General features: G+C 39.9%; 81 protein-coding genes and 1 pseudogene (1 of these 82 cut by a window edge). 37 read left to right on the forward strand and 45 right to left on the reverse strand.

Features of this window, described 5'->3' with window-relative positions; genetic code table 11:
* The 7 genes from ACFE6N_RS15665 to truA all read right to left on the reverse strand — a co-directional run.
* On the reverse strand, nt 1–118 hold the beginning of the coding sequence (locus tag ACFE6N_RS15665; RefSeq protein ID WP_378937946.1) for a RagB/SusD family nutrient uptake outer membrane protein. 1,274 nt of this gene lie to the left of the window's left edge; 118 of the gene's 1,392 nt are visible here — the first part of the coding sequence; it begins with the start codon at nt 116–118; its stop codon lies off the left edge, out of view.
* Between the two features lie 11 nt (nt 119–129).
* Nucleotides 130–3,528 (reverse strand): TonB-dependent receptor, encoded by a 3,399-nt coding sequence (locus tag ACFE6N_RS15670; protein WP_378937948.1) that lies wholly within the window; start codon nt 3,526–3,528, stop codon nt 130–132.
* 76 nt (nt 3,529–3,604) lie between these two features.
* Complete coding sequence (locus ACFE6N_RS15675) at nt 3,605–4,780, reverse strand: FecR family protein (protein WP_378937950.1); 1,176 nt, start codon at nt 4,778–4,780, stop codon at nt 3,605–3,607.
* A 95-nt stretch (nt 4,781–4,875) separates the two neighbouring features.
* The gene (locus tag ACFE6N_RS15680) at nt 4,876–5,460 is read right to left on the reverse strand and encodes an RNA polymerase sigma factor (RefSeq protein ID WP_378937952.1); all 585 of its coding nucleotides are present in this window, start codon (nt 5,458–5,460) and stop codon (nt 4,876–4,878) included.
* 94 nt (nt 5,461–5,554) lie between these two features.
* The gene (locus ACFE6N_RS15685; protein WP_378937954.1) at nt 5,555–7,399 is read right to left on the reverse strand and encodes a glycoside hydrolase family 2 protein; all 1,845 of its coding nucleotides are present in this window, start codon (nt 7,397–7,399) and stop codon (nt 5,555–5,557) included.
* A 109-nt stretch (nt 7,400–7,508) separates the two neighbouring features.
* A complete protein-coding gene (locus ACFE6N_RS15690) occupies nt 7,509–9,278 on the reverse strand; it encodes an ABC transporter ATP-binding protein (protein WP_378937957.1) in 1,770 nt (589 codons plus the stop codon).
* 127 nt (nt 9,279–9,405) lie between these two features.
* Entirely contained in the window at nt 9,406–10,158 is a 753-nt protein-coding gene (gene truA / locus ACFE6N_RS15695; RefSeq protein WP_378937959.1) for a tRNA pseudouridine(38-40) synthase TruA, read from the reverse strand.
* 202 nt (nt 10,159–10,360) lie between these two features.
* Here truA and ACFE6N_RS15700 point away from each other — a divergent pair, with 202 nt between their 5' ends.
* From ACFE6N_RS15700 to ACFE6N_RS15720, 5 genes are all read left to right on the forward strand, one after another.
* A complete protein-coding gene (locus ACFE6N_RS15700; RefSeq protein WP_378937961.1) occupies nt 10,361–10,828 on the forward strand; it encodes a DUF4293 domain-containing protein in 468 nt (155 codons plus the stop codon).
* 16 nt (nt 10,829–10,844) lie between these two features.
* Nucleotides 10,845–11,405 carry a DUF4256 domain-containing protein gene (locus ACFE6N_RS15705; protein WP_378938085.1) on the forward strand — a complete coding sequence of 187 codons (561 nt, stop codon included), beginning with the start codon at nt 10,845–10,847 and terminating at the stop codon, nt 11,403–11,405.
* 7 nt (nt 11,406–11,412) lie between these two features.
* The gene (locus tag ACFE6N_RS15710) at nt 11,413–11,874 is read left to right on the forward strand and encodes a hypothetical protein (RefSeq protein ID WP_378937963.1); all 462 of its coding nucleotides are present in this window, start codon (nt 11,413–11,415) and stop codon (nt 11,872–11,874) included.
* A gap of 56 nt (nt 11,875–11,930) precedes the next feature.
* Nucleotides 11,931–12,296, forward strand: coding sequence for a DUF2200 domain-containing protein (locus tag ACFE6N_RS15715; protein ID WP_378937965.1), 366 nt, complete (start codon nt 11,931–11,933; stop codon nt 12,294–12,296).
* A 256-nt stretch (nt 12,297–12,552) separates the two neighbouring features.
* Entirely contained in the window at nt 12,553–14,439 is a 1,887-nt protein-coding gene (locus ACFE6N_RS15720) for a DEAD/DEAH box helicase (protein ID WP_090984730.1), read from the forward strand.
* Between the two features lie 234 nt (nt 14,440–14,673).
* Here the strand turns inward: ACFE6N_RS15720 and ACFE6N_RS15725 are convergent, their stop codons facing one another.
* The gene (locus tag ACFE6N_RS15725) at nt 14,674–14,892 is read right to left on the reverse strand and encodes a hypothetical protein (RefSeq protein ID WP_378937967.1); all 219 of its coding nucleotides are present in this window, start codon (nt 14,890–14,892) and stop codon (nt 14,674–14,676) included.
* A 210-nt stretch (nt 14,893–15,102) separates the two neighbouring features.
* Here ACFE6N_RS15725 and ACFE6N_RS15730 point away from each other — a divergent pair, with 210 nt between their 5' ends.
* The 4 genes from ACFE6N_RS15730 to ACFE6N_RS15745 all read left to right on the forward strand — a co-directional run bounded on the left by ACFE6N_RS15730 (nt 15,103) and on the right by ACFE6N_RS15745 (nt 21,677).
* Nucleotides 15,103–16,947 carry an alpha-L-fucosidase gene (locus ACFE6N_RS15730; RefSeq protein WP_378937969.1) on the forward strand — a complete coding sequence of 615 codons (1,845 nt, stop codon included), beginning with the start codon at nt 15,103–15,105 and terminating at the stop codon, nt 16,945–16,947.
* A 264-nt stretch (nt 16,948–17,211) separates the two neighbouring features.
* Nucleotides 17,212–18,798: a bacillithiol biosynthesis cysteine-adding enzyme BshC gene (gene bshC / locus ACFE6N_RS15735; protein WP_378937971.1), complete on the forward strand. Its 1,587-nt coding sequence runs from the start codon at nt 17,212–17,214 to the stop codon at nt 18,796–18,798.
* An 87-nt stretch (nt 18,799–18,885) separates the two neighbouring features.
* The gene (locus tag ACFE6N_RS15740; RefSeq protein ID WP_378937973.1) at nt 18,886–19,971 is read left to right on the forward strand and encodes an Ldh family oxidoreductase; all 1,086 of its coding nucleotides are present in this window, start codon (nt 18,886–18,888) and stop codon (nt 19,969–19,971) included.
* Between the two features lie 521 nt (nt 19,972–20,492).
* Nucleotides 20,493–21,677 carry a M57 family metalloprotease gene (locus tag ACFE6N_RS15745; protein WP_378937975.1) on the forward strand — a complete coding sequence of 395 codons (1,185 nt, stop codon included), beginning with the start codon at nt 20,493–20,495 and terminating at the stop codon, nt 21,675–21,677.
* Between the two features lie 81 nt (nt 21,678–21,758).
* Here ACFE6N_RS15745 and ACFE6N_RS15750 read toward each other — a convergent pair whose 3' ends face one another.
* From ACFE6N_RS15750 to ACFE6N_RS15815, 14 genes are all read right to left on the reverse strand, one after another.
* Nucleotides 21,759–24,431 (reverse strand): glycoside hydrolase family 3 C-terminal domain-containing protein, encoded by a 2,673-nt coding sequence (locus ACFE6N_RS15750; RefSeq protein WP_378937977.1) that lies wholly within the window; start codon nt 24,429–24,431, stop codon nt 21,759–21,761.
* A complete protein-coding gene (locus ACFE6N_RS15755) occupies nt 24,431–25,858 on the reverse strand; it encodes an alpha-L-fucosidase (RefSeq protein ID WP_378937980.1) in 1,428 nt (475 codons plus the stop codon). Before ACFE6N_RS15755 ends, ACFE6N_RS15750 begins: the two co-directional genes overlap by 1 nt.
* A 16-nt stretch (nt 25,859–25,874) precedes the next feature.
* The gene (locus ACFE6N_RS15760; protein WP_378937983.1) at nt 25,875–27,185 is read right to left on the reverse strand and encodes a vanadium-dependent haloperoxidase; all 1,311 of its coding nucleotides are present in this window, start codon (nt 27,183–27,185) and stop codon (nt 25,875–25,877) included.
* A gap of 9 nt (nt 27,186–27,194) precedes the next feature.
* Nucleotides 27,195–30,545, reverse strand: a complete 3,351-nt coding sequence (locus ACFE6N_RS15765) for a VCBS repeat-containing protein (RefSeq protein ID WP_378937985.1) — start codon at nt 30,543–30,545, stop codon at nt 27,195–27,197.
* A gap of 54 nt (nt 30,546–30,599) precedes the next feature.
* On the reverse strand, nt 30,600–31,931 hold the full coding sequence (locus ACFE6N_RS15770) for a cytochrome c (protein ID WP_378937988.1): 1,332 nt from the start codon (nt 31,929–31,931) through the stop codon (nt 30,600–30,602).
* Entirely contained in the window at nt 31,931–32,518 is a 588-nt protein-coding gene (locus ACFE6N_RS15775; protein ID WP_378937990.1) for a redoxin domain-containing protein, read from the reverse strand. The genes ACFE6N_RS15770 and ACFE6N_RS15775 overlap by 1 nt, the downstream gene beginning before the upstream one ends.
* A gap of 57 nt (nt 32,519–32,575) precedes the next feature.
* Complete coding sequence (locus ACFE6N_RS15780; protein WP_378937992.1) at nt 32,576–34,177, reverse strand: SusD/RagB family nutrient-binding outer membrane lipoprotein; 1,602 nt, start codon at nt 34,175–34,177, stop codon at nt 32,576–32,578.
* Between the two features lie 19 nt (nt 34,178–34,196).
* On the reverse strand, nt 34,197–37,553 hold the full coding sequence (locus ACFE6N_RS15785; RefSeq protein WP_378937994.1) for a SusC/RagA family TonB-linked outer membrane protein: 3,357 nt from the start codon (nt 37,551–37,553) through the stop codon (nt 34,197–34,199).
* A 116-nt stretch (nt 37,554–37,669) separates the two neighbouring features.
* Entirely contained in the window at nt 37,670–38,860 is a 1,191-nt protein-coding gene (locus tag ACFE6N_RS15790) for an ROK family protein (RefSeq protein ID WP_378937996.1), read from the reverse strand.
* 148 nt (nt 38,861–39,008) lie between these two features.
* Complete coding sequence (lepB, locus tag ACFE6N_RS15795) at nt 39,009–40,202, reverse strand: signal peptidase I (RefSeq protein ID WP_378937998.1); 1,194 nt, start codon at nt 40,200–40,202, stop codon at nt 39,009–39,011.
* Nucleotides 40,203–40,339: 137 nt separating this feature from the next.
* Nucleotides 40,340–41,074, reverse strand: a complete 735-nt coding sequence (dapB, locus tag ACFE6N_RS15800; protein ID WP_293744203.1) for a 4-hydroxy-tetrahydrodipicolinate reductase — start codon at nt 41,072–41,074, stop codon at nt 40,340–40,342.
* Nucleotides 41,075–41,190: 116 nt separating this feature from the next.
* A complete protein-coding gene (locus ACFE6N_RS15805) occupies nt 41,191–41,904 on the reverse strand; it encodes a DUF5683 domain-containing protein (protein ID WP_378938000.1) in 714 nt (237 codons plus the stop codon).
* Nucleotides 41,904–42,812: a ParB/RepB/Spo0J family partition protein gene (locus ACFE6N_RS15810; RefSeq protein WP_090984754.1), complete on the reverse strand. Its 909-nt coding sequence runs from the start codon at nt 42,810–42,812 to the stop codon at nt 41,904–41,906. Before ACFE6N_RS15810 ends, ACFE6N_RS15805 begins: the two co-directional genes overlap by 1 nt.
* 7 nt (nt 42,813–42,819) lie before the next feature.
* Nucleotides 42,820–43,623, reverse strand: a complete 804-nt coding sequence (locus ACFE6N_RS15815; RefSeq protein WP_090984756.1) for a ParA family protein — start codon at nt 43,621–43,623, stop codon at nt 42,820–42,822.
* 181 nt (nt 43,624–43,804) lie between these two features.
* Between ACFE6N_RS15815 and ACFE6N_RS15820 the strand changes: the two genes are divergently transcribed.
* Entirely contained in the window at nt 43,805–44,326 is a 522-nt protein-coding gene (locus tag ACFE6N_RS15820) for an NADPH-dependent FMN reductase (protein WP_145860099.1), read from the forward strand.
* Between the two features lie 1,398 nt (nt 44,327–45,724).
* The gene (locus ACFE6N_RS15825) at nt 45,725–47,476 is read left to right on the forward strand and encodes an ATP-binding protein (RefSeq protein ID WP_378938001.1); all 1,752 of its coding nucleotides are present in this window, start codon (nt 45,725–45,727) and stop codon (nt 47,474–47,476) included.
* 404 nt (nt 47,477–47,880) lie between these two features.
* On the opposite strand, the gene ACFE6N_RS15830 is transcribed toward ACFE6N_RS15825, so the two are convergent.
* The 4 genes from ACFE6N_RS15830 to ACFE6N_RS15845 form a co-directional block, all read right to left on the reverse strand.
* Nucleotides 47,881–48,357: an acyl-CoA thioesterase gene (locus tag ACFE6N_RS15830; protein ID WP_378938003.1), complete on the reverse strand. Its 477-nt coding sequence runs from the start codon at nt 48,355–48,357 to the stop codon at nt 47,881–47,883.
* Nucleotides 48,358–49,222: 865 nt separating this feature from the next.
* Nucleotides 49,223–51,367, reverse strand: a complete 2,145-nt coding sequence (locus tag ACFE6N_RS15835; RefSeq protein WP_378938005.1) for a glycoside hydrolase family 97 protein — start codon at nt 51,365–51,367, stop codon at nt 49,223–49,225.
* 138 nt (nt 51,368–51,505) lie between these two features.
* On the reverse strand, nt 51,506–52,756 hold the full coding sequence (locus tag ACFE6N_RS15840; RefSeq protein WP_378938007.1) for a DUF2130 domain-containing protein: 1,251 nt from the start codon (nt 52,754–52,756) through the stop codon (nt 51,506–51,508).
* 92 nt (nt 52,757–52,848) lie between these two features.
* Nucleotides 52,849–53,229, reverse strand: a complete 381-nt coding sequence (locus ACFE6N_RS15845; RefSeq protein ID WP_378938009.1) for an OsmC family protein — start codon at nt 53,227–53,229, stop codon at nt 52,849–52,851.
* A gap of 446 nt (nt 53,230–53,675) precedes the next feature.
* On the opposite strand from ACFE6N_RS15845, the gene ACFE6N_RS15850 reads away from it, so the two are divergent.
* The 9 genes from ACFE6N_RS15850 to ACFE6N_RS15890 all read left to right on the forward strand — a co-directional run bounded on the left by ACFE6N_RS15850 (nt 53,676) and on the right by ACFE6N_RS15890 (nt 59,657).
* Entirely contained in the window at nt 53,676–54,041 is a 366-nt protein-coding gene (locus ACFE6N_RS15850) for a YtxH domain-containing protein (protein WP_145860090.1), read from the forward strand.
* 474 nt (nt 54,042–54,515) lie between these two features.
* Nucleotides 54,516–55,010 carry a hypothetical protein gene (locus ACFE6N_RS15855; RefSeq protein ID WP_378938011.1) on the forward strand — a complete coding sequence of 165 codons (495 nt, stop codon included), beginning with the start codon at nt 54,516–54,518 and terminating at the stop codon, nt 55,008–55,010.
* 11 nt (nt 55,011–55,021) lie between these two features.
* Nucleotides 55,022–55,687, forward strand: coding sequence for a hypothetical protein (locus ACFE6N_RS15860; RefSeq protein ID WP_145860086.1), 666 nt, complete (start codon nt 55,022–55,024; stop codon nt 55,685–55,687).
* The gene (locus ACFE6N_RS15865) at nt 55,668–56,480 is read left to right on the forward strand and encodes a sensor histidine kinase (RefSeq protein WP_378938013.1); all 813 of its coding nucleotides are present in this window, start codon (nt 55,668–55,670) and stop codon (nt 56,478–56,480) included. Before ACFE6N_RS15860 ends, ACFE6N_RS15865 begins: the two co-directional genes overlap by 20 nt.
* Before the next feature lie 109 nt (nt 56,481–56,589).
* A complete protein-coding gene (locus tag ACFE6N_RS15870; protein ID WP_378938015.1) occupies nt 56,590–57,243 on the forward strand; it encodes a response regulator in 654 nt (217 codons plus the stop codon).
* A 268-nt stretch (nt 57,244–57,511) separates the two neighbouring features.
* Entirely contained in the window at nt 57,512–57,817 is a 306-nt protein-coding gene (locus tag ACFE6N_RS15875; protein ID WP_090984785.1) for a hypothetical protein, read from the forward strand.
* Between the two features lie 55 nt (nt 57,818–57,872).
* Nucleotides 57,873–58,424 (forward strand): hypothetical protein, encoded by a 552-nt coding sequence (locus tag ACFE6N_RS15880; RefSeq protein WP_378938017.1) that lies wholly within the window; start codon nt 57,873–57,875, stop codon nt 58,422–58,424.
* 7 nt (nt 58,425–58,431) lie between these two features.
* Nucleotides 58,432–59,253 carry a hypothetical protein gene (locus tag ACFE6N_RS15885; protein ID WP_378938019.1) on the forward strand — a complete coding sequence of 274 codons (822 nt, stop codon included), beginning with the start codon at nt 58,432–58,434 and terminating at the stop codon, nt 59,251–59,253.
* Nucleotides 59,238–59,657 carry a thiol-disulfide oxidoreductase DCC family protein gene (locus ACFE6N_RS15890; RefSeq protein ID WP_378938021.1) on the forward strand — a complete coding sequence of 140 codons (420 nt, stop codon included), beginning with the start codon at nt 59,238–59,240 and terminating at the stop codon, nt 59,655–59,657. Before ACFE6N_RS15885 ends, ACFE6N_RS15890 begins: the two co-directional genes overlap by 16 nt.
* Before the next feature lie 74 nt (nt 59,658–59,731).
* On the opposite strand, the gene obgE is transcribed toward ACFE6N_RS15890, so the two are convergent.
* The 4 genes from obgE to treZ form a co-directional block, all read right to left on the reverse strand.
* Nucleotides 59,732–60,727, reverse strand: a complete 996-nt coding sequence (obgE, locus tag ACFE6N_RS15895; protein ID WP_090984793.1) for a GTPase ObgE — start codon at nt 60,725–60,727, stop codon at nt 59,732–59,734.
* 188 nt (nt 60,728–60,915) lie between these two features.
* On the reverse strand, nt 60,916–61,491 hold the full coding sequence (locus ACFE6N_RS15900) for an adenylate kinase (protein WP_090984795.1): 576 nt from the start codon (nt 61,489–61,491) through the stop codon (nt 60,916–60,918).
* Nucleotides 61,492–61,884: 393 nt separating this feature from the next.
* Entirely contained in the window at nt 61,885–65,937 is a 4,053-nt protein-coding gene (treY, locus tag ACFE6N_RS15905; RefSeq protein ID WP_378938024.1) for a malto-oligosyltrehalose synthase, read from the reverse strand.
* Nucleotides 65,930–67,789: a malto-oligosyltrehalose trehalohydrolase gene (treZ, locus tag ACFE6N_RS15910; RefSeq protein WP_378938026.1), complete on the reverse strand. Its 1,860-nt coding sequence runs from the start codon at nt 67,787–67,789 to the stop codon at nt 65,930–65,932. Before treZ ends, treY begins: the two co-directional genes overlap by 8 nt.
* Nucleotides 67,790–67,923: 134 nt before the next feature.
* Here treZ and ACFE6N_RS15915 point away from each other — a divergent pair, with 134 nt between their 5' ends.
* Nucleotides 67,924–68,931 (forward strand): SDR family oxidoreductase, encoded by a 1,008-nt coding sequence (locus ACFE6N_RS15915; protein ID WP_378938028.1) that lies wholly within the window; start codon nt 67,924–67,926, stop codon nt 68,929–68,931.
* A gap of 444 nt (nt 68,932–69,375) precedes the next feature.
* Here ACFE6N_RS15915 and ACFE6N_RS15920 read toward each other — a convergent pair whose 3' ends face one another.
* The 4 genes from ACFE6N_RS15920 to ACFE6N_RS15935 form a co-directional block, all read right to left on the reverse strand.
* A complete protein-coding gene (locus tag ACFE6N_RS15920; RefSeq protein ID WP_378938030.1) occupies nt 69,376–70,170 on the reverse strand; it encodes an SDR family NAD(P)-dependent oxidoreductase in 795 nt (264 codons plus the stop codon).
* 47 nt (nt 70,171–70,217) lie between these two features.
* Entirely contained in the window at nt 70,218–70,409 is a 192-nt protein-coding gene (locus ACFE6N_RS15925; RefSeq protein WP_378938032.1) for a hypothetical protein, read from the reverse strand.
* A gap of 307 nt (nt 70,410–70,716) precedes the next feature.
* A complete protein-coding gene (locus ACFE6N_RS15930; RefSeq protein WP_378938034.1) occupies nt 70,717–72,909 on the reverse strand; it encodes a catalase in 2,193 nt (730 codons plus the stop codon).
* A 15-nt stretch (nt 72,910–72,924) separates the two neighbouring features.
* Nucleotides 72,925–73,479, reverse strand: a complete 555-nt coding sequence (locus tag ACFE6N_RS15935; RefSeq protein ID WP_378938036.1) for a ferritin-like domain-containing protein — start codon at nt 73,477–73,479, stop codon at nt 72,925–72,927.
* A 225-nt stretch (nt 73,480–73,704) separates the two neighbouring features.
* Here ACFE6N_RS15935 and ACFE6N_RS15940 point away from each other — a divergent pair, with 225 nt between their 5' ends.
* From ACFE6N_RS15940 to ACFE6N_RS15955, 4 genes and pseudogenes are all read left to right on the forward strand, one after another.
* The gene (locus ACFE6N_RS15940) at nt 73,705–74,193 is read left to right on the forward strand and encodes a CinA family protein (protein ID WP_378938039.1); all 489 of its coding nucleotides are present in this window, start codon (nt 73,705–73,707) and stop codon (nt 74,191–74,193) included.
* 10 nt (nt 74,194–74,203) lie between these two features.
* Nucleotides 74,204–74,882 (forward strand): annotated as a pseudogene (locus ACFE6N_RS15945) (DUF6766 family protein).
* A 114-nt stretch (nt 74,883–74,996) separates the two neighbouring features.
* Nucleotides 74,997–75,554: a ferritin-like domain-containing protein gene (locus ACFE6N_RS15950; protein ID WP_090984813.1), complete on the forward strand. Its 558-nt coding sequence runs from the start codon at nt 74,997–74,999 to the stop codon at nt 75,552–75,554.
* A gap of 246 nt (nt 75,555–75,800) precedes the next feature.
* The gene (locus tag ACFE6N_RS15955) at nt 75,801–76,274 is read left to right on the forward strand and encodes an ankyrin repeat domain-containing protein (RefSeq protein ID WP_378938041.1); all 474 of its coding nucleotides are present in this window, start codon (nt 75,801–75,803) and stop codon (nt 76,272–76,274) included.
* On the opposite strand, the gene ACFE6N_RS15960 is transcribed toward ACFE6N_RS15955, so the two are convergent.
* Complete coding sequence (locus ACFE6N_RS15960; protein ID WP_378938043.1) at nt 76,271–76,879, reverse strand: hypothetical protein; 609 nt, start codon at nt 76,877–76,879, stop codon at nt 76,271–76,273. The genes ACFE6N_RS15955 and ACFE6N_RS15960 overlap by 4 nt on opposite strands.
* Before the next feature lie 178 nt (nt 76,880–77,057).
* Here ACFE6N_RS15960 and ACFE6N_RS15965 point away from each other — a divergent pair, with 178 nt between their 5' ends.
* From ACFE6N_RS15965 to ACFE6N_RS15975, 3 genes are all read left to right on the forward strand, one after another.
* Nucleotides 77,058–78,626 carry an FAD-dependent oxidoreductase gene (locus ACFE6N_RS15965; protein WP_378938045.1) on the forward strand — a complete coding sequence of 523 codons (1,569 nt, stop codon included), beginning with the start codon at nt 77,058–77,060 and terminating at the stop codon, nt 78,624–78,626.
* A 69-nt stretch (nt 78,627–78,695) separates the two neighbouring features.
* Nucleotides 78,696–78,977 carry a hypothetical protein gene (locus ACFE6N_RS15970; RefSeq protein ID WP_145860054.1) on the forward strand — a complete coding sequence of 94 codons (282 nt, stop codon included), beginning with the start codon at nt 78,696–78,698 and terminating at the stop codon, nt 78,975–78,977.
* A 52-nt stretch (nt 78,978–79,029) separates the two neighbouring features.
* Entirely contained in the window at nt 79,030–79,755 is a 726-nt protein-coding gene (locus ACFE6N_RS15975; RefSeq protein WP_378938047.1) for a DUF72 domain-containing protein, read from the forward strand.
* Between the two features lie 208 nt (nt 79,756–79,963).
* On the opposite strand, the gene ACFE6N_RS15980 is transcribed toward ACFE6N_RS15975, so the two are convergent.
* From ACFE6N_RS15980 to ACFE6N_RS15990, 3 genes are all read right to left on the reverse strand, one after another.
* Nucleotides 79,964–80,326: a response regulator gene (locus ACFE6N_RS15980; RefSeq protein WP_378938049.1), complete on the reverse strand. Its 363-nt coding sequence runs from the start codon at nt 80,324–80,326 to the stop codon at nt 79,964–79,966.
* The gene (locus tag ACFE6N_RS15985; protein WP_378938051.1) at nt 80,319–81,872 is read right to left on the reverse strand and encodes a PAS domain-containing protein; all 1,554 of its coding nucleotides are present in this window, start codon (nt 81,870–81,872) and stop codon (nt 80,319–80,321) included. The genes ACFE6N_RS15980 and ACFE6N_RS15985 overlap by 8 nt, the downstream gene beginning before the upstream one ends.
* Nucleotides 81,873–82,266: 394 nt before the next feature.
* On the reverse strand, nt 82,267–85,194 hold the full coding sequence (locus ACFE6N_RS15990; RefSeq protein ID WP_378938053.1) for an ATP-binding protein: 2,928 nt from the start codon (nt 85,192–85,194) through the stop codon (nt 82,267–82,269).
* A gap of 228 nt (nt 85,195–85,422) precedes the next feature.
* Between ACFE6N_RS15990 and ACFE6N_RS15995 the strand changes: the two genes are divergently transcribed.
* The 3 genes from ACFE6N_RS15995 (at nt 85,423) to ACFE6N_RS16005 (ending at nt 90,306) form a co-directional block, all read left to right on the forward strand.
* Entirely contained in the window at nt 85,423–86,745 is a 1,323-nt protein-coding gene (locus tag ACFE6N_RS15995; RefSeq protein WP_378938055.1) for a paraquat-inducible protein A, read from the forward strand.
* A gap of 12 nt (nt 86,746–86,757) precedes the next feature.
* Nucleotides 86,758–88,107 (forward strand): paraquat-inducible protein A, encoded by a 1,350-nt coding sequence (locus tag ACFE6N_RS16000; RefSeq protein WP_378938057.1) that lies wholly within the window; start codon nt 86,758–86,760, stop codon nt 88,105–88,107.
* Nucleotides 88,108–88,263: 156 nt separating this feature from the next.
* A complete protein-coding gene (locus ACFE6N_RS16005; RefSeq protein WP_378938059.1) occupies nt 88,264–90,306 on the forward strand; it encodes an ATP-binding protein in 2,043 nt (680 codons plus the stop codon).
* A 133-nt stretch (nt 90,307–90,439) separates the two neighbouring features.
* Here the strand turns inward: ACFE6N_RS16005 and ACFE6N_RS16010 are convergent, their stop codons facing one another.
* The 7 genes from ACFE6N_RS16010 to ACFE6N_RS16040 form a co-directional block, all read right to left on the reverse strand.
* Nucleotides 90,440–92,200 carry a glycoside hydrolase family 9 protein gene (locus ACFE6N_RS16010; RefSeq protein WP_378938061.1) on the reverse strand — a complete coding sequence of 587 codons (1,761 nt, stop codon included), beginning with the start codon at nt 92,198–92,200 and terminating at the stop codon, nt 90,440–90,442.
* A gap of 1 nt (nt 92,201) precedes the next feature.
* Nucleotides 92,202–92,750 carry a carbohydrate binding domain-containing protein gene (locus tag ACFE6N_RS16015; RefSeq protein WP_378938063.1) on the reverse strand — a complete coding sequence of 183 codons (549 nt, stop codon included), beginning with the start codon at nt 92,748–92,750 and terminating at the stop codon, nt 92,202–92,204.
* A 267-nt stretch (nt 92,751–93,017) separates the two neighbouring features.
* Entirely contained in the window at nt 93,018–94,130 is a 1,113-nt protein-coding gene (locus ACFE6N_RS16020) for an IPT/TIG domain-containing protein (protein WP_378938065.1), read from the reverse strand.
* 6 nt (nt 94,131–94,136) lie between these two features.
* Nucleotides 94,137–95,714, reverse strand: coding sequence for a RagB/SusD family nutrient uptake outer membrane protein (locus tag ACFE6N_RS16025; protein WP_378938067.1), 1,578 nt, complete (start codon nt 95,712–95,714; stop codon nt 94,137–94,139).
* A 22-nt stretch (nt 95,715–95,736) separates the two neighbouring features.
* Nucleotides 95,737–99,147 (reverse strand): TonB-dependent receptor, encoded by a 3,411-nt coding sequence (locus tag ACFE6N_RS16030; protein ID WP_378938069.1) that lies wholly within the window; start codon nt 99,145–99,147, stop codon nt 95,737–95,739.
* 264 nt (nt 99,148–99,411) lie between these two features.
* The gene (locus tag ACFE6N_RS16035; protein WP_378938071.1) at nt 99,412–100,572 is read right to left on the reverse strand and encodes a FecR family protein; all 1,161 of its coding nucleotides are present in this window, start codon (nt 100,570–100,572) and stop codon (nt 99,412–99,414) included.
* A gap of 538 nt (nt 100,573–101,110) precedes the next feature.
* Entirely contained in the window at nt 101,111–101,695 is a 585-nt protein-coding gene (locus ACFE6N_RS16040) for an RNA polymerase sigma-70 factor (protein ID WP_378938073.1), read from the reverse strand.
* Nucleotides 101,696–101,857: 162 nt separating this feature from the next.
* On the opposite strand from ACFE6N_RS16040, the gene ACFE6N_RS16045 reads away from it, so the two are divergent.
* The 6 genes from ACFE6N_RS16045 (at nt 101,858) to ACFE6N_RS16070 (ending at nt 108,489) form a co-directional block, all read left to right on the forward strand.
* Complete coding sequence (locus ACFE6N_RS16045; protein ID WP_378938075.1) at nt 101,858–102,595, forward strand: hypothetical protein; 738 nt, start codon at nt 101,858–101,860, stop codon at nt 102,593–102,595.
* Nucleotides 102,596–103,040: 445 nt separating this feature from the next.
* Nucleotides 103,041–103,775 carry a hypothetical protein gene (locus ACFE6N_RS16050; RefSeq protein WP_378938077.1) on the forward strand — a complete coding sequence of 245 codons (735 nt, stop codon included), beginning with the start codon at nt 103,041–103,043 and terminating at the stop codon, nt 103,773–103,775.
* Nucleotides 103,772–104,455, forward strand: a complete 684-nt coding sequence (locus ACFE6N_RS16055) for a response regulator transcription factor (RefSeq protein ID WP_090984842.1) — start codon at nt 103,772–103,774, stop codon at nt 104,453–104,455. The genes ACFE6N_RS16050 and ACFE6N_RS16055 overlap by 4 nt, the downstream gene beginning before the upstream one ends.
* Nucleotides 104,456–105,811 carry an ATP-binding protein gene (locus ACFE6N_RS16060; RefSeq protein WP_378938079.1) on the forward strand — a complete coding sequence of 452 codons (1,356 nt, stop codon included), beginning with the start codon at nt 104,456–104,458 and terminating at the stop codon, nt 105,809–105,811.
* Between the two features lie 135 nt (nt 105,812–105,946).
* Complete coding sequence (locus ACFE6N_RS16065) at nt 105,947–107,164, forward strand: MFS transporter (protein ID WP_378938081.1); 1,218 nt, start codon at nt 105,947–105,949, stop codon at nt 107,162–107,164.
* A gap of 80 nt (nt 107,165–107,244) precedes the next feature.
* Nucleotides 107,245–108,489, forward strand: a complete 1,245-nt coding sequence (locus ACFE6N_RS16070; RefSeq protein ID WP_378938083.1) for an arsenic transporter — start codon at nt 107,245–107,247, stop codon at nt 108,487–108,489.
* The last annotated feature ends 210 nt before the right edge of the window (nt 108,490–108,699 follow it).

Here is a 108,699-nt window from a genome sequence, read left to right on the forward strand (position 1 = left end):
TGTAAGCTTTATCTGGTGAGATGCTATCTGTTGGAACCAAATCCAATTTTGCGCACGACGATGTTAAAACTAACAACGAAAATAGCAGTAAGTATATTTGAGATATTTTATTAATCATTGCTGTAATTATTAAAAGTTAACGTTTAAACCTGCTGTGTAGGTTCTGGTGTTAGGATATTGGAAGCGGCCATAAACAGCATTGTTTTCCGGATCTAAACCTCTCCATTTTGTCCAGGTAAATAAGTTTTGTCCTTGAACGAAGATTTTAACACCTCTGATGATTTTGGTTTTTTCCAATAAACTTTTTGGTAAGGAATAACCCACATTTACATTTCTCAATCTAAGGAATGAAGCATCCTGAATATCTTTTGAGGTGAAGTTTCTTGGAAGATCGAATTTTTGTAAAATCGCGTCATTTCCTGTATCTCCAGGAACCTGCCACCTGTTTTCGAGCATCCTAACCGTTTGGTTACTGGTGGCGTATCGCTGGTTTTCATTATAAAAATCTTCATTATTCCATCGCATTACGTTTGATACGAAAGAAAACAACGCTGATGCAGTAATGCCTTTGTAACTTAATGAAGTATTAAAGCCTCCCGTAAATGTTGGGTATAAACTTCCGGAATTGGTGTTGCTTTGTGTGTTTACATTATAGGTAGTTGTGATCGATCCATCAAGGTTATAATATTGAGGCTCTCCCGTTTGCGGATTTACACCTGCCCAATCTGGTGCATAATAAGTGCCATAAGGCATCCCTACTTTTAAAATCCGCGTATCACCATCAGGATATGAATCCACCAAATCGGTAACATGCAAAATTTTGTTTTTATTATAACCCGCATTTACGCCAATAGTCCAGATAAAATCACGGTTTTTGACTACGTCTCCACTTACCTCAAACTCCACTCCCCTGTTTCTCATGATACCAGCACTCAGGTTTAACTCAAGGAAGCCGGATGTTGCAGAAAGTGGTTGATTGATGAACATATTAGTAGTTTTTCTATTATAATAATCAACCGTAACGCGTAACCTATTGCTGAATACCGCTAAATCAAAACCAGTATTGAATTCTTTCACGTATTCCCAGTCAAAAGCATCATTGCCCGGGGTAGTTGCTCTTAATGCCGGAGCACCACCATAAGAGGTATTCACTGCGTAAGTTGGTAAATACAAGAAATCGCCACCGAACGGACTTGCTGTAATACCGTAACTTCCTCTTAGCCGCAAATCGTTAATTAATTCATTATTCTTTAAGAACTCTTCTCCTTTAACATTCCAGTTTGCACCGAATGAATAGAAACCGTGCCATTTATTTTCCGGTGCTACCCTGGTCGATCCGTCGTAACGGTAACTTCCTGTTAAGGTATATTTATCATTGTAAGTATATCTGGCTATGCCCATGATAGATGCCAGGGCATTTTTAGTTTTTCCACCAGTGGTACTTGGCAAAAATGTCGCGCTGCCATTTGTTGCACCTGCCGGTGTTTCCGGTAAACGACCATCGATACCGTAAGCACTAAAACCAAATGAATTGTAATTATTGTAAACGTATTCATAAAAAGCAGAAGCTTCAAAGTCATGAAGGTCATTGAATTTCTTCGCGTAAGTTAAGCCGGTAGTTGAAATAATATTAAAGTTTCTTCTGCTCGCATCAGTTAAACGACCTTTTCCACCTAATGTATTGGCTACACTTCTTGATCCATAATAAGAATCCGGATTAATGAATTGCTGGTCAGTTGACTGGCGGTAATCAATACCGGCCCTGGTCGTTATTTTTAATTCAGGTAAAATCTGATAGGCAAAAGCAGTGCTGATGATGGATTTTAATTGTTCTGTTTTATCTGATGAATTCAGTAAACGTTCTAAAGCCTGACTTCCTTCACGCTGATCTAAGATGAAATATTGGGATCTGTTTCCCGGGTGTACCAACGTACCGTCAGATGCATAGGGTTTTTCGTAAGGCAAAGCATAATAAACCGAAGCCATAGCCGTACCAGCGCCTGTTCCGCCCTCACCTTCAGTAAAGCTTGATTGCGAATAGCCAATAGACACATTGGTACTTCCGCTAAATTTACCATCATTAAAATCTAAATTACTTCTTAATGAGTAACGATCCAATCCGGTACGTTTCGCTACGCCTTCCTGACTATAATAGTTTAATGAATTGTAAAAGCGAAGTTTATCATTTCCACCGCTAATGCTCACTTGTTGTTCCTGAAATTTACCGCGCTGGAAGAAAATATCTCTCCAATCGGTATTGATCTGCTTTAAACTGTCGATGATATAATCAGCACGTGCACGTGATGCTGCGGTTCCTGCAGCGTAAGTTGGGTTTTTAGGAGAGTATGTCCAGCCCGGGCCGAGATTACGACCGAAAGTTGCGCCAATTTCTTCTTCGAACTGTAAACGCTGAGCAGTGTTCATCATCTCGAAATTTGGCCTGCTTAAATTAGAGAAACCATATTGTGAAGTATAATTAACCGCAATTTTACCTGCCTTACCTTTTTTGCTCGTAAGCACAATTACGCCATTCGATCCTCTTGAACCATATAGTGCTTTTGCGGATGCATCTTTCAACACCGTTGCCGATTCAATATCTTCCGGGTTAATGGTTTGGAAATAGCCGGCTTCGATCGGCACACCATCTAAAACGAATAATGGCGTGGATGAACCGTTCACGCTTCCAATACCGCGAATGACAACTGATGCACTTTGACCCGGCTGTCCGGTGGTGGAAATTACACTCATTCCAGGTACACGGCCTTGTAAAATCTGATCGACTGTTAATCCCGGAACTGTATTAATTTTATCAGCAGTAACCAAAGAACTCGCTGCAGCTGATTGTGTTTTAGTATAGTTGGTATAACCCGTCACCACCACATCACTTAAAGTGCCTGCTGATGGCGTTAATTTCAACGTACCCATCTGTGACTTTGCCATTACTTCTCTATCCGTGTAACCAATGTATGAGATAACCAATACCGCATTTTCGTCTACATTTCTAATGATAAAATTTCCATCGCTATCGGTAACTGAAGCAGCCGGTTGCCCCTTAACCTTTACCGAAGCGCCAGGCATGGGGTTTCCATTCTCATCAACAATTTTACCTGTTACATCAATTGCTTTAACATTGTTGCTCCTGGCAAGGGGCATAATTAAAATGGTATTTTCTTTAATTTCCCAGCTAAAAGGCTGTGATCTTAAAACCTGTGCAAGTACCTCTTTGATTTCGGCGTGTTTAACATCAACTGTTACCGGTTTTGCCAGTTTTTCAATCAAATCTGCATCATACAGGAAAAAATAACCGCTTTGTTTCTTAATTTCTTTCAGAACACGTACAAGAGGCACGTTTTTTTGGTTTATGCTAATGTTCTGGGAAAATGCCGATGCACTAACCTGTAAGCATAAAACCGTTATTAAAACAACAAAAAGTTTCATTGTTCTAATACAGGTTAGGTTAAAATAACTTGTAACCAGCCCTGCAGCCTTTAAGGCATTGGGCCGATTACTTTGAGTGTAAAAGTTCATACATTCAGTTTGGTTTAAATTTAAATTGATTAGGTTATTTGTGGGTTAATTGAGAAAGCCGTTCTGGGATAGGCAATTATTTTTCTGGCAATACGGTTAACTTCTTTCCCTGGCCTATTTCGAACCTGATATTTCCCGTCTTCTCCAGCATTTTTAATACTTCAGATAGTTTGGCCTTACGTGGAACCATACCGTTATATTTTTTATTCGGGATACTATGATAATCGATTTGAACATCGTACCACCTTTCTAATTGCTTCAGAATGCTTTTCAGATCGGCATTGTTAAATTGAAACAAACCATTTTTCCACGCTATCTCCTCGTCTGTATCTACATCAGTTGCCAGCCTGATACCGTTACCCGAAACCTCTGCAATGGCTTGCTCGCCAGGTTTCAAAATTTTTACGGACTGGCCATTGCTGATCCGAACACGACCTTCGAGTAAACTGGTTTTAATGGTACTGTTGTCTAAATAGCTATTGATATTAAAATGTGTACCCAACACTTCCACATCCTGCTGATGACTTTTGACATGGAAAGGTTGTGCCTTATTTTTAGCTACTTCGAAATAGGCCTCTCCCATAAGTTTTACACTACGTTCGTTCCCACTAAATACCTCTGGATACTTTAAAGAGGATGCAGCATTTAGCCAAACTTTTGTGCCATCTGGCAAAATCACCTGGTATTGACCACCTTTAGGCGTTTGAATGGTATTATAGGCAATTTTTGACCCTGATTTTAGATTGCTTTGGTTTAAAACAGTATATACCAATTGCCCTTCTTTTGTCTTTGAAATTTTTAGACCATCTTTTTCGCTAATATTAGCGGCAGTATGTTCATCTAAAACAACTTTTGAACCATCAGCAAGGGTTAAAACAGCTTTATCCTTACCTGGGAGGACATCCAGGGATTTTTGAGTGACCAATTCAGGCTTGAGCAATGGCCTGGTTTGATGAAAAAAAGCGAAGGTGAGTCCAAAAATAATCAGCAAAATAGCCGCTGCTGCGCCATACTGATATAAACGGATGGTTTTACGTTTTCGATCAACATTAATTTTAGCATTAATCGCCGAGAAATTATCAGCAGCCATTTTAGCTATTTCTTCGGTATTAAGCTGATCAAGAATATCAGCATTTTTATCCAAATACTGATAGTATTTTTCTACAAAAATAATTTCATCTGCCGTAGCCGTACCTGACACATAACGCTGAATGATTTTTTGTAATTCTTTTTGAGGTTTGAAGGCATTCATTTTTTCCGGCTTTATATAGATGTACCGGAAAGCATAAAATATCCCAAAATAAATTTAAAATATTTTAAAGAAAATTAAAAAAGAACTTAAACTTATTAGGAAATGGCAGCTATTACAGCCGAAACAAGCAAAAAGAGATGTGTAAGCCTTAAACGAAGTGCTTGTGTTGCGACAGTCAACTGATTTTGAACGGTTTTTTGCGAAATATTAAGTTCAAAAGCAATTTTGGCTGTAGATAACCCTTCAAAATAATGCATTACAAATATTTTACGGCGTTTTTCAGGAAGTGCTTTGATGAACAAGGTTATTAGTTCGGCCACTTCTTTTTCTAATAGTATGCCATCGGCCTGTAAAGGAGAAATTAAATTATTTTCGAAAGACTCCCCAAAAAAGCTGTTTTTTGGACTTCTGGCAATATGTTTTAACACCTGAAACCGGACCGCCGTATACAGATAAGCCACCGGATTTGCTAAATCGAGTTCAGCTTTTCTGTTCCACAGGTCGGTAAAAATATTCTGAATGATATCCTGGCATTTTTCTTTTTCGGGCAGGCGCTTGTAGGCTGCATTATAGAGTTCGATCCAATACAACGTATAAATTTTGCCAAACGCAACCTCATCTCCTTGCTTTAATAAGTCAAAAAGGGCATGATCATGCTCATTATTTCTTTCAATATTCAATGATTAGGTGGGTTGCGAAACCAAACATAGTCATTTTTAAGGAATTATATCATACATCCAGACGGGAATTGAATATCCACAAACATGCAAAACATTATTTTCTTAGGCGATTATCTTTCTTAGCTGAGCCAAGGGTCCTGCCAGATTCGATAATTGCCCGGTTAATTTCCCTTACACGTTTGACATCCATTTTTTCCACCTCGCGATCATAGGTAAGTAAACCATTTATTTCGTGTTCAACGTCTGTAGTCTGGGTGTAAACGGCTGTGCTCAGGCCTTTATAAAGCATTAACTGCTCAACCTGCTGCATCAGCAGTACATAACGATCCGTAAGCGCACTGACAGTCGGTTCGTATCCGTATGCATTATTTTCGACCGGCCACATGTGCCCCCTCACAAAAAGTCCGACACCACCATATTCTCCCAATGAAGCGGCACGATTTTCATCTGGTTGTGATGCCCCGTTCGGGCCAATATAAATATGCGTATCTACAAAATCACCATTCCCAGGGTCGCCCAGCGGTTTCTGATACCCAGGATTATTGTTAAACCCGGAATTGCCGTTAACCAGTCTGGATGGATCATATTTTTTTACCCAGGCGGTGATCTCCTTAACATCAAATGCACCCCAGTTTTCGTTAAAGGGTACCCAACTGATAATTGATGGTGAATTGTAGAGATCATCCATTACCGCTTTAAGTTCTTTTCTGAAAACGCTTCGATTTTTCAATGTATCCTCGTTTTGGTACCACATGGCGGGCATGTCCTGCCATACCATTATCCCCATTTTATCAGCCAGATAATAGAAACGTTTTGGTTCAGTTTTCATGTGTTTTCTGATGAGGTTAAAACCTGCATTCTTGGTAAACTCAAGATCAGATTTCAGCGCTTCTTCAGTTGGTGCGGTTAAAATCCCGTCTGGCCAGTAGCCCTGATCCAGTAAACCCACCTGCATTTCAAACTTCCCGTTCAGCAGCGGCCTTACTACACCATTGACTTTACCCAGCCCAATATCACGCATCCCAAAGTAACTCATGATCTCGTCGGTTACTTTCCCGTTTTTATCTTTGAGCACAATTTTCAGGTCGTATAAAAAAGGATCATCCGGCGACCACAACCTTGGTTGATTTATCGGGAGAAATAACCGGGTTCCAGCTGCCCCCTTTATCTGCGAAACGGCTTTTTTTCCATCAAATGCGGTAGCCTCAATCTGGCCATCAACTGCTTTAACTGAAAGAATAAGCCGCTTATTTTCCACATCGGGTGTAATGCGGATCTGTTCGATATACGTATTGGCAACTGGTTCCAGCCACACACTCTGCCATATACCTGAACTGAAAGTATAATCGCCGCGTGGACCGTTCTTACCAGAAGGTGATTTTCCATCATTGGGATCATAGGCTGCCACAATCAGTGTATTGGAACCATTCTTTAAAAACGTGCTGATATCAAAACCAAAAGCATCATAAGCACCTGAATGGCGGCCGGCAAGTTTTCCGTTGACGAATATCGTTGCATTGTGATCCACACCATCAAAATGTCCAATAACTCTTTTCCCTTTCCAGTTAGCAGGGATCTCAAACTCCCGTTTATACCACATATTAATTTCCTGCTTACGCTCAATGCCAGAGAGAAAAGATTCAGGACAGTAAGGCACCAGGATTTTTTCAGCTTTGCCAGAAAATTCTATCGCCTGCTTAGGTGCCTGGGCCGATGATGCATTCTTTCCGCCAATGTAATCCCAGCTGCCGTTTAGGTTGAGCCAATCTTTGCGCTGGAGCTGTGGACGTGGATAATCTGGGAAAGGCACTTTTGCCGTAGCAGCAGAAACCGTCCATTTGGTAGGGAGTTTAGCTTCCTGTGCCCGTAACGTTATTGAAAGCAGCAGCGTTAATGTGAAAAACAGGTATTGTCTAAAAATGGATATCAAATTTATCATCAGAACATCATGAAATATCAGGGATATGTTAGCAAGCCATCGCTCGCTATTGCAAAGTAATGATAATGAGCGTGTAGGTCAAATTAATTTCAAGAATGGATTGCAATTGTTACACTTTGGCAATCCCTTTTGAAGAGAACTGCAGATCGTAAAGCTTTTTATAGTAGCCATTCAGTTTTAACAACTGCTGATGTGTGCCTTTTTCTTTGATTTCCCCCTTATCAAGCACAATAATCTGATCGGCTTTTTGAATGGTTGACAGGCGGTGGGCGATTACAATTGAGGTACGGCCCTCCATTAAATTATCAATGGCTTTCTGGATCAATAACTCGGTTTCAGTATCTACCGACGAGGTGGCCTCATCTAAAACCAGGATAGCCGGATTATGGACCAATGCACGGATAAAGGAAATTAACTGCGCCTGACCTGCAGAAAGTGTGGCGCCTCTTTCCATCACATTATACTGATACCCGCCAGGCAAACGTTCAATAAAATCGTGTGCACCTACTTTTTTGGCTGCATTTACCACTTCTTCTATCGTAATTTCAGGGTTGTTAAGCGTAATGTTATTTAAAATGGTGTCTGAAAACAAGAAAACATCCTGAAGAACCGTGGCAATGTGGTTTCTGAGATAATCGAGTTCAAAATCTTCAATATGGATACCATCAACAGTGATATCTCCTTTTTTCACTTCGTAAAAGCGGTTCAGGATATTAATGGTAGAAGATTTACCGGCACCAGTCGCCCCAACCAGGGCAACAGTTTCACCAGCTTTAACCTCAAAACTGAGGTCTTTTAGTACATAGTTATCGTCATTGTACGCAAACCAGACCTTCTCAAACTTAATATTTCCTTCCAGTTTGGCAGGTTTTTGTTTACCGTTGTTAGGGGTAGTTTCGTCGGTATCTAAAACTTTAAAAACGCGTTCTGCACCCACCATACCCATTTGCAGGGTATTAAATTTATCTGCCAGTTGGCGGATGGGCGTAAAAACCATACCGAGGTACATAATAAACTGTGTAATGGTGCCGGGCGTAACATCCAGGGGTTTGGAAAGAATGCTTTTTGCACCATACCATACCAATAAACCCAATGACATGGCCGAAATCAGCTCAACTACAGGGAAGAATATAGAATAGTACCAATTGCTACGGATATTCGCATCGCGATAACGTTTGTTAATGGCATAAAATTTCCTGTATTCCTGTTTCTCCCTGGCAAAATACTGCACAATAGAAACGCCGGTAATGTGCTCCTGCAAAAAGGTATTCAGGTTTGAAACCTCATTTCTAATTTCCTGAAAGGCAACCTTAATCGCTTTCTGAAATTTCCTTGTAGCCATAATCAGCAATGGAATGGGCAAAAGCACAACCAAACTTAATTCCCAATCGGTATAAAACATCACGCCCACAATAACCACTACCTGCAAACTGTCGCCGATCATGGAAATTAAACCTTCCGAAAAGATATCAGCAATGGTTTCGAGGTCTGAAACCGTTCTGGTGATCAATTGACCTATTGGTGTTTTATCAAAAAACTTGAGCCGCAACCTGGTAATGTGGTTAAAAACACTGATCCGCAGATCACGGATAACAGACTGCCCTAATGTATTGGTTAACAGCGTATGGTTATATTGGATCAAACTCTGCAAAACGAGCATAAAAACCATCAGCATCGTCATATTTACCAGGCCATCGTAATTTCCATTTAAAATATAATGATCGAGTGTGTATTTGATCAGAAACGGGCGTACAGGTGAAATGGCTGCCAGCAAAATGGTTAAAATAACCGACCACACAAAAACGGCACGGTAAGGCTTTACATATTTAAAAATACGTTTCAGTAATCCGGTGTTATATACGTCGCCTGTAACTGCCATGTTTAGGGTTTAGGGCGTAAGGCTTAGGGTATAAGGCCTGACACCTTCTTAATAATTTTAAATTATACTATCTTTTATCACTATTTCTATAACGGTCGCTGCACCTTCCGCCTTAACTCGCGGCCTTCTACCTCAAATATGGATATTCTATTTTTACTAAATACAAACCACATGCAGGTACCGATTGCCCAGCCTTGCTACGGTTTTTACTTTCTATTATTGCCTTAAAAGCAGCTAAATTTATTTCTTTTTTACCAACCGACACCAAAGTACCCATAATGGCCCTCACCATGTTCCGCAAAAAACGATCTGCCTGTATGGTAAAAACCAGGCCACTTTCCTGTTCTTCAAATACCGCTTTAGTGATTTTACAATTATTGGTAAAAGTTTGGGTATTCGATTTACTGAAACAGGAGAAATCGGTATAATTTAACAAAACAGCAGCAGCCTCATTCATGGCTCCCACATCAAGCGGATCTTTTACCAACCATGACCTGTTAACCTTAAAAGGATCTTTTGCAAAGTGGATATAATATTGATAAGCACGTGCTGTCGCATCAAAGCGGGCATGGGCATCAGGATGTACGGGTATTATTTTTTTTGCAGCAATTTGATAGGGCAACATGGCATTGATGCCGGCTATGGCATTCAGCACCTTAAGTTCTTCTACATCTTCAACATCAAAATGTGCATAAAAATCTGTGGCATGCACTCCGGCATCGGTTCTTCCACAGCCCAATGTTTCGATAGGCTGCCGAAAAAAAACAGACATCGCCTTATCCAACAATTCCTGAACGGTGATCGCGTTAGGTTGCGTTTGCCAGCCATGGTATAAGCTGCCATCGTATGCCAATTGGATGAAATACCTTTTTTTACTCAAAACGATGCAAAAGTACAGTTTAACAGCCAAAGGGCAAAGTGCGAAGGCGAGAGTTTGGAGTTGGGCGTTTGTAACTCAGCGCAAATTCCCGTCACAAACAGTCATTAATGCTTCTTATATACGAATCTCACTCCTATCCACTAACTTTAATCTTCTTTCTTTTATCAAAAAAGGCTAGATTTGTTCTAATATATTTACATTCATGATACAAAGAATACAATCTATCTGGCTTTTTTTAGCCACTTTAACCCTTATTTTAATGCTTTTTTTACCAATTGCAACAAAAGTTGTCAGTGGTGATGAAAATCAGGTATTCACAAATGGCCTGCATTACTTTGTTAATGGAAAAAGCGGAAAGGTACTAAATGTTGACGTTTTCCTGCCCTTAATCATTACACACTCAGTACTGATATTGCTGTGCTTCATTAACATTTTCAGATTTAAAAAACGTACTCAGCAAAAACGGATTGCAGTATTTACCATTGCAGCTATTGCCGGGTTTGCTTTTTGGTGCAGCATTTATGTAAAAGAACTTCCTGGCGGCATAGAAAGTGCTAATTTTGGTATCGGCGCTTACCTGCCAGCTGTAGCGATCCTCTTTATTGTACTGGCTATTTTTGGCATCAATAAAGATGAAAGGCTGATCCGTTCTGCTGAAAGGTTGAGATAGTTTAATCGATTTCATGATGAAAAACCGAATGTTATCTACAGATCAAACCCGTGAATTGCTTAACTTATTAAAGCAACGTTTCGAAAAAAACATGAACCGGCACGAGGATATGGAATGGCAACTTGTACTGAATAAATTGGAAGCCAATCCGCAGAAACTTTGGGCACTGAATGAAATGGAAGAAACCGGTGGAGAACCGGACGTAGTTGATTTTGACAACAAAAACGGTATTTATCTTTTTTTCGATTGTGCCGCTGAAAGTCCAAAAGGACGTAGAAGTGTGTGTTATGATGCCGAAGCGCTGGCATCAAGAAAAGAATATAAGCCAAAAGACAGCGCCATTAATCTTGCAAATGAATGGGGTGTTGAACTTTTAACCGAAACACAATATCATTATTTACAGCAATTTGGCAAGTTTGACAGTAAAACCTCCAGCTGGATCAAAACACCTGATGATATTAGAAACCTGGGCGGTGCATTGTTTTGCGACTACCGCTATGGAAAAGTTTTCACTTATCATAATGGCGCAGAATCTTATTATGCAGCAAGGGCTTTCAGAGCTTGCTTAAGGGTTTGATTTTAAAATGATTATTAAATATCTATCTTTCAGTATCTCGATTGCCTTTATCTCATGGATTGTCGGCATGTTGATAAACGCTTTCATCAGAAAAACTGATTTTTATCACAATCACCTAAATCACCTTAATTTTATTAAAAGTGAAAAACTGAATAAAATTATTGGATTGCCTGTTTTTAAATGGATAGTGAAAAATACTTTTTTCAAATTTTTCAATCAAAAACTTAAACTTAAAGGCAAGATTGACAAGGCTGATTTAATTAAATTACGTGCTGAGATGACGACATCGGAAACAGATCATTTAATTGCGTTTATTTTTGTAACTTGTTTTGCAATTGTTGCTTTTTACAATTTCAAATTTAAATCTGGCGGCATTACCATGTTTGTAAACATACTCATGAATCTGTATCCGTCTTTACTGCAGCAAGAGAACAAAAGGAGAATAGATCAATTTATCAATAAATTTTAGATTTATATCCACTACTTATAAATATTGTCAAAGGAAAAGGAAATTAAAAGAATACAATGAAGGTAACCCCGGAGCATAATGAAAAAATAGCTAAAATGACTTTTTCATCTGTTTACCCGCATTACCTTACAAAAGTTGAGAAAAAAGGAAGAACAGTTGAAGAGCTGCACCAGGTAATTAACTGGTTAACAAGCTACAAAGAAGAACAAATCCAAAAACACATCCAACAGAAAACAACCTTTAAAGACTTTTTCGAACAAGCTAATATCAATCCGAAAGCGCATTTGATTACCGGTGTGATTTGTGGTTACCGGATTGAAGAAATTGAGTATCCATTGACCAGGCAAGTGCGTTATCTAGATAAATTGGTTGATGAATTGGCTAAAGGCAAAGCGATGGAAAAAATTTTGAGGGCCGGATAACTAATTAAAATTGATCGGTACTGATCAAATCCTGATTTCAGCCACTAATGAAATCAAGTTTTAATGCGGTAATCCGTTTAAAGGTTTTAAGCGACAATTTGCCCTTTGCCAGCCCGCCATTTTCTTTCTATTTTTTTAATCATCCTATTTCGTCCTTATTTCCAAACATTTAGCCTAAAAAACTATTTACTTGATTCTCTGTGAAATACAAAATATTAACCGTACCTTTGCGGCTCAATTAAAAATAAATAGACGAATGACAAACCCATTTCAATTATTGGGGATAAGTGATGACGTCGTTAATGCCGTAAAGGACCTTGGATTCGAAAATCCAACGCCGATTCAGGAGCAAAGTATTCCTGTACTGTTAGAAGGCACTAATGATTTTGTTGGTTTGGCCCAAACAGGAACAGGAAAAACAGCCGCATTTGGTTTGCCGCTGTTAGAACTAATCGATTTTAAAGTTAACAAACCACAGGCATTAATTTTATGCCCTACCCGTGAGTTATGCTTACAGATCGCTAACGACCTTAAAAACTTTTCTAAAAACATTGCTAATGCCCACGTTGTTGCCGTTTACGGTGGCGCGAACATTATGCAACAACTACGCGAAATCCGTCAGGGAATTCAGATCGTAGTGGCCACGCCCGGCCGTATGTTGGACATCATTGGCCGTAAGGCGATTGATTTTTCAAATGTTAAATATGTGGTGCTTGATGAAGCTGACGAGATGTTGAACATGGGTTTCCAGGACGACATCAACGACATTTTATCAACCACTCCTGATGACAAAAAAACCTGGTTATTCTCGGCTACCATGCCGTCGGAAGTTCGCCGTATAGCTAAAAACTATATGGATAACCCTGTAGAACTAACCATGGGCACAAAAAACACTGGTAACGTTAACATCGAACACGAATATTACATCGTTCGTGCACGTGATAAATACGCTGCCTTAAAACGAATTGTAGATTTTAACCCTGATATTTTTGGCGTTGTTTTCTGCAAAACGAAATTAGATACCCAGGATATTGCAGAACACTTAATTAAAGACGGCTACAATGCTGATGCTTTACACGGCGATTTATCGCAACAACAACGTGATAAGGTAATGCAGCGTTTCCGTGAGCGTAACATGCAATTGTTAATTGCTACTGATGTGGCTGCACGCGGTATTGACGTAAACAATGTAACGCACGTAATCAACTATTCTTTACCTGATGAAATTGAAAGTTATACCCACCGTTCTGGCCGTACCGGCCGTGCAGGTAAAACCGGTATCTCCATCTGTATCATCAACTCTAAAGAACTGGGCAAAATCCGTCAGTTAGAGCGTATTATCGGTAAACAGTTTACCAAAGCCGAACTGCCTACAGGATTTGATGTTTGCGAAAAACAATTGTTCTCACTGGTACACAAAGTACACAATGTAGAGGTTAACAACGAACAGATCGATCAGTACATCCCTCGTATTATGGATGAATTTAAAGATCTATCTAAAGAGGATGTGATTAAACGTTTTGCTTCGCTGGAATTTAACCGTTTCTTAGATTATTATGCCAAAGCGCCTGATTTAAATGCTGCTGTAGGTGAAGATCGTGGTGAAAGAGGTGAGCGTGGCGAAAGACGCGGACGCGGTAGCGAAGGCTATACCCGTTTGTTTATTAATTTAGGTTCTGTAGATGAATTTACCCGGGGCGATATGTTATCTTTTATCTGTAACAACGGTAAAATTGGTGGCAAAAGCGTTGGTAAAATTGATTTAAAAGGTGTTTTCTCTTTCTTTGAAGTAGAAGATGCTGTTGCAGACAAAGTTTTTGAAGGCTTTAAATCAGTTGAATTTAACGGTCGCCAGGTACGTATTGAGAAAAGCGGAGATAGCGGTCGTGGTGAAGGCGCTGGCGAAAGACGCGGTGGCGGTGAAAGACGTGGCGGTGGTTTCGGCGGCGAACGCAGAAGCGGCGGTGGTTACCGTGGTGGCGACAGAAGAAGTTCTGGCGGCAGCGGAAGACGTGAAGGTGGAAACAGCGGTGGCGGTTTCAGAGATTTCTCTGGACGTAGCCGTGATGAAAAAGGTGGAAGCGGACGTAGAGAAGGCGGAAACCGTGAAGGTGGAAGTGGCGAACGCCGTAAAAAATGGTAAAACATAAACCAAATATTTATAGCCGTTCTGATTATTCAGAGCGGCTTTTTTTTAAAATAAGAACTGGTTATTTATTACCGATGCACTGTTTCCTAACAAAGGTTAACTATTTATGCTTTTCAGCTCCAGGACAAAGCAGTATAGGCTATGTGATTCGCATTCATAAATTCGCCAAACAGCGAATAGGCCTTATTACCACTAAACCGCTGCTTTAAAGCGAATAATAAACCAGACTTATCCCCCTGGTTCTAAATTAAAGATTTGATAAAACTTATCTACCTCTTCTGGTTCAAGGGTATAGGTATATTCATAATCCGTATCTCCCCAGATGGCTTCAACTGATTTTCCAATATCATATCCATCAAAGTAAAGTTGATCACGATCAGTAAAATACAATTCCATCGATATTTTGATATCGGGTTTTTCCAGGTAAAATAAGGTAGCTTTTTCCAAGGTATTTAATCTGTTTTAGGCTAGTGATGCCGGAAGATAACATCCGGTACGAAATCTAACCGAATTTATAAATTATACAGCACCAAAAATACGATAGTAGAGTTAGCTCTTTTTCGTTTCAAGATATCGCCGAATGTCATAAATGCGCATCTTTTACACCAAATCACTTTCAGAATATTATCTTTAACGTTAGCTATACTAAACAACATTATGCGTTATTTAAGGTTTTTCTTTGTTTTATTCCCGTTACTTATTGGCAATAAACTTTATGCCCAACCAAAGGTATCTGATCAAAAAATGCAGTGGTTTGCCGATGCTAAACTGGGCATTTTTATTCACTGGGGCATCTACTCCGTAAATGGAATTTCCGAATCCTGGTCGTTTTTTAACAACTACATTAATCATAACGCTTACATGAAACAGCTTGATGGTTTTACTGCAGCTAAATACCAGCCCGCAACATGGGTAAATTTAATTAAAGAGAGTGGTGCCAGATATGCCGTAATTACAACAAAACATCATGACGGTGTTTCACTTTGGGACAGCAAAATGCCAGGTGCTACCACCACGGTAAAGCATAGTGCAGCCAAAAAAGATTTAATTACACCATTTGTAAGTGAACTTAAAAAATCAGGTCTTAAAACAGGTTTATATTTTTCATTACCTGATTGGAGCTATCCTGATTATGACGGTTTTACGCGTGACAGGAAACGTTACGACTATAAGCAAGATCCTGACCGGTTTAAAAAATTCCAGAATTATTTTCATGGACAACTCAATGAACTTTCCAACCAGTGCAATCCGGATTTAGTTTGGTTTGATGGCGATTGGGAACATAGCGGCGAAGAATGGCAGGCTAAACAAATATTGGAAAATCTGCGTAAGGCGAATCCAAATGTTATTATCAATTCGCGTTTAAATGGCCACGGCGATTACGATACACCGGAGCAGGGTGTACCGGTGTTAAAGCCTGCATCTCCAGAGTGGGAATTGTGTTACACCATGAACGATTCGTGGGGATACCAGCCTTATGACAACCACTACAAATCGCCGAATATGATTATCCGTACACTTGTTGATTGCATCGGTATGAGTGGTAATTTGTTGCTTGATATCGGTCCGAAAGCGGATGGAACCATTGCGCCTGAACAGGTTAAAATTTTAAAAGGTTTGGCTCGCTGGACACAAAAACATGCCGAAGCCATTTACGGTACACAGGCTGGAATCCCAAGCGGCCACATTGTAGGAAAAACGAGTTTATCCAAAAACAAAGATGTGTTATATCTGTATCTGGACTATAAAACAAAAAATGGCATTTTGCTATCAGGTATCAAATCGAAAATCAACAAAATTGAAATGGTTGGCAGCAAAGCGCAGATACATTCAATCAAATTAAATGAAACTGATTATTTACTTAATTTAAAAGAACCTGATTTCGACAGCGATGTAACCGTTATAAAAGTCTCCTTAGATGGTCCTATCGAACTTGCGGATAGTAAACAAGCCGCCCTTTCGCTGGCAGACCTGTATGCCGCGCCCAAAGAAAATGAGTTAACCAGCTTAAGCCTGAATAAACTGGCCGGTAATCTAAATGCCGGCATTAATATATTTCAAAACACCAGCTTACCTGCCGACGGTTTAGACTTTGACCCAGGCATTAAAAATGCGGATCAAAAAGTTAGTAACTGGGTAATCAAAAATGCCGAGGCCCTTTACAAAACCGGAAAAGGAATCCCTGGCGGGCATTACCAGGGCAACACCGCACTTTCTGCCGATAAACAAACGCTTTATTTATTTGTAGAAGGCACACCAACTGGTCCCATTGCCATTAAAGGCTTAAAAAACAACATCAGCAGGATCAGGATTGTAGGTGAAGGCACTATGCTTCCGCACGAAATTTATAACAAACTATATTGGAGCAAGATACCTGGTATGGTTTACATTCCACTACCTAAAGATAAACTGGATCCTGAATTAACCGTAATTGCTGTACTTTTAGATCGTCCGATTGACCTGTACCGTGAAAAAGTTGGCGCGATTGAAAGCAATCTTTAATAGAGAATCGTCCTCTCCACTGAAGCGCAATCCCGAAAGTTAAGTCGGGATAGCGATTTTTCAACATAGCCAAAATATATCTTCGCTACGGTTGAAAGGACGAATCCTCGAAAAACAAATCATTATTTTTTTTTATTTTTCCGTAACTGGGCCAGAACTATGGTTATCCTGATTGCTGTGACACCCTGGCAAAAATTATTTAACAATTGTAAAATAGTGGCGCGACTTTATAATTATCCTTAAATTGCATTACTTTCGCAAATCATGCAGGCAAAATATATTTCCTATCAGGAAACCGGATCATTTTCAAAACTGGTTTTAGATTATATTAACGACGAAGAACAGCTGAAATCTTTTTACAGTTACCGCCCGGATATGGAGGGTTTAGCCCATGCAATTGAACACAGAAATTTCCATGGAAACCGGACTACTTTAGTTCAGGTTTTGCAAGATCAATACCGGCATTTAAAGCCCAATAAATCGGTTACCAAAAATATAGAGCTTTTAGCCCTTGATAATACCTTTACGGTAACGACCGGTCACCAGTTAAATTTATTTACCGGTCCGCTTTATTTTATTTACAAAATCGTAACGGCCATCAACTTAGCTATTGAGCTGAAAATGGCCCATCCCGAAAAAAACTTTGTCCCGGTTTATTGGATGGCTACCGAGGATCATGATTTTGATGAGATCAATCACGTTAATGTGGATGAGAAACATATCAGCTGGATCCAGAAAACCAATGGTGCTACCGGAAGATTAAGTACCAAAACAGTTGCCGCAGCAGTAACCGCATATAAAGGATACCTTGGTATCTCAAAAAACGGAAAACGGATTGCCAAACTGGTAGAACAGGCTTATTTGCAACATGATAATTTAGCCGATGCGACCCGGTTTTTAGTGAATAACTTATTCGAGAAATATGGCCTGGTGATTGTAAATGCAGATGACGCTCAATTAAAAAAGCAGTTTGCGAATATTATTACCGAAGATATTATTCAGCATAATAGTGCGAAAAATATAGATAACAGCTCTAAAAATCTTGAAGAACTGGGTTATAAAACACAGGTTAACGGCCGTGATATTAATTTCTTTTACCTGATTGATAACCTCCGCGAACGCCTGATTTTTGAAGATGGCCAATATGTTGTCAACCATACCGAAATCAGTTTTACCGAGGCTGAATTAAAAGACGAAATCGAATCTCATCCTGAACGGTTTAGCCCTAATGTGGTGATGCGCCCCATGTACCAGGAAGTGATTTTACCTAACATTGCCTATATTGGAGGGGGAGCTGAAGTATCTTACTGGATGCAGCTGAAAGCAAATTTCGACTATTATCAGGTAGATTTTCCGGTATTATTGCTACGCAATTCTGCTTTACTGATAGACAAACGCAGTGCTGAAAACCTGTACAGACTGGGGTTCTCATTAGAAGATATTTTCCTTCCCGCAGAAGAACTGAAGAACATCTGGGTAAAACGGAACACAACTGCCGAGCTCAGTTTAGCCGATGAAACCCGGGCAATTAACAGCATTTTCGACCAAATTAAGTTAAATGCCTATAAGATAGATAAAACCCTCTCTGTTTCAGCAGATACGGCAAAACAAAGAGCCAACCGTTTGTTAGCAAACCTGGAAAAGAAACTATTCAGGGCAGAAAAAAGAAAACATGAAACAGCTTTGCAGCAGATTGACAACGTAAAGAAGAGACTATTCCCAAATGGCACGTTGCAGGAAAGGATTTTGAATATTGCACCCATGTATGTTAATTATGGAGAAGATTTTCTATCATCTTGCGTAGAGAATTTTGAGCCATTAGGCGGTGACTTTACGGTTTTGTTGCCATAATTTATTTTTTAGATCCGTCATGCTGAACTTGTTTCAGCATCTATTGAGACCCTGAAATAAATTCAGGGTGACGACAAATATTACTAAATGAACTTCATCACTTTTACCGAAACCAACCTACGAACCTTTACCTATCATGTTTTCAAAAAAATGGGCTGTTCTGATGAGCATGCCGGTTTAGCGACCGATGTTTTGATCCGCTCAGATTTACGAGGAATCGACTCGCATGGCGTTGCACGTTTAAGTGGCTACGTACGTCTTTGGGAAAAGAAAAGAATCAACGCCAACCCGAACATTAAAATTGTACATGAAACGCCTACTACAGCAACTGTAGATGGCGATGCAGGACTAGGTTTGGTTGTGGCGCCCTTTGCGATGCAGGTTGCTATCGAAAAAGCAGAAAAATATGGCAGTGGCTGGGTATCGGTTAAAAACTCCAATCACTTCGGCATCGCAGGTTACCATGCTTTAATGGCGGTAGAAAAAGATATGATCGGCATCAGTATGACCAATGCAAGCCCTTTGGTTGCACCTACTTATGCCAGCGAACGTTTACTGGGTACTAATCCTATGTGTTACGCGTTCCCCGCGGGAAAATACCCACCAGTAGTGGTAGATATGGCGACTGCAGCTGCAGCTAACGGTAAACTGGAAATTGCACAGCGCGCCAACAAAAGTATCCCGGATGGTTGGGTTCAGGATAAAAATGGGGAAAACTCTACCGACGCTAACGAATTAAAAAACGGTGGTTCGCTTCTTCCTTTAGGGAGCGATAAAGATCACGGAAGCCATAAAGGTTATGGATTAAGTGCAACGGTCGATATTTTATCGGCGGTATTATCCGGGGCAAATTATGGTCCATGGGTACCTCCTTTTGTAGCATTCTTAGAACCCTCTGCGAATCCGGTTGGTGAAGGACTTGGCCACTTTTTAGGCGCTATGCGTGTAGATGGTTTCAGACCAGCTGCAGACTTTAAAAATCACCTGGATAATTGGATAGAACGCTTTAAAAGTGCAAAAACAGTAGATCCCAACAAACAGGTTATTATACCAGGAGAGCCTGAGCACGAATTTGAACAGGAAAGAAAAATCAGTGGCATTCCGATCATTGATGTAGTGGTAAAAGACCTGAATGAGTTAGCTATAAAATTGGGTTTAGAAGAATTAAAATAATTGATTTTTGTTTAACCGCAAGGGACTTTTTGCGATCGTTGAGTTAGAAACTCAATCTTATTCAACATCCGTAGAGATTCTACGCTTAACTCTACGGATAGAAGCACTCAAAAAAATCGTCTCGACTGAAGCCCAGCGTAATGAGAGATCTTTTTATTACATGATCTTCTTATAGTCCCCTAATCTATTTTCCCTAACTTGTCTGCAGCGTTCCAAAGAGCTCTACGGATTAAGTACCAGAAAAAATCTTAGCCTCGCATTATGATTATTGATTCGAAAACTCAATCTTCTTGGGTATCGGTAGAGACCTAAGCTTAACCTTACAGACAGAATGTGCAATGATCAAATCATGTCATTAATTTCTGATAAGAATTGTTCTATCTTAACTAAATATGTATAACATCTACTAAATAATACTTATTTTAACGATATAATTCCACACATATTATCATATAATAATACATTTATGTAAATTAGATTTCAAATAATCTTATTATAAATCTACAAGATAAACTCAAACTATGATCAAAAAAAATCTTTATTCGCTCTTTGCTGTTTTATTCATTTTCATGATTTATTCATGTGCTAAAAAACAAAACATAGAAACCAAACAACACAGTGAAATACCTGAATCTATATTAGCTAGTATTAAAGAAATGGGATTTAATACCAATGGCATAACAATTATGAAAGACGGATATATTGTGGAAGGAGATATTTTTCTACCAAAATCTTCTCTAGGTAAGGCCAAAAACTCTTCAAACTTAATCATTGCTAAATCAGAGCAGTACCAAACCTATAATCTGGTTCAAAACTTGCCCCGTACAATAACAATTTCTGTTTCAAATTTACCAGCTATTTATTCGACAGCAGCAAGTAATGCCATCGGAAGATATAACTCCTTAAACCTGAAAATTAACTTCCAACTTGTTAGCAGCAACGGAAATATTGAAATCATTGGCTTTAATGAAGGTCCTACGCCTACGGGCATTAGGCTAGGCTTTGGCGGTTTCCCTTTTTCTGGAAACCCATTTAATCAAATTGGATTAAATACAAATCCCGCTGCATTTGGCACAAACCCAGATGTTGGCTATATTACCTCTGTAATTCAGCATGAAATAGGGCACTGCATAGGTCTAAGACATACTGACTATTACGACCGGAGTTATAGCTGTCCACAGCAGAGTGGGAATGAAGGTAGTAGTTATGATAGTGCTGACCCCCAAAGATTTTCAGGTGCGATTCAAATACCTGGAACCCCCGCTTCTGCCGAACCGAATTCATTTATGCTTGCATGCAATAATGGTGTAGATCGCTCATTTAATACAAATGACATTGTTGCGTTGAATTATCTATATGGTTATCCTACATATACGTATTCCTTTAGGGTTACAACAATGAGCAATACACCAACTTATTATGGATTAATACTTAATGGAACTCATATTGCGGCAACAATTTCGACCCCACCAGTAAATACAACCTCAACCTATGTTTATAACATTAATAGCTATAGCCCAAGTTCGACCTTAGTCGTAAAAATAAGTTCAGGATATATTCCGGTATCTGCCACAGCAAATGCAAACGGATCTACGGTTACTGGAGTTATAAATGCGACCGATAAAACAATTACTTTTTCTAATCTTAATATGTCTGTACAAAATGGCTATGTTTCCATCGCGCTAAAGAACTATGGATTAGATTAATCTTTAAAAAGCCGCAGATTTAACCAGAATCTGCGGAACTATTTCGTTGATGGTTTATGCTTTAACCATCAGCCTAGCTTCTTATGGCTTAACGCTCAAATTATCTTTTAAATAAAGTGCTTTACTTGATGATCCGATCATTATTCTATATTCCCCAGGCGCTACTTCCCATTCATTTTTGATATTAAGTGTTTGAAATACAGCTTTATCCAGCTTAAATGAAATATACTTGCTTTCGCCAACTTTTAAATGTACTCTTTTGAAACCTCTTAAAGCCAGAACGGGCTGTGCTAATTTGCTGATCAGCGGCCTCATATAAAGTTGTACCACTTCTTCACCATCGTAATTACCTGTATTTTTTAACTCGAAACTTACGGTAGCAGTTTCATTTTTAGCTATACTTTTACGGTCAAACTTTAAATTTTGATAAGAAAAGCTGGTATAACTCAGTCCATATCCAAATGGGAAGAGCGGCTCGCCACTTAAGTTATTGTATTCATCACCTCTACCGGTAGGCTTGTGATTATAAACCAATGGCAATTGCGATTCATCAACCGGGTAAGTAATTGGAAGTTTACCAGATGGACTTACCTTGCCGAGCAATACCGCTGCAATGGCGCTGCCGCCAGCCTCGCCAGGATACCAAACATTTAAAACTGCGCTTACTTTATTTAACCAGGGCTGCATATTAATAGCGCTTCCACCAGTTAATACCACGATAACAGGTTTTCCTGTTTTTACGATTTCTTCCAACAATAATTCCTGGTTGCCGGGCAGATTGAGCATTGCCCGATCTAAAAACTCGCCTTCTTTTATCCCGGCCACAAATACGATTACATCACTATTTTTTGCCGCAGCCACAGCATCTGCTATTTCATTTGATTTTTTGATATTGTAATCCCAAATCAGTCTGATCTTACCATTGCCTTTAGGTTCAAAAAATTCGATCCGGATGGCATATTCTTTATTTTTTTCGAAATGAAAAGGAATTGTCCTCGTATTAAAGGACTTTTTGTCCCAGTTGTCGATCAATAATTGATTATCAAGATATAACCGGTAACCATCATTACCTTCCAATCCGATATTAATATCTGCATTTTGTGGCACTTTAATTTTACCATCCCACCTTACCGAATAATCATCCAGTTGGAGCTTTTGATCAGGTGGGTATAATGTCCAACTGAAATTAACTACCTTATCATTAATTTCTTTAACTACTTTTCCAGAGAGCAGAAGTCCTTTGTAATAAGTCCCTGTTAATCCTGTTTTCCCATTCGTGGAAAGAAACTGGCTATCAACTGGAAGATAAGAATGTAGTTCTCTGCTGCTGCCTTTTAAATAATTAACCTGAACATCATTAGATACTGCGCTTTTCAGGCCATCCAGTATATTGATCTTATGGTTTCCTGTGCCGCTGTAGCCACCCAATCTGGCTTCGATCGCATCCTCCCCAAGGAGCAAAATACGCTTTGCACTTCTTAATGGAAGCGTGTTATCATCATTTTTTAAAAGCACGAAAGATTTTAAAGCGGCTTCTTCAGCTAACTGATGATTACTTTGATCGCCCAGCATCTTTTCAGCAATACTTTCATCTACGTAAGGCTGCTCAAAAAGTCCCAATTCGAATTTGGCTTTCAGTACCCTTGTCAAGGCATCGTCCACTCTCGATTTGGGAATACTGCCATCTAAAAAGGCGGGTAAAAAAAGTTTGTAATGGTTATAATCTACCTGAAAAATTACATCAAGGCCTGCATTAATAGATTGTGCCGTGGCATCTTTATAATCTTTAGCCGTAAAATGCAATACATTGGCACCTCCAACGGCACCTGCATCAGAAATAACGAACCCTTTAAAGCCCCATTCCGATTTTAGCTTATTAGTGAGCAACCACTTATTGGAAGTTGCAGGCCTACCGAAAACGCTGTTGTAAGAGGTCATTAATGAACGGATGCCTACATTTTTAACGCCGTCTTTAAAGGCAGGAAAGTGGATCTCTTCCAAGAAATGTTTGTCCAATTCAATTGGGTAACTATCACGTCCACCATCGCCTACATTGGCAATAAAATGCTTTGGTGTAACAATGATATTCTGTTTTTCAATGGCGCTCATAAAAGCATGTCCCACAACCGTGGTTAGATAGGGATCTTCTCCATAAGTTTCTTCTACCCTGCCCCATCTTACATCTGTAGCCATGTTGATTACGGGTGCCAAAAGATCTCTCAAGCCACGCGTCCTGGCTTCACTACCAATAGCTGTACCGATCCGGCCCACCAAACCAGTATCAAAAGTTGCAGCCAAACCAATTGATTGGGGAAAAGCTGTAGCGCCCTGCCTGACCAAACCATGCAAAGCTTCATCAAATGGAATAATCGGGATGCCCAAACGGGTTTCCTCCACAAAATATTTTTGTATTTTATTAATTTTTTTAGCCAGGGATAGTCCATCTTCAGTGGTATTATAAGTTAACATCTGTTGCGCATTACCGGTTCCTTGCGCAGCCGCACTTACCTGTAAACCAAAAATACCATGCCTAAATTTATCTTTGTTCTGTTCGGTTACATCGCCAGGAATCATGAACAACTGCCAAAATTTTTCTTCAGGGGTCATTCTCGAAATCAGGTCCTTTACCCTTAAATCGATGCTTAACTTCGGATTTTTATAGGGTAAAGACTGGCTTTTCTTCACCTGGGCAAAAAGGCTGCTGCATAAAAACAATGCAGACCACAAGCATAAGTATCTTCTCTGCTTCAACATTACTGGTTGGTTTCAGGCGTAAAAGAGAAAGTTAATGCAATTTTCTCGTCGGTTTCTGGAAGATCAAAATGTACTTTGCCATTCATCAATTTCCATTTTACTTTTTGCTTATTGCTTAATAAGGTAATGGTTGTCCCTTTTTTGGGGATGCTACCCTTCCAGGAAATTTCTTTAGGTGCAATTCCATTCAATAGCGTGATGCCATAGATGGCTTTGCCATCTTTGCTTTGGGTAAACCAGTTTTGCCCGTCATGGTAGTTTCTGGTATTCCGTGTTCCATAAATGGCTGTACCATTTTTTGAAGTCCACATCCCAATTTCTTCTAATTTTTTAATCACATCGTCAGGCAACGTCCCATCGGCCTTAGGTCCAACGCCCAAAAGCAAACTTCCGCCTTTAGCCACTATTTCTACCAGTTTATGAACCACTTCTCTTGCAGATTTATACTGATCGTTGGGTACAAAACCCCAGGCTCCGCCTAATGTCATGCAGCTTTCCCATGGATAATCCAATTGTTTTTCAGGGATTTTCTGCTCAGGCGTCTGGTAGTTTTCAAACTGACCATGTACTGTTCTGTCAACCACAATCAAACCAGGTTGCACTTTTCTGGCATCAGCTGCAATTTTAGGCATATCAATATCCTGACTCCATTCCGGAATTGGCGCACCCCATGAAAGTACCTCATCATTTACGCTGGAGCGAGGGCGAACCCACCCGCCATCTAGCCATAAAATATCGATACTTCCGTAATTGTTCATTAATTCGTTGACCTGGTTCTGCGTATAGCTTTTGAACATGTTCCAACGCCATGGATTCTTTCTGATATCGTAATTGTTATTTCTATTTGCTGTAGCGTATTTATCCCACCAATAATATTGAGAATGCCAGTCGGGTTTTGAAAAATAAGCACCGATCATGAAATTCTGCTTACGGAAAGCGTCGAATACATATTTGGCCACGTCTTTTTTAGGATTATTGGCAAATGGACCTTTTGCAATGCTGTAATCGCTTTCCTTGGTATCGAACATCGCGAAGCCATCATGATGTTTGGTGGTAAAAACCAGGTACTTCATTCCCGCATCTTTACCTGCCTTTGCCCACTGCTCGGGGTTAAATGCTGTTGGATTAAACTTCTCACTTAATCCCCAATACCATTTTTTATAATCATCGTATTTCATGGTACTGTCTCTTTCAATCCAGTCTTCCGAACAGATTGACCAGGATTCGATAATTCCAGGAATAGCATATATGCCCCAATGGATGATCATGCCAAACTTTTGGTCTTGCCAGTGTTCCAGTTTCTTTTTTACGGCTTCATCTTTTGGCCATTCGTAAATTTCAGATTGTGGCATGATGTCATTTTGCTGTGCATTTGAAAATTTAACCAGCGCAATCAAAGCAATTAGTAGGATATATATTTTTTTCATGTTATGCTATTTACACTTAATATTTCTTCATTTTAATTTTTTCGACTTGATATGCACCGATATTTCTACCTTCAACTTGACCATTTTCGATAGCCGGACGGAAATGAATGCCACCATAAAGTCGGCTAATGGCAGCTTCGCTAGCAGCTTGATTAAATGAGGTAAAACTTCGCACAGGTAATCCGAAATCGACCTCTGTATTATCCTGATATTTAAAATTATCCCCAAATATTTTAGTCAGTACAAATGCAGCAGCGGTTGACGCTACGCTATGCCCGCTTGGGTATTCAGGAAATGGAGGAGTTTGCAAAATTGGGAGCCAGTTTTCGTCTATATTGGCATTAATAAATGTTTCAGGCCGAATATAATTACTCCTGTATTTTTCATCCCAGCAACTTATAAAAGCATCAAATAGTGCGATACAGGTTAAGGCATACGCAGAACTACTTTGAACATAATTATAACCTTTTAATCTACAAGCAATACCAGCTATTGAAATCCAGTGTGCTCCTGGAGAAATCTTTTTCGTTGCATAATTCATATGCCCGTTCAGATTTAAAAAGAATGGATTGCAATCCCAAAACTTAGCAATGTCAAGCTGTTCTTTATCTAAGTTTTTACCAACCGTATAAACTTCATTTGCATTGATATAAAAAGCACTGTTTTTATCTTTACTATATGGAGGAGGAGCCGCAGGTTTAAATTGATTTGCAGCTTTCATAGCAAGGGGTCTTATTCTATTCCAGTAAGGTTCTACAGCTGCCATATACCCGGGAGGCGTTGGTGCCCAATTACCTTCCTGCTTTACTAAACTGTACCTTCTTAATTTACGTGTTTCTTTATACTGGTCCTGATCAACCCATTTTAACACCGTATCTGATACCGTTTTACCATATACAATTGAATTTTTCACTATCGTATCAGGATAGCCCTTAGCCTTATACCATGAAAGTATACTATCTAAACTATCTAAGGCTGCTTGTTCGGAAAAAACAAGTTTTTTTCCGATTTGCCAATAGGCATATGTTGCAGCAAGCGAATAGCTGACTTGTTTTTGGTCTGGATAGGGAATGCCCTTAAAGCCGTTCAACTGCCCACTTAATGATAAAAAATGTTTACAGTTTTTAACCTGAATTTCGTATGCGGCGATGTTCGCATAAACAAATATCCTACTGACAACCGGAGGAGAAAAGATGTCATTTACTATGATATCTGAAAGTGCTTTTTGTGACCTGTGTAAAGGCAAAGGGTCATTTTCATTTTTCTGCCACTGCCCGTTGGCATTTATTGCAACGCTGAAAATAAACAAAAACAAATATCTCTTCATTACCTTGGTTTAATTATTAGTTTTTAGCAGTTCAACCTGGTCGTTATTTTTAACAATAATTATTTTGTTTGTCTTCTCTTTAATCTCAATCATATTTCTAACATCTCCGTCAATATAAAATCCTGATTCATATGGAGCTAGAGGTTTAAAATCACCTTTGCCATTTCCAATTAAAAGTAGTCCTAAACTGGCATCAGCCTGACCGAGCTGTACCCTGTAGGGATAAAAATTACCTACTAAAAGTATGTCATCTTTTCCATCTTTATTAAAATCATCTATGATAATGCCCCAAGTACGCGAGAACTGTGCTTCGATAGGCAAGGTTTTAATTGTAAATTTTCCATTTCCATCGTTTAATAAAACAGATGTTTCCAATTTTTTACAGAAAAACTTCTGGCTTTGATTCAATTGCTCTGGCTTAAACAACTGTTCAATTGTGATATCTGCGAAGGAACTATAATTTAAGAATCGTTTTTTTAACTGCACCATCTGATCGAGTAACTCATCTCTGGATGCCATTGGATAGTTTTTACCTTGAATGTAATAACACATGATCGGATCCATCACACCATCTCCATTAAAATCTGAAGCATAAATAGTTAGTGGTTGTTGGCTACTAGCCTTAAACTGATTATTCAAGCCACAGTTTCCAGCAATGAAATCAATTGCCCCGTCATTATTCACATCCATAGGTACAATTTTACTCCACATACCATCCGAACTTGCTAAGCCCGAATCTTTGTCATAATGTAACTCACCTCGATCATTTTTAAATTTCATTAGCGGCATCCAATCTCCACCAACCAATAACTCCGGATACCCATCGCCATTTAAATCTTGCCATACGGCTGTTATAACCATTCCTGGATATTCCAATTCAGGTGCAAATTCTTTGGTTACATCATTAAATTTAACAATTCCTCCTTTTGATTCGTTACTTAATAAATAACTTTTATTACATAAAGGAAAAGATCCTGGCTTGCTCATGCCGCCCACAAATACATCTAAATCTCCATCTTTGTCAAAATCAGCAACGGCAATTGCCTGTTTACTGCTCAACATTTTTGGCAAGGCATCGTTTACCTTAGTAAATATTCCATTTCCATCATTTAAATACAGTCGGTCCTGATATTCAGGCGAATTTTCATCATACTCATTTCCACCGCTAACCACCCATAAATCCAGGCTTCCATCTCCATTTGCATCAAAGAAAACAGCATTCACATCTTCACTAGCTTTATCTTCTTCCCACGGCTGACTTGGGGACTGACTATAGTTACCTTCTTTATTTCCTAAAAACAACCTACCTGACTGACCAATTGCACCACCGATAAAAATATCTGTTATACCATCACGATTAACATCAGCTTTGCATAAAGCAGGACCATATTTAGATAATTGATATGGCAAAAGCGTTTCTCCCTTAAAATCCACAAAATCGTTTTCTGTATGCTTGAATTTTAATCCTGATGCAATTGTAGCATCTATAAAAAGTGGTTTTGTTTTAATAAGATTTGTTTTATTACTAATAGCTTCGTGCTGGCTAATAGCCAGTGCCTGATTTGCCTTTACATGCTCCATCAAACTTTCTTTTCCATCTGGCCAAATAATTTTCACATAATTGATTTCAGTATTTTTACCTAAACCGAAACAGATACTTTGATCTACGCTGGATTGATAACCGCGAACTACATATTTTTCCTGAAACTGCAGATTTTCGGCCGTTTTGACATAAATTTTTGCCCCTATTGCTGCTGTGTTTAATCCTGTTCCTTTAAGATTAATTTTTAAATAATTTGATTTCTGTAACTCTAAATTATTCTTATAAATCATAACGGGTGAGTTGATATTACAAACAATTAAATCCAGGTCGCCGTCATTATCCAAATCGGCATAGGCAGCCCCATTTGACACTGAAGGTGCAGATACACCCCATTCTACAGCTTTATTTGTAAAGGTCAGGTCATGGTTATTAGCAAAAATGTAGTTTGATATTTTATTTGATGGCATTTTTTTCACCAAATCAAACGTCTGGAATTTTAAATTGCCTTGCTTTAGCGATTCTTTTTGCGCATTGGCAACTGTGTACTTAAGGAAATCCATGTCGGTAAAATCTCGCAAATACCCATTAGAAATAAATAAATCCTTCCAGCCATCGTTATCAAAATCAGCAAACAAAGGCGTCCAGCTCCAATCGGTATTGGAAACACCTGCCAACTGCCCAATTTCACTGAAACGCAAGCTACCATCTTCGGCTAACCCTTCGTTTAAGTGAAGCATATTTCTCATTTGCTGTTGGTAATACCCACTATCAATTAGCAAATGGTATTGATCATATTCATCTGGACCCTTGAGCAGTTTTTGCCGATGGTTATCTTCGGGTAGCATATCCAGCGTAATAATATCAGGACGTCCATCATTATTATAATCAGCAATATCTGAACCCATTGAATACTTCGAGATATGCTTAATCGATTTTCGGATACTTTCTGAAAAAGTTCCATTTTTGTTATTAATATAAAGGCAATCTTGTTCAGTATAATCACTTGAGGTATAAATGTCAGGCCAGCCATCGTTATTTAAATCACTGACCGAAATACTTAAGCCAAAATTCAAAGCATTATTAATGATTCCAGAGGTTAAGGTTACATCTGTAAAGTGAAATTGACCGTTTTTAGAATCGTTTCTGAATAAACGATTCCCAAATTTCATATTAGGTGTAGCACGTATCTTTCTGGTATTTAAGAAAGGTTTATAAGTTTGATTAGAATGATTTAATAAAAACATATCTAAATCACCATCATTATCATAATCAAAAAATGCAGCTTGGGTAGACTGGGTTCCGGGAGCATCCAGCCCATAGGCTTCGGCCATTTCTTTAAAAACCGGCACTCCAGCCCTCAACCCTTGGTTTATAAATAGTTCATTTTTAAGTTTGTTATCCGGAAATTTACCAGAATGGCAAACATAGATATCAGGTAGCCCGTCTGCATTTACATCAGCTATGCACACTCCGGTTGCCCAGGTGCCATTGCCACTTACATTTGCCTTATTGGTAATATCTTCAAACTTCAAATTGCCCTTATTTAGGTACAATTTGTTATCTACTTCATTGGCTGAAAAAAAAACATCAGGTAAGCCATCGCCATTAAAATCGGCCACCCCAACACCTGATCCATTGTACAGGTATTCATAATTCATAATATTCAGCGAATCGGTTTCAACTACTTTGTTTACAAAATTAATATTGGTTTCTTTTGCCGATAATAAAGTAAACAAAGGCATTTGACCATTGGCATTTTTAACAAAAAATACCAGCACTAAGCATAAGGGTGCAGATAACCACATTGTTATTTTCATGAAATTAATATTAAATCAAGCCAAAAAATAAATCACGATCGCTAATTGGCCTCTTTATTTTAAGATAATTTGTTCATCATTCTCTTTGTAAGGCAAAAACACAAGTAACATTGTCAGCATTTCATCTGTAGATTTCATATCATTTGCTGAATAAACATTTCGTGGTGGACTACTGGGATTATGAGGATTTTCCTTCGTATTGTCGTAAGTACCTTCAATAGTTAATATGGAGCCTTTCGGAATTTTCACCAATTTATCAAACTGGTAGATTTCCTGCCACCTAAAATCCCAGGATGGAATAGAAACAAGCTGTATAGTATCTTTTTGAGGAGTAACAGCATATGACTTGAAAACTTTGCCCAAATAATGCATGTGTGGCCAAATGTATAACAAGGATTGGTCTTGCGGTGTGGTAATTTTTAGTTCAAACTTCCTAACCGAATCCGCTGGAATAAAAAAATAAGGCTCAATAGACTTTTCACCAACGCCGGCCGACCCTAAGCTAATTACCTCAACCTTTCTTTCGATTGGTTCTTTTTTAAAAAAGAAATTTACACCTGAAATATTTTCTTCTTCTTTTGAAACTGGAGCATAATGTATAGTTAACAATATGACACCACGCTTTGGCATAACCCAGCCAAAGTTATTAGGATAAGATTCGTAGGATGTTCCTGGAATCCATCCTCCGTAATACGTCATTGTCTTTTTAAATGGGAAATACTGCGAATATTTTGTTCTGTCATCTTCAGTTAAATTCAAAAATTCAGCTCCCTGGTTAATATCTATGTCACTTGCTACAGGGTGAATTGCAAAGTTGGCGTGGTGCACAACTTTTTTATTGGAAGAAAAAAACTCCATTGCTTCTACATTTTTTTCTGTACCAATATCAAATGGAATTTTAAAAACTATGAACCGCTCTTTGTTATCACCTAAAACTTTAAATGCTGAAGTTGTTTTTAAAACAAGGTCTGGTTTTCTTGAATACTGTGTACCTTCTATATATGTTTTAACAGCTACTTTTGGTGTTTCACCAGCATCACCAACCGGCATTTTAGCATCAACCCACTTTAATATGGTTTGCTTTTCTTCATTTGTCAATGATCTATCGTTTTTAAATAACCGATAGTGATTATCTGGTTTCCACGGTGGCATGTAACCAGATTGAGTTACTTTTTTAATGAAGGAGGCTCTTTTCGCTACATCCCCATAGGTGAGTAAGGAGAATGGCGCGGCTTCCCCAGGCCTATGACAAGGTTGGCACTTATTTTGAATAATGGGCGCAACATCTTTGTAATAAGTTATTTTTTGGGCTTTAACACTATTCAAAATAGTGAATGTGCTTATTAAAATGGTAATACTTTTTAATGATAAAGATTTCAGACTCATTATATGTCGTTAATTAAGCAACCTATAGGAATGGTTTTTTTGAATGTCTGTTTGCCATTTAACTGATCTTTTATTGCTTGTTCAAGGTATTTTTCTGTAACTACCAGACGTTTTTGACCTAGCGAAGAAGCCCAATTATCAATTAATCCGCTGTAGGTTATCGCCCCCATTTTATTGATCAAAAAAACTTCTGGTGTAGTGGTAGCATTCAAATATTTAGACAATTGCTTATTTCTGTCTATTAATAAACCGAAATTAATACCATATTCATTCTTGAGTGCGTTTATGTCTTTTGACGAATAACTGTTACCTGGAATAACACCATAAAAATTAATGTCTTTATTATCATTTTGAAGTTTTACCAAGCCTGGTAAATAGTTTTCACATAATGGGCATTCAGGACTTAAAAATACAATCACTGTTGGTTTATATAAATTAATACGACTTTCTTTGCCACTTAAATTTATAAGTTTGATCTTATTTAGTTTCGTTACAGATACTAAATTTTCTTGAGCTTGAATCCATAAGGGAGCAAGGGTTACGTTAAGGAAAAAACTCAGTCGGTAAAAAACATTCAATAATTTCATTGCTTTTAATTAAAAAGAACCCTTAGTAGTTTACTAAGGGTTCTTTCAATTTAGTGATTATTTTTTATCCCACCAAACACGGCCAAAGGCATCATTTGGTCCTGAACCAAAATCAGGATTTTTAGCCATCTCGGCAATTGCAGCCTGTTGATTTGCATAGTTTAAATTGGTTGTACTTAACAGATCAATACCAGCCCTACGTGCTAAAACAAGTGTTGTACCATTAGCTTTGAGGTCGGACCAAGCTAATACTGATGTGGTATTAGGGAAACCGGTTCTTTTCCACCAGGCCCATGCCTCTAATGGCTGCCTAAAGAAATCAAGATAAGCCTGACAAGCAATTTGCTCTGTTGCTTTGGTTGCATCGAATTTAATACCAACGTTGTTATAATAGGTATCAATAGCCGAAGTTGTTACTGCATTAAAGTTTGCTACCTTGGCATCAACAGCTCTATCACTATAGAATTGAATTGAAGCATATACTCCATTTTTATACCAAGTTTCTGCCACATCTGTAGTAACACCACGGGCTGCAAGATCTGCTCTTAAAAAGCAATATTCGGCATAAGTTAGTACAGGAAAAAATCCTTTACCAGTACCAGCGCCTAAGCCATCGTTTTCATTAAAGTTAGGTGTAAACAACCTATGCTGTAATTGTGACAGATTATCTAGTGATGCGTATATTGGTGCATTTGCAGGTAATTTTGCTTCGTCTGGACTTGTAAAACTACCAACATATTTTCCTGCTGCGTTTGGACGATAGAATGCAGACAACCTTGGATCACCTTTAGCCACCATAAAATCCAATACAGGCTTACCTGCTGCGAAATTCGCAGGGCTGAAGTTACCGCTACCATCTGCATAAGATGGGCCTACTTTAAGCATCCATGAATCGTTAACACCAGCCATTTGTACCGGATCAGCTAATACTTCAGTAGCGATTGATTTCATTTTGGCAGGATCAACCTTAATTAAACGTACGGCTATTTTTAAACGTAAAGCATTTGCTGCTTTAGCCCAAAGTGTAGCGTCACCATTAAAGTAGGGATCATTTCCTGCAAGGCTAATTTGTCCGGCTGCGTTGCTTTTTAAAGTAGCAACCGCTGCTTTCAATTCGGCATCTACTTTTGCAAAAACTGTTTGTTGCGTATCATAAGTTGGCGTTGTCGTACCACCATATCTCGCCTGAAAGGCCTGAGTATAAGGAATACTTCCATTGATATCACTTACGTAAAATGCATAGTACGACAAAAGTATCTGTGAAATTGCTTTCATATTTACTCTTGCATTTTTATCTGCATCAGGCATTGATTCGATATTTTTAATCGCATCAACTAAAGCAGGACCTAATCTGCCATAAAATATTTTACCATAACGCGTATTAAACTGTGAACCAACATTATTAAAATTCAATCCATTTCCTGTACTCAAAGTAGCATATTGCATCCACAAGTTGGCTGCGCGGTAAACATCTGCAAAATACTCGAAATCGTCTTGTGAACCTACTGCAGCACGAAGAAATTGATCTTCTGGCTTAATCTCATATAGTGTGGTAGGGTTCAAATTTGCTTCAACAAAACTTTCCTTTTTACATCCGCCTGCCACAAGCAAAGCTAAAACCATCAGGAAATATATTTTTCTTTTATTTATAGTTTTCATATCTATATTTCTTTAATAACTAAAACGACGCCCTGATATTGAAACCTAAACTTCTAACCAAAGGCCAGCCTCCATATTCAGCAAAAGCACCTGCTCTATTGCTAAAAATACTTTCTGGATTGATGCCATCTTTAGCAGTTTTATACAAATAAGCAATATTTCTACCTGTTAAGTTTAAGCTTAGCGTATTTATCTTTAATTTGGACAAATACTTTCCAGGAACATTATATCCAACAGTTACCTCACGAAGTGCTACCCAAGAATTTTCAAAAACCGAATATTCTCTAATTCCACTCGACCATTGACTTAAGTTTTCATAATAAGCATAAGCCGGAATTGGTTTTAATAAACCTTGCTTTACTGCATCGGCATAAGTCATTCCACCTAAATCTACCCCATTAGCTTTCAACCCATCATTTAATACACCATCAGGAATAATACCATCGTGCTGTGTCACACCGTTCGCATCAGTATAGACTACACCACCTGATGCCTCATCTCTACCAAAAAGTGAATTGGCAAACGAACCATTGGCTGATCCATATTGGTGAGTTCCTGATGCCATTAAACCACCAATCTTCGCATCTATTTGAAAACCTAAAGTAAAGTTTTTATAAGATAAATCTTGTCTGGTACTGGCGAGATAATTCTCCATCATAGTACCTAAATTTTTCTTAGTACCATCATAATCCTGAGATCTGACGAAAGTGTAATAACCACCGGTAGTTCCGTAGCCTGTATTACCCAATACTTTTTTACCATTGCTTGGACTTGCGATTGGGTTACCATTTGCATCTTTCTTTTGGTAATATGAAAAAGCAGAACCTGTAATCAATGAGCCATATGTTTCACCTACCCTGGCCACAGAAGTGATATCATTACCAAAAGCTAAATCAAGGTCATAATTTTCAACACCAGGGGCTAATTCTAAGATCTTATTACGGTTACGTGTAAAAGTTACTGAGGCATTCCAGTTAAAATCTTTTGATACAATCGGTTTTGCAGTTAATAAGATTTCAATACCTTGATTTTGGATATTACCTGCATTTAGAGCTTGAGAGCTAACTCCAGACTCTTGTGGTAATGCAAAACTTAAAATTTGGTTGTAAGAATTTTTCTTATAGTAAGCAAAATCAATATTAATACGGTTCTTTAAAAAGCCTACATTTGTTCCGATCTCGAGTTCCTTGGTTAATTCGTTCTTTAAATTATTGTTTTTAAGAATATTATCGCTAAACCCGTAAACGGATTGGTTACCACCACCAGCGTTATTAAAAGTACCATCTTGTAGCCTATAGTAACCAGCTGTATTAGTATATTGTGATAGGGCAGATAAACCAGTATAAGAATAAGATGCTCTTAACTTACCAAAAGATAATATTGAACTATTTTTAAATGCAGGTAATTCAGTGAATATCCACGACAATCCTACACTCGGATAGAAGTATGAATAATTGCCATGGCCATCTTTATAGGTTAATGCTGATGACCAGTCATTTCTACCACTAAAATTTAAAGTCAGCATATTTTTCCATGTAATATCACCGTACAAATAAACAGCATCTGTACGCTCACCTAAATTTGGATAGGCAGTTGTTGATGCAGGATTAATTGAATTAGCAATTGAATATACATCAGGAATTTTAAGCCCCCCATTTGTGTAAGACCTGTTATAAAAAGCAGAATTACCTAGATTTTTCTGATAGGTTTCAGCACCTAATGATGCATTTAATTCAAAATCATTCGAAAGTTGCTTAGTTGCATTTAACAATCCTTGAATGCGGTATGATTTATTTGTATTTTGAGAAATTTCATAATCACCACCTGAAAAGGCAACACCACTACCTCTATTTTTTCTTTCATAAGCAATGTTATAAAAGTTTGTATTGGTTCTTACTAAAGCAGAAAGCCAAGGTAGAATTTTGATATTTACATCAATATTTGCCAACAAGTTATTTTCCTTTTGCGTTCTGTTGTCATTTTGAAGTGTGTAAGCAAATGATCCGATACCATAAGGGTCATAAACATTCCGATTGCTTGAACCTAGAGCGCCACCAGTTACGGGATTGATGTTATTATCTATATAAGCGCTTAAATCAACGTTTCTAGGTTTATAATAAGTAAAAGCAAATAATGGATTGTTTGCACTTCCCTGCCTTGCTGGATTCAAAGAATTTGACATCGTATAATTTACACTGGCATCAACTGAAATAGCTTTTGAAATTACCCTTGTTACCCTAAGGGCAAAGGCATCTCGTTTTAGGTTATTACCAGGCAAAACACTCGAATTGTATAAATTGGTATAAGCTAAACGGTAAGTTGTATTTTCATTTGCTCCTTCAACTGATATGTTGGTATTTATAAATTTTCCTGTGTTAAAATAATCTAATGGATTATTCGCTACCCATGGCCTTACTACCCCATCTAAATCTTTAACCATTCGCCCATCCAATTTAGGACCGAAAGAATAACCACCTACATAATAACCTGCTGATTGATCAACAACATCCATCCCATTTGCATCTTTTGCAAATACGGGTGAAATACCACCGCCATATTCATTTTGAAGATCTACAAATCTATAAGCATCATCAAAAGAACTGGTTTGTGACACTGTTACACCTAAACCTTTTGAAGTTTTTCCCTTTTTTGAGGTGATAAGTAGTACGCCACCCGCAGCTTTAGAACCATATAGTGCCGAAGCAGCGGCCCCTTTTAACACACTGATACTTTCAATATCATCAGAGTTGATGTTTTTCATGATATTACCAAAATCTGCAGCATCTCCCCATGAATCGGCTCCTGAAGTACCAGGTTCTAATAATATCCCATCGTAAACCACTAAAGGTTGCGTATTCGAACTTAGCGATGAATTACCTCTTATTCTTATCCTTGATGAAGAGGTAGGGCCACTGGCTCCTTGATTGATCATAACACCAGCTACCTTACCCTGCAAAGCATTTACCACATTGGCATTGTTGGCTTGTGCTAACTCTGCACCACCTACAGCTGTTGCAGAATAACTTAGCCTTTTTACATCTTTTTTAACACCAAAGCCCGTAACAATAACATCACTAAGAGATTTAGAATCATCATTCATTACAATGGTTAGGTTACTAGAAGCTGAAACTTCCTGAGTAACCAGGCCTATAGATTTAATAACCAATTTAGCACCTTCTTTAACAGTAAGACTGAATTTACCATCAGCATTAGTAGATGTGCCATTTTGAGTTCCCTTTTCGAGGATACTTACCCCAGGGATAGGGTTACCAGTACCGTCTTTTACCGTACCGGTAACATTTTTTTGCGCAAAAGCACTTATTGTTATAAAACATAACAATAATATACTCAAACACTTTAAGTACATTTTTTTCATAATTTTTAGTTTAAGATTAGTTTAAATAATTGTTGACTTTACAGTGAGCCTCTTTATTTCTTCATATCGAATTGGTTTTGGTTAAATATTGATCTTCTATTTGTTAGCTATCCAGTTTAATCGAACTGGTTATATTCGATTACCAAACTTCCAGCGGCCAATAATTCGGCTTCATCTGTTAGGGTAGAGAGTTTTATTTCGGTTTGTTCGGCTATCCGGGGAATACAAAATTCATGGATGGCTTGTTGTATCGGCGGCAAAAGCATTTTACCCGCCTTTGCGCCACGCCCGCTTAAAACAATACATTCAGGATTTAACAGATGTATTAAAGTGGCTACTCCTTTACCCAATTGAAAAATCGCTTTTGCCAAAACAGATATGGCTACCGGATCTTGTTCACGTACAGCATTTAAGAAATGATCTGCAGGATGTTTACTTTTATCATTGAACAGCGCCTTCATACTCGATTCTGCGCCCGCAGCTATGGCTTCTTCTGCTCGTTTAGCCATTACTAATAGAGAGGTATCAACCTCTAAACAGCCTCTTCTGCCACAAGAACACAAATTGTCGCTTTCAGAAAGCGGGATATGACTAAATTCACCGGCATTGCCGCCACTACCCCGGTATAATTTGCCATTTACGATGATTCCCAAACCTGTTCCCCAGCCAATGTTGACAACCATCACATCTTTTAAATCAACGGCTTCTCCGAAATTTAATTCGGCCAGTGCAATCAAACTGGAATCATTGTCGATATGTACCGGTAAATTGATTCTCGAAGAAAGGTATTTTTGTAAAGTTGTTCCCTTTTTAACTTTAAGAAAAGAGTGGTTAACGCCCTCATCAGCATTGACAAAACCTGGCATACCTATCCCAACTCCTAGAATGTCTGTTCTGTTGATTTTAGATTGATCGATACTGCTATTGATGAAATCAATAAGGTCTCCAATATTACACTCATTTGATGACAGCTCAAATTCTAAAGTCTGAATAGGTGTAACCATTTTTCTCGAAAGGTTATAAATGGTTAGCCTGGATGTAAGCTGATCCATTGCAATGGCAACAATATATTTCTTCAGATTCGGATTAATCAGGAACATTGCCGGCCTTCTGCCACCTGTTGATGGTGCAAAACCCTCTTCTGTAATATAACCTTCAGCTATTAAACCATTAACAACGGCGGTAACCAAAGGCAAACTCTTTTGCGTTAGCTTACTCAGATCTGTAAGCGAAAGCGATTTTTTATAATACAAATGCTTGATAACACCAGCCCTAAGCAGCTGATTTTTAGCGACAATTACAGACATGATATTTGATTACAATTCAAACTTAAAAAATATTTTTAAAACATTTGTATACTTTTTAATTTTTTTTAAAAGTTAATTATAAATGCTTCGTAAATGAAAAGGGCGAATAATCTTTGATTATCCGCCCTTTTTAAAGAATTATATTCTATTAATGGATTCCCATAAACAGCCTGCTCCACCTTATTTTATGTAGAAAAGATGCGGTGCTATCCCAGCTCATCCAAACAAATAAAGCCTTACCTACGATATGATCTTCAGGTACAAATCCCCAGTAACGCGAATCGGCTGAATTATGACGGTTATCGCCCATCATCCAGTAGTAGTCCATTTTAAAAGTATAAGTTGTGGCTACCTGATCATTTATATACCAAACCCCGGCCTTTTGTTCCACTTTGTTTCCTTCGTAAGTTCTGATTGCCCTGTAATACAATGGCATGGTATTGCTATCTATTTTAACAGTCCAACCCTTTGAAGGTATTTTAATCGGTCCGAAGTTATCCCTGTTCCATACCCTGTTTGGATCGTTTGGAAAAACGCCGCCCGGAACGGCTCCGGCAGGGTCAGGACTCAATGTCACTGATTTTACAAAGTCAAAAGTTTTTAGCTTTTCCGCAATTTCGGGTGTAGCATCTACGATGTAAGTATTCGCAGCCACTGCAGGCACACTTCCCAGGTTTAAATTAAACTCATCAAGGGCTGCGTAATTAAAGTCCATGGTTTTAAACTCAATACGATACGGCATCATCCCCGTACTTTTCAAAGGTTCATCTTTACCATTTACATTAGCAATGCCATTACGCATCGAAATGACATCACCCGGAATACCAATACATCTTTTAATAAAATTCTCGCGCTTATCTACCGGACGGTCTACAATGCTATAGGTACTCCTCACCTGTTCCCGGCCCATGCTCCGTACCAAAGCATAATAACTTTCTGCCTGGTTTTCTACAGCAACGGTATCTCCTTCAGGAAAGTTAAATACCACGACATCGTTTCTTTTAATTTTAGACAAACCTGGCAAACGGCGATATTTCCACTGAACGCCATCCCAGTAAGCTTTGGTAGATGTGGTTAAAGGCATGGTGTGGTGAGCAAATGGAAAAGCAACCGGCGTCATGGGAATACGTGCGCCATAATTAACCTTACTTACAAAAAGGAAATCGCCAATCAGTAAGGATCGCTCCATCGAACCGGATGGAATGGTATAGGCTTCGATAAAAAACACACGGATGATGGTTGCTGCCACAACGGCAAATACAATTGCATCAACCCATTCGCGGGTTTTCGTTTTTTTCTTCTTTGGGGCATCTTTTTTTCGTTGCCAGAATTTATAATTCATATGTCTTATTTTTGGTTTAGCGATTTATAAAATCGGCCACCGGTTATCTGTAATCCTTTACTGTGGTTTCACAGTTTTATTTCCTGATTGGTTAATCTGCGAACCAGAAACTTTAACTGCTAACTGAAACCTTTTGCTTATTCAAAAATATCAGTAATACTGAAAAATCCTTTTTTATCTTTCAACCACTCTGCCGCTACTACTGCACCTAAAGCAAAACCAGCTCTGTTATGCGCGGTATGTTTAATTTCTATTTCATCTACCTCGCTACTGTAAATCACCGTATGCGTACCTGGTATGTTTTCGATTCTATGCGATTCGATCAGCAGTTGTTCGGCTTTCGGAAATAATTCAACATCAGTTCCTACTACCTCATTTAACCACTCCTGTTTTCTATCCAGGTTATCCACGATTCCTTCTGCCAGGGTAATGGCTGTGCCACTTGGTGCATCAAGCTTTTGTGTATGGTGAATTTCTTCTACCTGCACATCATAAGCGGGATAATTATTCATCAGCCTGGCCAAAGTTTGATTGAGTTTAAAAAACAAATTTACGCCAATACTGAAGTTAGACCCATAAAGCAAAGTATTGTTACTTTTATCGCAATCATCTTTTACTTCCTGCAATTTTCCATACCAACCCGTTGTTCCTACAACCACGGGTACATTTGCATCAAAGCAGGCATCAATATTTTTTAAAACCGAATCAGGCGTGCTGAAGTCGATAGCTACATCAGCTGTTTTCAAATTTTGCCTGGTTAAATCTTCCTGATTATCAATCGTTATTTTGAGAACAATTTCATGGCCACGTTCTACTGCAAATTTCTCGATAATCTGCCCCATTTTGCCATATCCTAAAAGCGCAATTTTCATTTCGTTATGTTTGTTTTTTCAGTTATTATTTTAGTAGGCAACCCTAACCGTCCAGGTCGCAATTATCACGATCCTAATATTTGTCCTTTTATTGCTATCCATGATCGCTTACGGCATTAGAACGTCAGAGATAACTTTAGCGCCGGCGTCAAATTGAAACCATACATAGAATCGGCACCCATTACAGCTGGCATTACCCTGAAAGAAAGGTTGTCATCAATATTAAAGAAATGCAGGCGGGCTGCAACATAGGCATCAATAATATTAGCGGCATACAGCAAGCCGTAAGAAAAGTACACAATCTGCGAATTCCGCTTGTATAAACTTTTCCCATCCAGAATACCTTGATTGCTGTATTGTGTCAAATCTAATTTTTTGCCAGGATGATCCTCACGGTATTGTGCCTCTGCCAAAAAACGTTTATAATTTTTCCGGCTGTCCATTAGCGATAAAGTAAGTGCGGTGGCACCGCCGTAAATAGCAGCGATTTTACCACCTGTGTAAAGCTTCTGAAAAAACTGGCTTTTTCCGGCCCTGGTACCATAACCATCATTAAGCAATTGAATATTATACAATTGCCCCCATCCGGGTATAATCATCGATCTGAAAACAGCTTTCCTACCGGCAACTTTACCTGGGTTAACATACCTGGCTTTCATCGAATCCTTTCTGGTTATTGGTTTCTTAGCCACGGTATCTAAAGATTTGGATAATTTGATCTTTGAGGTATCAGCAGGTTTTAGCAAAGTATCCTTAACCTGCGCAGTGGCAAAGTTCACCAGAAAAAATGCAAATGTAGCAACCAGTATAAAAAGCTTAGTCTTTTGCATTACCAGTCTAATAATTCCAGAATCCGGTTTAAGTCTTCATCGCTCATAAACGGAATTTCTATTGCGCCCTTACCGTTCTGACTTACCTTTAACTTTACACGGGTAGCGAATTTAGATGCCAGATCATCCTGTAATTTCTGATATTGAAAGGAAACCGCTTTTTCTTTTGGCTTTTCGCTGGCTTTTAAAGGGATATGCTGCAAATTACGCACGAGTTCTTCCACTTTACGTACGGATAAGCCTTTTTCTAAAATTTCCTGGTGGATGAACAATTGTTTGTCTACCCCGTCAACATTAATCAATGCTCTTGCATGTCCCATGCTAATTCGCTGATCGCGGATGGAAGCCTGAATTGCAGGCGGAAGTTTTAACAACCGCAGGTAATTGGTGACCGTGGTACGGTTTTTACCCACCCGTTCGCCTAATTGCTCTTGTTTTAAACCCACTTCATCAATCATCCTCTGAAAACTTAGTGCAACTTCAATGGCATTTAAATTTTCGCGCTGAATATTTTCGATCAGGGCCATTTCCAACATCTGTTGGTCGTTGGCACTGCGGATGTAGGCAGGCACTTGCGTTAAACCAGCCAGCTTCGAAGCCCTGAACCTGCGTTCGCCTGAAATGAGCTGGTATTTATTAGCCGACAGTTTTCTAACCGTAATGGGCTGTATCAAACCCTGCACCTTTATCGAATCGGCAAGTTCATTTAAAGCTACCTGATCAAATTCGGTACGGGGCTGGTACGGATTGGTTTCAACTTCAGTTAAACTTACGTGACTGATATTGCCAATCTGCTCGGTTTCGCTCACCGCATTTACCTGTTGTTTAGGCGGATGAGTAGATTCGCTATCATCTAAAAGCGCACTTAACCCTCTTCCTAAACCTGTTTTTCGCTGAAAAGATGTCATCTATAATTTATAAAGTTGCTGTTCCAATGTTTTCTTCTTCCTTTAAAAGGCCGTTTTTCTTTACAATCTCACGGGCCAGGTTCAGATAGTTGATGGCACCTTTGCAATTCGCATCGTGCATGATCACCGAAACACCATAACTTGGTGCTTCACTTAAACGGGTATTACGTTGAATGATGGTATCGAAAACCAATTCGTTAAAATGCGTTTTCACCTCTTCTACCACCTGGTTTGATAAGCGCAAACGAACATCATACATGGTTAATAAAATACCTTCTATTTCCAGGTCAGGGTTTAAGCGGTTCTGAACAATTTTGATGGTATTTAACAATTTGCCCAAACCTTCCAGCGCAAAATACTCGCACTGCACCGGAATAATAACCGAATCGGCAGCAGTTAACGCATTAATGGTAATTAAACCTAAAGATGGCGAACAATCGATGATGATAAAATCATACTGATCTTTAACTTTCTCCAAAACCGCTTTCATTTTATACTCACGGTTGTTGAGGTTGATCATCTCGATTTCTGCACCTACCAGGTCGATGTGTGCCGGCAATAAATCTAAATTTGGGGTATCCGTTTTCTGGATGGCCTGGAGCGGATCAATATCGTTAATGATACACTCATAAACACTATCTTTGATATTCCGTGGATCAAAACCGATACCTGAAGTTGAATTGGCCTGAGGATCAGCATCTACCAGTAAAGTTTTGTATTCCAGTACGGCTAAACTAGCAGCCAGGTTTATAGATGAAGTTGTTTTACCAACACCACCTTTTTGATTTGCTAATGCAATAATTTTGCTCATCTATGTATCAGAAATTTACTTAACGTTTATTTGGGCTGTGTTATTTATGCGTTTAAATTGGCAAAAAAGTTCTATTTTTGCGTTGTTTACGGCCTTTTTCACAATCAGCTAAGATACAAACTATATGGCAATTTTAGCAAGAAGCGTATTTGGGTTTTACACATCTTATTAACAATTATCCATGATCACGATTATAGCTGCAACCAACAGGCCTAATAGCAATACGCTAAAAGTTGCTAAATATTACCAAAAGCAATTAAAAGAAAAAGGAGTCGATGCCAATCTGTTCAGTCTGGAACACCTGCCTGCAGATGTTTTGAACACGGATATGTATGGCAAACGATCGGAAGCTTTCCAGGAAATCCAGAACATGATCAACAGCACCGGAAAGTTTTTGTTCATTATGCCGGAGTATAATGGAAGCTATCCGGGCGTACTAAAAGTATTAATCGATGCCTGTAATTTCCCGGATAGTTTTTACGACAAAAAAGCAGCTCTGGTTGGCATTTCTTCCGGTAAATACGGCAATATCCGTGGTGTAGATCATTTTACGGGCGTTTGTCATTACATTCACCTCAACATTTTACCCTTAAGGTTGCATATTCCGAATATTAAAACCGAATTAGATGAAGCAGGCAATCTCCATCAGCCTGATACGGTAAAATTTACCAATGAGCAGATCGAGAAATTTATTAAGTTCTAGTGCTTTCGAAAAAATAATCTCATTTTTTTCCCAATTTGGAAAGCAAAACCTGTGTTTCATAGTAACTTTTGTCCCTGCTCTTCGCTTTACTCCATTGCACTCGGTGTTCGCTGCGATCAGGTTTAGGCACAAAAAACAGTGCTGGTAAACCCATGTAGATTTTAAAGGCATAGTAGATTATATACGTTTCGCAACCCCAAATCTTCTTATTGGCCCTGCCACCCAACACGATCCGATAACCATCGGATGATCGTAATAGCCTGGGCGCAGCGAGGACTATAAGCGAAAGCGGGACTAGAGTAACCTAAGTGCTTCGAAAACTGCTTTCCTTAAAAGGACCCACATTTAAAGATTTTCTGGCTTTTGGAAAGCAAAACCTGTATTACATATCAAAGTTTGTTACTGCTCTTCGCTTTACTCCGTTGCACTCCGTGTTCGCGGCGATCAGGTTTAGGCACAAAAAACAGTGCTGATAAACCCATGTAGATTTTAAAGGCATAGTAGATTATACTTTGGCAAACTCAAAATCTCCTTATCGTATGTGCCACCTAAACACGATCCGATAACCATCGGATGAGCGGAATAGCCTGGAGCGCAGCGAGGACTATAAGCGAAAGCGGGACTAGAGTAACCTAAGTGCTTCGAAAACTGCTTTCCTTAAAAGGACCGACATTTAAAGATTTTCTGGCTTTTGGAAAGCAAAACCAATATTCCATATCAAAGTTTGTTCCGCTCTTCGCTTTACTCCGTTACACTACGTGTCCGCTGCGATCAGGTTTAGGCACACAGGACAATGCTGTAAACTCCTAAAACAACCCTAAATATATACCATTTGCACCCTGCAACCATAAATTTTAGTATCGGCTGCCGCCACCTAAACCCAATGGAAGCGGTCACGAAGTAAAGCGGACAGTGGGACTACAATAACCTAAACGCTTCCAAACCTGCTTTCCTGAAAACAACACGCATTTATATACTTCTGTGTCTTTTGAAAAAATAATTCGATGTTTTCCGCTTTGGAAAACAATGTTTGCATCTGCTTTTCACTGCATTATGTTTTATCTGCGATCAGGTTTAGCTCTACAAAACAGCGATATAAACTTTCAGCAGCAGTAGTTCATATTGACAAAAACCCTTCCAAAATGAAAAGGTTTCTTCTGTTCATTAAAATTAAAAAACAACATAAGCAACTATAAAACAATAACTTAAACAAAAGACCATCCTACTGGCATTACTATTGGCTATGAGCTAAACGGCTGCAGATGATCTAAACTTTGTTATTTAATTTAGTTCATTAGTAAACAGATTTAATTATAAGCTACTTTTACCACGAAAAGAGAGGAATGCTTTGTAACCTTTGCAAAAAACTTTTCGCTCTTTGCGGTTAACTTAATCACCATGAAAATAAAAACCAAACTCCGCCTCGGATTCGGCTTTCTCTTTATCATCGTTTTGTCGTTCGGATTAATTGCGTTCTTTTTTTTAAATGAGCTTTCCGATAAATCAAAGGTAATACTTAAAGACAATTACAAATCTTTGAAATACGTTGCCGCCATGCGCAATGTAATCGACCAACATGCTTTTCCCCTAAGCCCTACGCAGCTGAATATATTTGCTGAAAACTTAAAAAATGAGGGTTTGAACATTACCGAACCCGGAGAAAAAGCAGCTTTCAGGAAATTAAAAGCAGCCTTTAATGCGCTAAAAGACTCAAAATCAGCAACCATTAAAGAAAGTAATATTAAAAATCTGCGTGTTGCACTTCAAAATATAGAACAGGTTAACATGAAAGCCATTTATGATAAAAATGAACTGGCGAACGAAACTTCATCGCGCGCAAATCTTTATATCATGATCGCCGCAACGCTGAGCTTTATCATCCTTTTTACCTTCATTGTTAACTTCCCTGGCTTTGTGGCCAATCCGCTCGCCGAATTTAGCGCTGCGATTAAACAGATCAGTCGTAAAAATTATAAACAGCGTTTGCATTTCGAAAACGGGGATGAGTTTACAGAACTTGCCAATTCCTTTAACAAAATGGTACTTAAATTAAATGAATGGGAAAACAGTAATTTATCCAAAATCAAATCTGAAAAATCGCGTATCGAAGCCATTATTGCACAAATGCAGGATGCCATTATTGGTTTAAATGAGAAAGGCGAAGTACTCTTTCTAAACCATTTGGCTGCAAAGCTGATGAGTTTGGATGAAGATAAGGTTATCGGTCAGAATGTAGCCGAACTGATGCAAAAAAATGAGTTGCTTAAACGGATTATTAAACCTGAAACCAATGATAATACCTTGAAAATTTATGCTGACGATAAAGAATCCTATTTTCTGCTGGAAAACCGTGAAATCATTATCCCAAATTATGAAGAGCAAGATGATAGTACCTTGATTGCCTCATCTAAATCGGCTGGCAGCGTTTACACCTTAAAAAACATTACACAGTTCAAAGAGCTTGATGAAGCCAAAACAAATTTTATAGCTACTGTTTCGCATGAATTAAAAACGCCGCTTTCATCAATCAAAATGAGCTTAAAACTGCTTAATGATGAGCGGGTGGGAATGATGAATGAAGAGCAGCACGAGTTGCTTCACCACATTAAAGAAGATAGCGACAGACTCCTAAAAATCACCAGTGAACTGCTGGATCTTTCGCAGGTAGAAACCGGCAATTTAAAACTCAATTTTGCCCTGACCAAACCTGAAGAAATTGTGAATTATGCCGTTGATGCAGTTAAATTCCAGGCAGAGCAGAAATCGATTCAATTGGTGCTTAACTGCGGCGAAAACTTACCAAATGTAAATGCCGACATCCAGAAAACGGCCTGGGTAATGGTCAACTTTTTATCTAATGCCTTGCGCTACAGTTCAGAAAAATCTAAAGTAATTATCGATGTTTTACAAAAAGGCAATTTCATCGAATTCGCTGTGCGCGATTTTGGAAAAGGCATTGATGAGAAATACCAACAACGATTATTCGACAGGTATTTCCAGGTGCCAACTGATGGCCAGAATAAATCGGGCTCCGGACTGGGCCTTGCTATTTCGAAAGATTTTATTGAAGCCGAAAACGGTAAAATATGGGTAGTAAGTGCCATTGGCGAGGGCAGTACGTTTTGTTTTAGTTTGCCTGTTGCGGAATAACCTTTATTTCTTAACCGCAAATATTTCTTAACCGCAACATGTACAATGTTCTTTACCACAGAGGACAATGAGTTTTTCACAGAGGTTCACAAAAAATCAGATGTTGACATGACCGCAAAACTCACTCCGTGTACTCGGTGCCTTTCCTCTGTTTTCTCTGTGGTCAGACCTAAAATAAAAATTCTAAAGGCGAAGGGCGCAAAGTTAGTTACCACATCATCCGATGATCTTATCTAAACCGCAATATGTACAATGTTCTTTACCACAGAGGACAATGAGTTTTTCACAGAGGTTCACAGAGAATCAGATGTTGACATGACCGCAAAATTCACTCCGTGTACTCGGTGCCTTTCCTCTGTTTTCTCTGTGGTTAATGATAAACGCCAACCGCTCAACACTCACCCCTACACAATATACGGCTCCATTTCCTTGTCAATGCTTTTCCGTAGTTCCATTAATTTTAGGGCATAACCATGCATGGCTATTTCTTTTTCGGTTTTAGGTTTAAAAGCCGGAATTGGCTTCGGCTGCCCATTGTCATCTACTGCAACAAAAACAATAATGCAGTGCGTATTTTTAACAAAATCGGTTTGTGCTACCGGTTTGGAAAAAGCATCGACAGCAATATGCATACTGGTTTTACCGGTGTAAATAATGCGTGCTTCCATCTTCACTAAATGACCGATGTGAACAGGATGAAAAAACCGGATTCCACCCACGTAAACTGTTACACAATAGGTTTGGCTCCACTGCAGGGCACAGGCAAAAGCAGCCTGATCAATCCACTTCATCATCATCCCGCCATGTACCTTACCCCCATAGTTAACGTCAGACGGTTCGCTTAAAAATTGAAGTTCAATATGGTTTTTCATTTTAGCCATGGTAATGTCCTGTTAATTGCTTGGTTTTAAGGTATAGCTAAGATATTATAAAATAACTATTTTTCTGCTGTTTCGTATTCGAATGTTTAGCTGTCAGTTGTTTACCAATTGGCAGCACTAATATTTAACCACAGATAAAAAGGATAAACACAGATAAGCGTTCAGATCCGTGTTAATCTGTGTCTATCAGTGGCTAAAAACAGCAACAAAAAGTCGCAGCGAGACGCTACGGCCAGAAAAGGTGTTTAGGTGTAAGTTGGTAAAAACTGACAGCACTAATATCTAACCACAGAAAAAAGGATCAACACAGATAAGCGTTCAGATCCGTGTTCATCTGTGTCTATCCGTGGCTAAAACAGCAACAAAAAGTCGTAGCGAGACGCTACAACTAGAAAAGTCCCATGTTCCCATCTGACTAACCTGTGATCTAGTGTAAGTTGGTAAAAACTGACAGCACTAATATCTAACCACAGAAAAAAGGATCAACACAGATAAGCGTTCAGATCCGTGTTCATCTTTGTCAATCCGTGGTAAAAACCAGCAATAAAAAGTCGTAGCGAGACGCTACAACTAATAAAACAAAGTGTCAGTTGGTAACAACTGACACCACCTAAAATAAATTACTTTTCTGCTGTTTCGTATTCGAATGTTTAGGTGTAAGTTGGTAACAACTCAAAGCGCTAATATCTAACCACAGATAAAAAGGATCAACACAGATAAGTATTCAGATCCGTGTTCATCTGTGTCTATCCGTGGCGAAAAACAGCAATAAAAAGTCGTAGCGAGACGCTACAACTAATAAAACAAAGTGTCAGTTGGTAACAACTGACACCACGTTATAACTGAAAACGAAAAAATCGGCAGACTACTTTGCAATAATGCTAATCGCATATCCACCACCCGGGGCACAATGCTGTGTCAGTTTAGTTTTGTTGGTTACTTCTATTTTGCGGATGGTATAAGCCTTGGGATTAGTTTCATAATGAGCATCCTTTGCATCAGCATAAATGGTTGCAGTATATTTTTTACCCGGATCTAAAAAGCTGAAGTCGATTTTGGAAGTACGGGCTTCCTCATCATTGGTACGACCCACAAACCAATTATTTTTACCTTTTGCCTTACGTGCAAAAGTGATATAATCGCCAGGTTCTGCTTCTAACACTCTGGTATCGTCCCAATCTACCGCTACATCTTTAATAAACTGGAAAGCATCCATATACTTGTTATAAGTTTCTGGTAAATCGGCAGCCATTTGCAGAGGGCTATACATGGTTACATAAAGTGCCAGTTGGCGCGCCAATGTACTGTGTACAAAAGAGGTATTTGCCGGATTATACGCACTTACCCTGGTTTCAAAAATACCAGGGGTGTAATCCATCGGGCCACCAATTAAACGGGTAAAAGGTAAAATAGTGGTATGATCGGCATTATTGCCTCCAAATGCTTCGTATTCTGTCCCCCTGGCCGATTCGTTTCCGATTAAATTCGGATAGGTACGTGCCAAACCTGTCGGACGAACCGCCTCATGCGCATTTACCATAATTTTATATTCGGCTGCTTTTTGAATGGCATAGAGGTAATGATTGTTTAACCACTGACCGTAATGATGCTCTCCCCTTGGGATGATGTTACCTACATAACCACTTTTAACGGCATCGTAACCATTGGCTTTCATAAATTTATAAGCCGTATCCAGATGACGCTCATAATTACGGACCGACGACGAAGTTTCATGATGCATAATCATTTTTACACCTTTACTTGCCGCATAACGATGCAGTTCTTTTACATCAAAATCAGGGTAAGGGGTAACAAAATCAAATACATAGTCTTTTGTTTTACCAAACCAATCTTCCCAACCTTCGTTCCATCCCTCAACTAAAACAGCATCTAAACCATTTTTAGCAGCAAAATCAATATATTCTTTCACATGCGCAGTGTTAGCGGCATGTTTTCCATTGGGTTTTGTTTTCGAATAATCGGTTACGCCCAATTGCACGCTCGTTAAATCGTTATATGCCCAGGTACTTTTCCCTGTAATCATTTCCCACCAAACACCAACGTATTTGATTGGTTTTATCCACGATACATCTTTGAATTTTGTAGGCTCGTTAAGGTTGTACGTAAGCTTTGATGTTAAGATATCACCAGCTTTATCACTAACAATAATGGTACGCCATGGCGATAAACAGGGTGCCTGCATATAACCCTTGTCGCCAACTGCATCTGGTGTTAACCAGGATTCTAAAACCATGTTTTTGTCATCCAGATTTAACGACATTAAAGAATAGTTAATGAGTGCTGCTTCATGTATATTGATGTATAAGCCATCTTTGCTTTTCATCATCAAAGGCGTTTGTAAGCCCGTTGGCGAAAAAGTAGTTTGGGAGGCATTTGGTGTTACAGCAGCTTTCATTTTTTCACGAACTTCCGATAAATTTGAAGTTACCGTGCTGTACTCCTGTGTATCATAATCTCCGGGAAGCCAAAAAGCCTTATGATCGCCAGCCAGGGCAAACTGCGTTTTCTCCTCTTTGATTACAAAATAATCGAGGTTTTTCTGTTCTGGGAATTCATATCTAAAACCCAAACCATCATTAAACAAACGCAGGCGGACGACAATGTAACGGTTTGTTTCTTTCTGGGTTAAGGTTACTGCAAGTTCATTGTAGTGATTTACAATTTCTTTTACTTCGCCCCAAACCGGCTTCCAGGTTTCGTTGAATGTGCTGGTCTTGGTATCGGTAATGGAGAAACCGTTCATTAAAGATTTACCCTCTTTAAGTTCCAAACCTAACTTACTCGTTTTAATTACATCTTTTCCTTTGTACTTTAAGCTATAGGTAGGCACCCCTCCTTCAGTTAACGCAAAACCGGCCACCAGGTTTCCATCAGGCGATTGTAAGGTTGTTCCGGGAACGTTCCCGAAAGCATTCCCAAAAAATAGCAAAGCGCATATTAAAGTAAGAATTTTAGAGCCGGTAAAAGATTGGTTAGTTTTCTTATTCATGTTGTCGTTTATTTATTATTATTTTATCACATTAGTAACCGCAGGTTTTGATTTCAGTTTGCAATTTACACCTGCCGAGGGGCAACCCGGCCAAGTCAAATAGATCTTGAAACAAGTTCAGGATGACGATACCGTGCGTTATTCCAAAAGCAAGGTATCATCATCATCAGTTAAGCTCAACTGCACACTATCACTACCTGCAATTCCTTCTATTGAGCCACGGATATGGGTCGCATTCAGCAATACTTTCTCCAGTTGTTTTTCACGTGCTTTCCATAAACGTTCCATCGCATCGCGCTCGCGCTGTATGGATAGTTTCATACTCATAAAACCTTCTCTAATGGCCTTCCACTGCTCCGAAAACTCTGCACCCATTAAATAATCGTATAACATGTGCATTTTTTCACCACGGTTTTCCTGCGATTTTACCGCACCTGCCAAACGCAAAATACCCTCACGCAAGACATAGGCCACGGCATTTACTTCTTCGAAAGAACAGATCCAAACCCCATCACGCTGCCCGAAACAACTCATGCCTTTTGGGTAACACTGACTCACAATTACCGCTACATCAATGCCCATGCTGCGCATGTCTTTTTTTAATTTTTCAATCCAGTCGCCACCAAAATCTTTGGTACGCTTGCTCTCGTAAATTATTCTGCCGCATTCCTGTCCGAATTGATTACGCACCACCTGCACACAATCTGCACCTCGCACTCCCTTGCCTACTTCTTCAATCAGATCGAAAGGATAATTGGTACGCAGCAGTTCTTCCAAGATCAACTCCTGCACCTCGCCCTGCAATTGCATGCTCCCCTGCTCGGCTTTGCGTTTCATCTCTTCGGCCAACTTTTTCTGATCGTCTAGCTGCTTTTCCAGTTCTTTTAAACGCAGTTGATGTTCGGTATCTTTAATGCTATTTTTTTCTGCCTCCTGCTTACGGATTTGTTCTACAAGCTCATTCCGCTGTTCCTGCATTTTACGTTGAAAAGCAAGTTCCATTTCTTCTTCTTTCACCTTCAGGCTTTCCTCCCGGCGTAAAAAGTCGAGTTCTTTTTCGCGTGCAAGCTTTAGTTTTTCGGCAGTCTCTTTTGCATTACCTTCCAGGATCTGCAGTTTGTTTTCAAAATCGGCTGAAATACTTTTACGCAGGTTTTCCTCCAGATTATCTTTGAGCCTGGTTTTCTCCTCCGCAAGTTTAGCTTCAAAAGCTTTTAACTGCTGCTGTTTCTCTGATTCAAAAACCTGCAGTTTACGCTGATATTCTTCATCTTTCTGTCTGGCATAAGCGGCCGCCTTCTCTCGTAACTCTTTCTTATAATCTTCAGCCATAGCTTCTTCCATCGGAAAAACATGGGCACAATTGGGGCATTTTATTTCAGTCGGCATAAAATTATTTTTAACGCAGCAAATACTGGGGATTACAAAGATAATTAAAGCTTTTTATGATTGCATGAAGGAGTTTTGCACCATCAGTATAACTAAAGTACGCTTGATCTGATTTCATGACCAGCAGCAAGGATTTTACTCACCGGGCATTTTGATGCAATTTCTTCCAGCCTCAATTTCTGTTCTTCGGTAAGCACACCCGTACAGGTAATTTCTTCCAGGAAGATCGTTTCGCCGTTTTCGGTATCCACATTAACTTCCACTTCAATTTTGTCAATTGGCCATTTTTTTCTATCAGCATACATCCTTAAGGTGATGGCTACACAGGAGGCCAAAGAAGCCATTAATAACCCCTTAGGGGCAAAACCTTTGTGGGTACCACCCAGTTCTATCGGTTCGTCTACGATAATGTCATGCGAACCATTTGTAACCGAACAGGCGTAATGTTCTTTATTTATTGTTGCTTTTACCATTTCAATTCGTTTTAGTATGCCAAATATTGTGCTTTAACTTTAAACATATGTAAAAGTCTGGTCTTTTTTTAAAAACAGGTACTGCAATTTCTATAACGCTGTAATCTCCGGCAATGTTATATTTCACAAATGCTATCCAAAATGTTTGCAGAGTAACTAAAAGGTATCTTACATATTATGGCGACAGAAGCTTAAAATATGCCTGCTTTGAAGCCACTTCAGAGAATTTGAAATGAACTGTAAAACGCCTATTTTCTTGTTTAAATAGTGATCCCAATGTTTTCTCCAGGCAAGCTTTACATTCCAATGGCAACAGCTTATCTGAACATCTGTATCAATTCTTTGATCTCATCCTGGATAAAAAAGGCGTAGTGGTAACCGAATTCCAAATCAAAAAAACTCAAACATTATAACATGCAAATTGTTCCTTAGAAAAACATTACCTTATGAAATACAGAAAGTTAATCGGAAAATATTTGAAGCACGAATCAGATAACAGTGCAAAAATAGCCCTGGCCTTAGTAGCTGGTTTGGCAGCTGGGGCAGTAATCAGTATTTTATTTGCCCCTGATAGCGGTGCGGGCACCCGGGGAAAAATTGCTGGTGGCGCTAAAAACCTTCGCTATGGTTTCCAAGACAAATATAATTTACTAAAAGAGAAAGTTTTTGGCGTAGAAGCTATTGAAGAAGATATTGTGCAGCATGAAGTACCCCATTTTAAGCACACGGTTACTAAAAAACGTAAATCAGATGTGAAAGAGATTCTTGAAAATGCACATGAAAATGGACAGGTTCAGGAAGGACAGGGTTAAACAAGCAAAACCAGGTTTTTGGCATGGATTAAGTATTACATGCCTAGATTTTTAAAGTTAAAGATTTTGAACTGCTCAAATTGTTGCTTTCATTAATCTGGCGCAGATACATTTTCTGAGCTTAACTTTTGCAGTAGCATCAAAAAATCAATAGCAGAAATACCTATTTGATAGTCGAGAATATAAGAAAGCTAAAATTACTGTTGACTGGTTGACTTGACCTGCATCCGAAATTGGCAATTCTAAATCCCAGATAATAAAACAGCACCCATTGGCAATGTTGCCAATGGGTGCTGTTTTTATATGATATATTGTATTATCGATTGTAACCAAAACTGTTACTCACCCTAATTATGAAAATCGATATGTAAGCATATCTAATTAACCATACGAAAAAGTATTTTAATTTTACTTACATGCATTTTTTAATATACTAAATTTGTATATATTTATTGTATTAAATCTATAAACGAAATGCTCACAAAAGAAAAACAAACCCAAAAATTTTACTGGTTAAAGTACGAAACTAGCGCTATCCAAACAATGATCCAGCATTCGCCGGGTATTGATCAATTTGTATTCTGTTATCTCTTTCCGGAAACAGATCAGCCGGATAAGCCGTTAAAGCTTATCGCTTATGGGTATATGGCCTCGAGTAACCAGTACAGCAGTTATTTTGATCACCTTGAAGTTTACAACAATAATGCTTTGAGTTTAAGCGGACCGATTATGATGAGCAATAATATTATATCGCTCACCAATATCCTATCTCTGATCAACACACCGGATGTGAACGGTGATAAGCCAGATTATCTTGTATTTATTCCAAACGTTAACCGTGGAAATGTTTTTTACAGCATTAAGTCCTTTAAACGGGTTGATATAGGAGATGTAGAGCTATTCCGGGAAATCAACGCCAACCCAATTTTTACCAACCCATCACCACCGGCTACTATAAGCGACTTTTAACTTATTATCAGATGCTTAAGTTATTCCAATACATTATAGATTGGTCTGAAGTGTGGGCACTGTTTATCCCTTTATTTATACTATTATATAAAAAACAACCAAGTCATCTTAAACTGGTTGTTTTTTATATATGGATGGCATTGGCTATAAATCTTTCGATTGATTTTATCTGGAAATTCAGAAACATACTACCTGTTGCCTTTAAGTCGAATAATTTTTTGTACAATATACATTCCATCGTTCGATTTTATCTTTTTAGTGCTTTCTTTATCTGTTTGGATCAGCCTTTTATAGTTACGCTTAAAAGAGCCATCCCTGTCTGTTTTACCTTATTTTTAATCGTTAATTTCATCTTTTTCGAAAACTTTTTTGATTACTGGAAACTGAGCAGCCGTTTACTCTCTACTGAAGCCATTTTACTCTTGTTTTATGTGATCCAATACTATTTATTCGAAATAAAAAAGAATGTTACCATCAAGGTTACCAATAGTAGTTTCTGGATCATTACAGGCCTGGGAATCTTTGTTGCATTAAATTTCTTCATTTTCCTCCTTTACAACGAACTCACTATACATTTTCAAAATTTTGCTATTAACCTGTGGAGCCTGCATAACATCTCATACATTATTTTCAATTTGTTTATAGCCAAAGGATTTTATGAATCAGGAAAACAATAAAATCATATTGATGTTAATGGTGGGTATTGCTGCAATGCTGATGTTATTTATAAGCTTGTTACTTATTTTTATCTTTATGCAGCGCAAAAAGATCCAGTACGGGCTTAATTTACAAGCATTACAGAATGACCAGAAAAATAAGCTGATAGAAGCGGCTGTAAGAAGTGAAGAAATAGAGCGGCACCGCATAGCCGAAGAATTACATGATGAAGTTGGGGCTATCCTCGGATCATCAAGCCTTCATTTTTATGGGATTAATATTAATGATTGTGACGATATTAGCAAGGAAATGTACCATAAAGGTAAAAGTTTACTGGATGAAGGTATCCATAAAATCAGGAGCATTTCTCACAATCTTCATTCCAGCATTTTGCAAGAACTCGGATTAAAAGAGGCTATTTCTCATTTTTGTGGAAACATCAGCCATAATAATATCATTAAAATCGATTTAAATTTAACCGACAAATATAGTACAAAGGCAAGCCATAAAAATATCAGTATTTACAGAATAGTACAAGAACTGGTTCATAACATCATTAAACATGCCAGGGCTAAGCACATCCACATACAGTCATACCATATCGGCAATAACCTGGTATTTCATATATCACACAATGGCGATGGACTTACACATCAACAATATCAGGGATTACGTTTCATTAAAAATGGATTAGGGCTTAAAAATATCCAGAACAGAATAATCCTGCTCAAGGCAGAACTTCAATTTTCACATCATCTTGACGATTATCTGATCGAAATTAAAATACCTGTCGACCAAATAGATCAACCCTGATTAAAATCTGAATTTAAATTAATAATACAAATATATAGTATTAAAATTCATTAAATGCATACATTTCTTATCTAAGATTGTTAATTTTATGTGTAATTTATAAATAGAGATGCTAAAAATCAGAATAGCAATAGCAGATGATTACAGTATTTTTAGAGACGGATTAAAGGTTGGCTTTAACCGCGATAAAAATCTGGAAGTACTATTTGAGGCTTCAGATGGACAGGAACTTATGCAAAAACTTGAGCAATTACAACCCGATGTGATTGTAATGGATATCAAAATGCCTTTAATAGATGGTATAGAGGCCATGAAGTTGATCCGTAAAAAATATGCTAATGATATTAGGATACTGGTTTTAACAATGTATGATGACGTCAAATTCATTATACACCTGATGGAGAACGGCGCCAATGGCTACCTACTGAAAAATGCAGACCCAAAAGAAATTAGAAAAGCCATTTATTCAATATATGAAAGTGACTATTATTTTAATGATCTTGTAACGAAGGCACTTCTTAAAAAACTTACTTTTAAAGGTCCGATCAAGCCTTCGCTGAACCAGACAATAGCATTCTCTGAACGTGAATTGGATGTATTAAAGATGATCTGCAACGAGAAAACAGCTGCCGAAATCGGTAATGAACTTTTTCTAAGTCCGCGGTCAGTTGAAGGCATTAGAATGCGTATAATCGAGAAAACTGGTGTTCGAAACACCGCAGGCCTGGTGATGTTTGCCATTAAAAACGGTGTAGTAGAATAACTCTTCTCTTTTGTTGTCAGCTAGATAGCTATGCGGTTCTGCTATCCAAATCCGACATAACATACTGTACTTCAAATACTTTTTCAGAATTTTTGATGTTAAAATCATGCCTTTGACTTTCCAAAACTGCGTATAAATACGCTACTTTTCAAATAGGTATTTTCACACTACTGCGGAAACGTTGGTGTGCCGACATTTATATTGTGCAAACGAAGCTTCAAAACCAAAGCACACTAATCATTAATTATTTACCTCAAAAAGAAACAAAATGGCAAAGTCAAGCTTAACCAAGGCAGAATTAGCAGTTCTAGATGCCTTAATCGCCGACTTGAAAGGCGACAATGAAATTGTTGAATCAAATTCAGCAGCACCACTTTTTATTGCTGCAATTGCACGTACTGCTGTAAAGGCAGTTAAAGTAACTGTGAAAGCTACACCAGTAGTTACACAGGTTGCAGAAGCAATTGGCGCTGCAAGTTCTTTGAACGAAGAAGAAATCAGCAGTCTAGCTAAAGAAGCCGATAACGGTTTATCGTTAGAAAAACTGATCGAACTTCGCAAAAAATTCAATTAACAATTAAGGGAGGGCATGCATACGTGCTCTCCTTTTTTCTAACCTATTTGATGTTATGATACAGAAATTAGATCCTACAGTTATTTATGAAACGACAATAACTGCTTTCCTGGCCTGCTGGTTTATAGCAACCGTATTATGCCAATTCAAGGAAACGAAGATATCCTGGTTCATCAGGTATAAAATAGATCTTTTCAATCTCATCCCATTATGGACATTTTTTGCCCCCCACCCCGGCAAAAGAGATTACCACCTCTTATTTAGAGACAAGGTGACAGAAGCTGATTACAGCGAATGGCAGGAATTGGAAATTACCGAAGAACGTACGTTTTGGTCATGGTTGTGGAACCCTGAAAAAAGGGACAAAAAAATCTTATCTGACGTTGTGCAGAGCCTTGTAGCCAGTATCCCCTCCTACCGCGAGCGAACAGGCAACCTTAATTTACTTATGTTTTCTACCCCTTATATCATCGTGTTACATGCGGTTAGTCAATATAAAAAGAAATCGCAAAACTGTTACCGTCAGTTTATGCTGGCCGAGTCATCAGGTTATCAAAAAGAAACGGAACCGGGATTAATTTTATTATCTGTTTTTCACCAAATATAAACTTATCATGATTTTATTTAACGATATATCTCAAACTGTACTCCTCATATTAAGTGTGGGCTTATTGATTTCTACACTCGAGTACCTCAAAAAAGTGCAGATCTTTTCTCCAAACGGACTGCTATCCTGGAATGTAATGCAGTTAAAATGGACCAAACACGATCAAAGATCGTTTTTAAAACCTTTTTTTAAATTGTTTAGCGCATCAGGCCTTACTGTCCTTTTCTCCATCAGGTGCCTACTTATCATTGGATTGTTTTTCTTTCCGCTACAAAGCTCAATCGGTTGGGCATTGATCAGTTTATTGGGTGCAAGTTTATTGATTTCATCGTTAGCCACCTATTATGGTAGCGATGGCTCCGACCAGATGAGCATGCTCATTATTATTACCTTGATTATGTGTAATTTGCCGGTTTTAGCCAGCAGTAAATTAAGAGAAATTGGATTGTGGTTTATTGCCCTACAAGCTTGTCTATCTTACGCGGTGGCTGGTATTGCCAAACTCGTATCTGCTGAGTGGCGCTCGGGAACGGCTATAAGGGATGTTTTCTCTACTAAAACCTATGGCTCAAAAAAAGCGACAGGCTTTCTAAAAAAATATCCCGCAGCAAATCGCTTTTTATGCTGGAACGTAATCATTATGGAAAGCATATTTCCACTCTGTTTATTTTTACCCTGGGAGTTTGCCCTTATATTCCTGATATGGGGATTTATATTTCATTTTTTTACTGCGGTAATTATGGGACTAAATTCATTTTTTTGGGCTTTCATGGCTACCTACCCGGCAATCTATTTTGTTAATCACCAAATGTCATGGCATCTTTTTTAAATACGCAGAAAGACATTATCCTGTTTGACGGTGTTTGCAATTTCTGCAACAGTTATATCAATTACACCATCAGGCATGACCGGGTAAACAGGTTTCTGTTCGCTCCATTAGACGGTGAGACTGCATTGAAACTTAGCCAGCAACACCTGGTTAATTTTAACAAATTTGATAGCATTATCGTCATCAGCGGCAACCGGTTTTTTAGCAAATCTGAGGCTGTTTTACACATCTTGAAAAACCTGGGCACCTGGTGGTCGCCAATCATAAATGTGGCTTATCTGGTACCAGGTTGTATACGAAACCGGTTGTATCAAAAATTCGCTCGTAACCGTTATGCTTTATTCGGTCAAGCCGATCATTGTATGGTACCTACAGCAGACGTTAGAAGCAGGTTCTTGATTTAATAACCTGTAGTACCCGCAAAGTAAAACATGTTAGCTGAAAGGCTATTGAATTAGCAAGACAATTTTGACGGTAATCACCCTTCAATTGCTTTCCAAAGCATATCTTTGAGTTCTAAAATATTTTTTTCGGCTACTGATGAGATAAATATGGAAGGAATATTAGGCAAATCCTGTTTCATTTCTTCCATCAGTTCTTCATCAAGCATATCTGATTTGGTAATGGCTAAAACGTGGGGTTTTTGCATTAATTCAGGATTATACGATTCTAACTCGCTTTTAAGTATAGCGTATTCTTCCTTAATTGAACGGCTGGTATCAGCCGGAACCATAAATAACAACACCGAATTACGCTCGATATGACGCAAGAAGCGGTACCCCAAACCCTTACCTTTTGATGCACCTTCGATAATACCGGGAATATCGGCCATTACAAAAGATTTCCCACCTCTGTAACTTACTATACCCAGATTAGGTACGATGGTGGTAAAAGGATAGTCGGCTATTTCTGGTTTAGCCGCAGAAACCACCGAAAGTAACGTAGATTTACCTGCATTTGGGAAGCCGACAAGCCCCACATCGGCTAAAACTTTTAACTCTAAAATATTCCATACCTCCTGGCCCTGCTCGCCCGGTTGCGCAAAGCGAGGTGTTTGCTGAACAGCATTTTTAAAATGTGCATTGCCCAAACCTCCACGGCCGCCAGCTGTTAAAATCCGGGTTTCACCATCTTTGGTAATTTCGAAAAGCACCTCTCCGGTTTCCGCATCTTTGGCAATGGTACCCAAGGGAACCTCTAATATTTCATCCTTACCCTGTTTCCCAGATTTATGCGAACTACCGCCCGCTCCGCCATCTTCAGCGATAATATGTTTGCGATATTTAAGGTGTAATAATGTCCAGATATGGATACTGCCTTTAACGATAATGTGGCCACCGCGACCGCCATCACCACCATCAGGACCACCCATTGACGTTAAAATATCACGATGTAAATGTGCCGAACCTGCACCCCCCTTACCAGAACGGCAACAAATTTTTACATAATCTACGAAATTTGAACCCTGTGACATATTTTATTCTTGTAATGTTAACTACGGAAAGTTTATATAACAATTCCATTAAAATTAAAGAGTTATAACGTTTTTAACATTATAACTCTCTGTATGTTTTAAGATGATATCAGGTACTAAAATTAACCTTGATACATTTTATCTGGCACCAATTAACTGGTATTTAATACCTAAAGCTTAATGATCAGTTAAACTTTATACTGATCAATTACTGCGCAAAGATCTTTATAAATGGTTTCAATTTCACCAATCCCGTTTACTTTATTCAGTTTTCCCTGTGCTTCGTAATAAGGTAATACATGAATGGTTTTATCAAAGTATTCCGAAATCCTTTTTTTCAGTTTTTCTGCATCGTCATCCGGACGGCCGCTAATTTTATGGCGCTCGGCAATACGTTTGGTAAGTTCGTTTTGATCAACATCTAAAGCAATAACGCCGGCAATTTTACTGCCTTTGCGCTCTAAAAATAAATCAAGTTCCTTTGCCTGCGGAACGGTGCGTGGAAATCCATCAAATACAAATCCTTTGGCATCAGGATTTTTATCTACCTCTTCTTCAAGCATGGCAATGGTAATGGCGTCAGGAACCAGTTCCCCGTCAGCCAACAGTTGACTCACTTTTTTTCCAAGTTCGGTTTCTCCTTTAACATGTGCCCTAAAAAGATCGCCTGTTGAAACGTGTACCAGCTGATATTTTGCAATCAGCTTTTCAGATTGGGTGCCTTTACCCGCCCCTGGAGGGCCAAAGAGAACTAAATTAAGCATTCAGGTTGTTTAGGTTGTCTTCAAAAAATTAAAAAAGCCTTATTCCTACGGCTCGGTCAGCAGTAATGTTTAAACCTCTGATTAAGAGGATTAGACATTGCTTACTTTCAAGGCTGCAAATATATAATTATTAATTTAGATGCCATTTAAAATTGATAATATATTTAAAAAACGGCCATTCTAATGACATTTATCTTATTCTAAGAAGAAACTTATGCTATTTTTATATTTGGCAGAATATTCGTCAAATGCCAGGTTTCATTATCCAAAGATTTTTTTTAAATTTTCACTAATTTTCTTTTGAAACTTCATATCTGCACCCTTTTTGCACTAATAATACAATACATTATTTTTATCTTCCGGAAATTAAACTGATATGCCGTTTCGGGATGCCTAACGTCCGTAAAATTCCGTTTCTGCTTTCAACCAGTTTATTGTTTCTTCCGTTATAAAATTGTTGTCTGCCCTCCATGCCCAGTTTCCTGATGCCTTGCCGGGTATGTTCATCCGCGCCGTTTCGTCTAATTGTAAAATATCCTGCATGGGGATGATGGCCATTTTGGCAATTGAAGCATAACATAGCCTGATCAATATGGCATTAACATTATTTTCGTTAACCGCTGTTCCAACATATCTGGATAAGCGCTGTTTAAGGTCTATATCGGTTTCGTTTTTAAACCAGCCCAAAGTGGTATTATTATCATGTGTTCCGGTATAAGCAATGTAATTTGCTGAGCCAAACTGATGTGGAATATGTACCGATCCGGCTATATCTTCGCCAAATGCAAATTGCAACACCTTCATTCCAGGCAATTGAAATTGTCGTCTCAAATGTTCCACATCTTCTGAAATTTCACCCAGATCCTCGGCAATAAAGGAAAGTTTACCTAATTTTTTTTCTATTGTTTTAAAAAATGAGTCACCAACTCCCGTTTTCCATACACCATCAACAGCGTCTTCATTACCGGCTACAACCTCCCAATAAGTAGAAAAGGCCCTAAAATGATCTAAACGGAGGAGGTTAAACAATTGCTGATTTTTCCTTAACCGGTTTTCCCACCAGGTAAAACCTTCGGCTTTCATCTTTTCCCAATTGTATATAGGCATACCCCAAAGCTGGCCCTTTTCGTTAAAATAATCGGGAGGAACACCAGCCACCACAGTCATAATGCCGTTTTTATCCAGCAGGAAATTTTCTCGCTGCGCCCATACTTCAACCGAATCATAATCAAGATAGAATGGAAGATCGCCGATCAGGCTCACACCTTTTGCATTTGCGTATTCCTTTAAACTGTACCACTGGCGATAAAAAATAAACTGCTTCCACTTTATTTCTTCGATTTCGTCCTGATTGCTTTTTTCGAAATCAGCGATGGTTTTTGGATCTTTTAATTTATACTTTTCTGACCAGTTAAACCATTCTTTACCCTTAAAATGCTGCTTTATGCAAGTATAAACAGCGAAATCAACTAACCAGCTTTGTTCGGTTTTGCAAAACAGCCTGAATTCACTTACCAGATCTTTATCCCCTTTAGTTTTAAACCGTTGGTAAGCCCTATCTAATACCTGCTGTTTTATTTTTTCAGTTTTTTCAAACTCCACTTGTTCTGTTTCTGGTAATACGTAATCATTCAGGTCACTTTCGCTTAAAAGCGCTTGTTCAACTAAGCTTTCGGGACTGATGAGCATCGTATTTCCGGCCATTGAAGAACTGCTTGAATAGGGAGAATAGCCGGTTTCTTTTTTGGTTGGGTTAAGCGGTAAGACCTGCCAGTAGCGTTGTCGTGATGCTGCAAGAAAATCTACAAACTGATGTGCACCGGGGCCTAAATCGCCAATACCAAAACGGGATGGCAAAGCACTGATGTGCATCAGCACACCTGCAGCACGCTGATTATTTTCAGGAATTAACTTTATCAACGCCAATGGAACCTGGTTAAACAACTGGCTGACCTGAATACCCTGATGTAACGGATCTTTATATTCTTTTTTTCCTGTAAGCAGGTTTTGCCAACCCAATGGAGCCCCGTTTGGCAGCAATACCGCTGTATCTTCCCAGTCAAAACTATCGGCTTCCACATTTTGATCACCACAACACTTAGCAAAACCTAAAGGAACTACCGTAATTAACCATTGCGCTTTATATTGTCTGGCAAACGCACAAATATGTTGACTATACTTACCCTGAACCTCCAAAGGAATATAAGCTCCACGTTCAAAAACATCGGCCTCGGCTTTTCTGATCTCCAGCAAAGTTTTGGTTAGCCACATTTTTATCTTTCCTGAAAATCTTTCTTCCAAAAGGTTTTTAAAATTCACAGGATGATCAAACTCTGCCAGCACACTGGCCCTGGTTTCATAGTCAACAGGTCTTCTGTTATCAGGGTCTACCAGACTTAGATCCCATAATTCCGTTCCCTGGTAAACATCAGGGATACCAGGGCAGGTAAATTTCAAGGTGAGTTGCGCTAAGCTGTTAACAACTGCAAAATCAGCGATTCGTTTTATAAAATTTCTGATTAAATTATTGCTCTCCTGCGGTTCAGTTAATATCAGCTGCGAAAATTCGGTGAGTTTATCTTCATAATTTTCATCCGGATTTGCCCAGTCTGACCGCTTTTTCGATTCTCTTAATGCTTTTACAATAAATTCGGCCAAACGGTTTTCGATGTCAGGGTCATCATCTTCATGAAAGGGCAAAGCACCAATAATGGTCTGCAGGACTAAATAAATATCATTATCATGTAACTGTTCAAAAGCGTCATGCTCTTTTTTTAAGGCAGCAAAAGTTTTTTTCAACTGTTGCACCAGCAGGGTCCACTCACCAGGCAGATCGGTAAGCACATTTAATCTCGCCCTTACATCCTCCCCTTTTTTGGTGTCGTGGGTGGAACTTCCATTCATGGCAAATGGCCACTCCTGCTGTCGTTTATGCATTTCATCATGAAATTCATTCACCGTCATACCAAAAGCATCCGGTGCGTCACCCACTTCTGCATGGCCTATAAACCGGTTGTAGGTAAACATGGCGGTGTCTTCTACCCCCTTCGCCATAAGCGGCCCGGTGAACTGCATGCAACGCTGGAAAAAATGACTCAGTTTTTGGTTGTAAGCCGTGTTTTTCTTTCCCGGGATTTCTAAAAATACCTGGTGCAAAAATTCTCCTGCTTTAGCCAGTTTTTTGTGCTCAAGAATGGGTTTAAGCAAGTTTTGAACACAATGTGCTTCAGCCTGTGCCAATGGGAAGCGATAATTATAATACCGGTACACCGGCATGGCAATCAGCATTTCGGCAAGTGCCCTTTTAAGATCGGCTTTCTTGATGGTTGAAAAATCAGCCAGTTCAAGCCCCAGGAAACTTTCAAATAAATTATCCAGTTCGCCTTGCATGTGCTTAAACAAGATATTGCTTTTTTTCTCATAAATCAGCTTAGCGGGATCGAGCTTTTTGCCTGTCACCTCCTGATAAAGCTTATTAAAAGGCTTTTCTGCCGCTTTATTGGTTAAAAGGTTATTTACCGTTGCCAAAAAATCGTAACCAGTTGTCCCCTGCACTTTCCACGTTTGTGGTAACACTTCCCCGTGTTCGAGAATTTTCTCTACCACGATGTAGATGTCTTTACCTACCGCTTTCCGGAGCCGCTGAACATATTCTTCCGGATTGTACAGTCCATCAATATGATCGATCCTCAAGCCCTGAAAAATACCTTTACCTATTAGTTCAAAAATATAACGGTGATAAAGATCGAATGCTTCCTGACGCTGCATATTCAGACAGATCAAGGCATTGACAGTAAAAAACCTGCGATAGTTGACCTTATCATTGGTTTCCTGCCAATTACATAAACGGTAATGCTGGTTTTGAACAATCTGGGTCAACGCTTCAGCATTGTTATTAATTTCCCCGAGGGCTTGCGTTGAAAGCGTTTTTGCAGTTTCTGCATTAACCGGCCAATTGGATTCACCGTAACTCAGGTAGTATTTGTCCCTAATGGCCATCAACTTTAATTTCTGTGTCGCAATCGCTTCTTCAAGATCTTCACCAAGAAAAGGGACCATCAAACGCCCATCTCCTTTTTGTAAATCAATGTCAAAAAAGCTTGCAAAATCTGAGTCTTTTCCTTTTTGCAACACGTCCATTAACCAGGCGTTATCCGGATGGTAAGCCATATGGTTGGGCACAATATCCTGAAGCCAGCTGATGCCGGCGGCCTTTAACTTTTTTGAAATCCTGATCAACTCTGCCTCTGTACCGATCTCGGGATTTATCTTCAGTGGATTTACCACATCATAGCCGTGCGTACTTCCTGGCATAGCCTCAAAAATTGGAGAAGCGTACAAAGTCCCGACCCCTAATGCTGTTAGATAGGGAATAATTTGATCAAGCGATTTGAGGTTAAAGTTTTTATGAAACTGGATCCGATAGGTAGAAGTTGGTTTATGCATCTGCTTTGTAAAGAATAAGAATCGATTCGGGAAATAAATTAAGCTGGCCTTCAGCCATTATAGGGTTTGATTCGGGGTTTGGGCCGTTCCACTGTGTTAACGAAGAATCTAATAACACCGAGGCATGTTGAAATGCGGGGTCAATGGATAAGGCTTGCATCTGTTTGGAAAAATTAAAGCCGACTAAAATTTCTCCGTTAGCTTTCCAGCGCTTTAATAAGAGACAGTTTTTTTCTGGAAAACTTTCTGTCTGTACATTTTCCCGGTCAAGGTTGGCAAGTACAGGATTTTGTTTCCGCAAGGCAATTAAAGTTTGATAATAATGGAGCATGGTCTTGTGTCTCGGTTCTCCAATTTTCGCCCAATTGAGCTTGGAGCGTTCAAAAGTAGCCTCTGCCTGTGGATCGGGTGTTTCACCATGAGTATGGAAATCTGCAAATTCTGCTTTTCTTCCCTTTCTTACGGCTTCAATCAGTTCCTCATCGCTATGGCTTACAAAAAACTGGAAAGGATTGGTTTCTGCCCATTCTTCGCCCATAAATACTAATGGTAAAAACGGACTGCAAAAAACTGCTCCTGCCATTACCTTCAACATTTCAAAACTAACCAGGTTGCTGCTTCTCTCGCCCAGCATACGGTTGCCCACCTGATCGTGGTTTTGCGAAAACACAATAAACTTAGCACCAGAGGATTGTTGTAATGGCATTCCAAAATTTCTTTGCCGATGTGGCGAGTACTGGCCGGTATACACATAAGCATCCTTGTAGGATTTGGCCAGATCTGATACGCCATTGAAATCAGAATAATAGCCTTCTCTGGCTTGCCCGGTACAAACCCGAAGCGCGTGGTGAAATTCATCCACCCATTGGGCATCCATACCATAACCATATTCGCTTTGAGACCGGATATAGCGTTCGTCATTTAAATCAAGCTCAACAATTAATTGGTAAGGCCTGCCGCTAATCTCAGAAAGTTTATCGGTATGCGCTTTAATATCTGATAGGATGTGTGCAGGACTAAAATCTTTAATAGCGTGTACGGCATCCAGCCTCAGGGCGTCGATATGAAAATCCCTGAACCACATCAAGGCATTTTCGATAAAAAAACTTCGCACGGCATCACAGCCTGCATCGTCAAAATTAATAGCCTTGCCCCATGGCGTATGGTATTTATCAGTAAAATATTCGCCAAAATCGGAAAAATAATTCCCTTCAGGCCCTACATGGTTATAAACGACATCTAAAATAACGGCCAAACCTTTAGCATGGCAGGCATTAACCAGGTGCTGTAACGATGACGGCCCACCATAAGTATTTTGCACGGCAAATGGAAATACGCCATCGTAGCCCCAGTTTCTGTTGCCCGAAAATTGTGCTACCGGCATAATTTCTATCGCTGTAATACCAAGTTCGATGAGATAATCAAGTTTGGTTTCGATCGCATCGAAATCTCCTTTTGATGTAAAAGTACCGGTGTGGAGTTCATAGATTACCAGATCGTTTAAAGCTACTCCCTTCCAGTCGGCATCCGTCCAGCTAAAAGCATTTACATCAAATGCGGTTGATGGTCCGCTTGGTCCTTCTTCCTGAAATAAAGAAGCTGGGTCTGCGCGTTCAAGGGCCTCTCCACCGGTTAAAGGCGTTATTTTAAAGCGATATTTATCGTGCTTGCTAATCTGGTCTGTTCGCAAATGCCAGTAACCATAGCCTTCATCAAACAGCGCTAAAGTTAGTTCTCGCGCCTCTGTTAAAATAGAAACCTGTGCTGCCAACGGCGCCCAGAGCCAAATTTCGGCTACCCCGTATTCATTAAAATTTAATCCTATTTTTCTCTTTCGTATATCTATTTCCATTGAAGCACTTTAGCAAAAAACACTCAGAACGGCCTAAAAGTTTTGGACATAACAGGCTCGTTTATCAATGTTCAAAAAAGCCAAACCTTCTAAAATTTTATCTGGTTATATCTATACCTATTAAAAACATCATTATGGAAGGAAAAAAAATTTTTACACGACGTGAGGCGCTCGAAGGCCTAGGCCTCGGGTTGGCCAGTATGGCCATTGCCCCAACACTAACTGCAGCAACAGTAGACCAAACCTATTATTCGCCACTTGCCGCGCTCGAAGATCCTACAACCAAGTATCCGCGACCACCTTTTAACCATCAAAATCAGCCTTGGCCGGCCTTAGCCAGCAAAATGGAGCCAAGGCCAGATCATGGCGAAACCAGTTATAAAGGTTCGGGAAGACTGATGGGTAGAAAAGCACTGATTACCGGTGGCGATTCTGGCATGGGGAGAGCCGCAGCCATTGCCTATGCCAGGGAAGGCGCAGATGTGGCGATCAATTATCTGCCACAAGAGGAACCTGATGCTAGAGAAGTTGTTGAACTGATTAAAAAGGCTGGCCGTAAGGCAGTTGCCATTCCTGGCGACATCAGAGATGAAGCCTTTTGCAAAAAGCTAGTCGATACCGCCGTAAGTCAGCTGGGCGGACTTGATATCCTGATCAGTAATGCCGCAAGACAACAAAGCACGCCTTCGCTTGCTGATTTAACCAGTGAGCAGTTTGACTGGACCATTAAAACCAATATATATGCGCCATTCTGGATTATTAAAGCAGCCTTGCCACATCTAAAACCAGGCTCATCCATTATTGGAACCACGTCTGTACAGGCAACTGACCCATCACCTGATCTTTACGATTATGCACAAACAAAGGCCGCTACCACAAATTTCGTAAAATCCCTTGCCAAACAACTTGGGCCTAAGGGTATCCGGGTAAATGGCGTTGCACCTGGCCCGATATGGACGCCATTACAAATGGGAGGTGGTTCAACCCCTGAAAAACTTAAAGAATTTGGTAAAGATACTGCGCTGGGCAGGCCCGGCCAACCTGCCGAACTGGCGTCGATTTATGTTCAGCTCGCTGCAAATGATGCCAGTTTTTCTACCGGACAAATATATGGTGCTGCAGGAGGAAATGGGCAGCCTTAATGCTAGTTGACAGATAGTTAAGTATCGTCATTGCGAGAAGGCTTTTTCAGCCGACGAAGCCATCTTTCTGGCACAAGACTGCCTACGTGAAAGATTGCTTTGTCGTTCCTCCTTGCAATGACGACCGCGCTGGTAGATTTTGTCAATGGTAGCGTCACGGAGATTTTTTTTAAATACATTAAAAGATCTCTCCCCGCCAGTACGGATAGGCCTGCCCATAAAGGCTGGGAAAAGAGGCTGTATCAAAAATGATTTTTGAGATTTTGGCAAAATAATATTTTGAAAGAAAAGGTCGTCATTCCCGTGAAAACGGGAACCACGGAGTGCTCAGCGAAGCTAATCTTAATACGATAGAACAGCAAATAAATAAGTCCCTATCAAATCATTAAGATGCCCAGTCAAGCTGAGCATGACGACACCGTCAAATTTAATAATAGGATAATATTATGATTTATCCACCGGTTCCTGTTGCTCACCCGTCTGTTCTGCCAACATGCTGTCAGGAGTTATATTTCCCATGGCAACCTGTAATTTATTCTTAAACCCGGAGATTACCATGTCTTTCCCCGCAACCATGGCCTCATAACCATCTTTAGCCACATCTGCGGGATCTGCAAGTTCTCCCTCCTGTACCGCTTTGGAATCCAGCATATCTGCTTTTCTAAAAAAATCGGTATCTGTAGGCCCAGGCAATAAGGAAGTGATGGTAACCGGTGTATCTTTAATTTCCGCGCGAACAGCCTCATTAAAGGAATGCACAAACGCTTTTGTTCCATGGTAAACCGCCTGGTAAGGCCCAGGTACTTTCCCTGCAATGGAGGCAACATTTAAAATCTTTCCGCTTCCGCGTGCTACCATTTCGCGGACAAACAACTTGGTTAAAGTTACTAAGGAAGCGACGTTAAGCTGGATGATATCCAGTTCCTTATTAAGATCAGTATAGATAAATTTACCATAAACGCCTTGCCCGGCATCATTCACCAATACATCGATCTGTATATTTCTCGCTTTTATCTGTTCATAAAGATTAAAAGCTGCGTTTGGTTCAAAAAGATCGGCAATAACTGTAATTACCTGAACCCCTTGTTCCTCAAGTACCAGCGCAGTTTTTTGCAGGCTAGCCTCTTCCCTGCCAACAATAACCAGGTTAAAGCGATCTTTTGCAAAAAGCTTTGCCAGTTCGTAACCAATGCCACTGCTTGCCCAGGTAATCAGAGCGAAATGTTTTGTATTTTCCATAGTAGGTATTTTTGGCTTAGTGAAGCCCGGTGTAAATAATAATCCGTTTAGTCGGTATTGCTTTCACCGGTTTGCTTGTCTGCATCCGAATCAGATTTTGTGGCTTGTTCGGCCAGTTTCTCTGCTGCATCATCTTCCTGATGGGCACTATCTGCATCGCTTCCCGCTAGCTGGGAGACTGGAATAACGCCTACTTTTTCCTCATTCTGTGTTTCGTGATCTGTTTTTTTGTTTTCCATAACCTTAAGCTTATTTATAATTGACAGGAGCAGACAGATGAATTTGCCTCGATAATATTCAAAAATATTTCTCCCTGTAAATGCCCCTCCATTATAGAACCTGTTGAAACCTTTAGCAGTTTGGTTTATTTTTAAAAAAGAGGTTGCATCATAAAATACTGAATTGTCATCCTGAGCTTGTCGAAGGACCTGTCTTAAATACCTACAAGGCGTTTCGACAGGCTCAACGTGACAAATTTAAAGTGGAATACGATTTATGATGCAACCTCTAATGATGTAAAGAATATAGTGCTATAATTAACTTAGCCTATGCCGGAATTTTTCTCGGCACCTCCCGATCCCAGAATCGGTGCAGGGCAATCATTTTAGCGAACAGTTCGGCTAATGAAGAAAGATCATCCGAAACCAATATTCCTTCGCGCAGAACAGTTTCCTGCGAATATTCATCAGGAAGCTTCTTATAGAAATAGGTGGCCTCTAAAACCTGTATGGCTGTAGCATCGGCGGCTATTGCCTTGCAGTGTTTAAAAGCTTCGTTCAGAAAATGTACGGCATTGGCTTCGGCTTCCAATGTAGCAGAGCTGTTTATTCCTCCCGGAAGATAAACGGCATCGTAAAGTACAGAAGCGGCCGTTAAGAAACTTTCATCCACATCAATCTGCTGATCTTCCTGCGAAAGAATAGTACCGAGCTTTGGTGCTATAATATGAACAATTGCGCCCTGGGCTACAAGTGCATCTTTTACCTTACTTAATGATTGGCCATCAACCCCATCCGCTGCAAGGATGGCAATTTTTCTGGTGGCAATAGAATCTTTAAGCGTACCCGCCATACTCAATGCCTCCGATTTTGCAAGTTCACCTTCTTTCTGTTCCGGGGTATAATCTGCCGGATCGGCGTCTGCAGGGATACTTCCATTGAGTTCTGCTAAAGGGATGGTTGGAACATGAAGCCCAAGCGAATAAGCTACGGCTGCTGCAAGCCCTTTATCCACATGGTTAAGTAAGCCAAGCATGCGTGTTCTGATATCAACCATTTTTACCTTACCCAGTTCAAAACTAAAAGCATCAATCAGGTGATTTTTTTCGGCTTCAGACTGGCTATTAAAGAATAATCTCGCCTGCGAAAAGTGATCGAAAAAGCTCCTGCTTCTTGCACGGATTTTCTTTGCATCAATGCGCTCGTTATAACTAACAAAACCACCCTCGGCAGCTTTGGCTTGCCGCGGATCATTTGTAGCTATTCCATTTGGGCCATAACTGGTTTTACCCCGGTTTATGGTTTGACGCATGTAACCGTCGCGCTGGTTATTGTGTATAGGCACTACAGGCCTGTTAATTGGAATCTCATGAAAATTTGGTCCACCTAACCTGATCAGCTGTGTATCTGTATAAGAAAATAACCTTCCCTGCAACAGCGGGTCGTTAGTAAAATCAATTCCCGGAACCACATGCCCAACATGAAAAGCGACCTGTTCAGTTTCAGCGAAAAAATTATCCGGATTTCGGTTCAAGGTCATTTTTCCAATGCGTTGCACCGGAACCAGCTCTTCAGGAATGATTTTGGTAGGATCTAATAAATCGAAGCCAAACTTAAATTCATCTTCCTCTGCCACAATCTGTACACCAAGTTCCCACTCAGGGAAAGCACCTGCTTCTATGGCATCCCAAAGATCTCTTCTGTGGAAATCGGGATCCTTTCCGGAAATATTTTGTGCTTCATCCCAGGCTACCGAATGCACACCCTGCAATGGTTTCCAGTGAAATTTAACAAAGCTTGAAACCCCTGATGCATTAACTAAACGAAAGGTATGAACTCCAAAACCTTCCATCATGCGGTAACTTCTCGGAATGGCCCTGTCGCTCATCAACCACATGATCATATGTGCGGATTCTGGCATAAAGGAAATGAAATCCCAAAAAGTATCGTGTGCTGACGCAGCCTGAGGAATTTCATTGTCTGGCTCTGGCTTTACGGCATGTACTAAATCAGGAAATTTAACTGCATCCTGAATAAAAAAGACAGGCATATTGTTACCTACAAGGTCAAAATTGCCTTCTTGGGTATAAAATTTTACCGCGAAACCACGCACATCACGGGCAAGATCAGTAGAACCCCTTGATCCTGCTACGGTTGAAAACCGAACAAAAACAGGCGTTTCCTGTCCCGGATCGCAGAGAAAAGCTGCCCTTGTGATGTCAGACATATCCTCATATACCTTAAACACGCCGTGTGCTCCCGATCCCCTTGCATGTACAACACGTTCAGGGATCCGCTCATGGTCAAAATGGGTAATTTTTTCTCTTAATATAAAATCTTCCAACAATGTTGCGCCTCGATCGCCAGCCTTAAGCGAATTCTGATCGTCATTTATTTTAACTCCGTGATTCGTAGTCAGTTTTTCACCCCTGTCATCTGCAACAAAAGCCTCTAATTTCGCGGTTTTATCGTTGTCCTGTTTTATCGGGCTGGTATATTTTACCGTTGTTTTTTTTGCCATTTTATTTCTCCTTTCTTAAGCCTCATCAGCTGCCTGGTAGTTAATTTCATTTTCAGCAATATCAGTAAGCTTGGTATCAGCAAGTTTTTCTTCAGCAAGTGTTTGTTCAAGTAAATCTGCAACCTCTGTTAAGCCCAATGTGGTGGCCAATTGGAAAAGCCCGCCATAAGAAGCAATTTCATAATGTTCTACCTTCTGGCTGGCTAGTATGATGCCCACATCACGTGTTGCGGTTCCGGCTTCCGTTTCTTCAATGATACTTTCACCTTCTTTACTCAATCCTTCCATCGCATCACATTTTTTTGCAATGGGCCTCTCACCAAGCAGCTCAAATACCTGTTCAAGCCTGGCTACATGTCCTTTGGTTTCTGTAAGATGAGATTCAATTGCGCTTTTTAGCGCTGGTGCTGTCGCACTGGCAATCATTTTTGGCAAATTTTTAACCAAATGATTTTCGGCCCAATAAAGATCACAGATTCCATCTTTAAAGAGTTCTTTTAAGGCCGGAGAAGCCTCTACCGTGGCTTTAGCACTGAGTTTTGGTTTACTGCCGCTGTCTTGTTTTTTCATGGTATGTTTTGTTTAAGGATGTTTCTTTATTAACCATCATCTATAACAACCCTATATTTTGCTATATAGTTTCCGTAATTTATCCGTGTTTTAATACGCATTGGGTAAAAAAACGGATACTTAACGCAACCTTCTCTTCAAAACCATTTTTAAAAACGCCTTGTTAATTAGCGTATATATCCTTCAATCGGATTATAAAGAAGTACGAGCCAGATTTTAGCACATATGAAAAGCAATAAAATGGATGCTGTGGGCAAAATGCTCATTGGTAAAAACTTAACAATTGCCTTTGCCGAAAGCGCAACCGCCGGCCGGCTTTCGGCAGAATTTTCAATGATCGACCATGCAGGAGAATTTCTTAAGGGCGGAATTGCCTGTTATGATGCCCAATTAAAGCAGGATCTTTTACAGGTTGATCATACGTTAATTAAAACCTATACACCTGAATCAATGGAGGTAACCCGGGCCATTAGTTTGGGCCTTTCACGGTTGATCCCAGCTGATATTCATATCGGTATTACCGGGCTTACCGCTCCGGGAGGAAGCGAAACTGAAGAAAAGCCCGTAGGTACTGTATTTATTTATGCGACCAGCAAAGGTGGGCTGGCCTTTTCAGAAAGACTTAATTTTACCGGAGAACGGGAAGAAATTGTTTCGGCAACTGTAGAGGCCTGTGCAGATTTACTGATAGATTACCTCAGCGCTATAGACTAATATCACGATCATGAAAGCTAACAGCGTATTTCCTAAAAAAACCTGGCTATATAAAAACGGACTATCTGTTGTATTCATCGGCCTTTTTGTATGCTCCCTTTTTGCCCAGGCCCTTACCGGCTGGAATGAACACAATAAAGAACTTAATGAACATGGAGCACACAGCCTTAATTTAGGCACCTACCTGCGTTCAGGCCATTTCATCTCTGCGACCTTTGAGAATTTTGAAAGTGAATTTTTACAGATGATGCTATATGTTTTGTTAACGATAAAACTACGCCAGATCGGTTCTGCAGAATCAAAAAAGATTGACCAGAAAGAAGAAGTAGATCGGGAACCCGTTCCCTCCAAAGATGCACCATGGGCTGTACGCCAGGGCGGATGGATTTTAAAAACTATATTCCCATTCTCTTTCCATTGCTTTTATTTTACTGTTTTTGCTTAGCTGGTATCTGCATTTTTACGGCAGCTGGCAAGACCACAACATAGAACAGGCTCTAAAAGGAAAACCTGCGGACACGATGGGCGCTTACCTGGGGCAAACCACTTTCTGGTTTGAAACCTTTCAAAATTGGCAGAGCGAGTTCCTGTCTGTTGCCGCTATCGTTGTACTCACTATTTTTCTGAGGCAGAAAGGTTCGCCTGAATCAAAACCTGTTGATGCACCACACATGGAAACAGGGAAATAAACTGACGGACTGCAGCCTACAGTTTCGAACAAATCTTACAAACAATAAAAAAAGTCAAAACTATCATAAATTTCAACCTGTTCTATACATAAAGAACCTATAAAAAATATAATTATGGCAACTACAAAAAAAACCGAAAAGAAAACCGCAAAACCTACAGGTAAAACAGGAAAAATGGAGAATTCAGAATTCCACGAGTTTTTTATTGATGAGTTAAAAGATATTTACTGGGCAGAGAAACACCTTGCAAAAGCGCTTCCGAAAATGAAGAAAGCGGCTACAAGCCCGGAACTGGCAGCAGCTTTTGAAAAGCATACCGAAGAAACAGAACAACACATCAGCACACTTGAAGAAGTTTTTAGCCTTTTAGGCGAAAAAGCAACTGCGAAAAAATGCGATGCTATGGCTGGATTATTAGAAGAAGCTGATGGCATTATTGCTGATACTGATAAAGGTACCATGATTCGCGATGCCGGACTTATTCTAGCCGCTCAAAAAGTTGAACACTATGAAATTGCAACTTATGGAACCTTAAGGGTATTTGCAGAGAATATGGGCCACAATGATGTAGCCGAACTTCTTACGCAAACCCTCGAAAATGAAAAGGCAACAGATGTAGCTTTAACAGAACTAGCGGTTAACGCAGTTAATGAGGAAGCAGTAGCAGAATAAATAATTTAAAAAAGGCTCTTCGGAGCCTTTTGTTTATTTTGTGCTATTTTTTTTGTTGCTACCCTGATCCGATAGTTAACGAATTTATTTCATGGTCTTTTCTGTGGAAAAAATGCTAAAAAGCAGCTATAGAACGAAAAAACCGATTGAAATAATCGGTTAAAATTACCACCAACAAGGAAATATTCCTGTTATATCCATAATAACAAACCAAAACCTTTTCTTTACAGCCACAGTTATGTTTATATGGAAAACTTAGACCAATTGATGATGCCCGCAGCCAGACAAGGAGAAACGGAAGTTTTAAAAGAGCTTATCAGCAGGGGTGCAAATGTGAATTTCAGGGATGAAAAAGGCTACACCCCATTAATCATTGCCTGTTACAACAACCGTTTATCATGTGTGGAAATACTTTTAACAGCAGGAGCTGATATCAACGCAGCAGATTTTGGTGGCAATACCGCACTGATGGGGGTTTGCTTTAAGGGCTACCTTCCCATTGCCGAATTACTCATCGCCAGAGGGGCAAAACTAGATCTTCAGCATGGAAACGGCGGAACCGCATTAATGTTTGCCGCCATGTTTGGCAGGAATGACCTGCTGAAACTGTTACTTGAAAATGGCGCAGATACTTCCATTACCGATGTACGCGGACAGCGGGCTGCAGAACTTGCAGCCATGCAGGGCAATGAAGAAGGGCTTGCCATGCTGCAGCATTAAGGCTTGCCATCAAGCAGCCCTTTTACAAGCAATTTCCATTGTGGATAGGATAAGCCCAGCTTTGCACTAAAACCGACAACCAGGTTCCGGGCCCTATCAATTAAATTGCCATCACTAACGTTGGCCTGCTCATTCCTTCCATGTTCCTCTGCCCATACCGTAATCCGATCTCTTCGGATGATAAAGGTAGAAGTGGCATGGTCTTTTAAAAAATGAGCAACCTCCTTATCCTGATTTAAAGGCGAAGGACAAGGGCGCACACACATACTGATCATTTCCTGGTCACCTCCATGCTCACTTTTAATTTCTTCAACCATCACCCAATCAAAACCATCACCCGATAGTGGACCGGGACCCGGGATATCAATTCTGATAAAATCTCCCTTTTGTGCTGACCGCATGGCTTCCTTTCCGTCGGGCGTAAAAACCTTAAAGTCTGATAATCCGGAGATTTTGCCCCATTCATTCACGGCCAGTAATCGTTTTTCAGCAGCTGCAAAAAAATCCTGAGCCTGAATGAGGGTGTTTAATTTACGTTCTTCAACTGCATCCATCTGGCTTCCCACAAATTGTTGCGGAACCAAATCATTCTTCGATTTTTCCATAGTCTTTTTATTTAAAAACCATGTGTTCCTCTGCTTAGTTTCGTTATTTATCAAACAGAATAAAAATCAACATCAAGTTTAGTGAAATAAACATCCTGATCTGCTCCAGGCAGTTAAAACGAAATTCTAAAACCTTTACGTTTGATAACGGGTTTTTAATTTATCAACTGCTTTGAAAATGAAAAATAACGAAACAGAAATAAATAAGAGAGATGGAGCCAATGCCAGTGTGTGGCAGGCGGCTTCAATAAACACTGTTGCAAAAGATCATGCTGATCAGGAAGAAATATACGATACGCTGATTATAGGTGGTGGAATTACAGGTATAACAACCGCATACCTATTGCAAAAACAGGGTAAGCATTGTGCGCTGGTTGAAGCAAAAAACCTCGGCTTCGGCACCACCGGGGGCACAACTGCCCATTTAAACACTTTTCTGGATACTACCTACCCTGAAATAGATAGCGACTTTAGCAAAGAAACGTCTGGCTTAATAGCAGAAGGAACAAAGAAGATGATTGAAATGATCAGCACAAACGTACAGGAATTAAAAATTGATGCTGATTTTGAGTTTAAAATGGCTTATCTTTTTTCGCAGAACGAAAAAGAAACAAAAGAACTCCAATCTATCCTTGAGTCATCGCAGGCTGCTGGTGTGGCAGTAAGTGAAGCTGATGAAAATGGTGTTCCGATCCCTTATGATCACGTTTTGCGTTTTGAAAACCAGGCCCAGTTTCACCCATTAAAATACATTACCGCACTGGCGAAGGAATTTGAAAAACTGGGCGGTAAAATTATCGAACAGACCTTTATCCACAGTACAGAGCTACGTGAAGACATCCACTATGCAAAGACTGATAATTTTACACTACAGGCAAAAAATATTGTTTATGCCACACATATTCCGCCGGGTATAAATATCCTTTCTTTACGCAATGCACCTTACCGTAGTTATGTGCTTGCCGTAAAGCTGAACAGCGGAGAATATCCTGATTGCCTGGCTTACGATATGCAAGAGCCTTATCACTACTTCAGGAGCCATGAAATTGACGGACAACAATACCTGATTATTGGTGGCGCAGACCATAAAACCGGCCACGGAGATCCGTTAAAAGCTTTTGAAGATCTTCAGGATTATGCAAAAAAATACTTTGACATCGGCGAGATCAGTTACAAATGGTCATCACAGTATTATGTACCTGTTGATGGGCTACCTTATGTTGGTCAACTGCCTGGGGGCGATAAAGGAATTTATGTTGCAACCGGTTTCAATGGAAATGGTATGATCCTGGGCAGTCTTTCGGCTGTACTGATCAGTGACCTTATTCTGGGAAAAGAAAATCCCTATGAAAAACTTTTCAGTCCGTCGAGGTTGAAACCCATTGCCGGATTTGCCGAATTTGTAAAAGAAAATGCAGATGTAGCCTACCATTTTGTGGCAGACCGATTTGGCGCAGAAATCATTAAATCTACCAGCGAACTGGGCACAAGCGAGGGCAAAATTGTAGAATTTGATGGAGAAAAACTGGCCTTATATAAGGATAATGCCGGAAAAATAACAGCCTTAAACCCTGTATGTACGCATGCGGGTTGTATTGTAAACTGGAATCCAACTGAAAAGACGTGGGACTGCCCCTGCCATGGAGGACGTTTCTCTGTTGATGGACAAGTGCTTACCGGGCCGCCTCAAAAAGATCTCGGGTCCATCCCATTGGATGAGCTGGAATCAGCAAGGAATAAGAAATAAATGAACCTGAACCCCAGGTCACAATTTACTTTTATTAACACATTAGAGACCAATATGAACGGAATACCTATGAAAAAGCCTAAAGGAGAGCTGCATACGTTAAAGACAAAGTTTGATGACGGATTAATAGAATCATTATGGAGCGAAAATGGAGAACTGATGTATATCATTAAAGACGGACTCGACCTGAATGAATACGCTTTGCTTGCCAAACAGATTCTTGAAAGTGAGGGTGATATTGCACATGATTTTACCGGAAAGGTAACCAACGAATCGAAAAACGAATTTGCCCGGTTTGAGTATAGATCGGGATGGTTTTTGGATGGGCTGGCGGAAGGTGAAATAGAATAGCAATATGCTATAAGATAACCGTGATAAGTATTTTAGCATAAGATAGGATTAAATGAAATCAGGTAAGGCTTTTATCGGTACATCAGGATGGAAATACCGCCATTGGGAGGGTACTTTTTATCCGGCAAATCTTAAAAAGAAAGATCAATTGCAATATTTTACTGCAAATTTTGATACTGTAGAACTGAACAATTCTTTTTACCGCCAGCCAACGCTACAGAATTTCGAAGCTTGGGAGGCACAAAGTCCCACGCATTTTACTTATGCCGTTAAAGCTAACCGGTATTTTACCCATTTAAAAAAACTGAATGTATCGCGAAACGAAATCGTAGAATTTTTAGATGCAAGCCTCGGGCTAGGGAAGAAATTGGGTCCTATCCTTTTTCAACTCCCACCAAAATGGCAAATTAATACCGAGCGGCTGGAACGATTTTTAGAAATACTCCCATCAGGATATCGTTATACTTTTGAATTCAGAAATCAGACCTGGGACCATGAAGCGGTATTTGCGCTGTTAAAACAATACAATTGTGCCTTCTGTATTTACGATTTAGGCGGGCATCAATCGCCCATTGTTGCCACTGCTGATTTTGTATACATCAGGCTGCACGGACCCGGAGAAAAATACCAGGGTTCATACAGCCAATCTGCCTTAACAAAATGGGCTGAGACGTGTAATGCCTGGTTGCAGGAAAAGAAAGACGTATACGTCTATTTTGATAATGACCAAGAAGGTTATGCTGCCTTTAATGCAATTGAGCTTAAGAAAATGATGTAAATAAATGCTTTAAATGCTGAGTTTAACTTTTAGGTGAACCTAATGCAAATTCATCATGTTGAATTCATTTTACAAGTAGCGTTAGCATTTCAATTGCCTTGTAGCTACTTCGTGGTCAGCATCTTCGGCAAGAAGCCCCTGAAATAAATCCGATAGCTAGCTATCGGATCAGTGTGACGACGGTAAACAAAAATATGTATCAACTCCTTTAATTAAGCAGGGCGTTAACGGAATCTAAAATATTGTTTAAATCAAAAGGTTTGGCTATAAATTGATTGGCACCTGCATTACTGGCTACCTGTTCACCATCTCTGCTGGCAGAAATTACAATTACTTTTAGTTGATGATGCGTCGAGTGCTTTCTTAGGTGCTTCAGTACTTCCTGTCCCGAAAGTCTAGGCATCCATAAATCCAGGATCAGTAAATCCGGTTGTTCCTTGTCAATAGCCGCCTGTACTTTTAAACTGTCATTTACCGAAATTACCGTATGTCCCACCTCATCCAAAATCATTTCCAACACATCAATAATCCCTTCATCATCATCACAGATCATGATTTTCTTTTTATCCATTCGTTTCCTTTCCTGCCTTAGGTAAGGTAAAACTGAATATAGAACCTTTGCCTATTTCACTTTCTACCCATAGGGTTCCATTATGTCTTTTAATAATCTGGTCGCAAATATAAAGTCCTATGCCCATCCCTGGAAACTTTTTCTGGATTTCTACACCCCGGTAAAACCTTTCAAAAACTTTTTTCCTGTCTTCAGCACTCATTCCCAAACCAAAATCCTTAACCGATACCTTTACATAATCGCTTACGTTGGCAATATTGACTTCAATTTTTTCCGAATCGGGTGCATATTTAATGGCGTTTGATAATAAATTGCTCACCACTTGAGCAATGTGCGACTCATCTGCAACCACCTTTGCACCAGTTTGGCCACTTAATATAATTTGATGACCAGGAACTGTTGTACGCATACCTTCAACAGCTTCAGCAATCATGTTATCGAAATCAAACTGCGCCATATGCAGTTCCATATTACCACTCTGGATACGCGAAACATCAAGCAATTCGCTAATCAGCGAATTTAAGCGTTCTACATATACCGATACTTTGCCAAAAGTAGAGAGAAATTTCTCACTCGCACCTTGAGGCATGGCGCGTTCTAACAACTGCACATAACCTTTTATTGTAGTAAGCGGGGTACGGAGTTCGTGACTGGCAATGGATAAGAAGTCGTCTTTTCTAATTTCCACCTCACGCCTTTCTGTAATATCTTCAATAGCCAGCAGGATTTGGTCTTTAAATTGTCCTTCAAATTCTACACGGTATGCATTCAAGAGCATTAGTTTCTTTCCAATATGTGGAAAATCATGCTCAACTTCGAAATCCACAACAGGATTATTTGTTGGCAGAATTTTAACAAGCAGATCACGAAGCTTTGGAATATCCCACTGGTGGTTCCCTAAATCATATAACTGACGGCCAACCGTTTCTTCCTTACTAACCTTAAATGTCCTCAAAAAGTGATTGTTGGCACTAATTACATTGAAATTAGGATCAAGTACCAAAAGCCCCTCGCGCACCGTCTCTATAATACTGGACAGGAAGGCTTCGCTTTCCCGAAGTTCTTTTGTACGCTCCTTGATCCGGTTTTCCATCACCAATTTTTGCTGCCGCAAATCGTGTTCCGCATTCTTCCTTGAGGTTACATCGTTCTGCACCCCTATAAAATGGGTTACCTCACCATTGGCATTTTTAACTGGCGACATATAGAGTTCGTTCCAGAACAGATCGCCATTTTTTTTATAATTTCTGATCTCTACCCTGCACTCTACTCCTTCTGCAATACACTTGGCTAAAATAGCCCGCTCTTTTTGGTTTCGGTCCTGTGCCTGTAAAAACCTGCAGTTATGCCCGATAATCTCCTTTCTGGAATATCCGGTAATTTTTTCAAAGGCCTTATTGCAATAAATGATTGGATTGTCTTGCTGGGTATTATCGGTAATAATTATACCAGAAATAGAGGCATCCAATGCCATGGTCATCAGTTGAAAATTAGATGCACCTGCATTTCCTGAAAGTTCAAATTTTCTATTGTTAGATGTTTCCAATTGATCTGTATAAAATTGTGTGTATCTGACTTGTATTTTGAGAAGTGTTTAACACTTCTAATTTCTTTTTAATTAATAAAATCCATCATATAACCCCTTAATTAGTAATTTGTTTTATTTCTTTACAACTAAAATCGGTTACATTGATAAAGTATTGATGCATGTCAGAAATCATCTATGTAAAAAAAAGACAACTATAAATATTACTCCCCAAGCCAGGTTAATTTATAATATTATGCTAAAATAGCCTTTTTTCAAAACAATTAAGAAATGACCAATGTTATAACCGCACATCTACCTAAAATAAATAACTGTGCAATCAGTTCGTTGATGCGGCTACCGGCAATCCGGTAGTCGCTTTTTTTTAGCCAATGAACGTCTGATGTGCTTTGCTTTAATCTGCCAAAGGCAAAGAAAAACAAAAGGTAGAACCTACCATAGGTTCGCTCTCCACGCTTATGATCCCACCATGGCGGTTAACAATTTCTGCACAAAGGTATAAGCCTACACCAAATCCCCTAAAACCTTTATTTGCCGATTCGGTACGGTAAAACCGCTTAAACACATGTATTTGATCTTCTTTTTTTATCCCAATTCCATAATCCCGTATACCTATTACTGCTTGTTTTTCGTTTTTATTTACAGCAATTTCAATCTTCGGTGCTTCCGGTGCATATTTTACGGCGTTTATCAACAGGTTTGTGATAACCTGGCCAATTTTTTCCCGATCACCTCTTACCTGGAGATTATCACCACCGGTGAAATGGAGGATATGCGAAGGAGATGTAAATTGTACTTCGGCTGCAATTTCCTTAGCCAGTTCATCAATATCAAATTGTTCCCAATTCAGGTGCAACATCCCTTCATCCAGTTTACTCACATCAAGGAAATCGTCAACCATCCTCGCCATTCTCGTGATCTGGTAACCGGCCCTTTCTGCTGCATTGGCTATCAAAGGTTCATTAATTGTTGCAGACTTTTTCCCTATGAGCTGAATATAACCAAAGAGTGCGGTCAACGGTGTTTTTAATTCGTGGGAAGCAACGGCCACAAAATCGCGCATACGCCGTTCATTGTAAAGCCTAACCCTGTTTATTTTAATCTGCGCACGTACTTTACTCAGTAACTCCTGTGCAGAAAAAGGCTTAACCAGATAATCATCTGCACCTGCTTCCAACCCATCAATTCTGGCTTCTTCGCCTGCCCTTGCCGAAAGAAAAATAAGTGGGATCCAATGTTTTTCTTCTCTTTCCCTGATTTTTTTAAGCAAAGCTTTTCCATCCATAACAGGCATCATGATGTCAATAAGGATAAGCTCGGGAGTGAAAGTGCTGAGTTTTTGCAGGGCATCTTCACCATTAACTGCTGTGTAAACGTTAAATTCAGGTTCAAGCAAACGTTTCAGATAGGCGCGCATATCGTTATTATCATCAACAATCAGCACCTTGGCTTCGGGCTGGTGTACGTGGTCAGCCTGAGTAGGTTTGTTCTCCTTTACTATTTCACTATACTCTTCACCTAATAAGCCTGAAGCCTCTTGAAGAAAAGATTCTCTCAAACCCATCATCAGTCCCTGAAAACCTTTTTGATGCACTTGTTCTGCAGGCAGATGAGAACTTCCTAAAGGGATACGTAAAGTAAAGGTTGATCCCGTTCCAAAAACACTTTCGACGGCTATATCTCCGCCGTGTAACCCAACAAGCTCACTAACCAATGAAAGTCCGATGCCAGTTCCCTCATGGGTTCTGCCAATCGCATTTTCCACCCGATGAAAGCGTTCAAACATATGCGGAAGTTCAGCCGCTGGTATACCTACCCCGGTATCTGAAACCTTTAAGATCACATGATCACCCTCTTTAATCAATTCGACGGTAATTTTTCCTGCAAGTGTATATTTAAAAGCGTTGGAAAGCAAGTTGAGTACAATCTTTTCCCACATCTGGATATCGAGGAAAACTTCAAAAGACTGTAAATCAGCCTTAACAACAAGCTCCATACCTGCTTTCTCAATAATAGACCGGAAACTACTGGCGAGGTCAGTAGTTACCCCTACAATATCAACCGGCTGAAAAGCAGCTTTTACCCTCCCGGCTTCCACCCTGCTAAAATCAAGGAGGTTATTAACCAGTTTGAGCAGGCGCATGGAATTGCGATGCGTAGAAAGTACAATCTCACCAATTTCAGGATCGGCCATAATGGTTTTGGCCTGGAGATCTTCCAGCTGCCCAAGCATTAACGTAAGAGGCGTACGAAACTCATGACTGACGTTACTAAAAAAAGCTGTTTTCGATCTATCTATTGCAGCCAGCGCTTCAGCCCGTTTCTGTTCCTGCTCGTAGGCATATACATTAGAAACCGCACTACTAAAAGTATTGGCCAAAAGCGAGTAAAAGCCCAGGTATTCTTCATCAATGGCTCTTCTGGCACTCACGCCAGCAACAATGTAACCAAAGGGTTTTTCCTTACCCGAAATAAATACCGGCAAAATTACTGCTGTAGTCGGTGTTTCAGGATATGGCTGGCAGGCAAAATTACCAAACCTCGAAATCAAATCGTCTAAAACCAAAGGTGCATCAACGGCTCTTGCTAACGGCCAGGCTGGTTCGTTCCCATCAAATAATATTTCAGGAATAGCCAATGCCGGGGCAAGCGCTGTGCCAGCACTATTGATCAAAGTGGCAGATGCGCCGTCATCTGCTATACTGTAAAACAAGATAAAAGGCAAATCAGCAACAAAATCCGGTTGCTTTTCCACAATCAGGCTGCCTATATCTTCAATGGACTTTGCCCTGGCTAAAACTGATGCCAGATCGCGGAGCACCTGCGTTCTGCGGCCATTGAGCATTTTATCGGTAGTTTCGGTAATGGGGTGAAATATTCCGCCCACCTCGCCAGATTCATCCCGTATAGGTGCAAATGAAAAAGTCATAAATGCTTCTTCCAGGTAGCCGTACCGAAACAAAAACATCTGTTGATCGGTAATGTAAGTTCCTTCTCCCTGCTGTCCGCGCGTAAATTTATCGCCAACCACCTCCAGAGCAGATTCCCAGCAAATGCGAAAGTTCATGCCCATTGATTGGGGATGCATGGTCCCACAGATGGGGCGGTAGGCATCATTATAAATCTGTATCGTTTCTGGCCCCCAGGCAATAAGGATCGGAAAGGTGGAAGAAAGACACAAACTCACAGATGTCCGAAGACTTTGCGGCCACGTTTCAACCGGGCCTAATGGATTATCAGACCAGTCCATTGAGCGGATTAATGCGCCCATTTCTCCACCGCCAGATAAAAACTGTTCGTTAGAGAAGCTTTGATTATCCATTATTTTATTTATTTATGGCGATAAAGATAATACAAATAGCATCAACAAAACCTTGATAATCGAATAAGTTGCCTATGCTATCCTGAAAAATTCAAATACACACACTTAGCCTGTTTATCCGATCTCTTTCTGCTGTAAAAGCGGTATAAAACATTTTGCAAAAATTAATGTTTATCTGCAAATAGCTCACCCTTTCGAGGAGATGTAATCACCATTATCACGCATAGATTGGAAAAAATAATCAACAAACCTGCATCAGGAAAACCTATCCACCAGATTTTGCTGATCATTGCATTAGGCATACTGCTTGTAGCCGAAGGCTTTTTTGGTTTCAGGCTACACGAACTATCTGAAAAACAGGAACAGATTAAACACGATTACGCAAGGGTAAACAACATCACTTATGGACTGTTTTCTGTGCAACAATGGAAAGATAAAGTAGCAGATATTGTTCACCACCAGGTTTCTGGCCTCAAAATAACCCGCAAACAAAAAAAGGTACTACAGGGCGAAGTTGAACAGGTACTCCTTGCACTTATTGATAAGGCAGAAGCCCTGGTAAACAAACCCAAAAAAACCATTAGCGGGAAGATCCAAAAGTTTGCCATCAAAAATTTTGTTAATTCGGATAGTATCCGCGCAGAAGTGCCAAAATTTGCCAAAAAAATAATTGCTGAAATTGATAATCCTAAAAATAAAAAGCAACTGGGCCGCATGGCCCTGGGCGAGTTTAATGAGATAGCTAAAGAAGAAAGTCAGGATACTGCATTTATTGCCAATAACGCCATAATGAAAAAAATTTACAACCGTTATGGCGTATCTGATAATCAACAGTTAAACCAGAAGCTAACTGGTTCATTAAACAGCATCCGGCAGCAAACCTACTACTACTGTTTTGGGATGTTAGGCTGCGTAATCATCGTACTATCATTCTGGTGGCTACTGCGCAAACGTAGGGATTTGCATACCACGCTTTTCATTATGTCGTTACTTTTTGCCTTTATGCTTTTAGCAGTCGGCCTAACCGCCTCTATGATTGAAGTTGATGCCAGAATCAGGTCTTTAGATTTTGTTTTGCTGGGAGAACATGTTGTTTTTAATGATCAGGTACTTTTTTTCCAGAGCAAAAGTATAATGGATGTCGTGCGGGTACTCATCAGCCAATCGGCAATAGATTCTGTACTGGTTGGCGTATTGATCCTGGCTTTTAGTATCTTGTTCCCCGTAGTTAAGCTCACGTCAACAGGGATTCACCTGCTGGGTGGCAAAAAGTGGGCAGAAAATGGTATTGTCAAGTATTTTGCTTTTCAATCAGGAAAATGGAGCATGGCCGATGTAATTGTGATCGCTATTTTAATGGCATACATTGGGCTTAACGGATTGCTTGAAAACCAGTTGCGGGCCCTGAATATTAATAACGATTCGCTTACCATCCTCACAACCAATAACACCGCGCTGCAACCTGGTTACATTGTTTTTATTTGTTTTGTACTTTATGGATTGATCCTTTCGACCATCCTTAAATCTATTACCCCGCACGACGTGCATTAAATCCAAAAATGAATGAGCGAATTGCAAAAAGATAATATGAGTACCAATAAACAGGTTAAGCCAGATCAATCCAGGTCGGCATCTTTTATCCTGATTGCCGCACTTTTGCTGTTGTTAATGGCTGCAGCGTATTGTGGCTACCATTTCCGCGAACTGGCTTATGAGCAAAAACACATTAAGGAAGATTACAGCCTTTCGAACAACATTACTTTCGGCATATTTTCGGTAGACCGCTGGGGAGATAAAATCTCAGCAGTAGTTGATCGGAAGGTAAAGGGCTTTAACCTTACCAAAAGCCAAAAGGTGGATATGCAACAAGAAGTTGAAAAACAGTTACATGGCATGGTAAACAAAGCCGTTGCTGAAGTGACGAAACCGCAGAAAGGACTTGGTGCCAAACTTAAAAAACTGGCGTTTAATACATTTGTAGATGTTAAAGAAATCCATGCATTGGTGCCATCTTTCTCACGTACCATTGTAACCAAAATAACCAGCCCCAGAAGCTTGAAAAAATTAAAATCTGTAGCAACCGGAAAACTCGACGAACTGGAAGCGCAGACTTATGACCGAAGTGATCAAACCATCTCATCCGTAGAACATAGCATTTTTAAAAAGTATAAAGTAGATAATGCCAATGCTTTTGACAAAGTTGTAAATGCCAAACTTAGCCACATTAAAGGTTTAAGCTATCAGTATGCAATCGGGATGACTGCCTGTATTGTGATTGCCCTAATACTTTGGCTTTTATTACGCAAACGGGTGGATAGCGAAGTTACCCTTTTTGTGATATCATTGCTTTTCGCGTTCATTTTACTTGCAGTTGGCGTATCATCACCCATTATAGAGGTAGATGCCAGAATTAAAACACTTGAGTTTGCCTTGTTAGGAGAAAAACTGGTTTTCAACAACCAGGTACTCTTTTTTCAAAGCCAGAGTATTTTGGGTATTATTGGCACCCTGGTAGAACAGCCCAAACCAGATGCGGTATTAGTAGGTGTATTACTGATGCTTTTCGTGGTTATACTGCCCTTACTGCGCCTCATTGCACGTGGATTGCAAGTATCATGTAGCAAATTATTAGGCAATTCAAAATTCATCCGTTTTCTGGCATTTGACCTCGGCAAATGGGATATGGCAGATGTGATGGTAGTTGGGATAGGCATGACCTATATTGGCCTTAACGGGATTTTAAAAAGCCAGCTATCCGGGCTCAATATCGACACCGAAGCGCTAAAAGTGGTTACTGTAAATAATTCTGCGCTACAGTTAGGCTTTTTTATCTTCGTTGCTTATGTAGCTTATAACATGATTTTATCCGCTATACTGAAACGCATAGATGAACAAAATGGACCTTGTATTTAAATTGAGGGGTATAATTGTGGATTACCAATAGCGTAAACACGATGATGTCTGCTGTTTTGGTCACCAATTGCAAAATCAACAGATTAAGATTTAATAAATATTATTACGCTGGTAAATTGCCAAAATGATTACATTTGTATTTAACGGGATACATCAATGCTAACCATAACCAATACTTCCAGTTTCATAACCCTGGCGCCAATCCCGATCTTCGTTATTGATCCCGATTCACTGCAACTCGCATATGCAAACGCTCAATTTTTAGCGTTGGTAAATGGAAGTCTGGAAGAGATCCTGAAAATGAATCTTCAGGACATTTTGCGCCAAAACCTGCCTCCAAACATTTCTAATTTCTTTTTACAGTTAACAAACAACTTTACAATACCCGTACAGATTCCTGACCTGGTAAGTAGCGTATCGCCATTTTCAAGCTTTCTTTATTTTGCAAGCAAACTAGAACAGGCTGCTGATCATCAACCAAAAATTGTGGTTTGGCTGATCGCGAAACCAACGCTAGCAACAGAACAGAATCAGCCTGTAAATGACCACGAGCTATCGGCAAACCTGAAAGCTGCAAATGAAATACTGCCTGGTACGAACAAGGGCATTAACCGCCGAAATATAGAATACATGCAAACAACAGGTGAAAGCCTGCAAATAGAAACCGAGCATGTGCTGCTTGCCAAGGATGATGTTCAAACAAGTGAAACGGATGGCGTAACTTCAACGGAAACCTGGACAAAATTGGAAGCAAGCCGCGAATGGTTTAAAAATATGGTTCGTTCCTCTCCTGTTCCGATGTTGATTACCAAAGGAGAAAACATGGTTTTTGACGTAATTAACGGCCCCATGCTTAATCTGATTGGTAAGGACTCATCGGTTTTAGGAAAACCCTGGTTCGAAGCTATCCCCGAATTGGTTGGACAACAGGTAGTGGACGAATTATTTTATGCTTACCGCACAGGGCTCAACCACCATGTGCCCGGTGTTGGCATATCACTGATCAAAAATGGCAAGCCGACATTAGGCTATTACGACCTGACCTATACCCCCTTGAAAGTAAACGGAAAGGTAATCGGGCTGATGCAAACCGCCACGGACATTACCGAGCATGTAATTTCAAAGGAAAAACTTCAAAAGGCCTATGAACAGATCAGGTTATCTAAAGAAGCTGCTCAACTGGGCACTTTCGATATGGACATGGCTACGGGCCACATGCAATGGGACGACCGCTGCAGGCTATTATTCGGGATCAGCCATTCGAATGAGGTTGATTTTGAGCGGGATTTTTTACAGAACCTTCATCAAGATGATTTAGAAAGGATTAACGCCGTTTTAGCTTATGTTTTTGATAAACAAGCCAGCAACGGTATTTACGACGTAGAATATCGCACTATTGGATTTGAAGACAAACGCCTGAGGTGGATCAGGGCCAAAGGGCAGGTTTATTTTGATGCCAACGATAAACCGATGCGATTTATAGGTTCGGTGCTGGATATTACTGAGCAAAAGGAGGATGAACAGCGTAAGAATGATTTTATCGGTATGGCGAGCCACGAGCTCAAAACACCACTCACCTCGATAAATGGCTACCTGCAACTGTTGCAATACCTCTCGCGCCAGCAAACTGAAGACAGAATGCTCGCTACAATTGACAAATCGCTAAACCAGGTGAAGCGGATGACCAGAATGATTGATGGATTTTTAAATGTTTCACGTCTAGAATCAGGAAAAATAGCCATTGATAAACAACAATTTGAAATTACAGATTTATTAAAAGAGGTTTGTGAAGAAACCCTGACGTTAACAACGGGTTATGAGGTAAAGCTGCACCTTGCCGATGAGGTAATGGTTTATGCAGACCGCAACAAATTAAACCAGGTGCTTCAAAACCTGATCGGTAATGCCATAAAATATTCTGATCTGGGTAGCAAGGTTAATATACAATATTCCGTTGATCATGATCAAATTATAATAAGTGTCATTGATCAAGGCATCGGCATTAAAGCTGAGCATCAACAAAAACTTTTCGACCGGTATTACAGGGTTGAAAATGACAGTACGATCGCCGGCTTTGGGATAGGTTTATACCTGTGCGCAGAAATCATAACCCGTCATCAGGGAAAAATTTGGGTAGAGAGTGAATTCGGAAAAGGTAGTACTTTTTCTTTCAGTATTCCGCTGAGCAATGCCAGCTAAATAAAATTTCAAATATTACCGCCAACTCAACTTGCTTCATTTTATTTTATGAGATATAGATATCTCGCCGCCTGTACGGGCTGGTCTGTCAGCACAGGCGGTGACTCCGGGCATGGGTTACTTCTATTGATCCTTATTTTTTCCCCTTTGCAATACACTCCATTGCATTTGCTACATATACCAATGGTGCATTCCAGTTGATGGCAATTTCATTACTCGCATAAGAATTGACATCATCGAGGTATGACAATTCTGGTTCGGAATCGTATTTTAATCCATCCTGTTTTTCCCGGTTAGGCCCACCAACGAGTAAGCCCGGAATGGGTTCAGCAATACCATCTGCAAACGACAGCCGATGATGTGGGTGCATAGGTGATTTGTAACCTATGCCGGTTACAAAAGAATAGCCGGTTGCATTTTTACCTAAAACGTAATCCAGGTTACTGACCGCAGCATCGAGATAAGCCTCATTTTTGGAAAATAAATAAGCGTTGATGAGTAATATGCTTTGATTCATTGCTGAAGAATTACTTCCCCATGCGAAATCGTCAGGCGAAGCGCCAATCACCGTATGGTAGGCACCTGTTTTGAAGGCATTTAAGTAACGATCAGCAAGTGTCAATATTTTTTTCTTCAAAATGCTGGTTATACTTTTATAACTTTCAGGCAGCTGCCGCTCACATCTAATTAATGTATAATACCCCAATATGCCTACATTGCTCCAGCTTTGCAAGCTTACCGGAGCATTCAAACGCGCAAAAAAGGCATTATAATAGGCCTGCTCCCCGGTTGAGGCCAGCAGTTCTGCAGAGGCCCAGATCCATTCATCTTCAAAGTTCTTATCACCGTAAGCACCAGTGGTTACTTTAAGGTCTGATGTTTTGTTAAGCAGATCTTGATCGTAAACAACGTTAGGGTTATTTAATGCCCAGCGCCAGGCATTTCTGGATGCCGAAAGGCAACTATCTGCCAATCCGGGATATTGCTCAGGAAAATGTTTAAAAATGCGATAAGCCTGTGCGGCCACAGCGACTAAGTTTAATGTTGCGGCAGTACCCTTTGCCACCACATAACGTTTTAACAAGGCCTGATCTGGCATCACCATGCCGTCGAAATTCAGATTAGTACATTTGTGATAAACCCCGCCGTCGCTAGGATCCTGCATTTTAAGCATCCATCGTAAATTGTAAACTGCCTCTGTTAAGACGTCTGGAACTTCGTTTTTGGCATGTGGAATACGCACCTCCTGCCCCACGAAATATTCAGGAAAATCTTCATAAGCAGAAAGTAAGGTTGAGGTAGAAATACCACTATTTACCACATATTTATTATAATCTCCGGCATCATACCATCCTCCGGAAACATTAATCTTACTATCAACCTTACGATTTTTAGAAGCGGCTGATGGATGAATATAAACTGAAGTATCGGGATGCCCGGCAGCACGATACCATTTCCCTGCATAGGTTACATCCAGCGCAGTTGAAGCACGCTGATAATAGAATGCCTTTAATGCAGCCACTGCTAAATCATGGTTCACATGATCTGTAATTTTAAAAACCGGAGATTCAGGAACGCCATCCACGTGGATGATATAATCGCCTGATTGATCAAAAGCACTAAAATCGGCTAGTTTTGTTTTAATGTTCGAATATTGGGTAGTTTTTAGTTCCGATAATACACCGGTGTACACCACTTTCCGGTCTGGCATGGATAACAACTCAAACTTACTTTCTGAAACGGGGTTAAGTATAACCACACTTTTTTCAAGCTTTGGATAATAACCAGACTGGTTCAGCACAATTTTAGGAGTAGCCATTTGCTGCGCAAAAACTGCAGTTGTAAACAGTAACAAACCGATTAAAAACAACTTACACATCACACCATTCATCATACTACAAATATTTTTCAAACTCCGATTGCGTAATTGTTTTTAAACTTACTTCATCAACGAACATCGTACCCGTAACATAGCCTAAGGCAAATAACAATTTTATTTTCGTAATGCCTGGTGTAACAATATATGCCTTTTCATATAACTTCCAGTCTTCATCTCCGGTAACTGAGGCAATATTGATCCCCTCTCCTATTTTAGTTTCCTGTTTATCAAGTGTTTCGAAAAGAAATAATGCACCATTCCAGGCATTTTTTCCGGTACTTACACCATCTACTTTAATCTTCGCACTCATGAGTATATACTGGGTATTTTTGGGCAGCGATACAATCTGGTGCATACCGGTCCATTTAGAAGAATCTGAAGAAAATAAGGCAGCACTCATTTTGCCGGCGCTATACATATAAGGAGTCACTTTTGCCGAATAATCAACCCAGCCCTCCAATTCATTTTCAAAACCACCGTTGAGCACCAGGTTTTTTTGTGCAGAAACAGTGGCACTGGTCGCCAGCATGATGATGATGGCAATGATGTATTGTATTAATTTCATTGATAAATTATTTTAAAATTATAAATCTGGAAGAGGTTGGAACATATTTGTGGTATGGGTTTCCTTAATAAAACCGTCATTGCGAGAAGGCTTTTTCAGCCGACGAAGCAATCTTCATGACAACTGTTTCTGGCAAAAAAGATTGCTTCGTGCCTCGCAATGACGACATTTACTAGGTATTATATCTACGTTAAAGTTTTCTGGACTTTGAAAAAGTCGGACTAACTTATTTATGATATAACCTCATTAAATTAAATATTCTTTCAATTAGTAAATCCCAATATCATCCAGGTAGATGGTTTCTGGCGCATTGCCGCTCAACTCCTGAAAGCCGATCCAGTTTAAACTGGTAGGTTTGCCCGGTTGGCTGGCGCTTTGGAAACGATCTATTGGAACCACATAATTTGTCCACTTGCCCGCATGCAGCACCACGCTTACATTACGGTTGTCAAAATCACCCAATGCAACTTTTACTACTTTCCCTTCAGTACCTGTTGTACCATAAATAGAAAACTTAACATAGGTTTTATCAGTTAAATCAACAGGTGTGTTACTGCCAACCGCATATCCGGCATAACTTCCTGTATAGGTTAATTTAATAGAATGGTTACCTCTTTTTACCATTTCAGTGCTATTCACATCTGCATTCGCACCTCCGAAATTGAAGTCGTAACCCGCTGTGATCTGATCGTCATAAAATAAATGAGTAAAGCCGAATGGCAACAATATCGGCACCACAACACCATCGTAAGATACATACGGACCAGTACCTGTACCGCCAGGGGTAGTCACACTTACTGCACCGAGCGCACCTGTTGGAACGGTTACCTTCAATTCCGTACTCGTTGATGAAACGACCCTGGCATCAGTTGTACCAAACTTAACGCCTGACACCTGATCAAAACGTAAGCCGGTAATGGTAATTACATCGCCAGCATTACCTGCAAACTGGCTCAAATCACTAATTACCGGAGCGGGTTGTTTAATACTAAAGTTAAAGGAAGTACTGCCGTATGGGTTAGTCAGTGTTAATTTCCCTGTTTGATTGATCCATGTGGCGGTTGCAGGGATCATCACGATAATGCTGTTATCGCTGAAAAGGGCTGTATTAAGATAAGCTGATGCCCCGTTGAATTCTACTTTATTGGTAGATTTCAGATTTACCCCCTCTATAACATAAGTAACACCAACATCGCCCGAAGTAACTGTCGAATCCAATGGTGTAAGTTGAGTATCGCCCGGCCTAACCAGGGTACGTATGCGGGTAATGCTTGGTGCACCCTGTCCTTCTTTCTCCTTTTTGCAGGAGGTGGCAAAAATAAGCATGTAAAAGATGCCAACAAGATAAAGGGCTATAATATTTTTATGTAACGTTTTCATATAAGCTTATTTAAAATTGTAAGGCACAGGAGCCAATAGTAATTTTGGATTTAGAATGGTTTCTGTTGTAGGATAAGGCAAACGGAAATTGGCATCAGTTGGCGTATACTTTTGTCCCCAAATGACAACAGGCGTGGTGTTACTGTAAATTCCCCTTTCCTGATTGGAAATAATGGCTATTGCTTTAGGGTGTGAGGTTACATTAAAACCATCTAACCGGCCCAGATCAAACCAGTAATCAGCCTCAAAAACGAATTCCATACGACGCTCCTGATAAATATCCTGTATAGTGATTGATGTTTTAGGAATGAGGCCGGCCCTTTTTCTGATTTTGTTGAAAGGTACAAGTGCCGCATCGTCAGATGTACGTTCAGCCCCGGCAAGTACTGCCTCTGCCTCAATCAACAATACATCTGCATAACGCATTAAATAAGTATTATTACCTGTAGAAAATGCTGCGCCTTTACCACCATTATCTGCAGGCGTACCCACCACATATTTTTTAATAAATGCCGGCATGCCCTGAGCAACCGCTCCGGCAGGTAAAGTGTAACCACCTTTGGCCTGGTTAATTTCAGGGTAAACATCTCCCTGCATCATCACCGTTGGCTTTCTTCTTAAATCGCCGGGCTCGAAAGCAGTAAGCAAATCGATAGAAGGCGTAACACTTCCATAACCGTCTCCGATACCCGTAATTTCAGAGTTAAAGGCAAGGAAGGATTGTAGCGCATTACCATGACCATAAGAGGATCCGCCCAACCATTGTATCGCGGCGATACTCTCTTCGTTATTATTATTGGCAGTTTTGAATAAATCAGCATAGGTTTTGCCCGAAATATCTATTCCATACAGTTTAAACTCGCCGCTATTGATTACCTGCTCTGCTTTTAAACGGGCATTCGGATAGTCGCGCATGTATAAATAAACTTTAGCCAATAATGCAGATGCTGATCCGCTGGATACTTTACCCTGCGAAACAGAACCCGTTCGGATCATTTTATCACAATTATCTTCCGCAAATTTGAGGTCGTTGATCATGAACTTGTAAACATCAGTTACCGGATTGGTATTGATCTGGTAATTGTTCACATAATCAAGGCTATTTTCAATAATCGGCACATTTCCCCATGTTCTTACCAGATAAAAATAAGCCATAGCACGCATAAATCTAGCTTCGCCAATGGCATTATTAACCACAGATGCTGGTACGCTGGCCGGCACTTTTGCTTTCAGATTATTAATCAACGCATTAGATTGGGCAACTACGCTGTATAGCGAATTCCAGGCTGATGCCAACTGGGTATTATCGCCTGTTACCGAAAAATTACCGAAGTTGATCACATCCGGAGAATAGGTGTGTGCATTACCGCTTAGCAATTCTGAAATACACCAGGAAGCTTTGGCATTCCAGTCGAACCATGGCGAGTTGTACAGCGCAATGGTACTGGCCTGCACCTGTTCGGTGTTTTGGTAAAAATTATCAGCGCTGAGTGAATCCTGTGGAGGAATATTAAAAAAGTCTTTTTTACAGCCTGCGCTAACAATGGCGATAAAAATAAAGCTATATATGATATATGATTTCATTTTGTTCAATAATTGTAGGTCACTAAAATTGTGCATTTATCCCAAATGTGATGGTCCTGGCAATTGGATATCTTCCAAGGTCGATATTGTTTAAAATGGCACTTTGGTTCATTGCGCCGATTTCCGGATCATAGCCCTTATATTTTGTAAAGGTGTAAAGGTTTTGTACGCTGGAGTACACCTTTAAATTGGAGAATTTAAATTTCCTGATCCATGAAGCTGGTACCCTGTAACCCAAACTAACATTCTGGATGCGTAAGAAAGATCCGCTTTCTACATACCGGTCTGAGACAAAAAGATTGGGATTATCAATACCAATTTTAGGCGCCGGAATATTGGAATCGGGATTTTGTGGTGACCAAAAATTACTATATGCTGCATATTGATTCTGATATACAGCCGCCAGGTTCCCCATGGTGTTGTTTAACAGGTTCATAATTTTGGAACCGTAAGAACCGTTCAGGAACAAGGTAAAATCAAAAGCTTTATAACTAAAGGTGTTGGTAATGCCATAGGTGAATTTAGGATTTGGATTTCCGATCTCGGTACGGTCTTTTTCATTGATAACGCCGTCGCCATTTACATCTTCGTATTGCACATCGCCCAGCCAGGTGCTGTTGCTATTATTGGCAATGCCTCTACCAAACTGAACCGGAGCAGATTGAAGTTGCGCCTGTGTTTTAAATATTCCCTTTACTTTATAGCCATAAAATTCACCTACCGACCGGCCTACCACGGTACGGGTAACCGGCGTTTGCAGGTAAGCATTGGTTACTGTCCCGAAAAGTTCGGTAAGGCCGTTACCAAGCTCTTTAACTTCATTATTATAATGTGATAGCACTATACTGGTATTCCATTTGAAATCGCCCTTTTCAAAATTGCGCGAGTTAATATTCAAATCAAAACCTACGTTGTCAATCTTTCCAAGATTTACGTATGGAGGGTTAATACCACCCAGATAATCAGGCCCACCCACTAAATATGCCGGAAGCGTAAGCTGGAATAAGAAGTCCTTTGATGTTTTTTTGTAAACATCTATACTCGTGCTAATCCTACCGTTTAAAAAGCTCATATCAACACCACCGTTGTATTGTATAGAGGTTTGCCATTTTAGTGATTTATTATCGATCCGGCCGGCAAGAAAACCAGTTCCCAAACCTGTTTGTGAAGACCTTAATAACGAGCTGTAAAGATAATTGGGAACGTCCTGGTTGCCCACCTCTCCATAACCCAGGCGGAGCTTAAGTCCGTTCACCACCTTATTGATCCCTTTCATAAATGGCTCTTCAGACAATTTCCATGATGCCGCAAATGAGGGAAAATAACCTGATTGTGAGCCTTCGGCAAACTTAGAGGTCTTATCTCGCCTGATTGTAGAAGTAAGGCTATATTTTGAATTGTAGGTATAAATGGCACGTGCATAGATTGATTCCTGGCGTTGTGTACCAATATATTCATCATTGGTAGCCGTGATGGCCTGACCTAAATTCAAAGATTGTACGTCATTACTATAAAATCCCTGACGTGTACCTTCGATTCCCCTCCAGTTTGACTGCTGAACCTCGTAACCCAGAATGGCACTTAAGTTATGTTTGTCTCCAAAAGTCTGGTTATAGTTAAGATATTCTTTCCAGATCAAAAATGTACTTTGCTGGAATCTCTCTTTTAATGAAGCTGTAGGATTGGTAAAACGGCCCCACGAATAACTCGGTGTAAATACATTATTATCCGAGAAATTAAAATCACCCCCGAGTTCTGATCTCAGCGACAATGATTTGATAAACTTAATTTCGTTATAAATGTTGGTGTTAATGTTGGTCCTGTTCAGCTTATTCTTAATTTGCTGGGCCTGGGCAACGGGGTTTAATGCCGCTGCGGCAGCCAATGGATCAGACACCGGTGGCCCGGTATATGAACCATCAAGGTTTGTTACAGCCAAATCAGGCGCCTGCAATAAAGCATTGTAAATAATCCCGTTATTATCACTGGTAACCACATTTTCTGCAGAGCGGCTTCCGGTTAAGGTAATGCCCAGCTTAAACCATTCTTTCACCTGGGCATCGGCATTTACCCGAAGGCTATAGCGGCGAAAATCGGAACCGATAACCGTACCGTCCTGTCCAAGATATCCGCCAGAAATATAATAAGTTAATCCCTCTTTGCCACCAGAAACAGCAACCTGGTGACTTTCTTGTGGTGCAGTTCTAAATATTTCCTTTTGCCAGTTGGTCCCCTCTCCCAATACTGAAGGATCTGCAAATTCAACCCTTCTGCCGGTACCATAAATATCACCCAGCGAGTTTTGAAGTACTGCGTATTGGCGAAGATTCATCACATCCATGTATTTTGCAACACGTTGGAAACCATAATAACCATCATAATTGATAGCAGAATTACCGCTCCTCCCCCTTTTGGTGGTGATGATAATTACACCATTTGAAGCACGGTTACCGTATATTGCCGTTGCAGATGCATCTTTCAGTACATCGATCGACTCAATATCATTTGGATTGATTAACGATAGAGGACTTACTGTTGTTTGCGAATTGGCATTGGAAGATGAAGCCTGTAAAGGAGATCTTCCACTGGTACTCTGGTTGCCTGCATCGCCTGAAATGGGTACACCATCGATTACATATAAAGGCTCGTTGCTACCGCTTAAAGAAGTTACGCCCCTTACTCGTACCGATGTATTGCTGCCTGGCGCGCCAGAGTTTTGCGAAATCGTTAATCCGGAAGCCCTGCCCTGCAGCATCTGGTCAATACTGGCCTGGGGTACATTGGCAATATCGGCCGCTTTTACCGACGAGATAGATCCATTAAGATCTGTACGCTTTTGTGTACCGTAGCCAATCACCACCACATCAGAAAGTGAGGTTGTCTGTGCCTTCAGTACCACGTTGAGGATGCTCTTATTGCCAGGATTAATTTCCTGAGGCTCCATGCCTACAAAAGTAAATACGAGAGTAGTTGATCCCGCAGGAAGTGAAATCTTAAATTTACCATTAATATCGGTCACGGTTGATTGCTTCGCGCCCTTTACATTAACCACCACCCCAGGGAGTGTTACGCCTTTTTCATCGCTCACCGTACCCGAAATCTCGAGGTCCCGCACCGAAATTGTTGCAAATGGCGAATAGGCATTCTTTTTCAGGATAATGGTCTTCTTAATGATTTTGAAATCGAGATTAGTATTTTTCAACACTACGCCCATTACCTGCTCAATGGGCATGTTGGTTACATTCAGGTTTACTTTATATTTATCGTCAACGTCGGCCCGTCTGAAAAGTAAATGGTAACCACTTTGTTTTTCTATTTGTTTTAAGATGGAAATGATGTCAGAATTATTCTCTTTAAGCGTTAGATTCTGACTGAAGCTGCTAGCGCTAACCTGCATCAGGGTAAGCGTAAGAAAAAGCACTATGAGTCTCATTTTTAATAAGATTTGGTAAGAATCACGGCGCAATAACAGCCTGATCCTAAAAAATAAATTCATATCTTTATGGAGTTTTGGTTAAATTATAATGTTGTCTAAATCGGGATTGTAAGTAACCTTTACAGTAACCGGATGTGCTGCGAACACGATCCGGTTTTTTTATTAAAAAGCATGGTTACACCTTTACTTATGCAGTGTTGTAGTAGTTTCTCATGTTAAATAATTTATTTGGTTAAAATTTATTTTATTGTTTAATCTTCTTTAATCGATTATAATAAGCTGGTTTCTGTTCAATTCATATTTTAATCCAGTGAATTGAAGCATACTTAACAACTCTGAAAGTTCTACGTCTTTGGATATGGTTCCGGTGTAAGCTATTTTTGAAGGTGTTCCTCTAAATACCACCTGAATATCATACCACCTCGACAACTGCCTGGCAATTTCTTTGATCTCCATATCCTTGAAGATAAAGAGGTCGTTTCTCCAGGCCATTACCGCTTCCAGGTCACAATTGTGATTCACCTTTATCCCAGATGGATCTACAAGGGCTTGTTGCCCGGGTTTCAATAACTGAGAAAATTTACCGGATGATAAGTGGATGCTTCCTTCAAGCAGTGTGGTTTTCTGCCCGGCCTCATCGTCATAAGCCATTACGTCAAAATGCGTTCCCAGTACCTTAATTTCTGTTCCGCCAGATTGTACCTTAAAAGGTTGATTTGGATTTCTGGCCACTTCGAAATATACTTCACCCGTCATCTGTACCACTCGTTCAGCACCTTTAAAAGCTGTTGGAAACCGTAAGCTGGATTTTGCGTTTAGCCAGGCTTTAGTTCCATCAGGCAAAACAACACTATATTTTCCACCAACTGGTGTGGCAATTTTATTGTAACTTATATCAGAAGATGCAGATCCGGCATGTATTTTATAGCGGAGTTCGCCTTCAGCTGTTTTTACCACACTAACATTTTGCTGGTTGGCCAATGCCCCTATTTTGGCTTCGGTTAATACTACCGATGAGCCATCGCCTAAGGTCAAAACCGCCCTATTGCCACCTGGCTTTATATGAACGGCTTGTAATTTTGCATTTTTGTTTTGCAGGTTTAGCGGTGCATGGTATCTCCAGATCAGCACCGTACCAAGTACCAGAATGAGTGATGCTGCTGCCCATAATATGAAGTTTATACGTATTGATTTATTGGGAACTGATATGACTTTTTGCTGTTCTTTAGCTTCGATATTGAGCAGAATGCGCTCAAAAATCTTATCTTCCACGAGCTTGCGCTGGTTATCAGAAAGGCCTACGAGCTCTTCAGGTACAGCATCCATACTGTCAAACCATTCGTCCACTTCTTTTACCTCAGCAACATTGCAATCACCTGAAAGATATTTTTTAAGTAAGGAAACGGCTATTGATCTGCCCATGCTGGTATGTAGTTATATTTGGTTCGTTAATAGTATAGTCGGATAACCCGGGCCTTGCCCCCAAAAAAATAAAAAAAATATGGCAACAATCGCTAACTTGAAAAATTGCTCCGTTCCCCAACATATTTTTATTGGAGCGCACCGCCTGTACTACACACAAAGTTTCTTCCCGTTTTTCGCTTATACGCTTCGCTGCCTCGTACCTCGTTGATGCAGGGTATCGCTGCAACCGGGGCTAAGCAGTAGGTGCATCGTTTCATTTTAAGGTATGGCGCACAAACCTTTGTTCCTAAACCCGATAAAGCGGAATAGCCCGGATCCCGACATTCCGTCGGGAGAGGACTATAAGCGATAGCGGGACTACAGCCCGCCATGAACATTAACCGCTCATTTCCTAACCTGAGTTTGATTATTAATATTGTCTTTCAGTAGCTTGTACCACCTTTTTAATAAGCAGCCGTCACCCTGAACCCGTTTCAGGGTCCTTCATACGGAAAAGATCTCTCCCGCTAAAGATTTTTATTGAACGCTGTTAATTTTACCGAATTAACCAGGCAAAACCAGAGGCAATCAAAACTACCTTGTAATGAACCCTGAAGTACTTTAAGGCATTGGTAATATGGTTTTCTACCGTCTTTTCAGAAAGTCCGAGTAATTGGGCAATTTCTTTATTGGATTTATGTTCTTTCCTGCTAAGCTCAAATACCTTTCTGCATTTGGCAGGCAACTTCGAAATCACCCCATCAATTCCGTTTTCCAGCTCTTTTATAAATATGGCTTCTTCAGTGGTATTTGTAGCCTCTTCATAACTAAAAGAAAGTAATTCAAGATAATTGTGCCTCGTAGCCTCTTTAGCCAGATAATCAATAATAGAATAACGGATGGCAGAATGGAGATAAGCTTTTAAAGACCCTTTAATGTTTATTTTTCCCCGGTTGATCCAGAATGTAGTGAAGAAATTCTGGATGATCTCTTCTGCAGCTTCTTTCGACCTTAATCTTTTATTGGTCATGAGGTACAAGTCGTACCAGTATTTTGTATAAATTTTCTTGAAAGCAACCACTTCATTCTCCCTCAACATGACGATCAGCTCTTCATCGGTATGGTTATGTTGGTTGCGCATAGTCAGTAAAATTATAAAAAAAATTGAATCCATCTGTCGCTGAGCTGAGCACGGCAGAACAAACCATTCAGATGAACTAAATTTAATTCCCTTTTCATACCCGCTTCAGGTCGCCAGTGTAGCTTTGGATTATAAAATGATAAAATATTAAAAAGAATGCATATGAAAAGTCAACTTAAAAAAACAGCCGTAACAGCTTGTCTGGCGCTGATGAGTATCGTAACCTTTGCGCAAGTACGCCCTACAAATAACCTTCCGGCACCACCGGACAGCGCACCCGGTGAAATGCCGCCAACTCCTGGTTTACACAAACATGGTATGGAAAGAGGACCAGGTTTAAAAGTGTTAACATCATTGAGCGGAAAGGTAATTGCTTACCAAACGAATGACAGGTATATCTATAATCGTTTCACCTTGCAAAATGGCAGCCAGGTGATTACAGTGAGATTTCCGGAACAATTGGGCAAACAACTCATGAGTGCCGCAGCTAAGGGCAAATCGGTAATGGTAAAGGGCTTTACTGATAATGGGCCGGACGGTGTAAATGTATTCCAGATGGCAAGTTTAGCTGTTGATGGAACACAAATAGCAGATACACCTCCAAGTGTACCTATTGCACCTGTTAATGAACCGTCTAAAACGTTTACGGGAAAAATCAATGATTTCAAACGCGATCAGAGCGGTGCAATCCGTGGGCTTAGCCTCGATAACAAGGTAGAAATAGATTTACCTCCACATGCAATGGAGCAGTTACAATCTTTATTAAAAGCTGGAGATAAAGTAAAGGTAACCGGTATTAAAGACACGCCACCATCTGGTGTGTTATTGGAATCAGGTGCCCCAACCATTATTCATCCAGAGACCATCGAGATCAATGGACAAACATATTTGTTGAGATAGTTTTCAGATGTGGCTGTATCATAAGTTATAATTCCATTAGAACCTGTCACGTTGAGCTTAACCTGTACTGAGCTTAACGAAGGTATCGAAAAGCTCTACGGGGCATTCAACGGTCCTTCGACAGGTTACCATTGACATAATCCATTAGTCCGGTCCGTCATTCTCGCGCATGCGGGAACCACGGAGTGCTCAGCGAAGCTAATCTTAATACAAGCCGCTTTAAGATTCCCAATCAAGCTGGGAATGACGATTCCTCGATGGGATATTACCTAGCAAAATTACCTGTCACTCATATTGATTTTTATAAAATAAACTATCCCTCAGGATGACAATTTTATATTTATGATACAGCCGCTTATCTCAAAATAATTGTTAATGCGTATGAACTAATTGGCTGCTTTACTGTTAACTGATGAAATAACGATATTTTACAGCGCATATGAAAATGAAGCAAGATAATGACTTATCAGATGAGCCGATAAAAATAAAAAATTATCGCCCACTGCTGGTTGTCATCATTCTGTTACTCTTGGTCATTATTTGGCTGTTAGTTAAACCTCCGGTACCTGTAATACCTCAACCGCCATCACATCATCATGAACCAAAAACGGAACACGCAACTAAACAAAAGGTAATTACAGGAACCGTTATCAGGTATAAAAACAATCCTCATTTGGATATCAATGCCCTGGAACTGAAAACGGAAAAAGCCGGTTTAATCACTATTGATTTTCGGCCACATACAGCAGCGCAGGTAATCAAAATCGGTACTATTGGCGAGGAAATTGAGGCAACTTATGCGCTAAATCCCAGCGATGAGGTAGTCGGCTACCAATTATTAGCCATCCGGAACAATCGGACGGGCATCGGCCAGGTTCTCGATGACTTGCCTCCACCTCCGGATGTTCCCAATCAGCAAATAGCAAAATTTAACCTGGAAAAGCCTGCTATAATAACAGATCAATACGGTGGTATTGTGGCATTGAGAAAGAACAACCTGTTATTTCACTTTAAACCCGGGCTGGTAGATGATATTGCATACCTCATTAAAGAAAGTAACACCTTTAATCTTGAAGCGGTGAGGCGGCAGAATGATCAGGGCTTTATCAACATCAATCATGACAAAGTATACATTGTACTCCGCATTACTATAGATAACAAAACATTTCTGGTAAGATGAAAATATTATTAATAGAAGATGAGTTAAAGTTAGCCGGATTTATTGCTGACGGCCTTACACAGGCGGGCCATATCTGCGATGTGGTTGCTGATGGCAATAAAGGTTTGGAAACAGCAATGATTGGCCATTACGATCTTATTTTATTGGATATGATGCTACCTTCGCTCAACGGGCTGGAGGTTTTAAAAAACCTGCGTAGCTTTAATAACCAAACCCAGGTTATTATTATCAGTGCCCTGAATGATACAGAACATGTGATAAACGGACTTGACCATGGCGCTATTGACTATCTTAAAAAGCCATTTGAACTTGAAGAACTGTTGGCCAGGATACGTTCTGTACAGCGGCGATCATTTGCACAGGATTCACTCAAATTACAGGTTGCAGACCTTAAGGTAGACCTTTTGACCAGGGAAGTTAGCCGCGCCGGCAAAACAGTTATGCTGAGCAACCGGGAATTTGCACTACTGGAGTTCCTCCTTGCTAACCAAAATAAAGTGGTTACCAAATCACAGATCCTTGAAAAAGTGTGGGATATCAACTTCGACCCCGGTAGCAATGTAATAGAAGTACATCTTTACCAGCTTCGAAAAAAAATGGACAGAGGTTACGATGAAGAATTGATCCATACGGTTGTGGGGCGGGGTTACATTTTAAAAGGCGATGTAAAACAAGGTTAAATGAGAATAGGAAAGCGTCAGTTCGGTATCAAACTTAAAATTACGGCTGCATTTAGCCTGATTTTTATTTTGTTAAGTTTCTCCTTTAACCTTTACTGTTACCGGAAAATCAGGATGCTGATGATATCAGATAATGATGCTTATTTAATAGCGAGGGCCAAAACGCTTCTGGATAAAACGGAAGTATTGCCCGCAATTATTCCTTTGCCTGATCAGAATACCTCCATCAGAGTATTATATCATTCAGCAGGGAAACCCATCGTGGTGTTCCAGTCTCCGGGCATCATTAAAAACATCCGAACACCTGCAAAGACAGGCGTAACCGATACCTTAGGCATGAGGGTTGCATACGTGGCCAGCAATAATGAAGACAATCCGGCCGAACTGATGCTGGTACGCAGTGCTGATCAACTTAACAGTAACTTACAATACCTGCTCCTTTTACTTTTTACCTGCAGCCTGTTGAGTGTTTTACTTGCAGGTCTCATTGCCTATATTTTATCTTTTTACCTGCTACAGCCTGTGCAGCGCATCATTAACGCAGCCAAACTCATCAATGCGCATAAACTCCGCGATGTTATTCCAGTGAAAAAAACGAATGACGAACTGCAGGAATTAACTGAAACCATCAATACCATGTTGGTTCGGATCGATGAATCGTTACGGCAGCAACAAAACTTTTTTGCCTCTGCCTCGCACGAATTAAAAACACCGCTGGCCATTATGCGTGCTGAAATAGAAGTTCACCTATCAAAACCGGGGTTGACACCCGCATTGTCAAACCTAATGGAGAGTCAGCTTACGGAGATCAACAGGCTGCAACAGGTGGTGCAGGAGTTCCTGCTGGTAAGCCAGTTAAAAAGTAGCGGCATTACGTTACATCGACAACAGATAGATCTTTCGCTGGTAATACTCCGATTGTTTAACCGGTTCCAAACATTTATGCAACAAAAAGAATTAAGCACAGATATTGATTTTGATCAGGATGCTGAAACTTTTCTAGTCAATGCCGATGATGACAAGCTGAATATCTTATTGATGAACCTCATTGAGAACGCGATTAAATATGCTGTCCCGGGAACGCCGATCAGTTGCGCTGTAAAGCAATCTAACATAAAGGATTATATCACCATTAGTTTTAAGAATGCAATTAACGAGGAAAGTTTCCCGACTGAAAATCTCCAGAATGCCTTCCATAGGGAGACCATAGAAGCCAACGGTGCGGGGATTGGCTTATGGCTGGTTAAAGAGATTACTAATTTGCACAATGGAAAATTCAGTATAGAAAGCAGCAATTTTTTCTTTGAAGCAGTAGTTGATTTGCCAACTACACTATACCCTGGTATGGATTTATAATTATTACTTACTAGTATGAAGAAAAATTAATTCCAGCATAAAAATCATGCAATCTCCTGATTTACAAATAAATAACATAAAATATTCCTATTAAGTGTTTAAACAAAATATCGCACTTGGTGTTAGGAGACCTGTATGAGCAAACAAGCAGCTTTAGGCGTAACAGATAAGCGGATTATCTGGCCCTTACAATCTCTTAATTTTTTCATGGCCGACCTCCAGGCCGGTGTCGGACCATTTTTAGGCATATTCCTTTTGGCACATGGCTGGAAAAGCGGGCTGATCGGTTCAGTGATGACCATTGGTGGAGTAGCAGGAATGATCATGACTATTCCGGCAGGTGCATTAATCGATGCCACTAAAAGAAAAAGGTTTTATGTGGTTATATCGGCGGTTTTCACCATACTGGCTTCAGGAATAATCTTATTCACCCAGGAATTCTGGCTGGTGAGCATTTCGCAGGTGGCAACAGCTATTGCCGGCTCGGCTATTGGCCCGGCCATCATCGGCATTACGCTCGGTCTAGTAAAACAAAAAGGATTTAACAAGCAAAATGGCTATAACCAGGCCTTCAACCATGCAGGCAATGTGGTAGGTTCTGCACTTTCAGGTTACCTGGGCTACAAATTTGGCATCACGGCTATATTTATTCTGGCAGCTTTTTTTGGGATACTGTCTATCATTTCAGTATTATTGATTCCGGCTAATTCCATTGATGATGACGTGGCAAGAGGGATGAAAGAGGGAGAGAAAGATGAAAAAGCAAGTGGATTCAAAGTATTGTTTCAATGTAAGTCATTATTGGTACTGGCGGGCGCACTGGCTTTTTTTCATTTGGGCAATGGCGCCATGTTACCGCTTTACGGCCTTGCTGCAGCAGCCAGTGGAAATGGTCATGCTTCCATGTTTGTAGCCATGACCATTATCATTGCACAATTGGTTATGATCGGCACCTCACTGTTAGCCATGAAAATGGCTGATAAAAGTGGCTACTGGTTAGTATTGTTTATCTCTTTCTTGTCGCTGCCTATACGTGGTTTATTTGCTGCGTATATGCACAGTCACATAGGGATCTATCCTGTACAAATTTTAGATGGCGTTGGGGCTGGCCTGCAAAGTGTTGCTGTTCCCGGCTTGGTTGCCCATATCCTGAATGGTACGGGAAGGGTAAATATAGGGCAGGGCGCGGTGATGACGGTACAGGGACTGGGAGCATCACTTAGCCCCGCAATCGGGGGCTGGATAGCACAGGGAATGGGTTACAGCAGTGCTTTTATGATTCTTGGTGCATTTGCCATTGGTTCCATCCTGTTGTGGACCATCTTTGCAAAAACAATTAAGGATGCCTGCTAACCCTGGCAGGTAATCAAAAAATGTATAGCGAACAGCTAAGTTAAACATAACTGAAAAGCAATACCTTAGCGCGATAAAATATGGATAACATACTCATCTGGATTATTTCTTTCCTTGCCATAGCGGGTGTAATCATCAGGCCTTTTAAAGTTACGGAAGCTGTATATGCAGTTTTTGGGGCCGCGCTGTTATTATTATTCCAACTGATTACCTTTTCAGATGCCTTTTCCGGAATAGCGAAAGGTTTGGATGTGTATTTATTCCTAACCGGCATGATGTTGCTGGCCGAAACTGCAAGAGAGGAAAAACTGTTTGACTGGCTCGCCGCCCATGCCACTATAAGGGCTAAGGGATCTTCGGGACGATTATTTTTACTCATCTATCTGGTTGGTGTGGTGGTGACCACATTCCTTTCCAATGATGCCACAGCTGTTGTATTAACACCAGCTGTGGCAGCGGCAGTTAAGGCAGCTAAGGTAGAAAAACCTTTGCCCTATTTATTGATCTGCGCATTCATTGCCAATGCAGCTTCTTTTGTGCTGCCTATTTCAAATCCGGCAAATCTGGTAATCTATGGTACGAATATGCCATCACTAATGCATTGGCTGAGTTTGTATCTGATCCCTTCGATATGTGTCATTACCGTTACTTATTTTGTGCTCCGGTTCTCACAGCGTGAGTGTTTTAAACAAAAAATCAGAACAGAGATCAACTTGCCTGAACTAAGCCCGGGTGGTAAAACAGCTTTGATTGGAATATGTGTAACTGCAACTGTTTTATTAGCTGCTTCTGCCATGAACATGGAGCTGGGGTTGCCCACATTGATTACGGGGATCATCACCAGCGCCATTGTATTGACCCGCGCGAGAAAAAATCCCGTTAATGTGATTAAAGGAATATCATGGACAGTGCTTCCCTTGGTGGCGGGCTTATTTGTAGTGGTTGAAGCATTAAATAAAACCGGAATGGCACAACATTTAAGCGCCTTGTTAAATGATGCTATAGCACAATCTGAAACGGCAGCGGTATGGCTTAGTGGTACGGTAACTGCGATAGCCTGCAATTTAATGAATAATTTACCTGCCGGACTGATAGCAGGTAGTGTATTGCAAAATGCCCATGCGCCCGATCTGGTTAAAAGTGCAGTATTAATTGGTGTAGACCTTGGTCCCAACCTCTCCATAACCGGTTCGCTGGCCACTATATTATGGCTGGTGGCTTTAAGAAGAGAAGGACAGGAAGTAAGTGCCTGGACATTTTTAAAATTAGGAAGCGTAATTATGACGACAGCATTGATAGCTGCTATACTATCCTTATGGATTTAATTTTTTAACTTGAATTGATAATTATTTAACAAAATAACTTTTTATAAAAGCGCTTATTAGACTATTCGTCATGCTGAATTCATTTCACTGTTGTCCGGTTAAAATTTACAAAGAAGAAAATACTTTGTTTTTAGGCTAATTGGGTTAGGTTATGTTTTAAAATCAATTTCCAAGGCGCCTCTTTTTAGACCGCTGTTATCTCTCCGTCCA

It is taken from the genome of Pedobacter sp. BG31, assembly GCF_042464845.1.
In the GTDB taxonomy this organism is placed as follows: Bacteria; Bacteroidota; Bacteroidia; order Sphingobacteriales; family Sphingobacteriaceae; genus Pedobacter; species Pedobacter suwonensis.

What these genes read in the sequence shown, in the direction of transcription:
- ACFE6N_RS15670 (WP_378937948.1), bottom strand. Translation starts at nt 3,528, where the DNA reads ATGAACTTTTACACTCAAAGTAATCGGCCCAATGCCTTAAAGGCTGCA.
- ACFE6N_RS15675 (WP_378937950.1), bottom strand. Translation starts at nt 4,780, where the DNA reads ATGAATGCCTTCAAACCTCAAAAAGAATTACAAAAAATCATTCAGCGT.
- ACFE6N_RS15685 (WP_378937954.1), bottom strand. Translation starts at nt 7,399, where the DNA reads ATGATAAATTTGATATCCATTTTTAGACAATACCTGTTTTTCACATTA.
- ACFE6N_RS15690 (WP_378937957.1), bottom strand. Translation starts at nt 9,278, where the DNA reads ATGGCAGTTACAGGCGACGTATATAACACCGGATTACTGAAACGTATT.
- ACFE6N_RS15700 (WP_378937961.1), top strand. Translation starts at nt 10,361, where the DNA reads ATGATACAAAGAATACAATCTATCTGGCTTTTTTTAGCCACTTTAACC.
- ACFE6N_RS15705 (WP_378938085.1), top strand. Translation starts at nt 10,845, where the DNA reads ATGAAAAACCGAATGTTATCTACAGATCAAACCCGTGAATTGCTTAAC.
- ACFE6N_RS15710 (WP_378937963.1), top strand. Translation starts at nt 11,413, where the DNA reads ATGATTATTAAATATCTATCTTTCAGTATCTCGATTGCCTTTATCTCA.
- ACFE6N_RS15715 (WP_378937965.1), top strand. Translation starts at nt 11,931, where the DNA reads ATGAAGGTAACCCCGGAGCATAATGAAAAAATAGCTAAAATGACTTTT.
- ACFE6N_RS15720 (WP_090984730.1), top strand. Translation starts at nt 12,553, where the DNA reads ATGACAAACCCATTTCAATTATTGGGGATAAGTGATGACGTCGTTAAT.
- ACFE6N_RS15730 (WP_378937969.1), top strand. Translation starts at nt 15,103, where the DNA reads ATGCGTTATTTAAGGTTTTTCTTTGTTTTATTCCCGTTACTTATTGGC.
- bshC (WP_378937971.1), top strand. Translation starts at nt 17,212, where the DNA reads ATGCAGGCAAAATATATTTCCTATCAGGAAACCGGATCATTTTCAAAA.
- ACFE6N_RS15740 (WP_378937973.1), top strand. Translation starts at nt 18,886, where the DNA reads ATGAACTTCATCACTTTTACCGAAACCAACCTACGAACCTTTACCTAT.
- ACFE6N_RS15745 (WP_378937975.1), top strand. Translation starts at nt 20,493, where the DNA reads ATGATCAAAAAAAATCTTTATTCGCTCTTTGCTGTTTTATTCATTTTC.
- ACFE6N_RS15750 (WP_378937977.1), bottom strand. Translation starts at nt 24,431, where the DNA reads ATGTTGAAGCAGAGAAGATACTTATGCTTGTGGTCTGCATTGTTTTTA.
- ACFE6N_RS15755 (WP_378937980.1), bottom strand. Translation starts at nt 25,858, where the DNA reads ATGAAAAAAATATATATCCTACTAATTGCTTTGATTGCGCTGGTTAAA.
- ACFE6N_RS15760 (WP_378937983.1), bottom strand. Translation starts at nt 27,185, where the DNA reads ATGAAGAGATATTTGTTTTTGTTTATTTTCAGCGTTGCAATAAATGCC.
- ACFE6N_RS15765 (WP_378937985.1), bottom strand. Translation starts at nt 30,545, where the DNA reads ATGAAAATAACAATGTGGTTATCTGCACCCTTATGCTTAGTGCTGGTA.
- ACFE6N_RS15770 (WP_378937988.1), bottom strand. Translation starts at nt 31,931, where the DNA reads ATGAGTCTGAAATCTTTATCATTAAAAAGTATTACCATTTTAATAAGC.
- ACFE6N_RS15775 (WP_378937990.1), bottom strand. Translation starts at nt 32,518, where the DNA reads ATGAAATTATTGAATGTTTTTTACCGACTGAGTTTTTTCCTTAACGTA.
- ACFE6N_RS15780 (WP_378937992.1), bottom strand. Translation starts at nt 34,177, where the DNA reads ATGAAAACTATAAATAAAAGAAAAATATATTTCCTGATGGTTTTAGCT.
- ACFE6N_RS15785 (WP_378937994.1), bottom strand. Translation starts at nt 37,553, where the DNA reads ATGAAAAAAATGTACTTAAAGTGTTTGAGTATATTATTGTTATGTTTT.
- ACFE6N_RS15790 (WP_378937996.1), bottom strand. Translation starts at nt 38,860, where the DNA reads ATGTCTGTAATTGTCGCTAAAAATCAGCTGCTTAGGGCTGGTGTTATC.
- lepB (WP_378937998.1), bottom strand. Translation starts at nt 40,202, where the DNA reads ATGAATTATAAATTCTGGCAACGAAAAAAAGATGCCCCAAAGAAGAAA.
- dapB (WP_293744203.1), bottom strand. Translation starts at nt 41,074, where the DNA reads ATGAAAATTGCGCTTTTAGGATATGGCAAAATGGGGCAGATTATCGAG.
- ACFE6N_RS15805 (WP_378938000.1), bottom strand. Translation starts at nt 41,904, where the DNA reads ATGCAAAAGACTAAGCTTTTTATACTGGTTGCTACATTTGCATTTTTT.
- ACFE6N_RS15810 (WP_090984754.1), bottom strand. Translation starts at nt 42,812, where the DNA reads ATGACATCTTTTCAGCGAAAAACAGGTTTAGGAAGAGGGTTAAGTGCG.
- ACFE6N_RS15815 (WP_090984756.1), bottom strand. Translation starts at nt 43,623, where the DNA reads ATGAGCAAAATTATTGCATTAGCAAATCAAAAAGGTGGTGTTGGTAAA.
- ACFE6N_RS15820 (WP_145860099.1), top strand. Translation starts at nt 43,805, where the DNA reads ATGATCACGATTATAGCTGCAACCAACAGGCCTAATAGCAATACGCTA.
- ACFE6N_RS15825 (WP_378938001.1), top strand. Translation starts at nt 45,725, where the DNA reads ATGAAAATAAAAACCAAACTCCGCCTCGGATTCGGCTTTCTCTTTATC.
- ACFE6N_RS15830 (WP_378938003.1), bottom strand. Translation starts at nt 48,357, where the DNA reads ATGGCTAAAATGAAAAACCATATTGAACTTCAATTTTTAAGCGAACCG.
- ACFE6N_RS15835 (WP_378938005.1), bottom strand. Translation starts at nt 51,367, where the DNA reads ATGAATAAGAAAACTAACCAATCTTTTACCGGCTCTAAAATTCTTACT.
- ACFE6N_RS15840 (WP_378938007.1), bottom strand. Translation starts at nt 52,756, where the DNA reads ATGCCGACTGAAATAAAATGCCCCAATTGTGCCCATGTTTTTCCGATG.
- ACFE6N_RS15845 (WP_378938009.1), bottom strand. Translation starts at nt 53,229, where the DNA reads ATGGTAAAAGCAACAATAAATAAAGAACATTACGCCTGTTCGGTTACA.
- ACFE6N_RS15850 (WP_145860090.1), top strand. Translation starts at nt 53,676, where the DNA reads ATGAAATACAGAAAGTTAATCGGAAAATATTTGAAGCACGAATCAGAT.
- ACFE6N_RS15855 (WP_378938011.1), top strand. Translation starts at nt 54,516, where the DNA reads ATGCTCACAAAAGAAAAACAAACCCAAAAATTTTACTGGTTAAAGTAC.
- ACFE6N_RS15860 (WP_145860086.1), top strand. Translation starts at nt 55,022, where the DNA reads ATGCTTAAGTTATTCCAATACATTATAGATTGGTCTGAAGTGTGGGCA.
- ACFE6N_RS15865 (WP_378938013.1), top strand. Translation starts at nt 55,668, where the DNA reads ATGAATCAGGAAAACAATAAAATCATATTGATGTTAATGGTGGGTATT.
- ACFE6N_RS15870 (WP_378938015.1), top strand. Translation starts at nt 56,590, where the DNA reads ATGCTAAAAATCAGAATAGCAATAGCAGATGATTACAGTATTTTTAGA.
- ACFE6N_RS15875 (WP_090984785.1), top strand. Translation starts at nt 57,512, where the DNA reads ATGGCAAAGTCAAGCTTAACCAAGGCAGAATTAGCAGTTCTAGATGCC.
- ACFE6N_RS15880 (WP_378938017.1), top strand. Translation starts at nt 57,873, where the DNA reads ATGATACAGAAATTAGATCCTACAGTTATTTATGAAACGACAATAACT.
- ACFE6N_RS15885 (WP_378938019.1), top strand. Translation starts at nt 58,432, where the DNA reads ATGATTTTATTTAACGATATATCTCAAACTGTACTCCTCATATTAAGT.
- ACFE6N_RS15890 (WP_378938021.1), top strand. Translation starts at nt 59,238, where the DNA reads ATGGCATCTTTTTTAAATACGCAGAAAGACATTATCCTGTTTGACGGT.
- obgE (WP_090984793.1), bottom strand. Translation starts at nt 60,727, where the DNA reads ATGTCACAGGGTTCAAATTTCGTAGATTATGTAAAAATTTGTTGCCGT.
- ACFE6N_RS15900 (WP_090984795.1), bottom strand. Translation starts at nt 61,491, where the DNA reads ATGCTTAATTTAGTTCTCTTTGGCCCTCCAGGGGCGGGTAAAGGCACC.
- treY (WP_378938024.1), bottom strand. Translation starts at nt 65,937, where the DNA reads ATGCATAAACCAACTTCTACCTATCGGATCCAGTTTCATAAAAACTTT.
- treZ (WP_378938026.1), bottom strand. Translation starts at nt 67,789, where the DNA reads ATGGAAATAGATATACGAAAGAGAAAAATAGGATTAAATTTTAATGAA.
- ACFE6N_RS15915 (WP_378938028.1), top strand. Translation starts at nt 67,924, where the DNA reads ATGGAAGGAAAAAAAATTTTTACACGACGTGAGGCGCTCGAAGGCCTA.
- ACFE6N_RS15920 (WP_378938030.1), bottom strand. Translation starts at nt 70,170, where the DNA reads ATGGAAAATACAAAACATTTCGCTCTGATTACCTGGGCAAGCAGTGGC.
- ACFE6N_RS15925 (WP_378938032.1), bottom strand. Translation starts at nt 70,409, where the DNA reads ATGGAAAACAAAAAAACAGATCACGAAACACAGAATGAGGAAAAAGTA.
- ACFE6N_RS15930 (WP_378938034.1), bottom strand. Translation starts at nt 72,909, where the DNA reads ATGGCAAAAAAAACAACGGTAAAATATACCAGCCCGATAAAACAGGAC.
- ACFE6N_RS15935 (WP_378938036.1), bottom strand. Translation starts at nt 73,479, where the DNA reads ATGAAAAAACAAGACAGCGGCAGTAAACCAAAACTCAGTGCTAAAGCC.
- ACFE6N_RS15940 (WP_378938039.1), top strand. Translation starts at nt 73,705, where the DNA reads ATGAAAAGCAATAAAATGGATGCTGTGGGCAAAATGCTCATTGGTAAA.
- ACFE6N_RS15950 (WP_090984813.1), top strand. Translation starts at nt 74,997, where the DNA reads ATGGCAACTACAAAAAAAACCGAAAAGAAAACCGCAAAACCTACAGGT.
- ACFE6N_RS15955 (WP_378938041.1), top strand. Translation starts at nt 75,801, where the DNA reads ATGGAAAACTTAGACCAATTGATGATGCCCGCAGCCAGACAAGGAGAA.
- ACFE6N_RS15960 (WP_378938043.1), bottom strand. Translation starts at nt 76,879, where the DNA reads ATGGAAAAATCGAAGAATGATTTGGTTCCGCAACAATTTGTGGGAAGC.
- ACFE6N_RS15965 (WP_378938045.1), top strand. Translation starts at nt 77,058, where the DNA reads ATGAAAAATAACGAAACAGAAATAAATAAGAGAGATGGAGCCAATGCC.
- ACFE6N_RS15970 (WP_145860054.1), top strand. Translation starts at nt 78,696, where the DNA reads ATGAAAAAGCCTAAAGGAGAGCTGCATACGTTAAAGACAAAGTTTGAT.
- ACFE6N_RS15975 (WP_378938047.1), top strand. Translation starts at nt 79,030, where the DNA reads ATGAAATCAGGTAAGGCTTTTATCGGTACATCAGGATGGAAATACCGC.
- ACFE6N_RS15980 (WP_378938049.1), bottom strand. Translation starts at nt 80,326, where the DNA reads ATGGATAAAAAGAAAATCATGATCTGTGATGATGATGAAGGGATTATT.
- ACFE6N_RS15990 (WP_378938053.1), bottom strand. Translation starts at nt 85,194, where the DNA reads ATGGATAATCAAAGCTTCTCTAACGAACAGTTTTTATCTGGCGGTGGA.
- ACFE6N_RS16000 (WP_378938057.1), top strand. Translation starts at nt 86,758, where the DNA reads ATGAGCGAATTGCAAAAAGATAATATGAGTACCAATAAACAGGTTAAG.
- ACFE6N_RS16005 (WP_378938059.1), top strand. Translation starts at nt 88,264, where the DNA reads ATGCTAACCATAACCAATACTTCCAGTTTCATAACCCTGGCGCCAATC.
- ACFE6N_RS16010 (WP_378938061.1), bottom strand. Translation starts at nt 92,200, where the DNA reads ATGATGAATGGTGTGATGTGTAAGTTGTTTTTAATCGGTTTGTTACTG.
- ACFE6N_RS16015 (WP_378938063.1), bottom strand. Translation starts at nt 92,750, where the DNA reads ATGAAATTAATACAATACATCATTGCCATCATCATCATGCTGGCGACC.
- ACFE6N_RS16020 (WP_378938065.1), bottom strand. Translation starts at nt 94,130, where the DNA reads ATGAAAACGTTACATAAAAATATTATAGCCCTTTATCTTGTTGGCATC.
- ACFE6N_RS16025 (WP_378938067.1), bottom strand. Translation starts at nt 95,714, where the DNA reads ATGAAATCATATATCATATATAGCTTTATTTTTATCGCCATTGTTAGC.
- ACFE6N_RS16030 (WP_378938069.1), bottom strand. Translation starts at nt 99,147, where the DNA reads ATGAGACTCATAGTGCTTTTTCTTACGCTTACCCTGATGCAGGTTAGC.
- ACFE6N_RS16035 (WP_378938071.1), bottom strand. Translation starts at nt 100,572, where the DNA reads ATGGGCAGATCAATAGCCGTTTCCTTACTTAAAAAATATCTTTCAGGT.
- ACFE6N_RS16040 (WP_378938073.1), bottom strand. Translation starts at nt 101,695, where the DNA reads ATGCGCAACCAACATAACCATACCGATGAAGAGCTGATCGTCATGTTG.
- ACFE6N_RS16045 (WP_378938075.1), top strand. Translation starts at nt 101,858, where the DNA reads ATGAAAAGTCAACTTAAAAAAACAGCCGTAACAGCTTGTCTGGCGCTG.
- ACFE6N_RS16050 (WP_378938077.1), top strand. Translation starts at nt 103,041, where the DNA reads ATGAAGCAAGATAATGACTTATCAGATGAGCCGATAAAAATAAAAAAT.
- ACFE6N_RS16055 (WP_090984842.1), top strand. Translation starts at nt 103,772, where the DNA reads ATGAAAATATTATTAATAGAAGATGAGTTAAAGTTAGCCGGATTTATT.
- ACFE6N_RS16060 (WP_378938079.1), top strand. Translation starts at nt 104,456, where the DNA reads ATGAGAATAGGAAAGCGTCAGTTCGGTATCAAACTTAAAATTACGGCT.
- ACFE6N_RS16065 (WP_378938081.1), top strand. Translation starts at nt 105,947, where the DNA reads ATGAGCAAACAAGCAGCTTTAGGCGTAACAGATAAGCGGATTATCTGG.
- ACFE6N_RS16070 (WP_378938083.1), top strand. Translation starts at nt 107,245, where the DNA reads ATGGATAACATACTCATCTGGATTATTTCTTTCCTTGCCATAGCGGGT.